The organism is Mesorhizobium sp. M0019 (genome assembly GCF_040323975.1).
GTDB lineage: Bacteria > Pseudomonadota > Alphaproteobacteria > Rhizobiales > Rhizobiaceae > Mesorhizobium.
Genome location: NZ_JAMYVK010000016.1, coordinates 1 through 113,603, shown reverse-complemented (window position 1 = coordinate 113,603; position 113,603 = coordinate 1). Strand labels below are relative to the sequence as shown.

General features: G+C 62.1%; 102 protein-coding genes, 1 tRNA gene and 4 pseudogenes. 59 read left to right on the top strand and 48 right to left on the bottom strand.

Going from position 1 to position 113,603, the window contains the following annotated elements:
* Window positions 1–125 precede the first annotated feature (125 nt).
* On the top strand, window positions 126–1,520 hold the full coding sequence (gene lpdA / locus NKK47_RS14355; RefSeq protein WP_352577377.1) for a dihydrolipoyl dehydrogenase: 1,395 nt from the start codon (window positions 126–128) through the stop codon (window positions 1,518–1,520).
* A 168-nt stretch (window positions 1,521–1,688) separates the two neighbouring features.
* Here lpdA and NKK47_RS14350 read toward each other — a convergent pair whose 3' ends face one another.
* Window positions 1,689–2,792, bottom strand: a complete 1,104-nt coding sequence (locus tag NKK47_RS14350) for a saccharopine dehydrogenase family protein (protein WP_352577365.1) — start codon at window positions 2,790–2,792, stop codon at window positions 1,689–1,691.
* A gap of 123 nt (window positions 2,793–2,915) precedes the next feature.
* Between NKK47_RS14350 and NKK47_RS14345 the strand changes: the two genes are divergently transcribed.
* The 3 genes from NKK47_RS14345 to NKK47_RS14335 all read left to right on the top strand — a co-directional run bounded on the left by NKK47_RS14345 (window position 2,916) and on the right by NKK47_RS14335 (window position 5,320).
* A complete protein-coding gene (locus NKK47_RS14345) occupies window positions 2,916–3,344 on the top strand; it encodes an Lrp/AsnC family transcriptional regulator (RefSeq protein ID WP_023675939.1) in 429 nt (142 codons plus the stop codon).
* A 358-nt stretch (window positions 3,345–3,702) separates the two neighbouring features.
* Window positions 3,703–4,068 carry a RidA family protein gene (locus NKK47_RS14340; protein ID WP_023675940.1) on the top strand — a complete coding sequence of 122 codons (366 nt, stop codon included), beginning with the start codon at window positions 3,703–3,705 and terminating at the stop codon, window positions 4,066–4,068.
* Between the two features lie 22 nt (window positions 4,069–4,090).
* Window positions 4,091–5,320, top strand: a complete 1,230-nt coding sequence (locus NKK47_RS14335; RefSeq protein WP_352577363.1) for an amidohydrolase/deacetylase family metallohydrolase — start codon at window positions 4,091–4,093, stop codon at window positions 5,318–5,320.
* A gap of 154 nt (window positions 5,321–5,474) precedes the next feature.
* On the opposite strand, the gene NKK47_RS14330 is transcribed toward NKK47_RS14335, so the two are convergent.
* From NKK47_RS14330 to NKK47_RS14305, 6 genes are all read right to left on the bottom strand, one after another.
* On the bottom strand, window positions 5,475–7,256 hold the full coding sequence (locus NKK47_RS14330) for an NAD(P)-binding domain-containing protein (protein ID WP_352577361.1): 1,782 nt from the start codon (window positions 7,254–7,256) through the stop codon (window positions 5,475–5,477).
* Window positions 7,257–7,396: 140 nt separating this feature from the next.
* On the bottom strand, window positions 7,397–9,430 hold the full coding sequence (locus tag NKK47_RS14325) for an aldo/keto reductase (RefSeq protein ID WP_352577359.1): 2,034 nt from the start codon (window positions 9,428–9,430) through the stop codon (window positions 7,397–7,399).
* A gap of 56 nt (window positions 9,431–9,486) precedes the next feature.
* Entirely contained in the window at window positions 9,487–10,584 is a 1,098-nt protein-coding gene (locus NKK47_RS14320; protein WP_352577357.1) for an ABC transporter ATP-binding protein, read from the bottom strand.
* An 8-nt stretch (window positions 10,585–10,592) separates the two neighbouring features.
* Window positions 10,593–11,444 carry a carbohydrate ABC transporter permease gene (locus tag NKK47_RS14315; RefSeq protein ID WP_023675945.1) on the bottom strand — a complete coding sequence of 284 codons (852 nt, stop codon included), beginning with the start codon at window positions 11,442–11,444 and terminating at the stop codon, window positions 10,593–10,595.
* Window positions 11,441–12,301 (bottom strand): carbohydrate ABC transporter permease, encoded by an 861-nt coding sequence (locus tag NKK47_RS14310; RefSeq protein WP_254817930.1) that lies wholly within the window; start codon window positions 12,299–12,301, stop codon window positions 11,441–11,443. Before NKK47_RS14310 ends, NKK47_RS14315 begins: the two co-directional genes overlap by 4 nt.
* A gap of 205 nt (window positions 12,302–12,506) precedes the next feature.
* The gene (locus tag NKK47_RS14305; RefSeq protein WP_352577355.1) at window positions 12,507–13,778 is read right to left on the bottom strand and encodes an extracellular solute-binding protein; all 1,272 of its coding nucleotides are present in this window, start codon (window positions 13,776–13,778) and stop codon (window positions 12,507–12,509) included.
* A gap of 106 nt (window positions 13,779–13,884) precedes the next feature.
* Between NKK47_RS14305 and NKK47_RS14300 the strand changes: the two genes are divergently transcribed.
* On the top strand, window positions 13,885–14,757 hold the full coding sequence (locus NKK47_RS14300) for a helix-turn-helix domain-containing protein (protein ID WP_352577353.1): 873 nt from the start codon (window positions 13,885–13,887) through the stop codon (window positions 14,755–14,757).
* Between the two features lie 9 nt (window positions 14,758–14,766).
* On the opposite strand, the gene NKK47_RS14295 is transcribed toward NKK47_RS14300, so the two are convergent.
* Window positions 14,767–16,005: a M24 family metallopeptidase gene (locus NKK47_RS14295; RefSeq protein WP_352577351.1), complete on the bottom strand. Its 1,239-nt coding sequence runs from the start codon at window positions 16,003–16,005 to the stop codon at window positions 14,767–14,769.
* Window positions 16,006–16,193: 188 nt separating this feature from the next.
* The gene (locus NKK47_RS14290) at window positions 16,194–16,532 is read right to left on the bottom strand and encodes a hypothetical protein (protein WP_023675950.1); all 339 of its coding nucleotides are present in this window, start codon (window positions 16,530–16,532) and stop codon (window positions 16,194–16,196) included.
* A gap of 401 nt (window positions 16,533–16,933) precedes the next feature.
* Between NKK47_RS14290 and NKK47_RS14285 the strand changes: the two are divergent.
* From NKK47_RS14285 to NKK47_RS14270, 4 genes and pseudogenes are all read left to right on the top strand, one after another.
* Window positions 16,934–17,237: pseudogene (locus NKK47_RS14285) on the top strand (ferritin-like domain-containing protein); the annotation flags it as partial.
* Between the two features lie 489 nt (window positions 17,238–17,726).
* Window positions 17,727–18,941 (top strand): glycosyltransferase family protein, encoded by a 1,215-nt coding sequence (locus NKK47_RS14280; RefSeq protein ID WP_352457171.1) that lies wholly within the window; start codon window positions 17,727–17,729, stop codon window positions 18,939–18,941.
* A gap of 1 nt (window position 18,942) precedes the next feature.
* Window positions 18,943–20,187: a glycosyltransferase gene (locus NKK47_RS14275; protein WP_352577349.1), complete on the top strand. Its 1,245-nt coding sequence runs from the start codon at window positions 18,943–18,945 to the stop codon at window positions 20,185–20,187.
* A complete protein-coding gene (locus NKK47_RS14270; protein ID WP_023675953.1) occupies window positions 20,184–21,362 on the top strand; it encodes a glycosyltransferase family protein in 1,179 nt (392 codons plus the stop codon). The genes NKK47_RS14275 and NKK47_RS14270 overlap by 4 nt, the downstream gene beginning before the upstream one ends.
* A gap of 212 nt (window positions 21,363–21,574) precedes the next feature.
* Here NKK47_RS14270 and NKK47_RS14265 read toward each other — a convergent pair whose 3' ends face one another.
* Window positions 21,575–22,243: a class I SAM-dependent methyltransferase gene (locus NKK47_RS14265; protein ID WP_156937317.1), complete on the bottom strand. Its 669-nt coding sequence runs from the start codon at window positions 22,241–22,243 to the stop codon at window positions 21,575–21,577.
* A gap of 130 nt (window positions 22,244–22,373) precedes the next feature.
* Between NKK47_RS14265 and NKK47_RS14260 the strand changes: the two genes are divergently transcribed.
* The 4 genes from NKK47_RS14260 (at window position 22,374) to NKK47_RS14245 (ending at window position 27,010) form a co-directional block, all read left to right on the top strand.
* On the top strand, window positions 22,374–22,694 hold the full coding sequence (locus tag NKK47_RS14260; RefSeq protein WP_352529896.1) for a hypothetical protein: 321 nt from the start codon (window positions 22,374–22,376) through the stop codon (window positions 22,692–22,694).
* A 17-nt stretch (window positions 22,695–22,711) separates the two neighbouring features.
* Entirely contained in the window at window positions 22,712–25,426 is a 2,715-nt protein-coding gene (locus NKK47_RS14255) for an ABC transporter transmembrane domain-containing protein (RefSeq protein ID WP_352577347.1), read from the top strand.
* 157 nt (window positions 25,427–25,583) lie between these two features.
* A complete protein-coding gene (locus NKK47_RS14250) occupies window positions 25,584–26,033 on the top strand; it encodes a cyclic nucleotide-binding domain-containing protein (protein ID WP_023675957.1) in 450 nt (149 codons plus the stop codon).
* Between the two features lie 122 nt (window positions 26,034–26,155).
* On the top strand, window positions 26,156–27,010 hold the full coding sequence (locus tag NKK47_RS14245; RefSeq protein ID WP_352577345.1) for an MBL fold metallo-hydrolase: 855 nt from the start codon (window positions 26,156–26,158) through the stop codon (window positions 27,008–27,010).
* Between the two features lies 1 nt (window position 27,011).
* Here the strand turns inward: NKK47_RS14245 and NKK47_RS14240 are convergent, their stop codons facing one another.
* Entirely contained in the window at window positions 27,012–27,836 is an 825-nt protein-coding gene (locus NKK47_RS14240; protein WP_352577343.1) for a polysaccharide deacetylase family protein, read from the bottom strand.
* Complete coding sequence (locus NKK47_RS14235; protein WP_352577341.1) at window positions 27,833–28,921, bottom strand: glycosyltransferase family 4 protein; 1,089 nt, start codon at window positions 28,919–28,921, stop codon at window positions 27,833–27,835. The genes NKK47_RS14240 and NKK47_RS14235 overlap by 4 nt, the downstream gene beginning before the upstream one ends.
* A gap of 74 nt (window positions 28,922–28,995) precedes the next feature.
* Between NKK47_RS14235 and NKK47_RS14230 the strand changes: the two genes are divergently transcribed.
* From NKK47_RS14230 to NKK47_RS14195, 8 genes are all read left to right on the top strand, one after another.
* Window positions 28,996–30,174: a DUF3095 domain-containing protein gene (locus NKK47_RS14230; RefSeq protein ID WP_352577340.1), complete on the top strand. Its 1,179-nt coding sequence runs from the start codon at window positions 28,996–28,998 to the stop codon at window positions 30,172–30,174.
* Window positions 30,175–30,279: 105 nt separating this feature from the next.
* Window positions 30,280–31,623 carry a nucleotide sugar dehydrogenase gene (locus tag NKK47_RS14225; protein ID WP_352450255.1) on the top strand — a complete coding sequence of 448 codons (1,344 nt, stop codon included), beginning with the start codon at window positions 30,280–30,282 and terminating at the stop codon, window positions 31,621–31,623.
* Window positions 31,624–31,668: 45 nt separating this feature from the next.
* Window positions 31,669–33,009: an adenylate/guanylate cyclase domain-containing protein gene (locus NKK47_RS14220; RefSeq protein WP_023675963.1), complete on the top strand. Its 1,341-nt coding sequence runs from the start codon at window positions 31,669–31,671 to the stop codon at window positions 33,007–33,009.
* 149 nt (window positions 33,010–33,158) lie between these two features.
* Window positions 33,159–35,054 carry an ABC transporter ATP-binding protein gene (locus tag NKK47_RS14215; RefSeq protein ID WP_352577375.1) on the top strand — a complete coding sequence of 632 codons (1,896 nt, stop codon included), beginning with the start codon at window positions 33,159–33,161 and terminating at the stop codon, window positions 35,052–35,054.
* Window positions 35,051–36,949: an ABC transporter substrate-binding protein gene (locus NKK47_RS14210; RefSeq protein ID WP_352577338.1), complete on the top strand. Its 1,899-nt coding sequence runs from the start codon at window positions 35,051–35,053 to the stop codon at window positions 36,947–36,949. Before NKK47_RS14215 ends, NKK47_RS14210 begins: the two co-directional genes overlap by 4 nt.
* 2 nt (window positions 36,950–36,951) lie before the next feature.
* The gene (locus NKK47_RS14205; protein ID WP_352570080.1) at window positions 36,952–37,950 is read left to right on the top strand and encodes an ABC transporter permease; all 999 of its coding nucleotides are present in this window, start codon (window positions 36,952–36,954) and stop codon (window positions 37,948–37,950) included.
* Window positions 37,947–39,128, top strand: a complete 1,182-nt coding sequence (locus NKK47_RS14200; protein ID WP_352577336.1) for an ABC transporter permease — start codon at window positions 37,947–37,949, stop codon at window positions 39,126–39,128. The genes NKK47_RS14205 and NKK47_RS14200 overlap by 4 nt, the downstream gene beginning before the upstream one ends.
* Before the next feature lie 207 nt (window positions 39,129–39,335).
* Complete coding sequence (locus NKK47_RS14195) at window positions 39,336–39,815, top strand: class I SAM-dependent methyltransferase (RefSeq protein WP_023675968.1); 480 nt, start codon at window positions 39,336–39,338, stop codon at window positions 39,813–39,815.
* 37 nt (window positions 39,816–39,852) lie between these two features.
* Here the strand turns inward: NKK47_RS14195 and NKK47_RS14190 are convergent, their stop codons facing one another.
* Window positions 39,853–41,268: an adenylate/guanylate cyclase domain-containing protein gene (locus tag NKK47_RS14190; protein ID WP_023675969.1), complete on the bottom strand. Its 1,416-nt coding sequence runs from the start codon at window positions 41,266–41,268 to the stop codon at window positions 39,853–39,855.
* A gap of 204 nt (window positions 41,269–41,472) precedes the next feature.
* Here NKK47_RS14190 and NKK47_RS14185 point away from each other — a divergent pair, with 204 nt between their 5' ends.
* From NKK47_RS14185 to NKK47_RS14175, 3 genes are all read left to right on the top strand, one after another.
* Window positions 41,473–42,279: a hypothetical protein gene (locus tag NKK47_RS14185; RefSeq protein ID WP_352577334.1), complete on the top strand. Its 807-nt coding sequence runs from the start codon at window positions 41,473–41,475 to the stop codon at window positions 42,277–42,279.
* A 91-nt stretch (window positions 42,280–42,370) separates the two neighbouring features.
* Entirely contained in the window at window positions 42,371–42,895 is a 525-nt protein-coding gene (locus NKK47_RS14180) for a GNAT family N-acetyltransferase (RefSeq protein WP_023675972.1), read from the top strand.
* 203 nt (window positions 42,896–43,098) lie between these two features.
* Window positions 43,099–44,484: a hypothetical protein gene (locus NKK47_RS14175; RefSeq protein ID WP_023675973.1), complete on the top strand. Its 1,386-nt coding sequence runs from the start codon at window positions 43,099–43,101 to the stop codon at window positions 44,482–44,484.
* 97 nt (window positions 44,485–44,581) lie between these two features.
* Here NKK47_RS14175 and NKK47_RS14170 read toward each other — a convergent pair.
* A pseudogene (locus NKK47_RS14170) lies at window positions 44,582–44,807 on the bottom strand (tetratricopeptide repeat protein); the annotation flags it as partial.
* Between the two features lie 216 nt (window positions 44,808–45,023).
* On the opposite strand from NKK47_RS14170, the gene NKK47_RS14165 reads away from it, so the two are divergent.
* Together NKK47_RS14165 and NKK47_RS14160 are read left to right on the top strand one after the other, a co-directional pair.
* Window positions 45,024–48,323, top strand: coding sequence for an adenylate/guanylate cyclase domain-containing protein (locus NKK47_RS14165; RefSeq protein ID WP_352577331.1), 3,300 nt, complete (start codon window positions 45,024–45,026; stop codon window positions 48,321–48,323).
* 19 nt (window positions 48,324–48,342) lie between these two features.
* Complete coding sequence (locus NKK47_RS14160) at window positions 48,343–49,023, top strand: redoxin domain-containing protein (RefSeq protein ID WP_352577329.1); 681 nt, start codon at window positions 48,343–48,345, stop codon at window positions 49,021–49,023.
* Between the two features lie 85 nt (window positions 49,024–49,108).
* On the opposite strand, the gene NKK47_RS14155 is transcribed toward NKK47_RS14160, so the two are convergent.
* The gene (locus NKK47_RS14155) at window positions 49,109–52,081 is read right to left on the bottom strand and encodes a trifunctional glycosyltransferase/class I SAM-dependent methyltransferase/polysaccharide deacetylase (RefSeq protein WP_352577327.1); all 2,973 of its coding nucleotides are present in this window, start codon (window positions 52,079–52,081) and stop codon (window positions 49,109–49,111) included.
* Between the two features lie 161 nt (window positions 52,082–52,242).
* On the opposite strand from NKK47_RS14155, the pseudogene NKK47_RS14150 reads away from it, so the two are divergent.
* From NKK47_RS14150 to NKK47_RS14125, 6 genes and pseudogenes are all read left to right on the top strand, one after another.
* Window positions 52,243–52,388: pseudogene (locus tag NKK47_RS14150) on the top strand (IS110 family transposase); the annotation flags it as partial.
* 611 nt (window positions 52,389–52,999) lie between these two features.
* Complete coding sequence (locus tag NKK47_RS14145) at window positions 53,000–53,665, top strand: DUF3450 domain-containing protein (RefSeq protein WP_352470876.1); 666 nt, start codon at window positions 53,000–53,002, stop codon at window positions 53,663–53,665.
* A 94-nt stretch (window positions 53,666–53,759) separates the two neighbouring features.
* Window positions 53,760–56,330, top strand: a complete 2,571-nt coding sequence (locus NKK47_RS14140; RefSeq protein ID WP_352577326.1) for an OmpA family protein — start codon at window positions 53,760–53,762, stop codon at window positions 56,328–56,330.
* A gap of 15 nt (window positions 56,331–56,345) precedes the next feature.
* The gene (locus NKK47_RS14135) at window positions 56,346–56,837 is read left to right on the top strand and encodes a Rab family GTPase (protein WP_254818889.1); all 492 of its coding nucleotides are present in this window, start codon (window positions 56,346–56,348) and stop codon (window positions 56,835–56,837) included.
* Between the two features lie 3 nt (window positions 56,838–56,840).
* Entirely contained in the window at window positions 56,841–57,911 is a 1,071-nt protein-coding gene (locus tag NKK47_RS14130) for an adenylate/guanylate cyclase domain-containing protein (RefSeq protein WP_352577324.1), read from the top strand.
* Window positions 57,912–58,350: 439 nt separating this feature from the next.
* Window positions 58,351–60,576, top strand: coding sequence for a mechanosensitive ion channel family protein (locus NKK47_RS14125; RefSeq protein WP_352577322.1), 2,226 nt, complete (start codon window positions 58,351–58,353; stop codon window positions 60,574–60,576).
* Window positions 60,577–60,699: 123 nt separating this feature from the next.
* Here NKK47_RS14125 and NKK47_RS14120 read toward each other — a convergent pair.
* Window positions 60,700–60,774 (bottom strand) — tRNA-Gly (locus NKK47_RS14120).
* Between the two features lie 230 nt (window positions 60,775–61,004).
* Between NKK47_RS14120 and NKK47_RS14115 the strand changes: the two genes are divergently transcribed.
* From NKK47_RS14115 to NKK47_RS14100, 4 genes are all read left to right on the top strand, one after another.
* Entirely contained in the window at window positions 61,005–61,502 is a 498-nt protein-coding gene (locus NKK47_RS14115; RefSeq protein ID WP_352577320.1) for a prolyl-tRNA synthetase associated domain-containing protein, read from the top strand.
* An 85-nt stretch (window positions 61,503–61,587) separates the two neighbouring features.
* Entirely contained in the window at window positions 61,588–62,580 is a 993-nt protein-coding gene (gene trxA / locus NKK47_RS14110) for a thioredoxin (protein ID WP_352577318.1), read from the top strand.
* Between the two features lie 163 nt (window positions 62,581–62,743).
* Window positions 62,744–63,415 (top strand): LON peptidase substrate-binding domain-containing protein, encoded by a 672-nt coding sequence (locus NKK47_RS14105; protein WP_023675985.1) that lies wholly within the window; start codon window positions 62,744–62,746, stop codon window positions 63,413–63,415.
* Between the two features lie 208 nt (window positions 63,416–63,623).
* Window positions 63,624–63,863, top strand: a complete 240-nt coding sequence (locus NKK47_RS14100) for a Trm112 family protein (RefSeq protein WP_023675986.1) — start codon at window positions 63,624–63,626, stop codon at window positions 63,861–63,863.
* A gap of 42 nt (window positions 63,864–63,905) precedes the next feature.
* Here NKK47_RS14100 and NKK47_RS14095 read toward each other — a convergent pair whose 3' ends face one another.
* The 3 genes from NKK47_RS14095 to NKK47_RS14085 are packed head-to-tail and all read right to left on the bottom strand — an operon-like array spanning window position 63,906 to window position 69,704.
* Complete coding sequence (locus tag NKK47_RS14095) at window positions 63,906–67,214, bottom strand: error-prone DNA polymerase (RefSeq protein ID WP_352577316.1); 3,309 nt, start codon at window positions 67,212–67,214, stop codon at window positions 63,906–63,908.
* A complete protein-coding gene (locus NKK47_RS14090) occupies window positions 67,211–68,689 on the bottom strand; it encodes a DUF6504 family protein (RefSeq protein WP_352577314.1) in 1,479 nt (492 codons plus the stop codon). The genes NKK47_RS14095 and NKK47_RS14090 overlap by 4 nt, the downstream gene beginning before the upstream one ends.
* Window positions 68,622–69,704, bottom strand: a complete 1,083-nt coding sequence (locus tag NKK47_RS14085) for an ImuA family protein (RefSeq protein WP_352577312.1) — start codon at window positions 69,702–69,704, stop codon at window positions 68,622–68,624. The genes NKK47_RS14090 and NKK47_RS14085 overlap by 68 nt, the downstream gene beginning before the upstream one ends.
* Window positions 69,705–69,887: 183 nt before the next feature.
* Here NKK47_RS14085 and NKK47_RS14080 point away from each other — a divergent pair, with 183 nt between their 5' ends.
* A complete protein-coding gene (locus NKK47_RS14080; protein WP_023680515.1) occupies window positions 69,888–70,310 on the top strand; it encodes a metallopeptidase family protein in 423 nt (140 codons plus the stop codon).
* 191 nt (window positions 70,311–70,501) lie between these two features.
* Here NKK47_RS14080 and NKK47_RS14075 read toward each other — a convergent pair whose 3' ends face one another.
* Together NKK47_RS14075 and NKK47_RS14070 are read right to left on the bottom strand one after the other, a co-directional pair.
* Complete coding sequence (locus tag NKK47_RS14075) at window positions 70,502–70,708, bottom strand: DUF1737 domain-containing protein (RefSeq protein ID WP_352458330.1); 207 nt, start codon at window positions 70,706–70,708, stop codon at window positions 70,502–70,504.
* 28 nt (window positions 70,709–70,736) lie between these two features.
* Window positions 70,737–71,618 carry an HpcH/HpaI aldolase/citrate lyase family protein gene (locus tag NKK47_RS14070; RefSeq protein WP_352577310.1) on the bottom strand — a complete coding sequence of 294 codons (882 nt, stop codon included), beginning with the start codon at window positions 71,616–71,618 and terminating at the stop codon, window positions 70,737–70,739.
* A gap of 278 nt (window positions 71,619–71,896) precedes the next feature.
* On the opposite strand from NKK47_RS14070, the gene NKK47_RS14065 reads away from it, so the two are divergent.
* The 4 genes from NKK47_RS14065 to NKK47_RS14050 are packed head-to-tail and all read left to right on the top strand — an operon-like array spanning window position 71,897 to window position 76,909.
* Window positions 71,897–73,441, top strand: a complete 1,545-nt coding sequence (locus NKK47_RS14065) for a DUF4153 domain-containing protein (protein WP_352577309.1) — start codon at window positions 71,897–71,899, stop codon at window positions 73,439–73,441.
* Window positions 73,442–73,445: 4 nt separating this feature from the next.
* A complete protein-coding gene (locus NKK47_RS14060) occupies window positions 73,446–74,138 on the top strand; it encodes a response regulator transcription factor (protein ID WP_352577307.1) in 693 nt (230 codons plus the stop codon).
* Window positions 74,126–75,712, top strand: coding sequence for an ATP-binding protein (locus NKK47_RS14055; protein ID WP_352577305.1), 1,587 nt, complete (start codon window positions 74,126–74,128; stop codon window positions 75,710–75,712). The genes NKK47_RS14060 and NKK47_RS14055 overlap by 13 nt, the downstream gene beginning before the upstream one ends.
* Before the next feature lie 30 nt (window positions 75,713–75,742).
* On the top strand, window positions 75,743–76,909 hold the full coding sequence (locus NKK47_RS14050; protein WP_352577303.1) for an NAD(P)/FAD-dependent oxidoreductase: 1,167 nt from the start codon (window positions 75,743–75,745) through the stop codon (window positions 76,907–76,909).
* Between the two features lie 36 nt (window positions 76,910–76,945).
* Here NKK47_RS14050 and NKK47_RS14045 read toward each other — a convergent pair whose 3' ends face one another.
* From NKK47_RS14045 to NKK47_RS14025, 4 genes and pseudogenes are all read right to left on the bottom strand, one after another.
* Window positions 76,946–77,434, bottom strand: coding sequence for an SRPBCC family protein (locus NKK47_RS14045; protein ID WP_352577301.1), 489 nt, complete (start codon window positions 77,432–77,434; stop codon window positions 76,946–76,948).
* Between the two features lie 38 nt (window positions 77,435–77,472).
* Window positions 77,473–77,917 (bottom strand): annotated as a pseudogene (locus tag NKK47_RS35200) (SRPBCC family protein).
* Window positions 77,917–78,228: an ArsR/SmtB family transcription factor gene (locus tag NKK47_RS14030; protein WP_031213186.1), complete on the bottom strand. Its 312-nt coding sequence runs from the start codon at window positions 78,226–78,228 to the stop codon at window positions 77,917–77,919. Before NKK47_RS14030 ends, NKK47_RS35200 begins: the two are co-directional and overlap by 1 nt.
* 92 nt (window positions 78,229–78,320) lie before the next feature.
* A complete protein-coding gene (locus NKK47_RS14025; protein WP_352570056.1) occupies window positions 78,321–78,746 on the bottom strand; it encodes a GNAT family N-acetyltransferase in 426 nt (141 codons plus the stop codon).
* A gap of 167 nt (window positions 78,747–78,913) precedes the next feature.
* On the opposite strand from NKK47_RS14025, the gene leuD reads away from it, so the two are divergent.
* From leuD to leuB, 5 genes are all read left to right on the top strand, one after another.
* A complete protein-coding gene (gene leuD, locus NKK47_RS14020) occupies window positions 78,914–79,519 on the top strand; it encodes a 3-isopropylmalate dehydratase small subunit (protein WP_023680526.1) in 606 nt (201 codons plus the stop codon).
* 56 nt (window positions 79,520–79,575) lie between these two features.
* Window positions 79,576–80,487, top strand: a complete 912-nt coding sequence (locus tag NKK47_RS14015; protein ID WP_352570054.1) for an Ivy family c-type lysozyme inhibitor — start codon at window positions 79,576–79,578, stop codon at window positions 80,485–80,487.
* A 125-nt stretch (window positions 80,488–80,612) separates the two neighbouring features.
* Window positions 80,613–80,996: a RidA family protein gene (locus NKK47_RS14010; RefSeq protein ID WP_352570052.1), complete on the top strand. Its 384-nt coding sequence runs from the start codon at window positions 80,613–80,615 to the stop codon at window positions 80,994–80,996.
* A gap of 51 nt (window positions 80,997–81,047) precedes the next feature.
* Window positions 81,048–81,398: a VOC family protein gene (locus NKK47_RS14005; protein WP_352570210.1), complete on the top strand. Its 351-nt coding sequence runs from the start codon at window positions 81,048–81,050 to the stop codon at window positions 81,396–81,398.
* A gap of 136 nt (window positions 81,399–81,534) precedes the next feature.
* Entirely contained in the window at window positions 81,535–82,638 is a 1,104-nt protein-coding gene (leuB, locus tag NKK47_RS14000) for a 3-isopropylmalate dehydrogenase (protein WP_352577299.1), read from the top strand.
* 88 nt (window positions 82,639–82,726) lie between these two features.
* On the opposite strand, the gene NKK47_RS13995 is transcribed toward leuB, so the two are convergent.
* Window positions 82,727–83,272 carry a hypothetical protein gene (locus tag NKK47_RS13995; RefSeq protein ID WP_352577297.1) on the bottom strand — a complete coding sequence of 182 codons (546 nt, stop codon included), beginning with the start codon at window positions 83,270–83,272 and terminating at the stop codon, window positions 82,727–82,729.
* Window positions 83,273–83,502: 230 nt separating this feature from the next.
* Between NKK47_RS13995 and NKK47_RS13990 the strand changes: the two genes are divergently transcribed.
* Together NKK47_RS13990 and NKK47_RS13985 are read left to right on the top strand one after the other, a co-directional pair.
* Window positions 83,503–84,132 carry a hypothetical protein gene (locus tag NKK47_RS13990; RefSeq protein ID WP_352577295.1) on the top strand — a complete coding sequence of 210 codons (630 nt, stop codon included), beginning with the start codon at window positions 83,503–83,505 and terminating at the stop codon, window positions 84,130–84,132.
* Between the two features lie 69 nt (window positions 84,133–84,201).
* Window positions 84,202–84,534: a hypothetical protein gene (locus NKK47_RS13985; protein ID WP_352577293.1), complete on the top strand. Its 333-nt coding sequence runs from the start codon at window positions 84,202–84,204 to the stop codon at window positions 84,532–84,534.
* An 8-nt stretch (window positions 84,535–84,542) separates the two neighbouring features.
* Here NKK47_RS13985 and NKK47_RS13980 read toward each other — a convergent pair whose 3' ends face one another.
* The 3 genes from NKK47_RS13980 to NKK47_RS13970 all read right to left on the bottom strand — a co-directional run bounded on the left by NKK47_RS13980 (window position 84,543) and on the right by NKK47_RS13970 (window position 88,048).
* On the bottom strand, window positions 84,543–85,241 hold the full coding sequence (locus NKK47_RS13980) for a hypothetical protein (protein ID WP_352577292.1): 699 nt from the start codon (window positions 85,239–85,241) through the stop codon (window positions 84,543–84,545).
* Window positions 85,242–85,420: 179 nt separating this feature from the next.
* A complete protein-coding gene (locus NKK47_RS13975) occupies window positions 85,421–86,128 on the bottom strand; it encodes a DUF805 domain-containing protein (protein WP_352577290.1) in 708 nt (235 codons plus the stop codon).
* Window positions 86,129–86,212: 84 nt separating this feature from the next.
* Window positions 86,213–88,048, bottom strand: coding sequence for a DEAD/DEAH box helicase (locus NKK47_RS13970; protein WP_352577288.1), 1,836 nt, complete (start codon window positions 88,046–88,048; stop codon window positions 86,213–86,215).
* A gap of 201 nt (window positions 88,049–88,249) precedes the next feature.
* Here NKK47_RS13970 and NKK47_RS13965 point away from each other — a divergent pair, with 201 nt between their 5' ends.
* Both NKK47_RS13965 and NKK47_RS13960 read left to right on the top strand, forming a co-directional pair.
* Window positions 88,250–88,399 (top strand): hypothetical protein, encoded by a 150-nt coding sequence (locus tag NKK47_RS13965; protein WP_352450216.1) that lies wholly within the window; start codon window positions 88,250–88,252, stop codon window positions 88,397–88,399.
* A 106-nt stretch (window positions 88,400–88,505) separates the two neighbouring features.
* A complete protein-coding gene (locus NKK47_RS13960; protein ID WP_023680535.1) occupies window positions 88,506–89,540 on the top strand; it encodes an aspartate-semialdehyde dehydrogenase in 1,035 nt (344 codons plus the stop codon).
* A 284-nt stretch (window positions 89,541–89,824) separates the two neighbouring features.
* Here the strand turns inward: NKK47_RS13960 and NKK47_RS13955 are convergent, their stop codons facing one another.
* Window positions 89,825–90,232: an ACT domain-containing protein gene (locus NKK47_RS13955; RefSeq protein WP_352577286.1), complete on the bottom strand. Its 408-nt coding sequence runs from the start codon at window positions 90,230–90,232 to the stop codon at window positions 89,825–89,827.
* 262 nt (window positions 90,233–90,494) lie between these two features.
* On the opposite strand from NKK47_RS13955, the gene NKK47_RS13950 reads away from it, so the two are divergent.
* Complete coding sequence (locus NKK47_RS13950) at window positions 90,495–90,905, top strand: DoxX family protein (protein ID WP_023680735.1); 411 nt, start codon at window positions 90,495–90,497, stop codon at window positions 90,903–90,905.
* A 190-nt stretch (window positions 90,906–91,095) separates the two neighbouring features.
* Window positions 91,096–91,359, top strand: coding sequence for a YMGG-like glycine zipper-containing protein (locus NKK47_RS13945; protein WP_023680734.1), 264 nt, complete (start codon window positions 91,096–91,098; stop codon window positions 91,357–91,359).
* 72 nt (window positions 91,360–91,431) lie between these two features.
* Here the strand turns inward: NKK47_RS13945 and rpsP are convergent, their stop codons facing one another.
* The 7 genes from rpsP to NKK47_RS13910 all read right to left on the bottom strand — a co-directional run bounded on the left by rpsP (window position 91,432) and on the right by NKK47_RS13910 (window position 97,295).
* Window positions 91,432–91,827, bottom strand: coding sequence for a 30S ribosomal protein S16 (gene rpsP / locus NKK47_RS13940; RefSeq protein WP_023680733.1), 396 nt, complete (start codon window positions 91,825–91,827; stop codon window positions 91,432–91,434).
* Between the two features lie 51 nt (window positions 91,828–91,878).
* Window positions 91,879–92,205, bottom strand: a complete 327-nt coding sequence (locus tag NKK47_RS13935) for a chorismate mutase (RefSeq protein WP_023680732.1) — start codon at window positions 92,203–92,205, stop codon at window positions 91,879–91,881.
* Between the two features lie 7 nt (window positions 92,206–92,212).
* On the bottom strand, window positions 92,213–93,829 hold the full coding sequence (gene ffh / locus NKK47_RS13930) for a signal recognition particle protein (RefSeq protein WP_352577284.1): 1,617 nt from the start codon (window positions 93,827–93,829) through the stop codon (window positions 92,213–92,215).
* A 309-nt stretch (window positions 93,830–94,138) separates the two neighbouring features.
* Window positions 94,139–95,107 (bottom strand): CPBP family intramembrane glutamic endopeptidase, encoded by a 969-nt coding sequence (locus NKK47_RS13925; protein ID WP_352577282.1) that lies wholly within the window; start codon window positions 95,105–95,107, stop codon window positions 94,139–94,141.
* 151 nt (window positions 95,108–95,258) lie between these two features.
* Complete coding sequence (locus NKK47_RS13920) at window positions 95,259–95,861, bottom strand: DUF1236 domain-containing protein (RefSeq protein WP_352577280.1); 603 nt, start codon at window positions 95,859–95,861, stop codon at window positions 95,259–95,261.
* 63 nt (window positions 95,862–95,924) lie between these two features.
* Complete coding sequence (locus NKK47_RS13915; RefSeq protein ID WP_352577278.1) at window positions 95,925–97,019, bottom strand: zinc-binding metallopeptidase family protein; 1,095 nt, start codon at window positions 97,017–97,019, stop codon at window positions 95,925–95,927.
* A gap of 90 nt (window positions 97,020–97,109) precedes the next feature.
* Window positions 97,110–97,295, bottom strand: a complete 186-nt coding sequence (locus NKK47_RS13910) for a hypothetical protein (RefSeq protein ID WP_352577276.1) — start codon at window positions 97,293–97,295, stop codon at window positions 97,110–97,112.
* 232 nt (window positions 97,296–97,527) lie between these two features.
* Between NKK47_RS13910 and NKK47_RS13905 the strand changes: the two genes are divergently transcribed.
* Complete coding sequence (locus NKK47_RS13905; protein WP_352470839.1) at window positions 97,528–98,328, top strand: lytic murein transglycosylase; 801 nt, start codon at window positions 97,528–97,530, stop codon at window positions 98,326–98,328.
* A 665-nt stretch (window positions 98,329–98,993) separates the two neighbouring features.
* On the opposite strand, the gene NKK47_RS13900 is transcribed toward NKK47_RS13905, so the two are convergent.
* Window positions 98,994–99,314: a hypothetical protein gene (locus NKK47_RS13900; protein ID WP_352577274.1), complete on the bottom strand. Its 321-nt coding sequence runs from the start codon at window positions 99,312–99,314 to the stop codon at window positions 98,994–98,996.
* Window positions 99,315–99,468: 154 nt separating this feature from the next.
* Window positions 99,469–100,692 carry an argininosuccinate synthase gene (locus NKK47_RS13895; RefSeq protein ID WP_352577272.1) on the bottom strand — a complete coding sequence of 408 codons (1,224 nt, stop codon included), beginning with the start codon at window positions 100,690–100,692 and terminating at the stop codon, window positions 99,469–99,471.
* 168 nt (window positions 100,693–100,860) lie between these two features.
* On the opposite strand from NKK47_RS13895, the gene NKK47_RS13890 reads away from it, so the two are divergent.
* Window positions 100,861–101,502 (top strand): LysE family translocator, encoded by a 642-nt coding sequence (locus NKK47_RS13890; protein ID WP_352479689.1) that lies wholly within the window; start codon window positions 100,861–100,863, stop codon window positions 101,500–101,502.
* Here NKK47_RS13890 and NKK47_RS13885 read toward each other — a convergent pair.
* From NKK47_RS13885 to NKK47_RS13870, 4 genes are all read right to left on the bottom strand, one after another.
* Window positions 101,474–101,953 (bottom strand): hypothetical protein, encoded by a 480-nt coding sequence (locus NKK47_RS13885; RefSeq protein ID WP_352577270.1) that lies wholly within the window; start codon window positions 101,951–101,953, stop codon window positions 101,474–101,476. The genes NKK47_RS13890 and NKK47_RS13885 overlap by 29 nt on opposite strands.
* Window positions 101,950–102,375, bottom strand: a complete 426-nt coding sequence (locus NKK47_RS13880; RefSeq protein WP_352577268.1) for a hypothetical protein — start codon at window positions 102,373–102,375, stop codon at window positions 101,950–101,952. Before NKK47_RS13880 ends, NKK47_RS13885 begins: the two co-directional genes overlap by 4 nt.
* A complete protein-coding gene (gene rlmN / locus NKK47_RS13875; protein ID WP_352577266.1) occupies window positions 102,372–103,604 on the bottom strand; it encodes a dual-specificity RNA methyltransferase RlmN in 1,233 nt (410 codons plus the stop codon). The genes NKK47_RS13880 and rlmN overlap by 4 nt, the downstream gene beginning before the upstream one ends.
* Before the next feature lie 312 nt (window positions 103,605–103,916).
* On the bottom strand, window positions 103,917–104,423 hold the full coding sequence (locus tag NKK47_RS13870; protein WP_352577264.1) for an invasion associated locus B family protein: 507 nt from the start codon (window positions 104,421–104,423) through the stop codon (window positions 103,917–103,919).
* A gap of 359 nt (window positions 104,424–104,782) precedes the next feature.
* Between NKK47_RS13870 and NKK47_RS13865 the strand changes: the two genes are divergently transcribed.
* Window positions 104,783–105,391, top strand: a complete 609-nt coding sequence (locus NKK47_RS13865) for a methyltransferase family protein (RefSeq protein ID WP_352577262.1) — start codon at window positions 104,783–104,785, stop codon at window positions 105,389–105,391.
* A gap of 45 nt (window positions 105,392–105,436) precedes the next feature.
* On the opposite strand, the gene NKK47_RS13860 is transcribed toward NKK47_RS13865, so the two are convergent.
* The 4 genes from NKK47_RS13860 to NKK47_RS13845 all read right to left on the bottom strand — a co-directional run bounded on the left by NKK47_RS13860 (window position 105,437) and on the right by NKK47_RS13845 (window position 107,573).
* Window positions 105,437–105,799: a YkvA family protein gene (locus NKK47_RS13860; protein WP_031212728.1), complete on the bottom strand. Its 363-nt coding sequence runs from the start codon at window positions 105,797–105,799 to the stop codon at window positions 105,437–105,439.
* Between the two features lie 92 nt (window positions 105,800–105,891).
* Window positions 105,892–106,188, bottom strand: a complete 297-nt coding sequence (locus tag NKK47_RS13855) for a 4a-hydroxytetrahydrobiopterin dehydratase (RefSeq protein ID WP_023679826.1) — start codon at window positions 106,186–106,188, stop codon at window positions 105,892–105,894.
* A 6-nt stretch (window positions 106,189–106,194) separates the two neighbouring features.
* Window positions 106,195–106,791: an RNA 2',3'-cyclic phosphodiesterase gene (gene thpR / locus NKK47_RS13850; protein WP_352456356.1), complete on the bottom strand. Its 597-nt coding sequence runs from the start codon at window positions 106,789–106,791 to the stop codon at window positions 106,195–106,197.
* Window positions 106,792–106,928: 137 nt separating this feature from the next.
* Window positions 106,929–107,573: an arylesterase gene (locus NKK47_RS13845; protein WP_352577260.1), complete on the bottom strand. Its 645-nt coding sequence runs from the start codon at window positions 107,571–107,573 to the stop codon at window positions 106,929–106,931.
* Window positions 107,574–107,680: 107 nt separating this feature from the next.
* On the opposite strand from NKK47_RS13845, the gene NKK47_RS13840 reads away from it, so the two are divergent.
* The 4 genes from NKK47_RS13840 to NKK47_RS13825 all read left to right on the top strand — a co-directional run bounded on the left by NKK47_RS13840 (window position 107,681) and on the right by NKK47_RS13825 (window position 112,618).
* Complete coding sequence (locus tag NKK47_RS13840; protein ID WP_031212726.1) at window positions 107,681–108,391, top strand: ABC transporter ATP-binding protein; 711 nt, start codon at window positions 107,681–107,683, stop codon at window positions 108,389–108,391.
* Entirely contained in the window at window positions 108,391–110,940 is a 2,550-nt protein-coding gene (locus tag NKK47_RS13835) for an ABC transporter permease (protein ID WP_352577258.1), read from the top strand. Before NKK47_RS13840 ends, NKK47_RS13835 begins: the two co-directional genes overlap by 1 nt.
* A 218-nt stretch (window positions 110,941–111,158) precedes the next feature.
* The gene (locus NKK47_RS13830; protein WP_254817871.1) at window positions 111,159–111,938 is read left to right on the top strand and encodes a Bax inhibitor-1/YccA family protein; all 780 of its coding nucleotides are present in this window, start codon (window positions 111,159–111,161) and stop codon (window positions 111,936–111,938) included.
* A gap of 110 nt (window positions 111,939–112,048) precedes the next feature.
* Complete coding sequence (locus NKK47_RS13825; protein WP_352577256.1) at window positions 112,049–112,618, top strand: GNAT family N-acetyltransferase; 570 nt, start codon at window positions 112,049–112,051, stop codon at window positions 112,616–112,618.
* Window positions 112,619–112,622: 4 nt separating this feature from the next.
* Here NKK47_RS13825 and NKK47_RS13820 read toward each other — a convergent pair whose 3' ends face one another.
* Window positions 112,623–113,009, bottom strand: coding sequence for a DUF2794 domain-containing protein (locus tag NKK47_RS13820; protein ID WP_031212724.1), 387 nt, complete (start codon window positions 113,007–113,009; stop codon window positions 112,623–112,625).
* Window positions 113,010–113,603: the final 594 nt, after the last annotated feature.

Below are 113,603 nucleotides of genomic sequence, written 5' to 3'. Positions count from 1 at the left end.
CCAATCTCCAGCTTTGCAGGACTAAGCCGAACGCGAAAGCTGCCAATCTCCCCCCTTGAGGGGGAGATGTCCGGCAGGACAGAGGGGGGTGCTGCCCCGCCGGCTCGTCGAACTAAGGTGCAATGATGAAGGAAATCTCCTGCAAGCTGCTGGTCATCGGCGCCGGTCCGGGCGGCTATGTCTGTGCCATCCGCGCCGGGCAGCTTGGCATCGACACGGTGATCGTCGAGGCAGGCAAACCGGGCGGCACTTGCCTCAATGTCGGCTGCATCCCGTCAAAGGCGCTGATCCATGCAGCCGAAGAGTTCGAAAAGCTCTCGCACATGGCCGGCGGCAAAAGTCCACTCGGCATAACGGTCGCGGCACCGTCGCTTGATCTCGCGGCGACCATTGCCTGGAAAGACGGCATCGTTAGCCGGCTGAACAACGGCGTCGCCGGCCTGCTGAAGAAAGCTGGCGTGAAGACCGTGCATGGCTGGGCGACATTTCGCGACGGCAAGACCGTTGCCGTCGAGACCGAGATCGGCATGCAGGTGATCCGAGCCGAAACTGTGGTGATAGCGACCGGCTCGGCGCCGGTCGAGCTGCCATCGCTACCGTTCGGCGGGCCGGTCATTTCGTCGGCCGAGGCGCTGGCGCTGAGCGAAGTTCCGGAGAGGCTGGCGGTGGTCGGCGGCGGCTATATCGGGCTGGAACTCGGCATCGCCTTTGCCAAGCTGGGCGCCAAGGTGACCGTGGTCGAGGCGTTGCCCCGCGTGCTGGCGCAATATGATGCGGAACTGACCCGACCGGTGGTGAAGCGGCTGGCCGAACTCGGCATCGAGGTGCTCGTGAACGCCAAGGCCAAGGGGCTGTCCACCAAGCGCGACGCGCTGCTGGTCGAGACGAATGGCGGCAAGAACGGCAAGATTGCCGCCGACAAGGTGCTTGTCACGGTCGGTCGCAAGCCGGTGACCGAAGGCTGGGGGTTGGAGCAGATCGACCTCGACATGGCCGGACCCTTCATCCGCATCGACGACCAGTGCCGCAGCTCGATGCGTGGAATCTTTGCCATTGGCGACGTCACCGGCGAGCCGATGCTGGCGCACCGGGCCATGGCGCAAGGCGAAATGGTCGCCGAGATCGTCGCCGGCCACAAGCGCAGCTGGGACAGACGAGCGATCCCGGCTGTCTGTTTCACCGATCCGGAGCTGGTCACCGCAGGCCTGTCGCCGGAGGAGGCCAAGACCCGTGGCGAGATCAAGGTCGGACTGTTTCCCTTCACCGCCAATGGCCGGGCGATGACGAAGTTGGGCGAGGACGGATTCGTCCGGGTAGTGGCGCGGGCGGACAACCATCTGGTGCTTGGCATCCAGGCCGTCGGCCAGGGCGTGTCGGAACTGTCGACGGCCTTTGGGCTGGCGCTGGAGATGGGCGCGACGCTGGAGGATATCGCCGGGACGATCCATGCCCATCCGACACAGGGCGAGGGTTTTCAGGAAGCGGCGCTGAAGGCGCTGGGGCGGGCGGTGCATGTCTGAGGGCTCGCGCTCTCCCCCCTTGAGGGGGAGATGGCCGGCAGGCCAGAGGGGGTCGGTTCGACTGGATGCGACCTCCCTTGCGACAGATGGAGGTTGGCGCTCTACGCGAGGCGACCCCCTCTGTCGCCTTCGGCGACATCTCCCCCTCGAGGGGGGAGATTACGCAGCTCACCCTGCAAGCCGGCTAACCATTTCGTGCTGCGCATAGGCGCGGCCGAAGCGGTTGGCCAGGAAGGCGTCGAGGGCGATGTCCTCCTGCTTGATGAAGCCTCTCGCCGGCAAGGTGCCGTCGGCCAGCATGTCGAGCACCGCGCAGATGGCGGAGGCGGTGGTGATCTGGATGGCGCTGCGCACCGTTTCGCCGACGCGCTTGGCGTAGATCTTGTTGGCGTAGGTCTCTTGCAGCAGGCGGCCGTTCTTGCGGCCGCTGACGGTGACGAAGACGATGACCACGTCCTGCAGCGTCGCCGGCAGGGCGCTTTCGAAAATGTCCTTCAGCACGTCGCGGCGGTGGCGCAGGCCGAGGTCGTTGAGCAGCGCCTTCATGATCGCGGCATGGCCCGGATAGCGGATGGTGCGGTAGTTCAGCGTCCGCACCTTGCCTTTCAGCGTTTCGGCCAGCGTGCCCAGCCCGCCCGAGGTGTTGAACGCCTCGTAGGTGACGCCGTCGAGCGAGAATTCTTCACGCTCCTCCAGCGGCGGCACTTCGACAAGCTCGCCTTCGACGATCGCCTCGCACGGCTCGCAATATTCGTTGATGACGCCGTCGGTGCTCCAGGTCAGATTGTAGTTTAGCGCATTCGACGGGTATTGCGGCAGCGCGCCGACCCGCATGCGCACGCTTTCCAGCGTGTCGAAGCGGCTGGCGAGATCGTTGGCAACGATCGAGATGAAGCCCGGCGCCAGCCCGCATTGCGGAATGAAGGCGCTGCTGCCGGAACGCGCCAGTTCCTTGACGCGCCTGGTGCTGACGACGTCCTCGGTCAGATCGAGATAATGCACGCCGGCACTGGCCGCCGCCTCGGCGATGCGCGTGGTCAGATGGAAGGGCGCGGCGCTGAGCACCGCGAACTTGCCGGCCAAGGCGGCTTCGAGCGTGCCGGCGGCTTCGATATCGAGTTCCAGCGTCTCGACCGTTTCAGACAGTTCGGCCGCGCCGAGCTGCGCCGCCGAGCGGTCGATGAGCGTGACATGGTAGTCGCCCGTGGAAGCCAGCATCTCGGCAATGGTCGAGCCGATCTTGCCGGCGCCGACGACGATGATTTCCTTCATGACCGGTCCCTCGCACCAATGCTAAATTCACGGTTAGAATCGCAGCTTGCCTGTCGAAAGGAAGCGTGAGATTGTACGAAACGCAGCCTCTCTTTGGGCAATGTGCCGGTAAGGTTCGTCGAAATGCTCAGCGATGCCGACCAGGCTCTGCTTTCCCTGCTGCGCACCAATGCGCGCGCCTCGACCGCCGAACTGGCGCGGCGGCTCGGCGTCTCACGAACAACGGTGCAAAGCCGGATCGAGCGGCTGGAACAGCGCGGCATCATCGCCGGCTACGGGGTCAGGCTGTTGCCGGATTACGAGCAGGGGCTGGTCAGGGCGCATGTCCTGCTCACCGTCACCCCCAAGCTTGCCGACAAGGTGGTGCGCAGCCTGCAGGCGCTGGCACCGGTTCGCACGCTGCACTCGGTCAGCGGCAATTTCGATATGATCGTCATCGTCGAGGCGCCGTCGATCAGGGATCTCGACACGCTTCTCGACCAGATCGGCGCCATGGACGGAGTCGAGCGCACGTCGTCGTCGATCATCCTGTCGACGCGGATCGACCGCTGAGCCGGCTGGTGTCGCGGGTCCAGACGCTGTCGGGACAGCGCCCCCCTCTCTGCCCTGCCGGGCATCTCCCCCTCCAGGGGGAGATTGGATGTCACCGCGGCTTTCGCCAATCTCCAAGGTGGCTGAATGGATGCTATCGGCGAAGCTGCCGATCTCCCCACTAGAGGGGGAGATGCCAAGTGATCGCAAAGAGGGCAGGACAGAGGGGGGCGCGAAGGATCAGCAAGGGCGGTGATCGTTGTGGCGTTACCGCAGCAAAGCGATATAGGCTTTCAAAATGTGGATCGATGGCGTGCAGCCGCCCCCTATCTCTCGCAGCACCGCGCGTTCACCCAAAGAACCTAGACAGGAGGCCTCCTTGCCCAAGCAGTGTTTTGGAAAATCCCATGTGCCGTTGTCGCCGGCGGTCAGGGCCGGCGATTTCGTCTATGTCTCAGGCCAGGTGCCGGTCGGCACAGACGGGCTGGTGGTCAAGGGCGGCATCGCCGAACAGACCGAGCAGGTGCTGTCGAACGTCAAGGCGGCACTGGCGCTGGCCGGCTGTACCCTCGACGACGTAGTCAAGACGACGGTCTGGCTCGAAGACGCCCGCGATTTCGGCATTTTCAACACCGTCTATGCCAGGCATTTCCCGAAAGACCCGCCGGCGCGCACGACAGTGGAGTCGCGGCTGATGATCGACATCAAGATCGAGGTCGAGGCCGTTGCCTACAGGCCGGCCTGACGGGAAAGTGGAGACAGGCGCGATGCAATTCGATCTCCTGATAAAAGGCGGCCGCCTCATCGATCCGGCGTCCGGCCTCGACGCGCAGCGCGATCTGGCGATTGCCGACGGCCGTATCGCCGCGATCGACACCGAAATCCCCTTCGAACGTGCCGCCCGCGTCATCGATGCCACGGGCTCCATCGTCGCGCCGGGCCTGATCGACCTGCACAGCCATGTCTATTGGGGCGGCACGTCGCTCGGCGTCGATGCCGACCGGCTCGCGGCGAAAAGCGGCACCACCACCTTCATCGATGCCGGAAGTGCCGGCGCCGGCAATTTCCTCGGCTTTCGCCGCCACGTCATCGAGCGCTCGAAAGTCCGCATCCTGGCCTATGTCAACATTTCCTTTGCCGGCATATTCGGCTTCTCGCAGACCGTGGCGGTCGGCGAGTGTAGCGACCTCCGGCTCTGCGAACCGCGCGAGACGGTAGCGGCGGCTCGCGAGCACGCGGACGTGGTTGTCGGCGTCAAGGTCCGCTCGGGTCGCCATGCCGGCGGCACCAGCGGCATCGCGCCGGTCGATCTCGCGCTCGAAGCCGCCGACAAGGCCGGCCTGCCGCTGATGGCGCACATAGACGAGCCGCCGCCGGGCCGCTCGGAAGTGCTGCCGCGGCTGCGCAAGGGCGACATCCTCACCCACTGCTTCCGGCCGTTTCCCAACGCGCCGGTCTTCGCCTCGGGGGCGGTGCGGCCAGATATGCGGCTGGCGCGCGAGCGCGGCGTCATCTTCGACATCGGCCACGGCATGGGCTCGTTCGATTTCGAAGTGGCGAAAGCGATGCTCAGCGAGGGGCTGGCGCCGGACGTGATCAGCAGCGACGTGCATCTCTACTGCGTCGACGGGCCGGCCTTCGACATTCTGGTGTGCATGTCGAAGCTGCTGGCGCTCGGCATGCCGCTGGTCGAGGTGCTGCGCGCCGCCACGCAGCGCCCTGCCGAAGCGATCGCCAGGCCCGATCTCGGCAGGCTTGCGGTTGGTGCGGTCGGCGACATCGCGGTGCTGCGGCTGCGTCCGGGCCGCTTCACCTTTGTCGATTCGGTCGGCGCCTCGCTGGTCGCCGAGCAAAGGCTGGTCTCGGACGGAATCGTGGTCGGCGGCAGCTGGTGGCCGAACGAGGCGGTGGACGATCTCGGCGAGACCGAACGCTTCGAAGCGCATGCGCACGACACTCATGTCGATGTTGTGAGCCGGCATTTCGAGCGTGGGTGATCTCCCGCCTTGAGGGGGAGATGTCGCCGAAGGCGACAGAGGGGGTCGGTTCGACCGGGCTCGTCTTCCTGCAACGGATGGAGGTTGGCGCTCGACGCGCGGCGACCCCCTCTGTCCTGCCGGACATCTCCCCCACAAGGCGGGAGATTGGCCGTCACCGCCCCGGCGCTCCATAGACCGGCGTCGCAATGCCTTCCATGCGCGCCTTGATCTGCAGCGCGACGTACTTCGAATAGAAGCGCGACAGCGCCAGATTGCCGCCGTGGAACCACAGCGCTTCCTGTGCCGTCGGCTTCCACATGTTGCGCAATTCGCCTTGCCACGGACCCGGGTCGCCTTTCACGCCCGAGCCAATCCCCCAGCACGGGCCGACCTTGTCGGCGACTTCGCGCGAGACGATCGCCGCCACGGTTTGGTTCATCGAGAGATAGCCGGTGCAGGCGATGATTGCGTCGGCCGCCAGTTCGGTGCCGTCGTCGAAGAGGATGCCTGTCTGCGTCAGCGACTTGATCCCGACGCCACTGCGGATGCCGATCTCGCCGTCGATGATCAGGTCGCAAGCGCCGACATCGATGTAGAAGCCCGAGCCGGTGCGGTAGGCCTTCATCAGGAGCCCGGTCTCGTCGTCGCCGAAATCGATGGCGAAGCCGGCGCCGCGCAAGCGATCGTAGAAGGCCGCGTCGCGCGCCTTGATGATGTCGTAAAGCGCCCGCTGGCCTTGCGGCAGCAGCGCGAACGGCGTCGAGGCGACGATCATGTCCGCTTTCTCGGTGGTGATGCCGCGGGCCAGCGCCTTTTCCGAAAAGATCTCGAAACCGATCTCCATCAGCGTGTCCGACTTGACCACCGTCGTCGGCGAGCGCTGGACCATGGTCACCTCGACGCCGCTCTCCCAGAGGTCGACGCTGACGTCATGGCCGGAACTTGCCGCGCCGATGACGGCGACCTTCTTGCCGCGGAATTTTTCGCCGCTGGAATACTGGCTGGAATGCAGGATTTCGCCGTCGAAGACCTCGGCGCCCGGCAGGTCGATGCGCCTGGGCGGGCCATAAGCACCGGTTGCAAAGACGATGTGCTTCGGCTTTAGCGTGATGCGCTCGCCGGCGCGGTCGAGCTCGACCGTCCAGACCTTTTCGGTCTCGTCATAGGACGCGCTGACGCATGTCGTGGAGGTCCAATAGTTGAGCTCCATGACGCGCGTATACATCTCCAGCCAGTCGCCCATCTTGTCCTTGGGCGTGAACACCGGCCAGTTCTCGGGAAACGGGATGTAGGGCAGATGGTCGTACCAGACCGGGTCGTGCAGCACGAGCGAGCGGTAGCGATTGCGCCAGGAATCGCCGGCCTGGGTGTTCTTCTCGATGACGATGGCCGGCACGCCCAATTGCCTGAGCCGCGCCCCCAGCATGATGCCGCCCTGGCCGCCGCCGATAACCAGGCAGTAGGGCTGTTGGCTAACGCCGAGGTCACGCGCCTCGCGGCGCCTCGCCTCCAGCCAGGTCTCGCGTTCCGGATCCGCCTTGTGGCGGACGCCCAGCGGCCGCGCCGGGCCTTTGCGCTCCTCCAACCCCTTGAGATCGCTCATCGCGGTAAACAGTGTCCGGCATTTGCCGTCCCTGAGGCGCATGATGCCTTGGCCCCACGCCGATGACGTCTCGAAAGAAAACCAGGCTTCGATCGTGCCCTCGTCCGAAGTGGCTTCGCCGCTGAGCTGCCACTGGGCAGGCCTGGTCGTTGCCAGCGTCGCCGCCAGCATGTCGCGGATCGCGGCGCGGCCTTCCATCGTCTTGATGTTCCAGGTGAAGGTCAAGAGATCGCGCCAGTAGCAGTCCTCGACGAACAAATTGGTTGCGGCCTCGACGTCGCCGGCCTCGAGTGCTCGCGCAAAGGAACCAAGCCAGGTGGCCGCCTGTTTCGTCGGTGCGATGTCGAGCATCTGTCTTTCCCTAACTTCCAGTGACGTTTGCGCTGCCCTCATTCTTACCCTTTCCCGGTTCTTTGCGGGAGAGGGTGAGGGCAGCGCAAACAGTCCGGAAGGTAAGGGCGCAGCGTAGGCCGAAGCGACTACCCCTGCTGTCAGGCGCGCGCGCGGGCCTGATCCGAACCGCTATCCAGCCATGCAAGATCGTCCGGCGAAAGCGAAATGTCGAGCGCCTGGAGACTGTCTTCCAATTCGTCGAGCGTGCGCGGCCCGATCAGCGGGATGGACGGAAACGGCTGCGCCAGCACATAGGCGAGCGCGACGTGGATCGGGCTCTTGCCCAGCCGTCTGGCGAGCTCGATGGCACGGTCGCGACGGCCGAAATTCTTCTCCGAGTACCAGACCCGGACCAGCTCCTCATTGTCGCGCCGGTCGCGGCCGGCGCGGTCGGTGAAGAAGCCGCGGCCCTGGCTCGACCAGGCGAAATTCGGCATCTGCCGGGCGGTGAGCCAGGCCTTCCATTCGTCGCTGGAGGAGGTGACGCAGCCTGCCCAGATCGGCTCCAACATTTCGGCCAGCGAGAAATTGTTGGAAAGCGCGCCGGGCTTCTGCTTGCCGGTGCGCTCGGCATAGGCAATCGCCTTGTCCATGCGTTCCATCGTCCAGTTCGAGCCGCCGAACGGACCGCGAATGCGGCCGGCCTTGACCTCGCGATCCATCGCATCGACGAACTCGTCGACCGGCACGTCCGGATTGTCGCGGTGCATGAAATAGACGTCGATATGGTCGGTCTGCAGCCGTTCGAGCGACTGGGTGAGCTGCTTGCCGATGACGTCGGGATAGCAGAGCGGCGAGTGCGCGCCCTTGCCGATGACCACCGACTGCTCGCGCACGCCGCGGTTCTTCAGCCACTGGCCGAGCAGCGTCTCGGTATAGCCGGAACCGTAGACGAAGGCGGTGTCGAACAGATTGCCGCCGGCCTCGAAATAGGCATCGAGCAGAATGGCGCCCGACGAAAAGGTGCGGAAATCCTCGAAGCCGAGCGCCAGGCACGAGGCCGGCCGCGGCAGGCCCGGAATGCTGCGCTTGGGGATGGCGGTTCCGCCGGAGCGCAGCTTCCGTCCGGAGATCGTGTTGACGCGCTTTGCCGGTTTCTCGATGTCGTATTCGAGCCCGATTGCGGCCCGCCATTTGTCGAGCACGCGCAGATTGCCGAGACTGTCGGCCCAGCCCATACCGGGCCAGGCGAACTCCTGCTTTCCGCCGAGAATGGCCTCGCCGGCGGCGTCGACCTCAAATGCGTACAGCCAGCCGTCCTCCGTGACCTCGACCACCTCGGTGTCACCCGGACGGATGATGCGGATTTCGCCGGTGCCGCCTTGCTGGCCGCCGGCATACCAGAAATCCGCCACCTCGATGCGGCCTTTGCTGCCGAGAATACGCAAGACATTGTCCTGAGCGAGCGAGATGCTGCAGGACACTTCCGCGACGATGCCGCCCGGAAAATGCAACAGCGCCGACGCCCATTCGTCGACGCCGGATTGGCCGAGATGCGCAGCGCCGACGACTTTGTCCGGCTCGGCGAAGGGCTTTCCCGCCGCGGCGCCGGCAATCAGCCGCGCCATCGAGACGGGATAGCCGCCGACATCGAGAATGCCGCCGCCGGCGAGATCCTTGGCGTAGAGACGGTGCTCCGGCATGAAGCCCGGCATGGCGAAGCCGAAGCTGGATTTGATCATCTTGATGTCGCCGATCGCGCCGGCCCTGATCAGCTCGACCAGCCTGGCCGTCTGCGGATGCAGCCGGTACATGAAGGCTTCGCCGAGAAAGGTGCCGGCCTTGCGCGCGGCATGGATCATGGCGTCGGCTTCGAATGCGGTCAGGCCAAGCGGCTTTTCGCAAAGCACGTGCTTTCCGGCCTCGGCCGCCTTTATCGCCCATTCGGCATGGCTCGGATGCGGCGTCGAAATATAGATCGCGTCGACATCCGGATCGCCAACCAAAGCCTCGTAGCCGTCCAGGATGCGGGCGCCGGGGAAAGCCTCGGTGAGCCCCGCCTTGCCAGGATTGCGCGCCCCTAAGGCGACCAATGTGCCGGTGCGCGAATGGGCGACGCCCCCGGCAAAAGCCTTGGCGATGTTGCCGGGCCCGAGAATGCCCCAGCGAACTTTTTCTGGTTTGGACGTCATGTCAAATCTCCGTGGGGTGGCCGCGAGCAATCGCGATAGGACAAAGGAAAGATGGGTTAGCGAATGCGTGCGCCGGTGGCGTCGAAGAGAAGCGAGCGGTCGGCTTTGATCGACACCACCAGGTCGTCGCCGTTCGCGCGATGCCGCGAGGCCTCGCGCTCGATGATCAGTTCCTCGCGTCCGCCCCCGGTACCGGAATTGGCATAGACATAGCTCACCGATCCCAAGTGCTCGGCGACGTCGGCCTTGAGGGTAAGGTCGCAGTCGCCCTGGCCGGCGTCGAAGAAATGCTCCGGCCGCACGCCAAGCACGACAGCGCCGCCTGTTGCAGGCAAGGCATCCGAAAGCGGCTTGCGCAGTCGCGCGCCGCGATGATTGACCAGTTCGACGACCGCCGCACCGTTGTCGGCCCCGACCATTTTTGCCGCCAGGAAGTTCATTTTCGGCGAGCCGACGAAGCCGGCAACGAAGCGGTTGGCGGGGTCGTCGTAGAGATCGAGCGGCGCGCCGATCTGCTCGATATTGCCGGCGTTGAGCACGACGATCCTGTCGGCCAGCGTCATCGCCTCGGTCTGGTCGTGCGTCACATAGACCATGGTAACGCCGAGTTCCTTATGAAGGCGCGATATCTCGACGCGCATCTGCACCCGGAGCTCGGCATCGAGATTGCTGAGCGGTTCGTCGAACAGGAACACTTGCGGCTCACGCACGATGGCGCGGCCGATGGCGACGCGCTGGCGCTGGCCGCCCGACAATTGCCGCGGCCGCCGCTTCATCAGCTCGGCGATGCGCAGGATTTCGGAAGCCCGCTTCACCCGCCGCTCGGTATCTGCCTTGGCGTTGCCGGTCATTCTCAGGCCGAAGCTCAGATTCTGCTCGACCGTCATGTGCGGATAGAGCGCGTAGGACTGGAACACCATGGCGATGCCGCGATCGGCTGCCTCGACGTCGTTCACCACCTTGCCGCCAATGGCGATCTCGCCGTCGCTGATGTCCTCGAGCCCGGCGATCATCCGAAGCAGCGTGGACTTGCCGCAGCCGGAAGGGCCGACGAAGACGACGAATTCGCCGTCATCGATGTCGATATTGGCGCCGTGGACGATCTCGAAGACGCCGAAGCGCTTGATGACGTTTTTGAGTGTGACTGCCGCCATGCTGATCCTTACTTGATGGCGCCGGCGGCGATGCCGGCAACGAAATGGCGCTGCAGAAGCACGAACACGACGAGCATTGGCGCCGTCAGCATCACCGCGCCCGCCATGATGCCGCCCCAGGACACCTTGGTGAGACCGATCAGCGTGCCGAGCGCCACGGGCGCGGTCATTGCGCCCGGCTTGGAATTGATCAGCAGCGGCCAGAGATAGTTGTTCCAGGAGGCAAGGAAGAGGATGATGGCGAGCGCCGCCAGCATCGGCCGCGCCAGAGGCAGTGCGACGAACAGGAATATCCGCCATTCCTTGACGCCCTCGACCTTGGCGGCGTCGAACAGCTCGTGCGGCATCATCGAAAAACTCTGCCGCATGAAGAGCACGCCCAGCGAATTGAACAGCGGCGGCACGATCAGCGCCACCCAAGTGTTGGCGAGCTTGAAGTCGCGCGCCACCATGATGAATTGCGGGATCAGCACGACCGCATAGGGCAGCGTGATGGTGCCGAAGATGATGGCGACGACCATGCCCTTGCCGAAGAAGTTGTAACGCGCCAGCGCCCAGCCGGCCATCGAGGTCAGCATCACCGACAGGAAGGTATAGGTCACCGCCACCGAGACGGAGATGCCGATGGCGCCGATGAAATTGGTGCCGCGCTGCAGATTGCTGACATTGTCGAGGAAATTGCCATGCGGCAAAAGCTCGATGTCGGGGCTGAAGATGCCGTTGTCGGGCATCGTCGAAAAAACCACCATCATCCACAGCGGAAACAGCCAGACCAGCGCCAGCGGCGTCAGGAACAGATGCAGCGCGATGCTGCGTCCCAATCTGGCCTGGGAACGGCTGACTCTTGAGTGCGAGGTCATTTCGGTTCCCTCGTCAGCCATATCTGCACCAGCGAAATGGCAATCGCCAGCCCGGCCATGGTGTAGGCGACGGCCGAAGCGTAGCCGAAATTGAGCGACCGGAAGCCCTGGCGGTAAAGCAGCAGCCCGAGCGTTTCGGTGCCGCCGCCCGGCCCGCCACGCTCGGTGATCAGGAAGGGCTCGGTGAACAGCTGCATGGTGCCGATGATCGACAGCACGGCGCAGAACACGATGATCGGCTTGAGCAGCGGCAGCGTGATATAGAAGAACTGTTTGACCTTGCTGACCCGGTCCAGGGTCGCCGCCTCGTAGACATCCTCGGGAATCGACTGCAGGCCGGCGAGCAGGATGATGGCGTTGTAGCCGGCCCAGCGCCACGTCACCGCCATCATGATCACCGCCATCGCCGGGGTGACGTTGGTAAACCAGTCGACACTGGGCAGGCCGATGCTGTTCAGCAATTTGTTGATGATGCCGTAGTCGAGATTGAACATCAGCCGGAAAACCGCCGAATAGGCGACCTCGCCGACCACGACCGGCGCGAAGAAGGCAAAGCGGAACAGGCCACGGGCCTTGAGCAGTGGCGAATTCAAAAGCACCGCCATCACAATCGCCAGCGAAATCATCACCGGCACCTGGATGACAAGGATCAGCAATGTGTTCTTCAAGGCATTGAAGAAGGCCGGATCGCCGATCAGCCGGCCCCAGTTGAAGGTCGGCGCGAAGCGCCACGGCACGGTGCGCGTCGCCTGGAACGAGATCAGGAAGGAATCGATGATCGGCCACAGCCAGAAGATCGAAAAAATCAGCAGATACGGCGCGAGAAAGCGATACGCCGTGGCGTTCTGGTAGCGCATCGTTTTCCTCCTTTCTGCTTTCAAGTTCTTGCCTTCTCCCCTTGTGGGAGAAGGTGGATCGGCGCGTAGCGCCGAGACGGTTGAGGGGTGATGCCCGGAGTGCCGCCGCCGCCAAGCTGGAGCACCCCTCATCCGTCGCCTTCGGCGACACCTTCTCCCACAAGGGGAGAAGGGGAGCCGCGCGCTCGGAGCCGCCTCGTCTAGATCACGACTTGACCGGCAGGCCGGTCGCCGCGGCGATCTGGCTTGCGGCATCGTCGAGCGCTGCCTTGGCGTCGGGATAGCCGCCGGCCAGATATTTGGTCTGCACCGCGCGGATGATGATTTCGGCGTCGCTCTGGAACGGCGTGCCGCGGCTGGGGACGACCTTGGGCAAGGTGCCGAGTATGTCCTTCCACACGGCTTGGCCACCCCAATAGGGCAGGCCTTCGGAGACATAAGGGTCGTTGAGCGCCGAGATCAGCGACGGCACCAGGCCGAAGCCTTTCAGCATGGTGATCTGGCCCTCATTCGTCGCAAGCGTGTATTTCAGATAGGCGTAGGCGGCTTCCTTGTTCTTCGACACCGAGGTGATGGCGAGCGAGGAGCCGCCGAGATTGGCGGCGCGCGGACCGTCGGCGGTCAGGCTCGGCATCAGATAGACGCCCCATTTGCCTGCCCCATCGGGCGATTCGGTGCGCACGGTGCCTTCATACCAGCCGCCATACATCTGCGTGACGACCTTGCCGGCGGTGTTGTTGGTGATCTTGGTGCTCCAGTCGGCTGAGGAAATGATGCCGGCATCCTTCATCTCCTTGATCTTGGTCATGGCATCGACGCATTTGGGCTGGTTGACCGTGATCGATTGCCCGTCGGCGGAGAAGTAGGCGCAACCCTGCTCGTTGGAGATCATGCGGAAGAATTCGGAATCGCCGTTGAAATCGGCGTTGGTCATCGTGACGCCGGGATTGGCGGCCTGGATTTTCTTGGCGGCGGCGATGAAATCGTCCCAGGTCTTGATCGAGGACGGATCGACGCCAGCCTTCTCGTAGAAGTCGCGGCGGTAGAACATCGCCACTGGACCGGAATCCCAGGGCATCGCATAGGCCTTGTCGTCAACCTCGAGCTCGGTACGCTTGAAGTCGGGGAATTTTGCCTGGTCTTCCGCGGTGTAGCCGAGCGTATGCAGGTCGACGAAGCAATCCGGGAACTGGCTCCAGTAGTTTTCGGCTTCGCCGTTCTCGATCGTAACGATGTCAGGCAGCCCCTCGCCGCCGGCGGCACAGCCGGCGATTGATTTGTCGTAGGTCGGCTGGTTGCCAAGGTCCTCGACCGTCACCTTGATGTCGGGATACTGCTTATTGAAGCCCGCTATGGTGGCCTTCAGCGACGAAGCGGCGATATTCCAGCTCCAGATCGTGATTTCACCGGACTGCGCAAAGGCCGGGCTGGAGCCCAAGGCAAGCGCGAGCGCGGCGCAGGTCAATTTTATGCGCATTGAAATCCTCCCATTTCAGTTGCTCTCTGTTTGCGAGCGTGGCTAGACTAGGCCTCGGGAAAGCCTTGTCCGCGACAAAGGGAATAAGAAATGAGCGGAAAGTAAGATGCCGGAAAGGCCGTTTTACCAGCCTGGCGCCAGCAGCGTGGAGGGCCTGCCGCTGCTGCTGCAGATGTTCCACACCCAGCCCCTGGTGATGCTCAAGCCGCATTGGCACGCCCAGGTCGAGGTGAATTTCATCGTGCGTGGCGCCGTGCATTACCGCATGGATGGGCACGGGCTTTCGCTTTCTGCGGGCGACATGTGCCTGTTCTGGGGCGGCCTGCCGCACCAGATGGACGAAGCCTCCGACGATGCCATCTACGCCGGCGCGCATCTGCCACTGGTGCATTTCTTCCGGCTGCATTTGCCCGTAGATGTCCGCAACAGGCTGATGACCGGCGCGACGCTGGTGACCGACGCCACCGACCGGTCGGACGACCACAATTTCGAGCGCTGGAATCGCTATGCCCGCTCCGGCGATCCGGTCAAGGCCGAGCATGCCGTCAACGAGCTTTTGCTGCGGCTGGAGCGGGTGCGCTTCGAGCCTTACCGGCTGGTGCCCGAAACCCCGGTCGAACAGGAGATAGGCAGTCCCTTCGATCAGCAATCGCTGCGCAATGTCGGGCGCATGTGCGACTTCATCGCCGAGAATTTCCTCTACGAAATCGATTGCGTCGACATCGCCGCGGCGGCCGATATCCATCCCAAATACGCCATGAGCATCTTCAAGAAATCGACCGGCATGACGCTCAATGAATATGTGAATTTGCTGCGCCTCAGCTACGCGCAGGCGCTGCTGATGCATCAGGATGCCAATGTGCTGCGCGTCGCCATGGAATCGGGCTTCGGCTCGCTCAGTGCCTTCAACAAGTCGTTCCGCAAGCTTTCCGGCATGTCGCCGTCGGATTTCCGCAGGGGCGTGGCCGGCGCCAAATAACGGCTGGATTCAAGCGATAATATCCAGGCGCCTCGGCAGGCGGTTCATCGGCGACGGCCCGTTGGCGGTGATCAGGAACTGGTCCTCGAGATTGAAGCTGGCGAGACCGTCGATGTAGAGCGGGATCTCGAATGCCAGCACCATGCCGGCCTCGATCACGACAGTGCTGTCGGCCGAGATGAACGGCCATTGCTCGGAAAACACGGAATTGCCGACGCCGTGGCCGAAATGGCCGCGGCGATAGGAACGCAGGCCCTGGCGCGCCAGGCTTTCGCTGGCGGCGCGATGCACGGCGGCTAACGGCTTTCCGGGCATAAGCGCGACAAGCCCGTCGGCGAAGGCGCGTTCGGCTATCGCATGCAATTCGGCCTGTTCGGGCGACGGCGGCCCGAAGGTGAAATTCCGCGACATATCCGAGGCATAGCCGTTCACGCTGCACACCATGTCGGCCTTCAGCGGATCGCCGGCGGCGGCGACGGCGTCGGCGCCTTTTGGGCGAGCGCCCAGCGTGACGTATTCCGCCGTCGAGATTTGCTGCGACGACCCGGCGGCTGCATCCGCGACGCCTTGCCGGTAAAGCGCGACCAGCTCAGACTGACGCATGCCGGTCGTCGCATGCTGCTGCAGCCGCGACAGGCCGGCTTCCGACAGGGCGATGCCCTGCTGCAGAAGGTCGATCTCGCTCTGCGATTTGATTGCCCGCAGCCTGTCGAGAACCGGTGAGCCGTTGACCAGGGCAGTGCCCGGCAACATCGCCTGCAGCGCGGAAAAATCGCTGGCCGAGACGAAATCCAGCTCGATGCCGAGCGTCGCACGCTCCAGCCCGAATTCTGTAAAGATCGTTTTCAGCTCGCGGACGGAGCGGGCAAGCTCAAAGGTCGCCGGACGTGAAAAACCGGGAGCGCGGCCAACCAGGCCGGCCTCGATGCGCTGCGCAACAGGCCGGTCAGCCGTCGCCGGCTCGAGCGACGCCGATTCGATCCAGATCGCATGCGTGCGCAGCACGGCGCCGGCCATCGCCGCCCGGAGCCGGGCAGCCTGGAAATCCGCCACCACGACGCCGATCGGCAGGTCGCCTCGCTTGGGAATAACGACGAAACCGGCGCCGGCCCGCCGGAACAGGCCGGCCGGGCCGATCCAGGCACCGGTGGCATATTGGAACGCCTCGGGCTCGCAAAGCACCAGCGCCTCGATGCCGGCGCGCTGCATCAGGTCAGTTGCGCGCTCGCGGTCGACAAAGCCGGTCATGGGATCTCCTCGAATGCACTCGAATCCGACGCCGATGCGGCGGCGTTTGGCCTTAGCGTAGCTTCAGTGCCGCCGTGGAGCAGCTTTTTTCTGGAAGCGCTGTTCACCTTGAGAGTTCGTCGTCGGGAAACGAAAAAAGCCGCGGCGAACCACGGCTTTCAACGCGACGAGTGGTCTGTTTCGAATGCTTACTCGGTTTCGTCGGAAGTGTCGTCGGCAGTGTCTGCCGCGTCTTTCGCGGCCTTCCTATCCAGCGCTGCCTGCAAGGCCAGCGTAGCCTGCGGTGAGGCCGGTGTCGTGGCAACGACCGCCATTGCATGAGCAACGCCGGTCGTCGACTTGTCCTTGGCCGCGGCGGAAGTGGCGGCTCCGTGTCCCTGCGAGCCGGCCCCAGCCGAGTTTCCGCCGTTACCGTTGCTGCCGCCATTGCCGTTGCCATTGCCATTGCCCCCGGGAGCAGCGAGTACCGGAGATGCGACAAGGGTGAGAGCGGCTACAGTCGCGAATAGACAGGTGCGCGTTTTCATAGTTCCTCCTTCGAGTCGCCCTCCCGCCAGGATGGGTTTCAGATGAAAAACGTCAGGACTTTCGAATCCGAAAGTCGGCTGTTACCTAGCTTTGTTCAAATACAGTATTCTACAAGACGGACCTTGGTCCGAAATCGATACGCAAAAGTCCTGAATTTTATCGACAGCGTACTTCGGACGACCGCAGCGGCGGGATTTTTGCTGCCGGCAGATCCGGCGCCGCTACAGCGCAGTGTGCGTCGGCTGACATCAGGCTAGGGTCGAGGAAACCTAGCTGCTCGGCCATCGGTGAGATCATTCAAGGTGATTGAGGAACATTCCACATTTCGTGAAGTTGGGAGCGCAGGCGCGCTTTTGAGGTGCCAAAATGTTTGATGCCGGCGGGCTTTTGGGAGGAAGCCATGATCCGCGTCACGCCTGCATTTCGTGTTTCGCGCCGCCGCGCGTTGCAGTTTGGCCTGGGAGCAACGCTCGCTTCGGCCACCGGCCTTGCCCCGGTTTCCCGGGCCTATGCGCAGGATGAGGTCAAAGACGAAGACATTTTTTCCGGTTCGCCCTCAATCTCGAATATATGGAAGCCGAATATTACCTGCGCGGCACAACCGGAAAGGGATCGAAGACTCGGATGCCGGTCCGAAGGCCGGCGCTGTCGTTGGCGGCAAACAGGTCAGCTTTGACACGCCTGCAATCGGCGAGTTCATGCGCCCATGGCATCCAAAAAGCTAGTGAGTTCAATTGGCTCGCCCGAAAAGAGTCGAACTCCTGACCCCCAGATTCTGGTCTGAGAGTCGAGATCTAGGCGGTTCGAACGTGTCCCCTACTCCGTCAACGCTCCGGCTTCCCACCGCCAAGGCACATCATGGTTTAGGAGCTTGGCTTAGACGCTCGAAGTGAAGTACCCAGCCCATACCTTATTCCATTCTGGAGTTTCCACGTTGATCGTAGCGGTCAAGGCCGCCGAGAATCCGAGATGGTCAATACCAGCGAAATGATGCAGGTTCTTCTGGACCACGTGGCAAGCAGGCCGCTGAGCAGACGTAGCTTCCTGGTTTCAGCATATGGACCCTCTTTGTAATACGAATTGAAAATTGCGCCCTCATGTTTCAGAACAGGTCGGTAGACCCGCGAGGATGGTTTCGAACCCTGCGGGTCGCTCACGGTCCTCAAGGCGAGAATTCTAAGAGACGTTCAACAATGACCCAGCACGCAGAAAACGCTCGAATTCTCATGTACAGCCACGACACGTTCGGGCTCGGCCATTTGCAGCGCTGCCGGACTATCGCGCATTCGCTGGTCGAGGATTTCCGCGGACTTCAGGTGCTTATCATTTCGGGTGCGACTATCGCTGGCGCCTTCGACTACCGCGCCCGTGTCGACTTCGTGAAGATCCCCAGCGTCATCAAGCTGCGCAACGGCGAATACACCTCGCTGGAAAAGGACATCGATCTGCATGAGACGCTAAGGATGCGCCAGTCGATCATCCGCCATACAGCTGAGACCTTCCGGCCGGATATCTTCATCGTCGACAAGGAACCGCTCGGCCTGCGCGGTGAGATTGAGGACACGCTGTCCTACCTCAAGACGCGGGGCACCACGCTGGTGCTTGGCCTGCGCGAGGTGATGGATGCGCCGCATCTGCTCGAAGCAGAGTGGGCACGCAGAGACGTGATGCGCAAGATAGGCGTCTTCTACGACAAGGTCTGGGCCTATGGTCCGCCGGATTTCTACGATCCGTTGACCGGCTTGGATGTGCCCCCGGCTGTCAGGGCAAAGATGAGGTTCGTCGGTTTCCTGCAACGGAGCCTGCAGCGGAACGAGTTGCCCGGCCACCGGCCCGAGGGCGATTATATCCTCATTACTACCGGTGGCGGCGGTGACGGCGCCGATCTGATCCACGACGTCATTGATGCCTATCAGCAGGATCCGCAATTGCAGCATAGAGCCCTGATCGTGCTTGGGCCTTACATGCCGGCGCGCAAGCGCAACAAGCTGCTCAAGAAGGGGTCCAAGATCCCCTACATCAAGATCATCGAGTTCGACAACCGCATGGAAGACCTGATTGCCGGCGCCAAGGCGGTAGTGGCGATGGGCGGCTACAACACCTATTGCGAGATACTGTCTTTCGACAAGCCGGCGCTGATCGTGCCGCGCGTCGAGCCCCGCCAGGAACAACTGATCCGCGCACGGCGCGCAGCCGAACTCGGCCTCATCGAGATGCTTTTGCCGGAAGAAGCCGAGGATTCCCGGCGGTTTGCTGATGCATTGAAGGTGCTGCCGGACCGGCCCCGCCCATCGCAGAGCAATCCGCATCTGACGCTGGAGGGGCTGCCTCATATTTCCGAAATCGTCGCGGAACTGCTCGACCGGCGGGCCGGCCATCACCTTTCGGTCATTGAAGGAATGACCTGAGTTGCAACATCGCAAGATCGTCGTGGTTCTGAAGGGTTATCCGCGGCTGTCCGAAACCTTCATCGCGCAGGAACTGCTCGGTCTTGAGCGTGCGGGGTTCGACCTGATACTCGTCGCGCTCAGGCGGCCGACCGACGAAAAACGCCACCCCGTGCATGACGAGATCAAAGCGCCCGTCCATTATCTGCCGGAATATCTGCATGAAGAGCCGCTGCGCGTGCTTCGCTCGCTGTTTGCCTGTCTGCTGCGTCCGGGCTTCTGGCGCGCGCTCGGATCGCTGGCTGCCGATATGCCCCGCGACTTTACGCGCAATCGCGCGCGCCGCTTCGGGCAAGCGCTCGTGCTGGCGGCCGAATGGCCGGAAAACGCGGGCTGGCTGCATGCACATTTCGCGCACACGCCTGCATCGGTGACGCGCTATGCCAGCCAGCTTCGTGGCCTGCCCTGGACCTGCTCGGCCCATGCCAAGGACATCTGGACTTCGGCGGACTGGGATCTGGCCGGCAAGCTTTCCTCGGCGCGCTGGACGGTCACTTGCACGAAAACCGGCTTCGATCGTCTGAAAAAACTCGCTAACGGCAACTCGTCTGTGCATCTGAGCTATCATGGGCTCGACCTTGATCGCTTCGGCAGTTTCGGCGAGGCGCGAAAGCAGCATGACGGCTCGGCTCCGGACGAACCGGTTGTCGTTCTGAGTGTCGGGCGCGCCGTTGAAAAGAAAGGTTACGATACGTTGCTGGAGGCCCTTGCCCTGTTGCCCGGCGATTTGGCGTGGCGTTTCGAGCATATCGGCGGCGGCGAAGAACTGGAACGGTTCAAGGCGCTGGCGCAAAAGCTCGGCCTGGATGGTCGCGTCTCTTGGAAAGGCGCGCTTGCGCAGGAGGAGGTGCTTGAGCGCTACCGCCGCGCCGACATCTTCGCCCTGGCCTGCAGGATCACCGCAAATGGCGACCGCGACGGTCTGCCGAACGTTCTGGTGGAGGCGGCTAGCCAGCGGCTTGCCTGCGTGTCGACCGATATTTCCAGCGTGCCGGAGCTTTTATCGCCGGATGAAACCGGGTTGCTGGTTCCGACGGAAAACCCGATTGCCCTGGCACAGGCGCTGGAGCGCCTGATCCGTGATCCCGTGCTCCGCGACCGCCTCGGCGACGCCGCAGAGCGGCGCGTGCGCGGCAATTTCGATCATATGGCAAGCATTGGACAGCTCAAGGAACTGTTCGAGCGGGAGTGGCGGGCCGCCGAATGAAGCGGCTGCGCGCTTTCTTCTATGTCCAGCACCTGCTCGGCATCGGCCATCTCGCGCGCGCCAGCCGCATTGCGGCGGCTCTGGTCGATGACGGGTTTGACGTTACCGTCGTGACCGGCGGAGCGCCGATCGCCGGGTTTCCGGGACTGGGTGTACAATCTGTAACCCTGCCACCTGTCACCTCCGGTGATGAAGGATTTTCGGGACTTGTCGACCTGCAAGGCAACCCGATCGACGATGATTTCAAGAAATGGCGTTCAGAGATGCTGCTGCAGGCATTCCGGGATTGCAGGCCTGATATCGTCATTGTCGAGGCGTTTCCATTTGGACGCCGGCAGATGCGTTTCGAACTCTTGCCGCTGATCGAAGCCATCGACGCGACGTCGCCCAGACCGCTGCTGGCGACGTCCGTCCGTGATATCCTCCAGGAGCGCGTCAAGCTGGGCCGAAACGAGGAAACGGTCGATCTCATCAACAGGCATTTCGATCTTGTTATGGTCCATGGCGATCCGGCTTTCGCAACCATCGACAAGACATTTCCACTGGCTGGGGCGATCAGGGCCGAGGTCACCTACACGGGGCTCGTTGCCGCGCCGCCATCGCCCGCGGCCTCCGAGCGCTTCGACGTTCTGGTGTCGGTTGGCGGCGGGGCTGCCGGAAAGAGCCTTGTCAGATCCACCATCGCAGCGGCGCGGAATGCCAACAACGCTTGGAAATGGTGTTTGATCACCGGCCCAAACCTGCCGAAAGACGAGTTTGACGCGATCGCACGCGATGCCACGCCGGGCCTGTCCATCTTCCGGTTCCGCGAGGATTTCGCCAGCCTGCTGACCGGCGCCCGCCTGTCAGTCTCGCAGGCGGGTTACAACACGGTCTGCGATGTCCTGCGCGCGGGTTGTCGCTCCCTGCTCGTCCCATTTGCAGCCGGCGGGGAAACCGAACAGACGGTTCGCGCCCTGATGCTCGAAGAACTCGGTCTTGCAACGGTGCTGATGGAAAAGGATCTGACGCCTGAAGGTTTGGCGCAAGCGATCGAACAAGCGCTTGTGGAACCGACGCCATCCGCGCATCGTCTCGATCTGGAAGGCGCGCGTCGCTCCGCGCAAATCCTGCGCGAGCGGCATCGAACATGGTCCCTAAATGTGGGGCCCGGTTTCGGAAAAGTTCATGATTGAACAGACGATAGATCCTAGAGCGGTTCATCGTTTCACGCAGAACCGCTCTGTCTCTTTGTTTTGACGCAATTCCGGACGGAAAGCCGTTTCCACACTTTCCTGCAAATGCTCTAACGCGCGTCGCGTCTGGTGAGATTCGTGCGACGCGCTTCAAGTCCTGTTTTATGCGTGTCGTTGTCCCAAAACCGCTACGCGCTTTTGGGCGAAATGCATTAAACAGTTCCAATCAGCATGAAGCGCGTATAATTTTTTGTCGGCAGTTCGCCGGAGAACCGCACCTCCCGTAGCGCCGCCATTTCCTCGAAGGCTGCAAGCGAAGCCACGCAGTTGATGTGCGTCGGCTCGCTGAAATAATCGTTCGATTGCAGCAGTACATTCGTGCCCGGCGGAAGCAGAGCAAGCCAGGCGCGCAGATCGGCTATGTGTTCGCAGCTCGTATTGACTATCAGATCGGGCCGCCCGGCCGCATAGTCGAGTGCGTACATATCTGCCGTCAGCGCCCGGAACCGGTCGCCGGCTTCCCGGTTGAGGGTCCGGGCGACCGGCGCGACTTCGGGGTCGATGTCGATGCTATCGACCGCCGCGATGTCGAAGCGGGCGTCGTTGAAAAGCATTGCCGGCAATACGCCGTACCATCCACCCAGAACCCATATGCGCCCGAAGCGGCCGCCGCCGCTTTCGAACAGCCTATCGAGCGCCCACATCTTGCAGGCGACCTGCTTGTGGTTGAAGGCGTTGGCGATATCGGCCTTCGGATGCTTGGCGACGACGCGCGCCAGCCCTGCCACGAGAGGGCAGTTGACATAAGCAGCAATTCCCCGCGTGAGGTCCAAGGCTTGCTCGTGCCAGTCCATGGCATTGCGTGGTTGCGTGACATCCATCATAATTCGTCTTGTATGTTGGGATTTTGGGCGACACAACGCAATCTTGCCTCCCGCAAGACTGTTTGATTCCGCGGACGTGATCATGCTGCAAGCCGCTTGGCTATTGCCCGGTGCCGGAGAGAGCCTGTTGCATCTGTCCGGATCATCGGCGTCCATCCGCCAGCACCAGCCGCGCAGCTGCGGCCTCGTGCTGCTCGGCTGTTCGCCAAAGCCCTACGAAAGCCGCGGACCGTTTGGCCAGCTGCTTTCTTCGCCGATCAACAATGCCCATGTCGTTGCCATCGACCATGCGCCGGAACTGGATCGCGCCGCCTCGCAGGTTCCTTGCATCGTTGAGCGCAGGACAATGTCCGTGCACAGCAGCTTCGAGCTTGTCGTTGGCGATGAAGAAATTGCCGATACGCCATTCGCCAGCAGGTGCTTTTACATCCTGCATCCTTCCAACTGAAGGGTCCACAGTCGCATATGGAAGCCAGCCTAGCCCGCTATATCTGGACGCACACCAAGAAGCAGCAGCTCTGGATATTGATGATCGTCGTGCTTTCGATGATCCCGTATTTCATGTCCTTCGACCTGCCGAAGCTGATCGTCAACGGACCGATCCAAGGTCGCGGCTTCGAGCAACCGGGCGCGACCCAGCCATTCATGAGGCTACACTACAACCTGCCGTTCATTGGAGAGGTCCAGTTCTTCTCCGGTTTTCAGCTCGACCGCGAGGAGACCCTGTTTGCCCTGAGCCTTGTGTTCCTCTTGCTAGTCGTCATCAACGGCCTGTTCAAATTCTACATCAACACCTACAAGGGCCGCCTCGGCGAACGCATGCTGCGGCGTATCCGCTTCGATCTGGTCGACCGTGTGCTGCGTTTTCCGCCGGTTTACTTCAAGCGGGTGAAATCCGCCGAAGTGGCGACCATGGTGAAGGACGAGGTGGAGCCGCTGGGCGGCTTCATCGGCGACGCCTTCCTGCAGCCGGTACTGCTCGGCGGCCAAGCGCTGACGGCCATGCTGTTCATCATGATCCAGAACGTCTGGCTCGGAATGATAGCGGTCGTGATCGTGGCGATCCAGATCGTGCTCATCCCGCGAATGCGGCGGCGGCTGATCGTGCTCGGGCGCCAACGGCAGTTGACGGCGCGCGCGCTTTCGGGCCGGGTTGGCGAAATCGTCGACGGCATCGGCGCGGTTCACGTCCACGATACATCAAACTACGAGCGCGCCGACATAGCTGCCCGGCTCGGGCTCATCTTCAAGATCCGCTTCGATCTTTACCAATGGAAATTCATGGTGAAGTTCCTCAACAATTTTCTCGCGCAGCTCACGCCCTTTTTGTTCTACATGATCGGCGGGTATCTGGTCCTCCAGGGGCGGCTGGACGTCGGCCAGCTCGTGGCCGTGATCGGCGCCTACAAGGACCTGCCCGGACCGATGAAGGAACTGATCGACTGGGATCAGGATCGGCAGGATGTCCAGGTCAAATATCAACAGGTCGTTGAACAGTTCACCGTGGAAGGTCTCATCGCGCCGAAAATCGGGGCATTGACGATCGACGATCCCGATCCGATGACCAAGCCGCTGTCGGCGATCAATCTGTCCATAGCAGACGATGGCGGTGCAATGCTCCTCAACCGTATCTCCCTCCAGGTCAAGCCGGGTGAGGCGGTGGCACTGGTCAGTACCGCAACAGGTGGAGCGGAGGCGCTTGCAGAAGCCTTCGCGAGGCTGAACTGGCCGGACAGCGGAAGGGTCGCTTCGGGCACCGACGACCTGCTTGAACTCCCCGAAGCAGTAACCGGCCGGCGGATGTCGTATGCCTCGTCGGATGTTTTCCTGTTCCAGGCAAGCCTCCGCGACAACCTGCTCTACGGGTTGAAGCATGCGCCGCTGACATCGGTGCCTTATGACGGTGCTGCGGCAGATCAGCACCGCTGGAACATTCACGAGGCGCGCCGGTCGGGCAATCCGGATCTTGATATCCACAGCGACTGGATCAACTATGCTTCCGCTGGCGCTACCGGCCCGCACGACCTCTTTGAAGCCGTGCGCCGGGTGCTCGACGCGGTTGTTCTGTCGCGTGACATTCTGGATCTCGGCTTGCGCTCTTCGGCCGACCTCACGCGTCACACGGAGCTTGCCAGGCGGATCGTCGAACTGCGTGCGGCGCTGCGGACCCGGCTGGAACAAGAGGGGCTGAGCGGATTGGTGGTTCCTTTCGAACCGGGCGCCTACAACAAGGAAGCAACGATCGGCCAAAACCTGCTCTTCGGCGCTGCCGCCGGCCCCGAACTGGCCGACAGGGCCCTGGCGGCCAATCCCTATTTTGCTTCCGTGCTGAGGCAAGCCGGCCTCGACCGCACGCTCTACGAAATGGGCTTGGAGATCGCCAAACAGGCGATCGAGCTGTTTGCCGACCTGCCGCCCGATCACCAGTTCTTCCAGCAGCTCGCCTTCATGAGCGCGGAGGAGATACCCGCCTACGAAACCTTGCTGCAACGGCTCAAGAACCGTCCCTACGAGGCGGTTTCGGAGAACGATCGCGCCATGATCGTCACCTTGAGCTTTGCCTACATCGAGCCCCGGCACCGCTTCGGCCTGCTGAGCGACGAGCTGATGAGCAAGATCGTCGCTGCACGCAACCGGTTCTATGAAGACCTGCCGCCCGAGCTGCACAATGCGGTCGAACGGTATGATCCTGCCAAATACATTGCCGCGGCCACCGTCATGGATAATGTCCTGTTCGGGCGTGTGGGCAACAATCATCCCGACGCGCCCGACCGCATACGCTCCATCGTCTATGACATTCTTGACGAACTGGGGCTTTATGGCGAACTTCTGGATGTCGGCCTGGACTTCAACGTCGGCTCCGGCGGCAGGCGGCTGACCGGTGGACAGCGACAGAAGCTCGATGTTGCCCGGGCCTTGCTCAAGCGTCCCGATTTTCTCATTCTCAACCGGCCGCTGTCGGCGCTCGACCAGCGCATGCAGGATAAGGTGCTGCGAAATGTGCTCGAGGAAGCCAGGCGCGACGGCCATTCGCCGGCAATTGTGTGGGTCGTGACGAATCCGGCAATGGCGATGATGTTCGATCGCGTTATCGTCTTCGACTCGGGTCAATTGGCGGAAGACGGAACACACGAGACACTTTTGGCAGGGAACGGTATCTTCAAGGAACTGTTGTCATAGAGCAACGGACATTCAGATGGGATCATTCTGCCGGTGCCGGACATCGGGCTCGCCACCTTTCGCGTGGTTTGTCTCGCCATCCCGGAAAGAGAATTGATTCCATCTGGGCGTCCGTTGCTCTAGTCTGGCAAACGCGAATTTTGGAAGGTTTGCGACAATGCTGCTCAAGGATGAAGTTGGAATGCTGCAACGCGTTCCCTTGTTCTCTGCCATCGAGCCGACAAAGCTCAAGCTGCTTGCGTTCACATCCGATCGTGTGAGCTACAGCGCCGGCCAGATCCTTTTCCGGCAGGGCGACGAGGGAGACGCCGCCTATGTCATCCTTTCAGGCAGGGCGGATATTCTTGTCGATTCCGACAGCGGACCGATAAAAGTTGCCGAACTGGAGCCAAATTCGATCGTTGGCGAGATCGCCATATTGTGCAACAGCTCCCGCACTGCCACCGTCAGAGCGGCAAGTCCGCTGGAAGCCCTGAGAATCCGCAAGGATCATTTCCTGAGGCTTATGAGGGAGTTCCCGGAAATGACCATCGAGATATTGCGGGTTCTTGCCGATCGCCTAAGCCATACGACCGCGGATCTGATCGACGCACGAAGCGCCAAATAACGAAGGACGTGCGCTCGATCCTCGCCGTCGTGACGGCACTGTCCTCTCGCTGAGAAGATCACCCGGAGAAAGCCTGTCTCGCCTAGCAGCAGTTGTTTGGATATGATGGGCGAAGGGGTAGCATGGACGACAACGTTTTCCTGGTCAGGTTTTGGGGTGTCCGCGGCAGCATTTCGGTATCAGGGCCAGAATTCTCTCGCTATGGCGGCAACTCAATCTGTGTCGAGATGCGATGCGGTAAGCATACGCTTCTGTTCGACGCAGGCTCTGGCCTACGGCCTGCCGGCGCGGCGCTTCAGGCGTTGGGCGTGACCGATTTCGACCTGCTTTTCACCCATTGCCATTACGATCACATCATCGGGCTGCCGTCTTTTGCGCCGATCTATGACCGGGGCGCCAAGGTTACGCTTTGGTCCGGGCATCTTGCAGGACACATGACGACCCGGCAGATGGTCGATGAGTTCATGCGGCCGCCGTGGTTTCCGGTGAAACTGGAGGCCTGCAAGGCAAGCCTCGACTATCGCGATTTCGTATCTGGAGACGTGCTTCGCCCGCGCGAAGGGGTGGTGGTCCGAACCGGCAGTCTTATGCATCCGGGCGGCTGCATAGGCTACCGGGTCGAATGGGGCGGCGGCGTCGTGGCGGTGATCACAGACACTGAGCACGAGCCGGACAAACTCGATCAGGCGGTGCTCGGCCTGATCGAAGATGCCGACCTCGTCATTTACGATTGCACCTACACCGAGGAGGAAATGGAACGCCGCCGCGGTTACGGGCACTCGACTTGGCAACAGGGCGTCAAGCTCTGTGAGGCGGCCGGTGCGCGGAGGCTTGCACTGTTTCACCACGATCCGACACGCACCGACAAGGAACTGGACAAGATCCAGAAACTGGCCAAGGACAGGTTTACCGGCGCTTTTGTCGCGCGGGATGGCCAGACGCTCAAACTTCCAGTCTCATTGCGCAAAAAGCGCTGAGCTATTTTCCTCTATCTCTTTGTTTTGACGCAATTCCGGACGGAAACCGTTCATACCTTCCTGGAATTGTTCTACCGGCGCTGCGCCCGATCAATGTCCTGATCGGAAGCCATGCGCAGGCTTCAGTCTGTGCGGTGACTGTGAACAGCCGTTCGAGGAAGAGCCAGGCCGATTCATCATGTACGAGATGGTGGGTGAGCAGGCCCACCGGTTCGCCCCCATCGAATGCATGCTGCAATTGCGCAATGATAGCCTGAACCAATAGGCCATGATCGCGGCAGCCGCGCGTGCCATGCCAATCCATGATGTCGACATTGCTGTTGATGACCGCAAGTGAAGCCGGCCTTGGCGGCCCATAGACCGACAATGCCGAAAACCCTATCGATCCAAGGTCGGATACCAAGCCGGCGTCGATCCTGTTCCAGGGTGGCACCAGCATCGGAACGGCACGTGCGCCGTGCAGGCCGGTTATGTGCGCCAGCCCGCGAGCCAGATCATCGAGCACCGCCTCGCGTGGCCGATGCGCGCCGAGCTCCTGCTTCTTCTGGCCCTCGGGCGCATGATTTCGGTGCGCCCAGCCATGGATGGCGACCGTGGCATGCGGCGCCTCGTCAAGCCGAACGACAAGCTTCTCGTCAGTCAGGGCGGGAATGACGGCCAGAGTCACCGGAACCGCGAATTCACCGGTGAGGTCGAGCAACCGATCAAGCGCAGGCGTCGGATCCACGGCGTCATCGTCGCGCAGCCAGAACTCTGCCTTACGGTCCGCCCGTTGCCGGCTCGCCAGTTCCTCCACCAAGGGTTGCCAGATTTGATCGGATGTCATGAGACCGGGATCTTCGCAAGAAGTTCGGCCAGACGCGCCGCTGCAGCACCGAGAGAACGTTCTTCGAGGATGAAACGTCTGGCTTCTGCGGCCATGATGGATCTTTCGTCGTTACGGGCCAGAAGCCTTTCAATGGCAGAAGCGAACGCCGCCACATCGTCCGGCGGGGTGAGAAACCCGGCCTGGCCATTCCGGACGACCTCCGGCACGCCGGCGACGTCCTGAGCCACAACCGGAAGGCCGGCGGCCTGTGCTTCAAGATAGGCAACGCCATAGGCCTCGCCGAAACCCGGCCAGACGTAAATTCCCCCACTGTAGAGGACATCCGGCACGGCGGCTGGCTCAATCGCGCCAAGCCATTCGATACGCTCGGCGGGCAAGCCGGCGAATTGCGCTTTGATCTCCTCGCGGGCAGGTCCGTCCCCGACGACCGACATGGTCCAGGGCAGGTGACCGATCGAACCGAGCGCCTGCGCCAGCATGCGATAGCTTTCGAGTTTGTCGCCCGGGCGCATCATGGCGACGGTAACGAGGCGCGTCGGACAACCTCGTGCCGGCGTTTCCCGGAATAGCGATGTGTCGATGAAGGGCGAAAGCATGCCGAAAGCGGCGTCGGGTACCGCATCTGCCAGTCCCTGACGATCCCTTTGCGTGAAGCAGATGTTCAGCGCCGCCTGTTCGACGGCTCGCGCCACCAACGCTTGCGTATCGGCCCACAAACCGGTGTTGCGCCGCCTCGAATAGGAGGCTTCCGTTGTCACATAGGGGACACCAAAGGCCAACGCCAGTTCGGGCCCGATCAGGTCGGGCGCCTTGTAATAGGGATGATAGGTGAACCACAGATCGGGCTTGCCGTCACGATCCCAAAGCCTTGCCAGCCGCGCGGCTTCCTCCCGGGCCTCGATCTTGAGCGCATCGAAACTTTTCGAATCCGGTTCGCGTAGATAGAAGCGCAATTCGGATGCCAGTTCGACGCTATGTCCTCCATGCTCCAGCGCCTTGACCAGCATCCGTGCCATCTGGCGGTCGCCGGAGGCAACGGGATGATTGGGCGACTTCAGCGGCGCATAGAAGGCAATTCGCATCCCCGGACCCTATCATCGGAAAGCCTGCGCAAGTCAATTTCGAAGCATGATCGACTTCACCCTCAAGCACTGGAATGTGCTATCTGATGCTCATGGAAACAGCTGCCGCGTCCGATCCGTTTGTTGCTTCTCTGCCGGTCTTCGCAAAGTTTGAAAGCGTTGCCGATATCGATAACTATCGGCCTCTCCCCGATGGCTGGGCGCTGGCCACCGCAGACATCGTCGGCTCGACCAAGGCGATCGAGGCGGGGCGCTATAAAACCGTCAATATGGCCGGTGCCAGCGTCATTTCGGCGCTGCTCAATGCGCTGGGTAGGCAAGATCTTCCCTTTGTCTTCGGCGGCGACGGCGCGCTCGTGGCGTTTCCCGGCTCGGCGCTGGAGATCACCCGCAACGCGCTGGCGGCTGTCCAGAGATGGGTGGCGGACGAACTGGATCTGACCTTGCGTGCCGCAATCGTGCCGATAAAGGATATAAGAGCGCAAGGCCTCGACGTTCGCGTGGCGAGGTTCCAGGCCTCCGATGCGGTCTTCTATGCCATGTTCGCCGGAGGTGGCGGCAGTTGGGCGGAAGCCGAGATGAAAGCGGGGCGCTACCGCATCGATCCTGCGCCGGCCGGCGCGCGGCCGGACCTGACCGGCCTCTCGTGCCGCTGGAACCCGATCGAAGCCCGGCATGGCGAAATCGTCTCGATCATCGCCATACCGGGGGCGTCGCGCGACTTGCGCGGTTTTCAGTTTCTGGTTTCCGACATCATCGCCCTTGCCAGCAGGCAGGAACGCGATGGCCACCCGGTGCCGGTGAACGGGCCGGACTACAGTTTGCTGCCCGCCGGCCTCGATATCGAGGCGCGGGCCACGGCGCCGGCAGGACGGCGGTGGCTGTCGAAGCTGTGGATAGTGTTCCTGATGACGCTTACGGCTGTTACGGATAGATATGGCTGGACGATCGGCAGATTCGATCCGAAGATCTATAAACGCGAAGTGGCCAGCAATTCGGATTTCCGGAAGTTCGACGATGGCTTAAAGATGACCATCGACGTTGACGCGGATGTGTTGCAACGGATCGAGAACCGGCTGAAACAGGCGGAAGAGGCGGGCATCTGCAACTATGGCCTGCACCGCCAGAAATCGGCCTTGATGACATGCCTCGTCGCATCGCCGCTGCAGCGCGATCACGTTCATTTCATCGATGGCGCCGCCGGCGGCTATGCGATGGCTGCCACAAGCCTTAAGGCGAAGGTGCCGGTCTGACGGCTTGCGGACATCGATTTTCCGCAATATGCCTCGGGGCTCTTGTGAGCGGTGAGCCTCACCATGGAAGCGGACGGCCTGTCCGAATTGACGGGAAGCAGATTTTTGGACGCCTCACGATCGACATATGACCGTCTTCTGAACCGGATTTCGACGCGTGCCGCGCAAGTCGGCGTGATCGGACTGGGCTATGTCGGGTTGCCCCTGGCGGTTGCGATCGCACGCGCCGGCTTCCCTGTTTGCGGCTTCGACATCGAAGCCCAAAAGGTCGAGAGCCTGAACAACGGACAATCCTACATCGAGGCGGTGACGTCGACAGCCCTTGCCGGCCAGGTGGCGAGCGGACGGTTCCGCGCCACTGCGGATTTTGCCGAACTGGCCGTCTGCGATGTCATCATCATCTGCGTTCCGACACCACTGACGAAACACCGCGAGCCGGATCTCTCCTTTGTCAGGAACACCGCAGGCACCATCGCGAAGCATCTGCGTCTCGGCCAGCTGATCGTGCTGGAATCGACCACCTATCCCGGCACCACCGACGACGTGATCAAGCCCATCCTGGAAAAAATCGGCTTGCAGTCGAGGATAGACTTCTTCCTCGGCTTCTCGCCCGAACGCGAGGATCCCGGCAACCGCAGCTTTGAAGTCGCGACGATCCCCAAGGTCGTGGCAGGTGACGGCATTGAAGCGGCGACGCTCGTGCAGGCTTTCTACCATGGCGTGGTCAAGACCGTCGTTCCGGTTTCCACCACGGCGACCGCCGAGGCGGTCAAGCTGACGGAAAACATCTTCCGCTCGGTCAACATAGCCCTCGTCAACGAGTTGAAGATCGTGCTCGGTGCGATGGGAATCGACATCTGGGAGGTGATCGAGGCGGCAAAGACCAAGCCCTTCGGCTACATGCCTTTCTATCCTGGCCCTGGACTTGGCGGGCACTGCGTTCCGATCGATCCCTTCTACCTGACGTGGAAGGCTCGCGAATACGAACTGCCGACCCGCTTCATCGAGCTGGCGGCAGAGATCAACACGGCCATGCCGCGTCATGTGGTCGATGAATTGGCGAAGGCGCTGGACCGGCGCTGCGGCAAGGCGCTCAGCCGCTCGCGCATTCTCATCATCGGGCTCGCCTATAAGAAGAATGTGCCCGACATCCGCGAAAGCCCCTCATTGCGGCTCATTGAACTCATCGAGGAATGGGGCGGCAAGGCGGAATTCCACGATCCGCATGTTACCGAAATCCCGGCCACACGGGAGCATATGGCGATCAAGGGGCGTCGCTCGGTCGAATTGACCGAGGTGGCCTTGAAGGATTTCGACGCTGTCGTCGTTGCAACCGACCACGACGCGATCGACTATCAGGCGATCGCGGATCACGCTCTACTGATCGTCGACACACGCAATATTTTTGGCCGCCTCGGGCTAGCCCGAGAGACGGTGGTGAAGGCCTGACGGCGTCCGAGCCGGCGAATTTGTGCAAGGAGATTTCGAGATAGCATGAGCACAGCGCAAGCAGAAATTTCTGCCATTCTCATGGATAAGGTTGCCGATTGGCTGACCCAATCGGCGTTGGCGGGCGACGACCTGGAAACATTGGTAAGGGGCTTTTGTGAACGGCTGGCTGCTGCCGGCCTGCCGTTGAAGCGGGTGCATTTGAGCTTTTCGATGCTTCATCCGCTTTATGACGCGCTCGGCTTCACCTGGCTCCGCGGCCAGGGCCTGGAAGTGGAAGGCTTCCGCAAGGAGAACGGCGTTCATTCCGACAGATTCCTGACCAGCCCATACTACCATCTGCTCAGCCACAAGCTCGACCATCTGCGGCGCCGGCTCGACCCGTCGGTGCCGTCGGAATTTCCTGTTTTCGATGACCTCAAGCTGATGGGCGTCACCGATTACATGGCTTTCGTCCATCCCTTCAGCGGCAACACCAGTCAGGGCATGATCGGGTCTTGGTCCACCGACAGTGCTGCAGGCTTCAGCGACAGCATGATTTCGGCGCTGCTGCGCATCCAGAACCATCTCGCTATCGCAACCAAGATGGCGGTGCTCACCAAGCTTGCCGACAACATGATGACCACTTATCTCGGCGGCGACGCCGGCAGGCGCGTGCTCGACGGCCAGATCAAGCGCGGCGAGGGTGATACAATCCGGGCGGCACTGGTCATGGGCGACATGCGCGGGTCGTCAAGACTTGCCGAAACCTCCGGCCGCGAAGTCTATATCGATACGCTGAACCAGTTTTTCGACGCCGCTGCTGCACCTTTCAATCGCAAGGGCGGGCAGATCATGAGTTTCATAGGTGATGGCTTCATTGCCGTCTACCCTTGCGCAAGGCACCGTTCACAGTCCGAGATCGCCTGCCAGGCTGCTCTTGCAGCAGCGCACAAGGCCACCGCGCGCATGATGGATCTCAATCTGCGCAGAAAGCAGCAGGGATTGAGCGACATAAACTATGGTATCGGCCTGCATGTCGGCAATGTGATGTTCGGCAATGTCGGGCTTACCGACCGGCTCACATTCTCTGTTTTCGGCTCGGCTGTAAACGAGGTCCAGCGCCTCCAGACCCTGACCAAGAAATATCCGCACAGCGTTCTCGCCAGCAAAGACTTCGCCGGCTATTGCGGCGCCAACAACTGGCTGGCGCTCGGCATGGAGGAACTGGCGGGCATCAGGCAGAAGCTAACGGTGCTTTCACCCGATTTGTCGGGTGCTCTCTCGCTCGACGAAGACGGTGCGCTGGAGCCGATTTACGACCGAATATCGGACGCCGAGCAGGTCATGCTGCTTCATCGCAATGCCGCGCGGCCGTCCGCGGGCGACCCGAGGAAGCTCCAGTAACCGCCACGATCTGATCCGAACGCGTTTGGTATGCAGTCCGGTCGCCGGTTCCGCCAGGGAACTGGCGACTGTTCGAATCCAAGTTGCTCTAGGCTGGCAATGCGATAGTCTCGCCTTCTGGACCTGCCAGAGTGGGGGCTGGTATGAGAATGAATTTGGGCGTTGATCTGCTGCGGATCGAGGATGTTGGCATCTCTTTTGCCATTATAGGGGGACCGTTGCATGCCGTCAGGCGTGCAAATCTTCGCGTCCTGCCCGGCAAGGTTACCGCGCTTGTGGGCGAGTCCGGTTCCGGAAAATCGGTTCTCAGCCAGGCAGTGATGGGCATTTTGCCGAACACAGCCCATGTTCGCGGCCGTATCCTGTTTTCCGATCCTGAAAAGCCCGGCACGACGCAGGATATCCTGCAGATGCCGCGTGACGGACCCGAAATCCGGGCGTTGAGAGGCAGCCGCATCGGCAAAATATTTCAGGAGCCGATGACATCACTGTCGCCGCTGCATACGATCGGCAATCAGGTGAGCGAATCCCTGCAGATTCATACGCCCATGGCTTGGGTGGAGCGCAAGGCGCGGACCGAGGAAATGCTCGGACTTGTCGGCTTTCCCAACCCCAAGCGCGCCTATGACATGTATCCCTTTGAACTTTCGGGAGGATTGCGTCAACGCGCCATGATCGCCATGGCGCTTATCTGCCGGCCCGCGCTGTTGATCGCCGACGAGCCGACGACGGCGTTGGACGTCACCATCCAGGCGCAAATCCTGCAATTGCTGCGCGAGCTTCAGACGAAGCTGAATATGGCGATGCTGCTGATCACGCACGATCTTGGCGTAGTCGCCAACGTCGCCGACGAGGTGGTGGTCATGTACCATGGCGAGATCATGGAAGCGGGACCTGTGGAGGCGATATTCCGCCGGCCGGGCCACCCTTACCTGAAGGGCCTGATGGCAGCCGTTCCGCATTTCGACCTGAAGCCCGGCGAAAGGCTAAAGGCGCTCCGCGAGGTGCCGGTGAATGTCGGGAACCTGCTCGGCAAGCAGACGGCGCCGGCATCGAAGGGGCCGGACGACATCCTGCTGTCGGTCAGGGATCTGACAAAGACCTTCACGATCCGCAAGTCCGGATGGTTCGGCGGAGATCATCAAACCTCTGTTCGCGCCGTGGACGGCGTGAGCTTTGATATCAGGCGGGGTGAGTGCCTGGGTCTTGTCGGCGAAAGCGGCTCCGGCAAAACCACCGTCAGCAAGATCCTCATGCGGGCTGTCACCCCTAGCGGCGGCTCTGTGATCTTCAATGGCCGCGATGGTCCGATCGACGTCTTGGAAGCCGAGGGAGACGCCCTGCGCATGCTGCGCGCGAAAATCCAGATGGTCTTCCAGGATCCGGTTTCGTCGCTTTCACCCCGCATGACGGTGGAGAACATTTTGAGCGAGCCGCTGGAAATCCATCGACGTGGCAATGCCGCGTCCCGACTCGCCACGGTCAAGAGCCTGATGCAGGCAATCGGGCTCGACCCGCGCTTCATAAAGCGTTATCCGCATAGTTTCTCCGGCGGGCAGCGTCAGCGTATCGGCATCGCGCGCGCGTTGGCGCTGGGGCCTGAACTCCTGATCTGCGACGAGCCGGTTTCGGCACTCGATGTCTCTGTCCAGGCGCAGATCCTGAACCTTCTGAAGGACCTGCAGAAGGAACTGGGCCTGACCTACCTGTTCATATCCCACAACCTGGCGGTGGTGGACTACATGGCAGACCGCATCGCGGTGATGTGCGGCGGGCGTATCGTCGAGCTCGCGCCGCGCGAAATTCTGCTTAGGAAACCGGTCCACCCCTACACGCGCTCACTGGTCGCCGCAGTACCTTTCCCCGATCTCGACAGGCCGATGGATTTCAAGACGCTGAAACTCAGCGGCGCTTCCGACACCAGCGCATGGGGACCGCAATTCCGCGACGAGGGCGACGAGGACATGCTGTCGCCGCTCGATCTTGGCGGCGGCCACCTCGTGCTGGCCCGAAGTTCGGCCGATGTCAGCGAGCTACGCCATTGATCAGCCGGCGCACCGTCCTTGGACTCATGGCTTCGGCATTTCTGCCGGGCACGTTGCGCGCCGGCGATCTGGAGCCGGAATTTCTTGAGCCGCAGCTGAAGGCCAGAGCGCTGCCGGCACTCGCCGAACGCCTGCCCAAGCGCCCGCGCGCGTTGAATCTCGCTGCGATGGGCCGGCAGCCCGGCCAATATGGCGGCACGCTGCGCACGATCATCGGCAGCCAGAAAGATATCCGGATGATGACGATCTACGGGTACGCTCGCCTGGTCGGCTATGACGAAAAGCTTAACCTGCAAGCCGACATTCTCGAAAGTTTCGATGTAGCGGATGATCGTGTCTTCACTTTCAAGATACGAGAAGGACATAAATGGTCTGACGGTAGCCTGCTGACGTCGGAGGATTTTCGCTATTGCTGGGAAGATGTCTGGCTGAACGATGAGCTTTCGCAAGGCGGGCTTGCCCCGGCCCTGCTGGCGGACGGCAAGCCGCCACGCTTCGAGATCGTCGATCCGTTGACGGTCCGCTATAGTTGGGATGCGCCCAATCCCGACTTCCTGCCCAAGCTCGCCGCTGCTTCGCCCCTATCGCTTGTTCTGCCGGCCGCCTATCTCAAGCAGTTCCACAAGAAATACCAGGATCCATTCCGGCTCGCCGGCCTAATGAAGGAGAACCGGGCCCAGAAATGGACGCTCTTGCATATCCGCATGTCGCGCCAGTATCGCCCGGAGAACCCGGAACTGCCGACGCTCGATCCCTGGCAGAACCGGACCAAGCCGCCGGCTGAGCAGTTCGTCTTCGAGCGGAACCCGTTCTTTCATCGAATAGACGAGAATGGCCGGCAACTGCCCTATGTCGACCGGATTGTCATGAATGTCAGCTCGTCGGCGATCATTTCCGCCAAGACCGGTGCGGGCGAGAGCGACCTGCAAGGCATGGGAATTGACTTCACCGATTACTCCTTCCTGAAGGATGCGGAGAAGCGCTACCCGGTGAAGATGCATCTCTGGAAACGCACACAAGGTTCGCGGCTGGCGCTGCTGCCCAATCTGAATTGTGCCGACCAGGTGTGGCGTGGCCTTTTTCGTGACGTGCGCGTGCGCCGCGCACTTTCGCTCGCTGTGGACAGGCGCGAGATCAATTTGGCTGTGTTCTACGGATTGGCGCAGGAAAGTGCCGATACGGTCCTGCCGGAGAGCCCGCTCTACCGGCCGGAATTCGCGAAAGCCTGGGTCGCCCATGATCCCGACCAGGCCAATGCCCTGCTCGACGAGGTCGGGCTTCGGGCGCGTGACGATGACGGCCTGCGGATACTTCCCGACGGACGCTCGGCGCAGCTCGTAGTGGAAACGGCCGGCGAAAGCACGCTGGAAACCGACGCGCTCGAGCTCATCACCGATCACTGGCGCAAGATCGGCATCGCTCTGTTCATCCGGACTTCGCAGCGCGACATCTTCCGCAGCCGCGCGCTTGGTGGCCAGATCATGATGTCGATGTGGTCGGGCATCGACAATGGCGTGCCGACCGCCGACATGAACCCCTACCAACTGGCCCCAACCGTCGATGACCAGCTGCAATGGCCGCTCTGGGGTGCTCACTACTTGTCCCGTGGCAAGGTCGGCGAAGCGCCCGATCTTCCGCCCGTGGTCGAGTTGATGGCTTTACTCAAGCGCTGGAACGCATCGACCGAAGCCACGGAGCGCGCCGAGATCTGGAATTCAATGCTGTCGATCTATACCGATCAGGTGTTTTCGATCGGCACGGTAAACGGAACGCATCAGCCGGTTCTGGCATCCTCGCGGCTGCGCAATCTGCCTGACAAGGCGCTCTACGGCTACGACCCGACCGCCTATTTCGGTGTCTATATGCCGGATACATTCTGGCTTGGAGAGTCCTGAGCGTGCTTCGATATTTTGTCTGGCGCATCGCCGTGATGGTTCCAACGCTGCTGGTCATATCGGCACTGGTGTTCACGATCATCGAACTTCCCCCAGGCGACTATTTCGACAGCTATGTTGCCGAGCTTCGGGCTCAGGGCGAAGCGGTGGATTCCGATCGCATCGAGATGATGCGCAAGGAATATGGTTTCGACAAGCCACCGGTCATTCGCTACTTCTACTGGGTCGGCGGGATGCTGCACGGCGATTTCGGCTATTCCTTCGAATATGAGCTGCCGGTTCGCGACGTCGTCGGGGACCGAATGTGGCTGACGGTGCTGGTTTCCTTCGTCACGATCATCTTTACCTGGCTCATCGCCTTTCCGATCGGCATGTACTCCGCCACGCATCAATACAGCTGGGGCGACTACGGCCTGACTTTCTTCGGCCTTCTCGGCCTTGCGATTCCGAACTTCATGCTGGCGCTGATCCTGATGTATTTCGCCAACATCTGGTTCGGCACGTCTATCGGCCATCTCATGGACCAGCAATATCTCGGCGAGCCGATGAGCTGGGCCAAGGCGAAGTCGATCCTCGCCCATCTCTGGATTCCGGTCTTGATCATCGGCACCGGGGGCACGGCAAGCATGATCCGGCGACTGCGCGCCAATCTGCTCGATGAGCTACATAAGCAATATGTCGTGACCGCGCGCGCCAAAGGCCTTCATCCCTTCAGGGCGCTGGTCAAATATCCGCTGCGCATGGCGCTCAATTTCTTCATTTCAGATATCGGCTCTATCCTGCCGGCCATCATCTCCGGCGCCGAAATCACGGCAATCGTGCTGTCTTTGGAGACGACCGGGCCGATGCTGATCAAGGCGCTGCAAAGCCAGGACATGTATCTGGCAGGGTCGTTCCTGATGTTCCTCGCCTTCCTGACGGTCATCGGCGTCCTGATTTCCGACCTGGCGCTGGCGCTACTTGATCCGCGAATTCGTTTGCAAGGCGGCAGCACCAAATGAACACGCAATCGCCGCTGCCCGCTCCGGGCGCCCCACTGCAACACTACGTTTCCATCGCGCCCTTTGACCTGCAGTCGGTCGAGGCGATGACGCCGGAGCAGTCGAAGGTCTTTCAGGCGTCGCAGCTGCGGCTGATGTGGTGGAAATTCCGTCGGCACAGGCTTGCCCTTGTATCCGGCATATTCCTGGCAGCGCTTTATTGCGGGATACTGATCTGCGAGTTCCTGGCGCCCTACGATCTGCACACGCGCAACATGGACTACATCTATTCGCCGCCGCAGCGGGTGCACCTGTTCCACAACGGCCAGTTCGTCGGGCCGTTCGTCTATGGCCGCCAGATGACGCTGGATATGGACACGCTCAAGCGGAACTACGTCGAGAAACAGGATGATGTTCAGCGGATCCGTTTCTTCTGCAAGGGCGACAGTTACCGGTTCTGGGGCCTTATCGAAGGTGACAGGCATTTTGTCTGCCCCGCCGAAAACGGCCAGCTCTTTCTGGCCGGCACCGACAGGCTGGGGCGCGATGTGCTCTCGCGCATCATCTATGGCGCACGCATTTCACTGACAATCGGCCTCGTCGGCATCAGTTTCAGCTTCCTGCTCGGCATTGTCATCGGCGGACTGGCCGGCTATCACGGCGGTATCTTCGACCTGATCGTCCAACGGATAATCGAAGTTCTGCAATCGATCCCCAGCATTCCGCTATGGCTGGCTCTGGCGGCGATCATGCCGATAACCTGGAGTCCGATCCTGATCTATTTCGGCATCACCGTCATCCTCGGGCTGCTCGACTGGACCGGACTGGCGCGGGCCGTGCGTTCAAAGCTTCTAGCCTTGCGCGAGGAGGATTACGTTCTGGCCGCGCAATTGATGGGCGCCAGAAGCAGCCGCATCATCGGGCGGCATCTCATTCCCGGCTTCATGTCGCATCTGATCGCGACGGCGACGATCTCCATACCCGGCATGATCCTGGGCGAGACGGCGCTGAGCTTCCTCGGGCTCGGCCTGAGGGCACCGATAACCAGCTGGGGCATCCTGCTCACCGAGGCGCGCAGCGTCAGCGTGATCGCGTTCTATCCATGGCTGCTTTTGCCGATGCTCCCCGTCGTTCTCGTCATCTTGGCGTTCAACTTCCTCGGCGACGGGTTGCGGGACGCCGCGGACCCGTACAAGTGACAGCGCTATTCCGCCGCGCGCAGTGCCGCCGACTCCACCCGTATGATCCTTGTCGGCAACTGTTCGCTTGTTGCAGTGTTCATCGTCCGCCTCTACACGCGGCAAGACTCGATCGGGGTTTAATACGTCGGCCTCGGGTTTCAGCCGCGAAACGCTCTGGTCGGGGGCAGTTGATTTCGTGAACTGGTTCTGGACATACAATCGCACATGAGTCGCCTTGACAGTTTCATCCGGAGGATGACCGCACAGCGCGACATACTTGATCATGTCTGCGCCGAGGTGGCGAAGATGGAGGGGCCTGTGCTCGAGCTCGGCCTCGGCAATGGCCGGACGTTCCACCATCTGCGCGAGCGCCTGCCCGGACGCCGGATCGTAGCGTTCGACCGCGCACTTGCCGCACACGCCAGCTCAATTCCCGAAGCTGAAAACCTCGTGCTCGGCGAAATACGCGAGACGGCGAGCAGGTTCATTGGCATCGACGCCGCTCTTGTTCATGCCGACATCGGCACCGGCTATGAAGATTGCGATGCAGTGACCTCTACCTGGCTTCCCGATCTGACCGCGCGCCTGCTTCGCGTCGGCGGCATCGCGGTCAGCGGCACGCCGCTAGATCACCCGCAGTTGCAACGCCTCCCGCCGCCACCTTCGGTTCCCGCCGATCGTTATTTTATCTGTAGGCGCGTGTGAGGGGCCGGGACGAGCCAAATCTTCAGGGGCCAAGCCTTCAGGGGATCGTGTATACTGCTATCTCCCGGCCAATGCCGCGCAGCGAGACCTCGTGGGGCACGGGCGTCAGCGCGTTCCTGTGTAAGAGATCGGCGGTGAGATTGTCGTCGACCACCGCTCGAGTGGCGAAGATCGCCTGTGCGTTGGCAAGGTTCTGGACCCGCGAAGCAATGTTGACCGTCTGGCCGAAATAGTCCTGTCGCTCATTCATAGACACGGCGATGCAGGGGCCGGCATGGACTCCGATCTTGAGCAGCAGATCCTCGCGCCCGCTCTTGTCGTTGAGCGTACGCATGGCATCGCGCATCCTGAGGGCTGCAGCAATCGCACGATCAGGCGTCGCGAAGGTCGCCATCACCGCATCACCGATCGTCTTCACCACCGCGCCTGCCTCCGCCGTGACGATCTCGTGCAGAACCTGGAAATGCTCGCGCACGAGATCGAAGGCTGAAAGGTCGCCCACCCGCTCGTAAAGCTCGGTCGATCCGCGCAGGTCGGTGAACAGGAACGTCAGGCTGGTGATCTTCAGGCGCTGGTTGATGTCGAGTGTATCCGTGCGATAGAGATCGCGGAACGTCTGGTTGGTGAGCAGGCGCTTGGCGGTCAGGAAGGGCCGGCGTTTTCCCAGGAAATCATGCAATGCCTGGCCGGCGATGAAGACCGTCGGCAGCACGCGGGTGTCGGTCCGGTTTTCCAGCGAAATGCGCAACGGGCCGGGTTGCATCTCCAGCGTCTGGTTCTGGACATGGTCGCGGTCGAAGGCCAAAGAGAGGCTCCGGCGCTCCTTTGTTGGTTCGCCCTTCCCGTCGATGAACTGCGCTGAATGGGTGACCGGCTCGAAGACGATGATGAATTCGGACGGAAGCTGTATGGGCAGAACCGCCTTTTCACCGGGCGCAAGCTCGATATCCTCCAGCGAGAACGCTTCTAGCTTTTTCGCGAAATCCTCTTCCGGCAGATCGACGCCGGACGCCCAGTAGATTTGGCGGAAATATTCCGCCACCGGCAGTTCGTGTGGATTGTGGGCGGCAATCCTGCGCACGCGGGGACTGACGGTGAATGTCACCTCGACCATCTCGTCGAGGGTCGGTGAATAGCCCTCGGAGCACAGCGCGCAGGTGTATTCGTCCTTTTGCAGGGTTTTCAGCGTGGCGTTGGTGTCGAGCACGCCGCCACAGCCGGGGCACAGTACATTCCAGGAAATGTCGAAGATACCCACCCGCGCCGCATGGAGAAAGGCGCTTATTGCGCGCTCCTCGTCGAGGCCATGCTTGCTGGCGAAGGCTGGCGCATTGATGCGGCAAAGTTCGCGGTCCTCGCCCTCCGCGATGGTTCGCTTGATCGCGTCGATCGCCTGCGGATCGACATCGGCCGATTGTCGCAGAAGTGAGAACAGATCCTGAGCTTCGTTCATCGTGCAGGCTCCGGAAAATGCACCCCGAGGCGTTTTGACCGGACCGGTCTTTGGTCCGAGTGCTCCATCTTACTTCGAAACGGACCGTACGGCCATTCGAATGGATAAGCCTGGTGACCGTTCAATTTCCATTCGGCGGATTTTAACCGGCCGCAAGCAGCACTATGATGGTCCATGGAGCATTCATCTTTGGGATTTTCTCCCATGCCGACATCCGACAATCCGCCATTTCCCGCGGCCCTGCGCCTTTTTTCTGCGGTGGTCATCATCGTCCTGATCGTAGGCGCCGGCCTGTTTTTCATGCCTGCGCTGGTGAAACCGGGCTGGCCTTGGGCCGTCACGCCGTTCAATGCGCGCTTCCTCGGTGGCTTCTACACCGCCGAAATGGTCGTGATGGCGGCACTGCTGGTCTGGAATCGCTGGTCGCCCGGCAGGCTCGTGCTCGTCATGGCCTTCATCTTCACCGTCATCGTGTCGGTGGCTTCGTTCATCAATCTCGGCTATTTCAACTTCGAGCGCAAAGCGCCCTGGCTGTGGTTTTTGGTCTATCTTGCTTCGGTCGCGGTATCCGGGCTGTTCCTGTGGCGGGCCAGGGCCCGTCCTTCTGCAAAAGGCGTGACCTTAAATCCCGCATGGAGCGGCTACATGCCGGCGGAATCCGCGATCCTTGGGCTCTATGGCGTCGGCCTGTTGCTGTTTCCCCTGACATTCAGTGGCATCTGGCCATGGCCGATCGATGCCTTCCACGCTCAGGTCTACAGCGCCATCTTCCTCGCCGGTGCGGGCGGTATATATCTCGTCTGGAGAAGCGCGCCGCGCGAGGAACTGCTGGTGCTCGGGTTGGCGCAGTTTCTGGTTGGCCTGCTTGCCATCCTCGGCGTCGTCATCACCGACGCTGCGGTGCACCGGATCGACTGGACGGCGACCGGGACATTGTGCTGGCTCGCCCTTTTCGGCTGGATAGGCATCAGCGGCGTCTTCAAACTCTACGCCGCCTCCCGGTATTTTTAGCTCGCAATCGGCATCATAGGTCAGAGACGGCTGGATTTTCAGGTGGCGTCCGGTGCATCGTACCGGGCCGATTGCCTTCGCCGGGAACGCCATGACCAGCACGACCTCGCCACCCTCCGAGAAAATCCAGCCGCTGCTGCGGTCCGTCCGGCCAAGCGATGCGGAGGCGCTTTGCGCTATCTTCAACATGCCGGGCTTCCGCTGGGGCACGTTCAGGATGCCTTTCGAGATGGTGGAGCAGGTGGCGCGGCGCATTGCCAAGTCCGGCCAGGAAACCACCTGGATCGTTGCCGAGCTGGACGGCAAGGTCGTCGGCCATGGCAGCCTGGTCGTGCAGGGTTCACCGCGCCGTTCGCATATCGGCGAGATCAATGTTGGCCTTGACGATGCCTTTGTCGGCAAAGGTATCGGCTCTGCCATACTTGGCGCGCTGCTTGACGTGGCCGACAACTGGCGCGCCCTGAAGCGGGTCGAATTGACCGTCTATGCCGACAACGAACCGGCCCTCCGTCTCTACAAGAGCCACGGCTTTGAGATCGAAGGCCGGCATGTGAAGGCCGGCTTTACCGACGGGCAGTACCACGACCTCCTGAGCATGGCCCGGCTGCGGTTCTAAGATCCGCTGTTTGGCGTTAGCTGTTTAGCCAGTCTGACAATTCGTGCGGAGCGAACAGGTGATTGCTCATGGAGAGCTGCGTAGGATACGGCCATTTCGTCTCACGCCATCTTAATCGAGTTGACGATCTATGTGTGGGCCGGCCGCATCCAGCAAGTCTGGTCTCGCTTGGCGTTTGCACCGCAAGCGGCTAGACGGGACCAATGACCGCCGTCTTTGACCCAAGCCCTACCCCTCCGGTGGAAATTCTGGCTGTGCTGTCGCTGCTCTGCCCGGAGGTCGTGCGCGACATCGAGCAGAACTGGAATGCACCGGTTTCCGACTACGCCCGCCATCTTTGGCGGCCGGTGGCAAGGCCTGCATCGGGCCCGGCGATCGCTGCCCGCTCGATCCTGCGCGAAGTCCTGCATCAGCGCCTCGGTAGGATCATGCAGCCTGACGAGATCGGCAAAGCCCTCGACGAGTTCGAGCACAGACCGGTGATTCAGTCCGGCCTGCACTGCCTGCTTCTGATGGACCGGATCACCTTCGATGCCCTCCTGCTTGCCTGGCTCGGCGCGGTCGAAAACGGGCTGTCGGCCTTCGTCGGCTTCATGGGAACGACAATGACCATGGAGACAGTTGGCCGGGAGGGGCCGGGATGGCTCGACGTCGGCGACGACAAGATCAACCTGTTTGGCATGGGGCGCCACAAACTGTGCCGCAAAAGCGCCTGCGTGGCCGGTCCCGTCTCCCTCAACAAGCGCGCGCTCGAAGCGGTGGGCGACGAAACGGATGCCAGCCGCTGGCTGGGCACACTGCTTGCCAGCCAGGACAAGGTGTTTGAAACCGCCGCCGATGCGCTGACTGCCCTGAACCAGGATTTGGTCGCCAATTGGGATCGTGCCGGCATGGCCCTGCCGGTTTTCATCGATGATCGGGCCGCCGCGGCTGCCATGGCGCGGCATCTGGAATATGACGGCAGCCTTCTTTCCAGGCTGCTCATTGAACCCGCAAGACGCCAGCGTCTCGAACATGCCTGGCAAGAGGCCGCATCGAGCCCATTTGGCAGATTCCTGCCCAATGCCACGGACTATTTCTGGGGAATCCGCGAGGAGCGCGTGCGCAAGCTCGTTCTCGAGAACGGGCACCTGATCGAGCCTGACAGGCCGCAAGGTCTTTCCATCCCGTTCGAGCGGCCACATCTCAGGCGGGCGCTGCTGGAAGGCGTGCTGCTGCCGAACTTGTTCCTGACGTTCCTCGTCCTTGCCATATTGCCGCGCGTGCGGGTCGTGGGCGGCCTGAGACAGATTGGCTACGTAGCGCTTTTCCACTCGATCCTTCTGGCCGTGCTGGACGAAAACGCGCCGGAAGAGCGCGATCTGGCCGCGGAGCTGCAGGTTCGGGAAAATGCCTGGGGCATGCGGGTCATCGATGAAAAGATCTCAGTCCGCGAGCAGCTTGCCGGCCTGCCGGAAGTGGCGCTCTTCCCAAACCTGCTCCGGCAATACCGATTGCGGACATTTGCCGAGACGACCGACGACCTGAAACTGGTTCGCGAAAACGCCAGATGGCGCAAGATCGGCCAGGCAGAGATCAAGCCGACCTGAGACTAGTGCGCAACCGCAAGCGACGGCGATCTATCGGGGAGCCTCTAGCGTCTGATCCGGCCGCATAGGCCTCACCTGTCATTGCACCGCACCGCCCCTTGCGGAGCCCATCCACCACGTGTTCGAAATCGACCGGTTCTTGTAGGGCAAGACTTTGCGACGGTATTCCAACGAATAGTCGGGATTGACGCGAAGCACCTCCTGCCATGCCGCGCGGGCTTCGGCGAAACGGCCCAGATGGCCGTAGCTGCGGGCCGGAAGCGCGCGAGACGTCGGTGACAGCGTTGCGAGTCAGCCCGTTGCATCAAGAGGTCAACGGACTCTCATCTTCATGATAGCAGGAAGACGGAGGGTAAGAGGGAACTTTCGCAGACGACGGCCACGCAGCCGCCCGAATGGGCAGCGCTCTGCCACCGGACCCACACGGATCGCTCGCTGCCGCTTGCCCGTCGACGACTATCGGTGCATCCTTGTGAATAGTCTGGCCGTGAAGTGCGGGCGAGATCACGCCGTCACGGCCACTAGTGAGGTCTTGTTCGATGGACTGCTCGGGCTGCGGTTTCGAGATTGAGGGCGGTTACGCTTTCTGTCCGAGGTGTGGCAGGCGCCAGCCCGTGCCATGCGCCAGTTGCGGCTACACCTGCGCACCTGATTTCGAGTTCTGTCCGAAATGTGGGGCAAGCGTCGGTGCGCCCGCAAAAGCCGTCGAACGGCCTGCTCCGGCACCAAGCCGGACCATTGTGCCGCCTTCTCGAACTCCGTCGCTGCTTCCGAACATCGAAAGCGAAGAAGGGCTGCATCCCGTCTCTGACGCCGATCGCCGGACGGTAACGGTCCTGTTCGCCGACCTTTGCGGCTTTACGACACTCAGCGAGCAGCTCGACCCCGAGGTCATGCAAGCGCTGCAGAACAAACTGTTCAAGGAATTGACGGCGGCCGTGCGAAACTTTGGTGGTTTCGTCGACAAATTCATCGGCGATGCACTGCTCGCTTTGTTCGGTGCGCCGGTCGCGCATGAGGACGATCCGGAACGTGCGCTTCGCGCCGCTCTCGACATGATCGCCCGGACGGCGCGGCTCGGCGAAAGCACCCCCCACTCCGGCTCGCCTCTGTTACTCCACATCGGCATAAACACTGGTCCGGTCGTTACTGGCGGATTGGGCATCGGCACCGCCAGATCCTATTCCGTGACCGGCGACACAGTGAATACGGCGCAACGCCTGCAATCGCTGGCCGCACCGGGTGAGGTGCTGGTAGGCGAGCTCACTCACAGGCTGACCCGGCATGCCTTCTCTTACGAGTCGCTGGGTGATGTCGTGTTTCGCGGCAAGGCTGGCAGCGTGCTCGTTCATCGACTGGACGCACCGCTAGCGGTGCCGCGTGCAGCGCGCGGGCTCGAGGCGCTCGGCCTCAGTGCGCCGCTAATAGGTCGTGGTGCGGAGCTCAATAGAATGATGGCGAGCCTTGACCAGGCGTGCGTCGGCTCGGCCCAACTTGTCCGCCTCGTCGGAGAAGCCGGCATCGGGAAATCGCGGCTGGTGAAGGAGTTCGTCGCCCGCGTCGGCGACGAGGAGCGTTTTCGCAACGTCGCCGTGCGGCAGGCCACGTGCTCACCGCTGGGTGAACAATCTTTTGGCGCCTTGGGCGCAGTGGTGCGCAGCGCTGCCGGGATGATGCAAAACGACAATGGGGACGAAATGCGGGGGAAGCTCGCAGGCTTGCTTGCCGATCTCGGCCTGCAGGGCGAGGAGGCGAAGCGGCTGATGCCTTTGCTCTACCATGTGCTTGGCCTTGGCGACCCCGATGCCACCTTGCAGCATGTCGAGCCCGAGCAGCTGCGGCGGCAAATTCTCTACGCAGTCCGCACAATCATCGAACGGCGGCTTGCGTTGTCGCCGCTATTGATTGTCGTCGAAGACCTGCACTGGGCCGACGCCGTGTCGCTCGAGGCACTACGTTTCGTGATGGACAGGTTGGAACGCACGCGGTTGATGTTGCTGGTCACGCATCGTCCGGCGCCGGACAACGACCAGCTCGACTCAAGTCGGGTCAGTCACACAGCGCTCAGGCTTCCGCCACTCAACAATGATGACGGACGCAGCCTGCTGGCAGCGCTTTTCGGCGAGAGCTGGGTAAGCTCCGCGGGAGGGCTTCTCGACCAGATCCTCGAGCGCGCGGGCGGCAACCCCCTTTTTGTAGAGGAAATCGTTCGCGGCCTTATCGATCGCGGTGTACTGATGCGAGAGGGCCAGCGATGGCGGACTGTGGCAGGCGAAGTCGCAACCGGCATCCCCGCCACTATCCAGGCAATGTTGCTTGCCCGCGTCGACCGGCTGCCCCAAGAGGCGCGCCGGTTGGCCCAGGAGGCCGCGGTAATCGGCCCGCGCTTCGATGCCACACTTCTGAAAACCGTGACAGCCGACCCCGGCCGGCTCGAAGCCGGCTGCGAACTGCTTTGCGATGCGGAAATCATCGAGGAAGTTGCCGGATCAGGGTCGGTCTCGTCTCAAAGCTACCGCTTTACGCAAACATTGCTGCAGGACGTGATCTACCAGAATCTGCTCCTGCAACGCCGGACCGAAATCCACGGGCGGATCGGTGCTGCCTTGGAGCAACTGTGCGGCGACGAGCCGGAACGGCTCGAGGATTTGACCGTGCTCGGTCATCATTTTGCACAGAGCGCCGAGCGGGAGAAGGGCGCGCATTACCTGCAGGCGGCAGGCGATCGCGCTCGCATGATATATGCCAACGACGACGCCCTTCGTTTCTACGAGCGAGCACTGACTGCGTTGGGCGCGATCGGGCAAACACCGCTCAAACTGGCAATTGCAGAGCGCATTGCCGATTTGAGCGGCCCGGCAGGCCGCCGCGAGATCGCGCACCACCACTACGAGACGGTGTTGCAGGCATACCGCGAGTCGGCCAATCGCGTCGCCTCGGCGCGAGTTTTGCGTAAGATCGGTCGGCTACTCTGGGATGTCGGCAAGCGGGACAAGGCAGAACCCCGCTATGCTGAGGCGGCAGCGCTCCTCGATGGAGCGGATGCCCCGATCGAGCAGGCGCATCTGTGGCAAGAACGTGGCCGACAGGCGTTCCGTAGCGGAGATCACGCTCTCGCGGCAAAATGGGCAGACGCGGCGCTGGATTGCGTAGGCACACTGACAACGGAGCATGTCTCCGAGGTAAGGTGTGATGCCACTCTTGTGACCGCCGAGGCACTCAATACCAAGGCTGTCGCGCTGGCTCGCCTTGGGCGAAACCGTGAGGCCGTGCGTCAGGTTGAGCGTAGCATTGAATTGGCCGAAGCCGCCGGTCTGCTGGGCGCGGCCTGCCGCGGCTACACCAATCTCGGCGTGCTTTACACGACCATCGATCCCGCAAAGGCGATGGAGGTCTGTCGGCGCGGTCTTGAAGTGGCGCGCCGTATTGGTGATTTGGGTTTCCAGGCGCGCCTCCTCGCCAATCTGGCGGTCGCTTGTTGTACTTTCACGGATCGCTGTCCAACGGAGGGCGTGCCTGCTGCCGAGAAGGCCATCGAGATCGACCGGGCGCTCGACCAGCGCGAGCACCTGTCGGTGCCGTTGATCGTGCTTGGGCAGATCCACCAGTGCAACGGCCGTCCGGACCTGGCGGTTGGGTTGTTCCACGAAGCACTGGACGTAGCTCGCGAAACGGGCGAACCCCAACTGCTGTTTCCGTGTTATGATGGTCTCGCAACGCTTAATCTCGACCTCGACAATCTGGCCGAGGCCGAACGCTACTTTTCCCTGGCGCAGGGTATATGCGCCCAGCACGGGCTCGACCCGGAAGCGCTTGTGGTGCTGCCTTTTCTCGACTAGCCGGGGTTGGAGGTTGGAAATGTCCGCGCGTAGTGACTTGGTGCCGCTTCAACCGGGCGACCGTGCGCCAAACGTGGTACTCGACGCCATTACCCAGGAAGGCAAGATCGCGCTTGACGATTTTCGCGGCCAAAAACCGGTGCTGGTCGGCCTGTTTCGAGGTCTGCATTGCGCGTTTTGCCGGCGCCATATCGCCGCCCAGGCGCGGCTTGATCCGGAGCTGCGCGAAAAGGGCGTGGAGAGCCTGACGGTGGTCAACACGCCGATCGAACGGGCGCGTCTCTATTTCCGCTACCATCCGATGCCGAATCTGCTTGCGGCCTCCGATCCTGAACGCGCTTCACATCGTGCTTTTGGACTGCCCAATCTCGAATTCACCCAAAACGAGACGAACTGGCCGTACAAGGTCTCGATGGCAGCGGCAAAGGATATGCGGGTCGACCTACCAGGCGAGTTGCCCGGTCCTATGGATCCTCTTGCGGCCAGCGAAATCCTCAACAAGAGGGACCATTACGAGCTGACCGAAGCCGACGAGCAGATGCTAGCAACGGGACACGGACAATTGGTCGGTCAGTTCCTGCTGGACCGGCAGGGGATCGTCCGCTGGAGCTTCACGGAGGTTCCCGAGGGTGGGCGATACATGTTTGGGGCGCCAAGCCCGCAGGAGCTGATGTCAGCCGTATCCCAAGTCGCCCAATAGACTTGCGAACGAGGTAAGCGGGCGGGACACCGAATAAAAAGCGGAACCAATTTGTTACAAATCTAGATACTGGCAAGTTCACCGTTCATGCGAGCACGGCCTCGACTTTGCCAACAAAGTCATCGAGCAAGTGATCTCCGCGAATCTCGATGCGCGGAAGGTCGATGGGATCGCAATCAAGGTCCGCCGGCCCGTGTCTGCCGCCGAAGCCGATTCGATAGCCGCACTCCTTGGCCAGCCTGCCAAGCCGTCGGTCGGTGACAGAGAAGGGTGCCGCGAACGCCGTGGTTGGCCGACCGGTCCATCGTTCGATGAACATACGAGAGCGCAGGAGCTCGGCGGCCAAGTCAGAGCTCGACAGACCATCGATCGCGCGATGCGTCGCCAGATGGCTTCCGAAGAACGCACCTTCGCCGGCGAGGCGTCGCACCGTCCCAGCGTCCATAAGCTGCGTCGGCGGGCCGCTGTAGGCGTCCCATTGTGCACTTTCACCCACCAAGTCCGTCACCAGGAACACTTCCGCGGTCAGGTCGTTCGTGCGCAAGGCCGGCCAGGCATGGTCGGCAAAGTTCTGGAAGCCGTCATCGAACGTGATGAGCACTGGGCGGCCAACGAAAGGCTGACGGTTGACGATGAACCATTCCAGCTGCTCGGACCTAATCGCGTGAAAGCCATTGGCGCGCAGCCATGCCATTTGGCTGGCGAATGCGGCGGGCGCGAGCCGAAAACGGGCGAGCGCGGCCGGACCATCATCGGCGACGCTGTGATACATGAGGACGGGGATACGCTGCCGCCGCTCGCTACGTGCCACGTCGCGGCGCAAGGCCCGCGCCCCGCCCCAGACGATATTTCGCGCGACCCCGATTTCAACGGGTGCGCGGATTGGCACATGATCTACCATCGGTTCCGTCGCCACGTCGCCTGGTGACAAGCGGCGGAAGCGGTCTATGCGGTAGAGCTCGGTCTGGATCGATTGCTCGAGGACGAGGCCGTCGGTCGCTGCCAGGGTCTCTGAGATCGCTTGTGCACCGAATGTGTTCCAGTCGAAGCCCGTCCTTCCAACATTGTCTCGTAGCACAAATGCGTGTGCGCTGATGAAACTGCCGCCAGGCGCCAACGCCTCAATGAGTTTTTTGGCGATGCGCCGCACATCGGCGAGATCATCCAGGTAGTAGAGCACTTCCGAACACACGATCAGATCCATTTCGCCCGGCAGCGTGTCCGCAGAGAAATCCAGTACGCCGAACTCAACATTCGGCTGATCGCTGCATCGCGCGCGCGCCCGTCCGACGGCTACGGCGGAGATGTCAGTTGCGGTCAAATGGCCCACGCGCGGCGCCAGCTGCCGCGTGAAGTGGCCCTCCGCGCAGGCCAGCTCAAGCGCCCGTCCGATGGGACCGGCAGGCAGAATTTCGAGCTGCCGCTCATATTTTTCCTGCTCATAGGGCGAACCGTAGTTCCAGGGATCCTCGGTCGCGAAATGGCGATTCCAGAAAGATGTGCGATCATTGTCGCGCCCATCCGCGGCCCGTGCACGGCGCGGCGCTGTAAAAGGCTCTTTAGTTTCGGCGCTCGACCGAACCAGCGCCTGCGCTTCCGCGGCCAATCCCGCGAGTTTGCCGAAATGGCTGTCCCGATCAGACCGGCGTCCCGCCATGGACAACAATGCCTCGGCTGCAAACATGTTTGACTTGTCGGCACCGGCGCCCTTTTGCGGTGCATCTACAGGCGATCGCCTTGCAAGTCGCGCGGCTGTGTGCATAGGCCGCTCAGGGGGCACGAAATTCAGGATCAATTCAATCCAATGACGCCTTGTCACTCTCCCGAGTACGCCGAACTGCACGAGAGCCTCGATCTGGCCATCCATCATCAGATGGGCATAGATTTGATCGATTCCTTCCGGCACTTCGATCGAGGCCGGATTTCGCGCGTCGACACGAATTCCAAGTGTCCGCGCCAGCCTGCGCGGCGCGGCAAGATCGTCGACATCGAGCAGCATTTGCTCGAAGTGATACTGCACGCGGCGAGCCGCGTCGGGATTATTCCAGACCTTGCCGAGTTCGATGATCAACTCGGTGAGGGAGCCGCCGAACCTGTCCCACCTGGCAGCCAATTGCGCTGGCACCGACAGGCTTCCTACCATAAGTCCATCGACGGCCACCTTGGCGATCTCACGCGCCCACTTACGTCCTGCCGGGAGCGCGCGCAGGGACTGCGGGTTGATCGAGCGCGAGCCGCAGCCGCAATCCGATGCGGCGTTCCACAACGCGAACCACGCGAGTGCTTCTGAAGCGGTGCGGCCGTTCGCCTCGATCGCTCCATTGGCGTGAGCCGATGCCGGGTGTTTGACCCTGGGATCGGCGGAAAAGCCGCGGGCGATCACGATTTCCGCATCTGCCAGCATCTGCGCCGAATTGCGGCTGAGCGAGTTGGGGCTGACCCGATAGAAAGCGAGCGGCTCGTCGACCATCACCCAATGTTTGCCTAGACGTGCGAGGCGCTGCCACAGATCCCAGTCCTCGCAGGTACGCAGCGACACATCGAAGCCGCCCAACTCGGCAATTGTCTTCCGGTCGACGAGCAGCGCGTGAGTGCGGATCGCGCACCGGCGCGCGAATGTTTCGAAGGGCCGGATCGCAACCTCCGTCGCGATGCTCGACTGGGTGAGTTCGCCATCGGGCATCACGCGCCGGGAACCGCAATAGGCGGCGACCGCATCGGGCGCGGCTTCAAGTGCGGCCAGCATTTTCGCAAGGAAGCTGGCATCCACCCAATCGTCGGCATCCAGAAACATGAGCCAGTGGCCGCGCGCTGTCGACATCCCGATATTGCGCGCGCCGGCGGCGCTATACGCGCAAGAGCTCAACGTCCGAAACCGGGCATCGTGCTCCACATAACCGGCGATGATCGCGGGGGTGCGGTCCGTGGAGGCGTCGTCGACGATGATCGCCTCCCAATCCACTATTTCCTGATCGAGAAGGCAATCGAGTGCGCGCGCCAGCGTTACCTCCGCGTTGTGCGCAGGAACCACGATTGAAACCAAGGGATTATGCGCCACGCCGTGTAACCCGCGCGTTGGTTCGAAGGTAGAACAAGAGTCCCGAAACATAGCCGGCGATTTCCTGCCAAAGGAAACGGTCCTCAGGGACGCTGCGTCCAAACAGTCTCCTGCGAACTCTTCCGAGCCGCCGCGACGCCGCCATTTGGCTGCAGAGCGAGCTTGCTCCTGTCGTGCTACCGAAGTTGGAAGCCTGGCGCAGCATTCGCATCCGTGCCGCCGAGCTTGGGCGCCAGCTGTCGCAGATGCACGTCAAAGCCAAGCATGCCGCATACTCATGTCGATCCCCGGAGTCGGCGCCATGACCACAGGCGGCGGTCCCGGGCACCGTATGAGTGCAATAGCTATGGCAACCTGACGTCTTTTGCAATTGGGGGCGCAACAAATGCCGCCCACTGAAGCTTTGGTGTGAATGACTGCAGTTATTGGGACTGTCGCTCCCCTCCTATCGACCGAAACGCCTCGATTCCGAGGTGCATTCTCGAACAGCCATTCTCCGTGCGAAAGAAGACCTTCCTTCTACCGTTGGGCCCGCATCGGAAGCTGATCGTCGCAGTATACAGTCGGGTGCGAGACGGTACGTGCACCGCCAGACCAGCTACTTTAGACACTTCTAATGAGTCTGCGCTACTTAATTGCGCTCCAGTAGCTATAGCCTGACATTGTATTACTCATTTCGATAGTAGATTGCGTCCAATGATCGATTAGATTAGCCGGTTATGGCTGCTATCACAAAGAGGTGCGAGAGCGACATCAATCGGAACTCGTGCATTTGCTGCTAGTCCAAGAGATGTAAAAGGGAGGCACGAATTGGCTTAAGCCAAGAAGATTCCGGCTTGCGAGCCGGGAATTTTGCTGGCATGCTTGCTGGTTTCTGAGTTGTGCACTGTGGCAGTTGTTCAAAAGAAGGGGCATGGGATGGCCAAGGAATCTTCGAGTACCGCTTCTTCGGCAAATAAAGCCGACGCAAATCTGATAAGTAATGCAGACGGAAGCGGGCTGACCTTCATGGCGGGCCAGGCTCGCGAGAGCGGGGCCCCCGGCGACGCTGTAGGTGTCGACAAGATACGTGATCTGCTGTTCGGCAACCAGATGCAGGACTATGACCGCCGCTTTTCCAAGCTTGAAGAACGGGTCTTGCAGCGCTTCAAGGATGTCGAATCCGAGGCCAAGCGCAATCTTGAAATGTACGAGTCAAATGCAAAGAAGCAGGTCGACTCGCTTGCGGCGCAATTGCGGAACGAAAAAGACGCGCGAGCCGACGCCGATAAGGAGATTGACCGGAATCTTCGCGAGCAAAATCAGGCGCTCGAAAAGCAGGTGCGCGCGTTGTCGGATCAGTTGAGCGAGCTTGAGCGGGAAGTTGCGGACCGGATAAATCGAAACGATCATTTGCTGCGTGAGGAAATCAAGCAAAAGAATGAAAGCATTCAGATGCTGATGGAGAAAATGTTTTCCGATCTTGGCAATGTCAAGACCGACCGAAATCTTTTGGCTGGCCTGTTTGTCGAGGTTGCAAAATGTCTAAATCAGGATCCCGTCGGCAGCAAGAACAACTCGGAGCGTACCTGGAAAGTGAGTTGATCGGAACTTGACGTCGACTGTCGACCCAATCAGCCTCCCTCAAAGAGCAGCTTCGAACGATACAGAGATTGATCGCGAGGCTCTGGCTCGCCTTTTGATCGAAATTGCCCGGAACGTTGATCCGGACTATCGTGCGCGTCTCGACGGAATCCCAACCGCCGACCCTCGCATGGAAACGCTGCGCCAGTTGCTGGTCGGCCGCGAAATTTCGGAGCTTTCACGAGTTACGCACCTGCTCGACGAACCCGAGCAGCTTGCGGCTGCAGTGGGGAGCGTTCTCCCCGGTGCAGCCGCACGTGCGCCTCATGCGCAACTCGGAGAGGCCCTTGCGCCAGCTGTCGAGAGGGCCGTGCAACGGTCCATCCAGAAGAGCCCGCGTACCCTGACGGATATATTGTACCCGGTGTTTCTGCCGGCTATTCGCAAGTCGATCGGCGAAAAGATCGACCAGACCTTTCAATCGCTGAATGAAACTTTAAGACATATATTTACCTGGCATGGGCTCAAGTGGAGACTTGAAGCTTGGAGAACAGGAGCAAGCTTCTCAGAAGTTGTTCTTAAGCATTCTCTTGTCTATCGTGTAGAACACGTCTTTCTAATCAATCGCAATTCCGGGCTTTTGATAGCGCATGTAACTGCCGATAATGCAACTAGCGAAGATCCTCAACTCATTTCGTCTATGCTTAGTGCAATTCAAGATTTTGTAAAAGACTCATTTAACGAGAAAGAACAGAGTGGCCTGGACACTATTCGTTTCGGAGAGCTTCGTCTCTGGTCGGAAGTTGGACCGTTTGCGACCTTGGTTGCGGTGATCCGGGGAAATCCGCCGGAGGAATTACATGAAATAATTCGCGATGTATTGCTTCGCATCCATGATGAATGCTCACAGGCTCTAGAGCAGTTTGACGGCGACAGTTCGCAGTTGGCCGGCGTAGAGACGCAGTTGCAGACCTGCGTTGAACTGAAGCAGGAGGAATCAAACCAGGGATTTCCGTGGCTGGTAGTCGCTGCAGTCCTGCTGGTTTTGATTCCGGCAGGCGGTTGGTTCTTTCTTTCCTGGCAATCCGGGCAGCGCTGGCAGGCCTATGTGTCGCGACTGGGGACCCAGCCGGGCATCATCGTTGCCGAACAAAAGGTGCGCGATGGCCAATTCTATATTGCCGGCCTGAGAGACCCGCTTGCCGCCGACCCGCAGGCTCTGTTGGCCGGAACGCAGGTCGATCCTGCTCGCGTTCATTCGCAGTGGCAATTCTATCAGAGTCTTGATCCGGAGTTCGTGTTGAAGCGGATAACGGCGTCGCTGGTTCCGCCGGATTCAGTACGACTTTCGATCGTCAATGATCGCATCGTTGCCGAGGGGGAGGCTCCCGACACCTGGATAGATCGGGCGCGCGCAGCGGCCCAACAACTTTCGGCAGGCGGACCGGAATTCGATATCTCCAGGGTTCGTGATGTGAGCCCCGAAGCGCGCGCGGCGGAGCGCTGGCAGGCCTATGTGTCGCGACTGGAGGCCCAACCGGGAATCATCGTCGCCCAACAAACGGCGAGGGGCGGACATTTCTATATTTCCGGCCTGAGAGACCCGCAGGCCGCCGACCCGAAGGCTCTGCTGTCCGGAACAGGGGTCGATCCTGCTCGCGTTCATTCACAGTGGCAATTCTATCAGAGCCTTGATCCGAAGTTCGTCCTGAAGCGGCTGGTGGTGTCGCTGACCCCGCCGAAATCGGTTCGGCTTTCGATCGTCAATGATCGCATCGTTGCCGAGGGTGAGGCTCCCGACACCTGGATAGATCGCGCACGCGCAGCGGCCCGACAGCTTTCGGCAGGCGGACCGGAATTCGACATCTCCAAGGTTCGTGATGTGAGCCCCGAAGCGCGCGCGGCGGAGCACTGGCAGACTTATGTGTCGCGACTGGAGGCCCAAGCGGGAATCATCGTCGCCCAACAAACGGCGAGGGGCGGACATTTCTATATTTCCGGCCTGAGAGATCCGCAGGCCGCCGACCCGAAGGCTCTGCTGTCCGGAACAGGGGTCGATCCTGCTCGCGTTCATTCACAGTGGCAATTCTATCAAAGCCTTGATCCGAAGTTCGTGGTAAAGCGGCTGATGGCGTCGCTGACTCCGCCGGATTCAGTACGGCTTTCGATCATCAAGGATCGCATCGTTGCCCAGGGTGAAGCTCCTGCCGCCTGGATAGATCGGGCGCGGGTCGCCGCCCAACAGCTGTCCGCGGACGGACTCTCTCTAGAAATCTCCGAGCTGCGTGAGTTGACCCCTCCGCAACTCACTCATTTGAGGGAGGCTATTCAAGCGGTCGACATTTTGTTCGATTCTGGCAAGGCTGTACCGGGACCGGAGCAACTGCCGGTTCTCGACAAATTGGCGAATCAGTTGAAGGAATTGGCCAAGGACGCCCGCAAGGCAGGCGTAACAGCACAGTTCATGTTGACCGGCCATTCGGACGAGACGGGCCGTGAAACGGCCAAGTTGTCGATCAGCGCCGCGCGCGCGGAAACAGTTCGTGCGCTTCTCAAGAAGCGCGGCGTCGATCCGGAGTTGCTCTTGGTTCGCGGCGCGGGCACCTTTGAGCCAGCGGAGATTGAAAATAGCCGAACCGGGAACTCCGCCAACCGCAGAGTTTCGGTTACGGTAAACTTCCACTAGGCGGAGCCCAGGATATTGCAAAAGAAGATCTGCATGTTGGGCGGGTTCGCTGTCGGAAAGACCAGTCTGGTTCGCAGGTTTGTGCAAAGCATCTTTTCAGAAACATACTTGACCACGGTGGGAGTGAAAATCGACAAGAAGAGCGTCGCATTCCCGGACAAAACCGTGGATCTGATTTTGTGGGATTTGGCCGGCGAAGACGATATCGGCTCATTCCGCGTCAGCTATGTGCGAGGTGCGAGTGGGCTCGTGCTTGTCGTCGATGGAACACGCGCTGCTACTCTTGCCGTGGCGCTCACGTTGCGCGAGCGGGCCGAGGCTGAATTCGGCGCTATGCCGTTTGTATTGCTGTTCAACAAATCCGATCTGGCCGATCGGTGGGCAATATCGGATAGTGAAATTGACGAACTGAGGCAACTTGGATGGCAAATCTATCTAACAAGTGCGCTTTCGGGTGAGCATGTTGATGATGCGTTTCGTCAACTTGCTTCGATGGTCAGCAAATAAACCATGCACGTCTTGCCAAGAGAAGTTAAAAGCTGGATTTACGATTTCTTCTACAACGAGCGCTCGGTCGCATATCTGAAAATCGACGCCCAGCTTTGCATAGCTGCGAAGGGCGGTAACGTTAAACATTACGGACTCTCGTCAGTTCGCATAGGTAAGCCTGTTGCCGAGCAGCTTGAATTCATGGAAGGTTTGTTGCCCTGCCCGGAGCTTCCATATGATATGGCCATGGTCGAACTTCCCAGCGGGCGTGTCGCGGACCTCCATCTTTTTGCTGACAATGCCTGCGTGTGGCTGCTCTTTCTTGACGCCAATGCCGAACGCGACAATAGGCAGCGGCTTCAACAGAAGGCTTATGAAATGACGCTCCTGCAAGAGAGGGAGCGTCAACTCAACGAGAAATTACAATCGACGAACGAGGCGTTGAGGGCGAGCCAAGAGGGATTGTCGCGTGAATACCAGCGCGCCGAAGCCCTACTCCTCAACATTCTTCCGGCGTCGATCGCGGAGCGGCTAAAAGCGCACGAACAAATTGCAGACAACCACGCGGAGGTGAGTGTGCTTTTTGCCGACATCGTCGGTTTTACGGAAAGAGCGCGGAGCGTCGGAGCCGTGACGACGCTCGCTATTTTAAATTACTTCTTCAAGGCGGCGGATCTGCTCTCGGAGCGATACGGCTGCGAAAAGATCAAGACAATCGGCGATTGTGTGATGGTGGTCGCTGGCCTGCCCGCCGCGCGATCCGATCATGCGGAAGCCCTTGCGCACTATGCACTTGAACTGCGGAAGGCGGTTAAGCGCGAACGCTTCGCAGGAGAACCGATAAGGCTCAGAATTGGAATTCACTCAGGACCAATCGTGGCGGGCGTCATAGGCAAAAGGCGGTTTGCCTATGACCTATGGGGCGACACCGTTAATCTCGCTGCACGTATCCAAACGTCCGCGGAGCCCGATGAAATCCGTATTTCGGATGCAACTCATCAACTGCTTGGACCAAATTTTGCTTGCGACCCACTCGAGGAAACGGAATTGCGTGGTACAGGTCGTGTGCGAATGTGGCGGCTCCCGGCCTGATTTGCCGCATGGCAGTGCCGACCCGGAAGCGCATTGCATCTCAAGCAACATCATGGTTTCGAATGTCCGCAGCGGTGCGCGAAGCAGTTGACCACCGAGCGACCGCCAAAGGTCTGTCCTGGTCAACTCAGAAAATCAGTTCCTGAGATTTAACGTCGATGCCCAATTCATAGAACGGCCGGAGGCCTGGGCCGAGGTCGGAATGTCCTGCCCCCGCGGCTAAATAAACACCGCCAAGTACCCGGCGCAACGGTCTGGCTCGGAACGATGACGTCTTGCACCGCAACATCGGTTTCTTCAAGGTAGGGCAACAACGGACATAGATGTCGTTGCTCGCCGATCTGACCGGAAGGTTAACAGCACGATGCCACTCATGACTCGACGATTGGGCGCCAGGAACCTGGCGCGCCCGGCACGGCGTCTCGGAGACCTGACTGCGATGTTTGCCCTGATTGCCAGGCCGCTCGTCTTTGGGATCGCCCTTTTGTTGGCTGGTCAGGCGCAGGCGCAGGCGCCGGCGACCGTCCCGCCTGAAAGGGTCAAACAGCTGTTCGAGCTTCTCGACGATCCGTCAGTGAAGGCCTGGGTGGCCGAACAGCGAAATCAGGACGCCGGGTCAACGGGAGCGCCCGCCGAGAGAGGGGCTTCGCCGACCGACGCATCGTCCGACGCCGTGGCCGCACCCGGCCAGATGAATACGATGGCATCCTCGACGCTCGATGGGATCAGGCATCATATCGAAAGAATCGTGCGAACTTTGCCCTTGCTGCCAGGCCAGTTCGCGCGCGTTCGGGCAGAGACGATGGAGGATATGTCCAGCAAGGGGCCTGCCGGCGTATTTGTGCTGATTGCAATGTTCATCGCTGCCGGCCTGGCACTCACTTGGGCAACGTTCAAGCTCACCCGTCCATTTCGTCTTTGGATTATCGCGCAACCGAAGGATACGCCCGTTGGGCGAGCCAAGAAGATTGGTGGCCGCCTGCTTTATTCCAGCATGCTGATAGTCTCTTTCGCACTGGGCAGCGCCGGCGCGTTCATGTTGTTCGACTGGCCGATGCTTATCCGCGAGATTGTACTGACATTTCTGATGGCGGCAGTCGTTACATGGGGTGTGCGCATGTACGTCATGGCCATGCTCGTCCCTTCCTTCATGAACGTCGAGAACGCCGTCGAGGTTCGTGCTTTGCCGATCACCAACGAAGCGGCTGACCATTGGTCCTATTGGCTACCCCGGATCGTCGGCGTCTTCGCCTTCTTCGGCGCCGCGTTTATCCTCTTGCCAGGTCTCGGCATCGATCAGGACGGAATGATGGTCCTGTCACTGGGCGCCGATTTCGTGCTGCTGTTGCTCCTGCTGCTCGCCATCTGGCGTCGGCCAAGAACGCAGCGAGACGGTGCGCGCCACATCGGTCACACGGAAGCGACATGGCTATTGACTGCTTATTTCGTCGTCCTGTTCCTGCAGCGTATCGCCGGCCTTTATACATACTTCTGGTTCACCTTCGCCGCATTCTTCCTGCCTTTGGCAATCGTGGTGACGCAGCGCGGGGTTAATTTCGTTCTGCGGCCAGGTTCGGAAGATGTCGGCCGGCCCACGATCCCGGCGGTGACGATCGCTGTCATCGATCGCGGAATCCGAATGATTTTCATCCTGGCGGCGGCTTACCTTCTCGCACGTGTCTGGGGTCTGGACATGCAATCCATGCGGGACAGCGATACGACGACGACGTTCATATTGCGCGGCTTGATCAATGTCGTGGTCATTGCCCTCGCCGCCGACTTCGGCTGGTCGATCATCAAAGCTTTGATCGAACGAAAGCTGGGCATCGAAACACCGCACCCTGTGATCAGCGACGAGGACGTCCCGATCCTCGATCCGCAGCAGGCGCGGCTGCACACGCTCTTGCCGATCCTCCAGAATATTCTGCTCGCATCGATCATCGTGATGGCGGTGCTTATGATGCTCGCCTCGCTGGGTATCCAGATCGGCCCATTGATCGCCGGCGCTGGCGTCGTCGGCGTCGCCGTGGGCTTTGGGGCACAAACCATTGTCAAGGACGTCATTTCAGGCGTGTTTTTTCTGCTCGATGATGCGTTCCGTGTTGGCGAATACATTTCATCGGGCAATTACAAGGGTACTGTGGAAAGCTTTTCGCTGCGCTCGGTGAAGCTGCGCCACCATCGTGGTCCGCTGTTCACGATACCTTTCGGTGAACTCGGGGCAGTCCAGAACCAGAGCCGTGACTGGGTTATCGACAAATTCAACATCACCGTTGGTTATGACACCGATATCGACTTCGCTCGCAAGCTGATCAAGCGGATCGGCCTCGAACTGGCGGAAGATCCCGAGTTCAAACACTGGGTGCTCGACCCGATCAAGATGCAGGGCGTACAGGAGTTCGGCGAATACGGCATCGTATTGAGGGTCAAGGCCACAACCAAGCCGGGAGGCGCCTTCGGTATGAAACGCAAATTCTATGTACGCCTCCGCCAAGTCTTCAAAGAGCAAGGCATCGAACTCCCATTTCCGACCGTCCAGGTCCAGGGGCTACAGAACCAACATGGGGCAGAGAATGCACCGTTGGAGATCACGCCCGAGTTGAAAATGGCCGTCGCGCAGTCGCACACTATTCGGCGCAGAAAAAAAGCTAGCACAACGGAATAGAAAAGCTGCTGGTCACAGCGCGGCTTTCCGCGCATCGCCCATGGCAGGGACACTCTTTTCGCCACGTAAGCAAAAGGCGCCCCGAAAGGCGCCTCTTAATCGCTTGATTCCCCTCAAGGAAACTGGAGCGGGTGAAGCGATTCGAACGCTCGACCCCAACCTTGGCAAGGTTGTGCTCTACCCCTGAGCTACACCCGCTCGCGCGGCTTTTGGGCCGCAAGCCGCGCCTATATGGCTGAAGAGCGCGGCGATTGCAACAGGGAATTCGCAGGCTTTTTGCTTCGCCGGCAATGCGGAGAAGCGCTCCTCGGGACGTCGCAAGGCAATCACCCCCGCGTTGCGCGACGGGCTTGTCTTGGCCGCATCATTGGCCGTAAACGGCGTTAGCCGAACAAGCCGTTGAAAGCGGGCCATGAGAAGAAAGACCGATGCCGAAGACCGAAGCCGAACTTTTCGCCTTTCTTGCCGGACTCGGGATCGAGGTATCGACGCGGCGGCATCCGCCGCTGTTCACGGTCGCCGATTCGCAGGCGCTGCGCGGCGAGATTCCCGGCGGCCACACCAAGAACCTGTTCCTCAAGGACAAGAAGGACAATTTCTTCCTGGTCAGCGTCGGCGAGGAGGCGGTGGTCGATCTCAAGCATATCCACCATCTGATCGGCGCTGCCGGGCGCGTGTCTTTCGGCCGGCCGGAGATGCTGATGGAGCTTCTCGGCGTCGTCCCGGGCGCGGTCACGGTGTTCGGGCTGATCAACGACACTGAGCGAAGGATCAAGGTCGTGTTGGACGAGGAGCTGATGAGCCATGCGGTGGTCAATGCCCACCCGCTGACCAACGAAGCGACGACTTCCATCGCTGCCGCGGACCTGGTCAAATTCGTCGAGGCAACCGGACATGATGCTGTTATCTTGAAAGTCTCGGCATGATCGCCACATGGGTGACTGAAACCGGGTTCTAAAGAAGGATGTTGCGCCCGTCCCTTGGCCGGCGGCGCGACCGAAAGGCGACGAGATGAGTGATAGCAACCCCTTTGGCGGCCCATTTGGCAGCAATGGCGGCCGGTATACCACCACCGTGCAATATGGCGGCACCGATGCCGCGCGTGAGAAGGTCGCGCTTGCGGAGGCGCCGGCCGACGTCATCAAGGACACAACGACCGCTGGATTTGCCGCCGACGTGATCCAGGAATCGCGTCACCAGCCGGTGCTGGTCGATTTCTGGGCGCCGTGGTGCGGCCCTTGCAAGCAATTGACGCCGCTGCTGGAGAAGGCGGTGAAAGCCGCCGGTGGCAAGGTCAAGCTGGTCAAGATGAATATCGACGACCATCCATCGATCGCCGGCCAGCTTGGCATCCAGTCGATACCGGCGGTCATTGCCTTCAAGGACGGCCAGCCGGTCGACGGCTTCATGGGCGCCATTCCCGAGAGCCAGATCACGCAATTCATCCAGAAGGTCGGCGGCAAGAACGGCGGTGCGCCGCAAGTTGCCGAGGCGCTGGCCGCGGCCGCCGAAGCGCGCGACGCCGGGGACGTGCAGACGGCGGCCGACATTTACGATGCCATCCTGGAACAGGCGCCGGAGACGATCGAGGCGATCGCTGGCTTGGGCGATCTGCTGTTCGAGGCCGGCGATGCCGAAGGTGCCGAGGCGGTGCTGGCGCGGGCGCCGGAAGCAAAGAAGGATGCGGCCCAGCTCGCCGCGCTGCGGGCCAAGATGGCGCTCGCCGCGCAAGCAGCAGTGCTCGGCAATCCGGCGGAACTGGAACGGCGGCTGGCCGAAAATCCCGGGGATCACCAGGCACGGTTCGAGCTTGCCATGATCCAGAACGCCAAGGGTGATCGCATGGCGGCGGCCGACAATCTGCTGGCGATCATCAAGGCCGACCGCTCGTGGAACGACGACGGCGCCAGAACCCAGTTGCTGCAGCTCTTCGAGGCATGGGGCATGACCGACGAAGCAACGCTGTCGGCACGGCGCAAACTGTCGTCGCTGCTGTTTTCCTGAGCCGGCGCAGACTGTTTTGTCGCGCGGGCTTGCGGTGGGCCGCGGCTGCGCCAGATTAGGTTTTCGGACGGCGTTCGATTTCAGGTTTCCGGTGTTGCGCCTTGTGCCGGCCGGGAGGAGACGGATTTGGTGCGCTTCCTGACAAAGCGATCGGAGGATTGAGGTGCAGGCGGGAAACGCGCATTACCGGCTCGCTGCGGACTTACCGTCGACCATGCCGATCTTTCCGCTTGAGGGCGCATTGCTGCTGCCGGGAGGCCGCATGCCGCTCAACATCTTCGAGCCGCGCTATCTGCAGATGGTCGACGAGGCGATCGCCGGGCCGCGGCTGATCGGCATGATCCAGCCCAGCCTTGACGGTGCGCTGCGTCCCGACGGCGAGCCGGAGCTCTGCAATGTCGGCTGCGCCGGCCGCATCATTGCGCTGTCCGAGAGCGGCGACGGCCGTTACCTGATTTCGCTGCAGGGCGTGTGCCGGTTCCGTATTGTCCAGGAGCTCACGGTCAAAACACCGTTCCGGCAGTGCCGGTTGGCACCCTTTCTCGCCGATCTCGACGAGGAGCAGGCAGACGCCGAGATCGACCGGCCGGCGCTGCTCAAAGCGTTTCGCGCCTATCTGCAGGCTAACGATCTGGAGGCCGACTGGGAAAGCGTCAGCCGCGCCGAAAACGCCATGCTGGTCAACGCACTGTCGATGATGGCGCCCTACGGGCCGGCCGAGAAACAGGCGCTGCTCGAAGCGGCCGATCTGAAGACACGCGCCGAGACCCTGATCGCCATCACCGAAATGGCGCTGGCGCGCGACAATGAGGATTTCGGTTCGAGTTTGCAGTAGGTTCTTGCCTTCTCCCCTTGTGGGAGAAGGTGGATCGACGCGCAGCGCCGAGACGGTTGAGGGGTACTGGACGGAGTGCCGTCGGTGCCAAGCTGGAACACCCCTCATCGGACCGAGCTTTCGCTCGGCCACCTTCTCCCACAACAAGGGGAGAAGGAAGTTCGCGCTCGAAACCTTAACCCGATTGCCCTGTGGAAGGACAAACCAAATGGCGGATGGACGTGACGGGAACAGGACTGTCGACCCCAAGCTGCTGGAACTCTTGGCCTGCCCGCTGACCAAGGGGCCGCTTGCCTGGGATCCGGAGCGCGGCGAGCTTATCTCGCGGGTGGCAAAGCTTGCCTATCCGGTGCGGGACGGCATTCCGATCATGCTGCCATCGGAAGCGCGTGTCATCACCATAGATGATGCCATGCCACCGCCGCCGCGCCTGGGTGGAACGCCCTGAGTGCTGCGGTTCAGAGCCGCTCCGTCGCGATCTTTCGCGCCTCTATTGAAAATTGCGCCCTTTGGGCATGACCTTCTCTGCCTTTCCCAATAGTTCCGTTTGCGCGATGCTGCCAGGCTGAGCCTCGTCTGCACTGCTCGACAGTCTGTCCGCAGGCCTTGCCTGCTCGAGCAGCACCGACAGCCACGGCGTCAGATCCTCGACCTTCTCGGCGACGATATGGATGACGTCCGATTCCGATTGCAGCTTGCCGGTGACGCGGATGAGACGCGCGCCCATGACGATGGGGCGGAAGCGGTCAAAAGTCCTTTCCCAGAAAATGATGTTGGCGACCGCATTCTCGTCTTCCAGCGTCAGGAAAATCGCCTTGCCATTGCCCGGCCGCTGCCGCACCAGCACGAGGCCGGCGACCGAAACGCGCCGGCCGTCCCGCACCTGGCCGAGCCGCACATTGGGCGTGACGCCGGAACGATCCAGCCTTTGACGCAGGAAGGCGACCGGGTGCGCCTTCAGCGACAGGCCAAGCGAGCGGTAGTCGTGGACGACGTGCTCGCCGAGCGGCATTGTCGGGAGCCTGGTTGCAGGCTCCAGATCGCGCAAGCGGATCGCCGGCTGGTCGAACAGCGGCAGCTTTTCGGCGGCACTCTTGCCGTCGAGCTCGCGGACCGCCCATAGAGCGTCGCGACGGTTCAATCCAAGCGACCGGAAAGCGTCGGCCTGCGCCAGTTTTTCGATCTCGTCGACGTTGAGGCCCGAGCGCAGCCAGACGTCGCGTACGGATGCATAGCCGGCGCCGCGCCTCGACACAAACGCTTCCATGCGCTCCTTCGACAGGCCCTTGACCTGGCGAAAGCCGAGCCGGACGGCATGGCTGGTCCGGATGACGCCGCGCATCTGGGCATGGCGGTCAAGGATACGATCCGGATCGAAAGGCGATTTCTCCAAGGCGCAATCCCAGCCGGAAAAATTGACGTCGACCTCGCGGATCTCGACGCCGTGGTCATGCGCGTCGCGGACAAGCTGGGCCGGCTGGTAAAACCCCATCGGCTGGGAATTCAGGATCGCGGCGCAGAACACGTCGGGATAGAAGGTCTTGAACCAGCAGGAGGCATAGACCAGCAGGGCGAAGGAGGCGGCGTGGCTCTCGGGAAAGCCGTATTCGCCAAAACCCTCGATCTGCTTGAAGCAGCGCTCGGCGAAGTCTTTTTCGTAGCCCTTGGCGACCATGCCGTCGACCATTCTCTTGCGGTAATTGCCGATCGTGCCGGTGCGCTTGAATGTCGCCATGGCGCGGCGCAGTTCATCGGCCTCGCCCGGCCTGAAGCCGCCAGCAACGATGGCGATCTTCATCGCCTGCTCCTGGAACAGCGGCACGCCCAGCGTCCTGCCGAGTATTTTTTCCAGTTCCGGCTTGGGATATTCGGGTTTTTCCTTGCCTTGCCGGCGGCGCAGATAAGGGTGGACCATGTCGCCTTGGATCGGGCCGGGCCGCACGATCGCCACCTCGATGACGAGGTCGTAAAAGCTTTTCGGCCGCAGCCGCGGCAGCATCGACATCTGCGCGCGCGATTCGATCTGGAAGACGCCGATCGTGTCGGCACGGCAGATCATGTCGTAGACATGCTTGTCCTCGGCAGGCAGAGTGGCCAGCACATAGGGCAGGCCGTACTCGTCCCGCGCCTGCGGATAATGATCCTGGAGCAGGGTGAAGGCGCGCTGCAGGCAGGTCAGCATGCCGAGCGCCAGCACGTCCACTTTAAGGATTTTCACCGCGTCGAGATCGTCCTTGTCCCACTCGACCATCTTGCGCTCGTCCATCGCCGTCTTGACGATGGGCACGATCTCGTCGAGCCGGTCCCGGGTGATGACGAAACCGCCGACATGCTGCGACAAATGACGGGGAAAGCCCATGATCTCGTTGGCGCATTCGATCACATGCCTTGTCGATGGATCGGTCCGATCGAGGCCGCCGGCCTTTGTCTCCTTTTCGCCGAGCTCCGAGGTCGACCAGCCCCAGATCGAACTGGACAGCGCGCCCCGGACGTCGTCCGACAGGCCCATCGCCTTGGCCACTTCGCGCATCGCCGAGCGGCCCCGGTAGCTGACGACGGCGGCGGCCAGCGCGGTGCGCTTGGTGCTGTATTTGGAATAGATGTACTGGATGACCTCCTCGCGCTTTTCATGCTCGAAATCGACGTCGATGTCGGGCGGCTCGTTTCTTTCCTCGGAAATGAAGCGCTCGAAAAGCGTTTCGATCTTGTCCGGGCCAACTTCGGTGATGCCAATGCAGAAGCAGACGATCGAGTTGGCGGCAGAGCCGCGCCCCTGGCAGAGAATGTTCTGGCTGTGGGCGAATTTGACGATGTCGTGGACAGTCAGGAAATAGCGCGCGTAGTTCAGGCGCTCGATCAGAGCGAGCTCCTCCTCGATGCGCTGCGTCACAAAAGCGGGCACGCCCGAGGGGTAGCGGATGGCGGCTCCCTCCTTGGCCAGCCTTTCCAGTTCGGCCTGCGGCCCAAGACCCGATTCCGTCGGCTCGTCGGGATAGTTGTATTGCAGGTCACTGAGCGAGAAGGTCAGCTCGCCGGCAAAACGCAGCGTTTCCGCCAGCGCTTGCGGATGCCTGCGGAAAAGCCGTGCCATCTCCAGCGGCGGCTTTAAGTGACGCTCGGCATTGGCCGCCAGCTCCAGCCCCACCTCGGCGACAGGCACATTGAGGCGGATCGCCGTCAGCACGTCCTGCAGCGGGCGCCGTTCCGACGTATGGTAGAGAACATCGTTGGTCGCCATCAACGGGATGCCGGCCAGCTCCGCCATCGCCGCCGCCTGCTCGATACGGAAGCGGTCGTTGCCGCGGTAATCCGGCGAAACCGCAAGCCGCAGGTTTTCACCGAAACGATCCCTGAGCCGGCTAAGGAGTGCGTGGCTGGTTTCCGCGTCCGCCGACACATCCGGCAGTATGGCGAGCGACAGGAGATCGCCCCATTCGAGAAGATCGCTCTGTTTGAGGAGCGTCGCCCCTTTTTCGTTCTCGTCACGCAGATTGGCCTGCGTCAGCATGCGGCAGAGATGACCCCAACCCTTGCGATCCTGCGGGTAGGCGAGGATGTCCGGCGTGCCGTCGCAAAAAACCAGGCGGCAGCCGGGATGATAGGAAACACCCTCCACCTTGGCCTGCTGCCAGGCGCGCACCACGCCCGCCACCGTGTTGCGGTCGGCGAGACCGATCGCCGAAAACCCCAGGAATTTTGCCGCGACCACCAGCTCCTCCGGTTTCGAGGCACCGCGCAGAAACGAGAAGTTCGACTGGATGCCGAATTCGGCATAGGGGTTGGCCGTCAGCGCATTCATGCGAAGATCCCATGCATGAACCAGCGCGGCGAGGGCTGCGAGGCGCCGTAAAGGCCCTGGCGATAGAGCCAGTAACGGCGGCCGTCGGCATCCTCGATGCGGAAATAATCCCGGGTCGGGGCATCTTCTCGTCCCGCCGCCCCTCGCCACCATTCCGGCGCGATGCGCTCCGGCCCTTCGGCGCGCGCGACCCGATAGAGCGCGCGCCGCCAGCGGAAGTTCAAAGGCGGGCCTTCCGGCATTTCGGTGGCCGGCACCTCGATCGGCTCGGGCGAACGGAAAAGCCGGATCGGCCGTTCCGGCTGGAAGACGGTCGTGGGAGCGTCCTTCGCCTTGTCCGGCTGCTTCGGCGGCGAGCTTCTCTGCGGCGCCTCCGTGAAGGGAAGGGTGGCGACGGCGCGCTCCGGCAAATGGCTCTCGACGGCGACCGGCTTCAAGACCGCGCCTTCGCCGAACCGGGCGCGAATGCGGTCGGCAAAAAGCGCGATATCGGCACCGTCGTCGCTCGTCTCGCCGGCAAGGTCGGCCTGCTGCATGTCGAAGGCGGCGGCGGTCAGCACCGAAAGGCGCACGAGATCGAAGCCATAGCCGGCGTCGATATCCTGTTCGAGCGCGGCAAGCCTTTCGTGGAACAATTTCTGGATCAGCCGCGGCTCGCGCAGAGGCCGCGAGGTGCCGACGGCGATGCGGCTGACGCCGCCATCGACGCGGAAAAGCAGCAGCGCCAGCCGCCTTGCGCCCTCGCCGCGACGCTCGAGGTCGCTCTTCAAGGTGGTCGCCAGCATGCCGGTCAGCCGCTCGATGTCCTCGGTCAGCATGATCGGCTCGGCAAGGTGACGCTCGACCGAAAGCGGTGCCACCGGCAGGCGCGGCGACACGGCCTCCTCGAGGCGGCCAAGCGCCTGGTCGAGGCGCAAGAGCAGCGATGCGCCGAAGCGGCGGGCCAGCGGCGCGCGCGGTGCCGCCATGACGGCGCCCGCCGTGCGCAGGCCGACGCTTTCGAGGCTGGCGCGTACCTCCGGGTCGATGCGCAGCGCCGCCAGCGGCAAGGGCGCGAGAAGCGCTTCCTCCTCACCATCGGGCACGATGCGGTCGCCAGCAAACCGCGCCGCCGCCCAGGCAGCACCAGGCGTGGCGGCAAGCCCGGCGCGGACATCGAAGCCCTGATGGAAAAAACGCGACAGGATATCGTCCAGCATCGAGCGTTCGCCGCCGAAAAGATGGGTGCAGCCGGTGACGTCGAGATAGAGGCCGTCGGTCCCGTCAAGCGCCACCAGCGGGGTATAGCGGTCGCACCAGTCGGCGAGGCCTTCGAGCAGGCGCCGGTCGGCCTCCGGATCGGCCTCCACGATGTCGATCGAGGGATGCATGGCGCGTGCGTCGGCTATGCCCATGCCGCGCTTCAGATTAAGCGCCTCGGCCCGTTCGTCGAGGGCGGCGATGCGCTGGGTGTTCCCTTGGCGATGGCTGATCACCAGCGGCAGGTGATCCGACGGCCGGGAACGCCAGGACCGCCCCAGACGCTGCCGCAGGATCCTCTCGGCGGCGAGATGCGGAAACCACAAGGATAGGATTCTTTGGCCGTTCTGGGGTCCATTCCTGAGACCTTCCTTGCTCGCCCCGTCTTTCTTCGAATATGCGTTCATCGGGGTTCCACTCCAGTGTGAATTTTCCGGGCAAGGCCGTGCGGCTCTTGCCGATGGCGACGGTGAAGGCGGGCCGGCCGATCGAGCCGGCGAGCGGCCCGGCAAGCGTCTTACGCGTTGCCGCCGGTGCCGCCGACAGGATGAGGCGGACGGGCGCTGCCGTCGGTTCGGGCTCGCCGGCCTGGCGCAGCAGGAACAGCGGCCGGCCCGCACTCTGCGCGCGGGCGTGCAGCCGCCGCGTCGCGGTGAGGTCAAGCCGCTGCGGGCTGCCGCGGATTTCGAGGATGACGGCGGCCAGCGCCGTCATCCGGGCAGCCTCCTCGGCGATCCACAGCGCATCGAGCAGCCTTGGCGCCTCGGAAAACAGCAATTGCTCCGGCTCGATGCCGAAGAAGGCGTGAAGCCCCCTGGCATAGGGAAAGCCGGCCTCGCGGAAAACCTCTGATGTGCCGATCCACAGCACCGGCAATCGCAGCCCCTGGCTGAGGATCAGGCTGACGAGCGACAAGGCAAAACCGGCAACGGCCCCGGCATCGCGGGTCGCGGCGCCATGAAACTCGCTCAACGCCGCCTTCGGCAGGCCGCCGCTCAGCGCAGCATCGAGGCGCTCGGCGCCGGTGCGCAAAAACGCATCGGGCGGCGCCACGGCGAGGCCGCGCCGGACAATGGTCAGATTCCGAGCGGGTGTCGGATGCCGAGAGGGTGTCAGACTCTGACGAGGAACATCCGCGTCAAACGACGAACTGGCCGGCGCCTCCAGGCGCTCGGGCAAGGTCCCTTCGATCTTCGCGATCTGGCGGCGCAGGGCAAAAACAGTCTCCCGCGCCACGGCGCTTGTCGCCATGACGGTCAGCTTCCACTCACAATTGTTCCTGCTATGTTCCCTAGGATTCCAGAGGCCGCCCGAAGAGTCAAGCGGAGTCATGGGGAATTTATTCCTGTAGTGGGGGCATGACACGGGCACTCCAGCCCGACCATTTGCCGAGTCCGGCCTGAAAGCCTATATGCCGGGATCAAAGGACAAAGCATGGCTCGCATCTACCAAACACGCATCTGGCACGACCAGCTTTCGCCAACGATGGAGGAAATCGAGCTCCTGGCGCTGGAGGCCTATGCCCATCTGCCGGAGGACTTTCGCAAGCTGACCGGCGAGATCGTCATTCAGATCGCCGAATTCCCGACCGACGAGATCATGGACGACCTTTCGCTGGAAACGCCCTTCGACCTGCTCGGCCTGTTCGAGGGGCGCGGCATCGCCGAGCGCTGGAATCCGCAGACCGGCGAGGGGCCGAACCGCATCACGCTCTATCGTCGCGCCATCCTCGACTACTGGGCCGAGAACGAGGAAACGCTGGGCGACATCGTCACCCATGTGCTGATCCACGAGATCGGCCACCATTTCGGCCTGTCGGACGACGATATGGAGAAGATCGAAGAGGCAGCGGAGTAGGATGTGCTGATATTCAGGTGATGCCGGCCTGCGAACGGCGGCTTCCCGCACTTCCGGTGTTAACGTCCCCAAAAGTACGCTCCGCTCCGGTTCTCGGAAACCACCCAGTCTGGTCGCTTCGCGCCCGTCTTCGACTCCGGCGCGGCCTGACCTGAATCTCAACACACCCTGCTTCGGCGCTTTTGCAAAGCCTACCAATCGCTGAGCTTGGTGTCGGGGCCGTATTCCTGGCCCTCGATGTCCTTCACCACGGCCTGGCCGCAGCGCATGGTCTTGGCCTCCTTGTCATAGGCATAGGTCGGCGAGCCGAACAGGTGCCAGCCCTTGTTCAGCGCCGCCGTCACCTTGTGGCAGAAGCTGGCATCGTCCGGGCCGGACAGAAAGCGGTAGAGTTTCATTCTTCAATCCTGTCGTCAGTTACGTTAGTCATGCGCGAACAGCGGCGGCCTTCGCCAGCAGTTTTTCGGCCTGCGCCAGATGCAGCCGCTCGACCATCTTGCCGTTCAGCGCAACTACCGCCCTACCGGTATTTTCGGCGAACGCGAAGGCATCCTTGACCGCGCGCGCCTCGGCTATTGCTTCGGGCGACGGTGCAAACGCGCGGTTCGCGGCTTCGATCTGAGCTGGATGGATCAGCGACTTGCCGTCAAAACCCATGGCGGCCGCTTCCGTGCACTCGCGCGCAAACCCGTCCATATCGCGAAAATCATTGAAGACGCCATCGAGCAGGTCGAGGCCGCCGGCGCGCGCGGCGAGCACCATCTGCATCAGCCATGGAACGAGATAGCGCCGGTCGGGCATGGCGAGAATGCCGGTGTCCTTGATCAGGTCGTTCGTTCCGGCAACGAAACAAACCAGGCGAGAGGCTGGGTCGCGGCCGAGCTCGGCGATCGGCCCGATATTGAGCAGCGCCTTGGGCGTCTCGATCATCGCCCACAGCTTGACCTCGTCCGCGATAAAATTGTCGTCGAGCACGTCGCCGGCCTCGAGGATGTCGCGCGGCGTGTCGACCTTGGGCAGCAGGATGGCGTCGGGCGTGCATTTTGCCGCGGCCGGCAGATCGTCGGCGCCCCATTCGCTCGACAGCGCATTGATGCGCACCACCATCTCGCAGCGCCGGTTGGAATGGCCGGCGAAAATCGCCGCCAGCTTTTCGCGCGCGGAAGGCTTGTCGGCCGGGGCGACGGCGTCCTCGAGATCGATGACGACGGTATCGCAGGCCAGCGATTGGATCTTGGCCAGCGCCTTGTCGTTCGAAGCCGGGACGTAAAGCACCGAGCGGCGCGGGCGGTAGCTTTCGGTGGTCATCTCCGATCTATGCCGTCTGCAGCCGGCCGAGGCAAGCCGTGCATAAAAACTGCGCGCAATTTCGGAAAATCTCCTCGTCTCCGCCCCGCTTGCCACCCGACCGGATGCGACAAGGGCGGCATGCAAGAGCGAACGAACTCCCGTTGGTCCCTGCCATACCGGCTTCGCCGCGAAAGCTGGTGGCTCGTCGATCCGCCCCGGACTTCGGTAAACCTCCTCCCTTTCGTCCGGAAATCCCCGCCCACCGGCCGCATCAAAGCCGCCGAGAAAGCCCGATCATGATAGTATTCCTCTCGGCGGCGCCGAGCTATTGCAACCGCTTCGGCGTTGCCGTCCTGCTCGTCGCGCTGGCCGATTTTTTCTTCTATGGCCAACCGGCGGGCATCACGCTTTTCCTGTTCGGCGTTGCGATTGCAGCGGCGAGCATGGCTCTCCATCCTCTCGGCGCCTTCAAGGATGGCAGGTTCTGGTTCAAGCCGGTTGCGCTGTTTATGGCGCTGCTGCCGCTTGTGGAAAATGTCAGCGCACTGTCCGTCTCCATCGCGCTGGCGGCGACGGCCATCTTCGCGCTTTCACTGGCCGGACGGTTGCGGCGCGGCCTTGCCCGTATTGCCGGCCAACTCTCGCTGTTCCTGCTTGCAACGCCATTTCGGCTCGTCCTTGATTTCTTCCGCTGGCGCATGGCGGCGCGGCGGCTTGGCCGGCGGCGCGTGCGCCTTGCGGCGATCGCCGTCTGGGTCATGCCGCTGGGCCTCGGCGCAGTGTTCCTCGCGCTGTTCGGCGCCGCCAATCCGGTCATCGAATATTGGTTCTCGCTGATCGACCTGATGGCACTGCTCGACCTCGTCCAGCTGCCACGTCTCGCCTTCTGGCTGTTCGTGCTTGCCTGCGTCTGGGCCTTTCTGCGGCCGCGCCTGCCGCGCTTTCTCCGCCGCCGCAGGGTGTCGCCAGCCAGCGCACCGGCGACGCCGGCCACCAGGACCACCATCGAGGACATCGTCTTCGGCAAGGCCGCTATCCTCCGCGCGCTCGTCGTCTTCAACATCCTGTTCGCGGTGCAGAGCGCACTCGACGCCACCTATCTGTGGGGCGGCATCGCGCTTCCCGACGGGCTGACCTATGCCGCCTACGCGCATCGCGGCGCGTATCCGCTGATCGTCACGGCGCTGCTGGCCGCCGGCTTCGTGCTGGCGGCGCTGCGGCCGGGAAGTGCGACCTCCGGCGATCCGCTCATCCGCCGGCTGGTTTATGCCTGGGTGGCGCAGAACATCCTCCTGGTGATCTCGTCGATCCTGCGGCTCGATCTCTATATCGGTATCTATGCGCTGACCTATTGGCGTGTCGCTGCGTTCGTCTGGATGGGGCTGGTGGCGGCGGGCCTTGTCCTGATCATAGCCCGCATCGCGCGCGAAAAGTCCAACGAATGGCTGCTTTCCGCCAATCTTCTGACGCTATCGGCGACGCTCTATGCCTGCTCGTTCATCAACTTTGCCGCGCTGATCGCCAACTACAATGTCGACCATTGCTTCGAAATGACCGGCCAAGGCACCCAGCTCGACGTCTGGTACCTGCGCTCGCTCGGGCCCGGCGCCTTGCCGGCGCTCGATCGCTTCGTCCAGCACCAGAGCAGGACGGTTTCCGCGGAGGATGCCTCCATCCGCGAACTCGCCGGCTGGTATGCACAGGACGAAGCACGCTTCCGCGCCGGCCAGGAAAACTGGCGGGGCTGGAGCTTTCGTGACTGGCGGCTCAACCGCGCCCTCGACAGGCGTGGCCCGTTCGTGGTTCCTCCGATGTCCGAACCCTTCATGCCGGGCCGCTGATTTGATGCCGCACCACATACTGGTCGCCGACGACGACCCGCACATTCGCGAAATCATCTGCTTCGGGCTGGAAAAGGCCGGCATGAAAACGCTGGCGGTGCCGGACGGCGCGGCTGCCTTGCAGGCGATAGAGCGCCATGCGCCCGATCTCGTCGTGCTCGACATCGGCATGCCGGAAATGGACGGGCTGGAAGTGTGCCGGCGGCTGCGCCACACATCCGACCTGCCGGTGCTGTTCCTGTCCGCGCGGGATGAAGAGATCGACCGCGTCCTCGGGCTGGAGATGGGCGGCGATGATTATGTCACCAAGCCGTTCAGCCCGCGCGAGCTGGTCGCCCGCGTCAACGTCATCCTGCGCCGCGCGCGGCCCACGCCGGAACCAGCCGACGACCGGCAATTCTCGCATGGCAGACTGTTGCTGGTTCCGGCAAGCCATACAGCCAGCTTCGACGGCAAGCCGCTGGCGCTGACGTCGATCGAATTCGCGATCCTGAAAGGCTTTTTGGCGCGGCCGGCGTATGTGCTTGGCCGCGACATGGTGATGGCCAACGCCTATGCGGCCAATATCCATGTCGCAGACCGCACCGTCGACAGCCATATCCGCAATATCCGCGCCAAGCTGGCGGCCGTCGGCTGCGTCGATGCGATCGAGACCGTGCACGGCGTCGGTTTTCGGCTGGGCGGATGCGGCGCGTGAGCGCCCAAGAACTGATTGGCAGCAAATGGCGGCCTCGCCTCGCCACGGTCGTCATCGCCATCCTGATCATGGTGATGGCGCTGCCGCTGGCCGGCCTGTTTTTCTTCCGGCTCTACGAGAACCAGCTGATCAGGCAGACCGAGGCCGAGCTGATCGCCCAAGGCGCCGCCCTTGGCGCGATCTATGCGCAAGAGGTTCGCGAGGCCGGCCTTGCCCCGGAAAAGCTCGGCGCACCCGTGCCTTCACCCAACACCAGCGATCGGGCCTCTCCCTACCAGCCAATCGAACCGCGCCTCGATCTTGCGTCCGACAGGATCCTGCCGACCCGGCCCGCGGCCACCGCGGCCAGCGCCGATCCAGCCTTCGCGGCAATCGGCGCACGCCTGTCGGGCATTCTTGCCGAGACGCAGAAGACCACGCTCGCCGGCTTCCGGCTGCTCGATCCCAGAGGCGTGGTCATCGCCGGCCGTGAGGAGGCCGGCCTGTCGCTCGCCGCTGTCGACGAGGTTCGCGCAGCGCTTGCCGGCCGCTACGCCAGCGCGCTCAGGCTGCGGGTTCCCGACCAGCCGTCGCCGCCGCTCTATTCGGTCAGCCGCGGCACCAAGGTTCGCGTCTTTGTCGCCATGCCGGTTGCGGTCTCCGGCAAGGTCGCCGGCGTCGTCTATCTGTCGCGGACGCCGAACAACATCGTCAAGCATCTCTATGGCGAGCGCGGCAAGGTGGCGCTGGCGGCAATCACCATCCTCGGCGGCGCGCTGCTGATCGGGCTGGTCTTCCTGCGCGCCGTCAGCCGTCCGATCTATGCGCTGATGGAACGCACGAAACGCATCGCCGCCGGCGACCGCGCGGCGATCAGGCCGCTCGATCACCACGGCACGCGCGAAATGGGTGAACTCTCTGCTGCTTTCCTCGACATGGCCGAAAAGCTGCACGCACGCTCCGACGGCATCCAGACCTTTGCCACCCACGTCTCGCACGAGCTCAAATCGCCGCTGACGGCGATCCAGGGGGCCGCCGAACTGCTGCGCGATTCGGGCAGCGCGATGGACGAGGCCGAGCGGCGGCGCTTTTCGGACAATATCGTCACCGATGCCGGCCGGCTCAATCTGCTGGTGCGCCGCCTGCTCGACCTGGCGCGCGCCGAAAATCTCGAGCCGAGCGGCGAAAGCACGTCGCTCACTGCTGCACTGGCGCTGCTGCCGGCCGACGACAGGCTGGCGGTGCGCGTCGAGGCGGGCACCGAGATCGGGCTGCGCATATCGGCCGAAAACGCTGCGATCGTGCTGGCCAATCTCATCGACAATTCGGCGCGGCACGGCGCGACGCTGGTATCGGTCACAGCCGCAAAAGCGGACGGCAAGGCCACCATCGTGGTCGCTGACGACGGCGCCGGCATTTCGCCCAGCAACCGAGGCCGCATCTTCGAGCCGTTCTTCACCACGCGCCGCGATTCCGGCGGCACCGGCATGGGCCTCGGCATCGTGCTGGCCCTCCTGAAAGCGCATGATGGCACGATCCGGCTGGTTGACTCGGCGAGCGGCACGCGCTTCGAGATCATCCTGCCGGCGGCGTGACTCGGCGGTTCAGATCGGAAGGGCCAAAAGGTGCATTACGACATCGTCATCATCGGCGGAGCCATCGTCGGCTCCTCGGTCGCCTATTATCTGCGCGAGGAAGGGTTTTCGGGCTCGATTGCGCTTGTCGAGCGTGACCCGCAATTTTCTCATGCGGCGACCACACTGTCCTGCGCTTCCATCCGCCAGCAGTTCTCGATCCCGGAAAACATCCGGCTGTCGCAATTCACGCTGAAACTGTTCCGGCGGCTCAGGGAAGAGTTTGGCGCGGACGCCGATATCGGCTTTCGCGAAGGTGGCTACCTCATCCTTGCCGGCGAGAACGGGCTGCCGATCCTGCGGGCCAACCACGAGGCGCAGATGGCCGAGGGCGCCGACATCGTGCTCGAGAATGCGGAGGCGCTCGTCCGCCGCTTTCCGTGGCTGTCGGTCGAGGGCATTTCCGCCGGCGCCTATGGCCGCAGCGGCGAAGGCTGGTTCGACGCGCATGCGATGCTGATGCTGTTCCGCAAGGCACTGCGAAGCAAGAACATCGATTTCATCACAGCGTCGGCGACCGGTATCGAGCGGCAAGGGAAGCGCGTCGCCGGCGTGACCCTCGACAATGGCGAGCGGCTCGAGGCCGGCACCGTCGTTAACACCGCCGGGCCGAATGCCGGCAAGGTGGCAGCAATGGCCGGGCTGGCGCTGCCGGTGGAGCCGCGCAAGCGCAATGTCTTCGTCTTCGAGGCGCGCGAAAAATATGACGACATGCCGCTGCTGGTCGACCCAAGCGGCATCTATGTCCGGCCGGAGGGCTCGGTCTACATCACCGGCGGCGCCGAGCCGGAAGAGGGCGAAGGACCGGCCGACCCCGCCGACTTCGACCCCGACTGGCCGCTGTTCGAAGAGGTGATCTGGCCGGTGCTGGCGACCCGCATTCCAGCCTTCGAGGCGATCAAGCCGACGCGCGCCTGGGTCGGCCATTACGACTACAACACGCTCGACCAGAATGCGGTGATCGGCCCGCACCCGGAGGTCGGCAATTTCCTCTTCGCCAACGGGTTTTCCGGTCACGGCTTGCAGCAGGCTCCGGCGGTCGGCAAGGCGCTGGCCGAACTGATCGTGCATGGCGGCTATCGCACGGTGGATTGCTCGGCGTTCGGGTACAGCCGGATCGCCGACGGGCGGCCGTTTCGGGAATTGAATGTAATTTAACGCCGGCGCGAAGGGATGCTACCGTTGCTTGGTGGATTAAGCCGCCACCAAGCCGCCCGTACCAAGATACGCCTGAAGCCAGCCCAGCACCCGGGCCCAGCCTTCGGCATGCTTCGTTGCGGCAGCAGCGAGGCCGGCGAAGCCGCCATGGCAGATGGTGACGCGTGTGCCGCCGGCGATCGGCTCCAGCAGCCAGGCGACTTTGGTTTCGCGGCGGCCAAGCGTCGGATGGTCCCAGTCGTATCTCCGCGTCTGCACGATCCGGCGCGGCTCTTCGATCTCCAGGAATTCGCCGCTGGCGGGCAGGTGTCTGCCGGCCGCCGTCTCGACGGTGACGCTCCAGCGACCGCCGACGCGGAGGTCGGCCGCCCATCCGGTCATCCGGTAGGTCCTGGCGGACCCCCACCAGCGCTCGACCTCGCGTGTAACGAGCGCGTCAAATATCCGCTCGGGCGGCGCGCGAACATCGGCGCTCGCCATAACGGTCTCGCCATTGGTCATGCTGTGCACCGCGGAACTGTACATCGCCCTGTCTCCAGAAACGTTTCGCTATCGAAACAACCTCAAGCCTTCGACGCCGGGCGCGACAGGCCTTTGCCGGTTTCGAGCAGGCTCTTCAGGCTGGACAGGATGAGCGGCCAGCCGTTCGCCACATGGCCAAGCAGCTTGTGCGGTCCATCGGCTTCGTGTGTGATGGCGAGCTTCATCATCTCGCCCTCCTGCTCGATGGCGAAGGTGCAGCGTGTGTAGCCGTCCGCCTTGACCTCGGGCATGAACTCGTTGCGCCATTTGAGCACGATGCGCTTGGGTGGATCGATCTCGAGGACCTCGCCGCTGTCGGACGCGGCCGTCGGTGTAAACCATCTTCCACGCCGAACCTTGTTTCCAGTCGCTTAGCATCTGGGCGCCGAGGAAATATTGCCGCTGGAACTCCGGCTCGGTCAGTGCTTGCCAGAGTTTTTCGGGCGAAGTGCGGATGTAGGTGACATAAACGAAAATGTTGCTCATCAGTCTTCCCTTTCGAGACGTTTCTTCAAATCGCTGAGGGCGCCCAGTCGCCCCCGCTCGAATTTGCCGATCCAGCGTTCGGCGATCTCGTTGATGGGAACCGGATTCAGATAATGTTGCTTCTCGCGTCCCTTGCGGATGGTGGTGACGAGGTTTGCTTCTTCCAGGATCGCCAGATGCTTGGTCACCGCCTGGCGCGTCATGTCCATCTCACCGCACAGCGCGTTCAGCGTCTGCCCGTTCCTGGCATGAAGGCTGTCCAGCAATCGCCGGCGTGTCGGGTCGGCCAAGGCGCGAAAGACGGCATCCATGCTCATGACTCTAATATGCAACCATTTGGTTGCATGTCAAGAGGCAGAACCCTAGCCAAGAATGCGCGGGTTGAGGTCGCTGGGAGTGGATTTCAGCGCTTGCGGCCGAACCAGAATGCGTTGGGCATGCGCTCCATGCCGATACGCTCATAGAAGCCGACGGCGTCGGGCATGGAGATCAGGCTGATGGCAACGGAAGGTCCGAGTTGCCGGCGTGCCTCATCCATCAGGCCCTTGCCGATACCCAGCCCTTGCGCCGATGCAGAAACAGCGAGCTCGGAGATATAGCAGACCCAGGAAAAGTCGGTGACGCCGCGAGCGACACCAACCAGCGGCTTGCCCGGTGCATCGATGCGCGCGGTGAGCACCAGGGCGGCACTCGTGAGCATCGCCTTCAAACGGGCATGATCATCGACGGGCCGTGTCTCGCCGAGGCCGGATTCCACCAGAACGCGGCGGAACTCGGCGATGCCGAGGCCCGGTTCGCTGGCGTAAAGGATCGTGGATCGCGTTGTCATGTCGACAAAAGTGCACCATGGGCTGGTGGTTTTGAAGCTGTTTTGTACCGATTTTGTGTTTCGATCGACGACGGAAGTCCAAAAACAGCCGTCTTTTATTTGCCCGCGGCATTGTGTAAACCGAGCGCCAGCAATTCCCCGCAACGAGAAGAAGACGGGCAAGAACCATGGAAAAATTCACCAAGCTCACCGGTGTCGCCGCGCCGATGCCGATCGTCAATGTCGACACCGACATGATCATCCCCAAGGATTATCTCAAGACGATCAAGCGCACGGGGCTCGGCACCGGCCTGTTCGCCGAAATGCGTTACAAGGACGACGGCTCGGAAAACCCGGACTTCGTGCTCAACAAGCCGGCCTACCGCAAGGCGCAGATCCTGGTCGCCGGCGACAATTTCGGCTGCGGCTCGAGCCGGGAACATGCGCCGTGGGCGCTGCTCGATTTCGGCATCCGCTGCGTCATCTCGACCTCGTTCGCTGACATTTTCTACAATAACTGCTTCAAGAACGGCATCTTGCCGATCACCGTCAGCCCGGAAAACCTGGAGAAGCTGATGGACGATGCCTCGCGCGGTTCCAACGCGACGCTGTCGGTCGATCTCGAAGCCAAGGAAATCCGCGGGCCGGACGGCGGCGTGGTCAAGTTCGACCTCGACGAATTCAAGCGCCACTGCCTCTTGAACGGCCTCGACGATATCGGCCTGACCATGGAGAAGGCCGGCGCCATCGCTTCGTTCGAGAAGAAGAACGCCGAGCTGCGGCCCTGGGCATAGGCTCTAAAGCCGCGCCGACGGTCAGCCTCTACGCCAAGTGTCCGGGGAGGGATGTGATGACACGCTTGCTTGTTGCCGCTGCCTGCGGACTGCCGCTGATGCTGCTGCCCCCGGCGAGCGTCTATGCCCAGACGCAGACGCCCGCCACGGAAGCGCCAGCGGCAGATCAAGGCGCCAGCGACACAGCCGCCGCCGACGATGACAAGCAGGCGCCGATCCCGTTCGAGGGCGGCCAGCTGACCATCACCCAGGAGGAAGAATACGGGGAACGGGTACTCGCCTTCGACGGCAAGGAACTGGCGCGCAATTACGACGTCTTCTTCGACAAGATCGTCGAGGTCGGCGGCGTCAAGGTGGCGCTGGTCGATGTCGGCGACGGCGGCAACCAGTGCGGCCCGGCCAAGGTGATCGTGTGGAAGCCGGAGGGCGGTGCGATCCAGACGACCACGGTCGAGCAGGATGAATGCGGCGCGCCGCCGGCCGCGATCTCCGACAGCGCCGTCTATTTCGTACCCTATCTGCTGCCGGGCGATTCCAAGCCGGCGCTGCAATGGTCGCCGACGGACGGACTGACGACGTCCGGTAATCTGACCTACATGCCGGAGCCGGGCACCGACTGGAAAGACATCGATCCGTCGAAATACGACAACATCATTGATGCCTTTCACAACGAGGCCGTCTACAGGCTAGCCGAGACGCTGCTCGGCAAGGACATGCCCGACATGGCGACCAGCCTGCTGGTCGGCGGCGGCACGGAAAAAACCGCGTCGGGTGCCTTCTTTGCCAGCGGCTGCGTGCCGCATGATTGCGGTGGCAATGACGGCTTCATGGCGGTCGACCCGGTCAAGCACAAGCTGTATTTCGCCCGCCGCGGCGACAAGCCCGAGCCGGACGCGTGGCCGGCGGTGAGTACATGGCCGGCCGACGTCAAGGAAGCGCTGGACAAGGCGCTGGGGTCGCCGAATTAGAAATCGTTCTGCCGCGATCCTTCGCGCGCCCCTCTGTCCTGCCGGACATCTCCCCCACTTGGGGGGAGATCGGCCGTCACCGCCGCTTTCGCCAAACCGCCTACGCTGCAAAAAAGGAGGACACCATGCGAAAACTGATCTCCACCGGTTCGCCCTTCGAGAAGACCGCCGGCTATTCGCGCGCCGTGGTGCAGGGCGACTGGTGTTTCGTGTCCGGAACGACCGGCTACGATTATGCGACCATGTCGATGCCGGAGACCGTGGAGGCACAAACGCGCAATTGCCTGACGACGATCGCCAAGGCGCTCGGGGACGGCGGCTTCGAGACGGCCGATGTGGTGCGGGCGCATTACTATATCACCGATGCGGCTTTCGTGGATGTGGTGTTCCCGATCCTCGGCGAGGCCTTTGGCGAGATCAGGCCGGCGGCAACGATGATCGTGTGCCAGCTCAACAAGCCGGAGATGAAGATCGAGATCGAGGTGACGGCGCTGCGGCGCACAGCCTGATGCCTGTCACGGTTGCGACAACGACACGGTTAGCACGAGGATCGGCCCATGGTGAAGGTCAGGCGCATCGTTGCAAACATAGACACGCAGGATATCGCGGCGGCAAAACCCTTCTATCAGGATGTGCTCGGCCTCGATCTCAAGATGGATATGGGCTGGATCGCTACCTACGGCTCGCAAGAGACGATGTCCGTGCAGGTCAGTTTCATGGCCGAAGGGGGATCAGGAACGCCGGTGCCGGACATCTCTATCGAAGTCGACGACGTCGATGCCGCGCTTGAAAGCATGAGGACGGCCGGCTTTGCCATCGAATACGGTCCGGCGGACGAACCCTGGGGCGTGCGGCGCTTCTTCGTACGCGACCCGTTCGGCAGGCTGGTCAATATCCTTTCGCATCTCTAGGCATTTTGTCTTGAGCATCGGATTTCCCAAAACCGGTTTCCACTTTTGGGTCCGATGCTCTGAACCGCAGGCTTGCGCGCCGGCCGCTTGGCGTTTAGCAAGGCCGCGGCTCACGACACAATCAGGACGGTTCCCCATGGCTTCGAAAAATCTTCTCCTGCTTGCCGGCGACGGCATCGGCCCCGAGGCGATGGCCGAGGTGAAGAAGCTGATTTCCGCCATGAACGACAGGCTCGGCAGCGATTTCGTCACCGATGAGGGCCTTGTCGGCGGCTGCGCCTACGACGCGCATGGCGCGGCGATTTCCGATGCCGACATGGCCAAGGCAATGGCGTCGGACGCGGTGCTGTTCGGCGCCGTCGGCGGACCGAAATGGGATGCGGTGCCTTACGAGGTGCGCCCGGAGGCGGGTCTGCTGCGGCTGCGCAAGGACATGGAGCTGTTTGCCAATCTCAGGCCGGCAATCTGCTATCCGGCGCTGGCGGCGTCCTCCTCGCTGAAGCAGGAGGTGGTCGAGGGGCTCGATATCCTGATCGTGCGCGAGCTCACCGGCGGCGTCTATTTCGGCGAGCCTAAGCAGATCATCGACCTCGGCAACGGCCAGAAGCGCGGCATCGACACCCAAATATACGATACGTTCGAGATCGAGCGCATTTCGGGCGTTGCCTTCGAATTGGCGCGCACGCGCAAGAATCACGTCACCTCGATGGAAAAGCGCAATGTGATGAAGTCGGGCGTGCTGTGGAACGAGGTCGTCACCCAGACGCACAAGGCCAAGTATGCCGACGTCAAGCTCGATCACATGTTGGCCGATGCTGGCGGCATGCAGCTGGTGCGCTGGCCGAAGCAGTTCGACGTCATCGTCACCGACAATCTGTTCGGCGACATGCTGTCCGACATCGCCGCCATGCTGACCGGCTCGATCGGCATGCTGCCGTCGGCCTCGCTCGGCGCGCCGGATGCGAAGACAAAAAAGCGCAAGGCGCTCTACGAGCCGGTGCACGGCTCGGCGCCCGACATCGCTGGCAAGGGCATCGCCAATCCGATCGCCATGATCGCCTCCTTCGCCATGTGCATGCGCTATTCCTTCGGCATGGTTGAAGAGGCCGACCGGCTGGAAGGCGCGATCGCCGCCGTGCTCGATCAGGGCTTGCGCACCAGGGATATTCATTCACCGGGGATGACCGAGGTCGGCACCGCTGAGATGGGCGACGCGATCATCGCCAAATTTTTGGGCTGATCCCGTGTCGGTCGACGTCCGCTGGGCGACGACCGGGGATGCGGCGGCACTCGCCACCGTGCTTTGCGAGATGGCGGCACAGGGCAATTCATGCCGAGCCCTTGCCGGATCGCGCCAGCGTGAGCGTGTCGATCCGTTTCTTCCTGCCTGAGATAAATTCGACGATGCGGTGCGTTTCGTAACTCCGCACAACGAACGAAGGCGCGGTCCAAAGGTCGTCGATCGTGATGTCATGATCGCGGAGGCGCCCCAGTGCCAGCGACACGCTGAAACTGCGGTTCTCGTTCATTCTGCGGAAGCGCATATGTACGATGTTGCGCTTTTCGGCGATCGAAAGCAGCTCGTATAGGTCGAGCGGTTCCCCCTGAGCGCTTCTGAACGCGGTGTGGGAGTTTATGACGCGCGCCTCCACGCGGCCTTTCTGCGAACGTGGGTTATCGGTGCAGCCATGTTTTGGCCAAGGCCAGCCAAGATTGTCGAAGAACACCCGGCCGCCGTGTGGGCATTGATAATAGAACACCTGCTTGCCGCAGACCGGGCAATGCGCGTTTGGGTTGACATATGAAACGACGGTGCCGAACCTCGATATAGTCGAGTGTGAGACGTTATAGCTGCGGGCGATCTCGGTCAGCAATTCCTCACCTTTGTGCGAAATCCGTGAATTATGCACAAGCCGGCTCGATCTCAATACGATTAACCCGAACTGCTATTTGTTTCGCATACTGATTCAAACGTTTGACATTTGGTTGGCAATTACGTATATTCATCTTGTCGGATGGCTCATGACGAGCACACCGCAAATTGAAGGACGGCTAAGTGATTAATCTGTTAAGCGAACAGTCTGAATCGGTTCGGTGGCGACTGATGGTGGGCGCGGCAAAGAAGGCGGCCGAGGCGCAGGGTTATTCCCTAGCCCGCGTGCCGGGACGGGGCCTGTCGAACATTTGGAACATCACCAAGGACGGCAAGACGACAGTGGCCGCGATCCGCACTACGCGCGACCGCTACATCGCCTTCCCTCCGTTGAAAGGGGGCACGAAGTGGAAGACGCTTGATGATGTCGAGACTGTCATCGTTGCGACGGTGGACTCGAAGGATGACCCGGAAAACGTCGAGGTCTACATTTTCCCGGCCGATGACGTGCGCAAGCGTTTCAACGCCCACTATGCCGCCCGCTCCAAGGAGGGGCAGACTATCAAGGATAATTTCGGCATGTGGGTAGGGCTCGACCGCGACAATCGCGGTATTGCCGCCAGTGTCGGGACGGGCATTCTCGATCACTACAAGCGTGTCGCGGTCTATGCGATTTCCGATCTACTCGCCGACAATCCTCACGAAGAAGCGGGCAGGGAAGAGGTAGAGCACGCGCCCGAGACGGTCGAACCTAGCTTGTCCACAATCGCCGAAGTGATGGCCTGGGCGAGAGACCGCGTGGCCCAGCTTGCAGGCGTGCAGGTGGAGGCGGTGAAGCTCGATTTGAAGATCGAGTATTGATGCCTGCGTTGACGGCCGGCTTAACCTCCTCTAATAGGATTCTTATCAATCCTATTAGAGGAGTGACGAATGCCAAATCTCGTCAAGGTGAAGCTCGACTACAGCGCCGTAGGGTCGCTTCTCGAAGACCTCCAGGTCGGCCGGCGTGACGACGTTAAATTGAGAATTCGTGCTGGGATTGTCTCGGCTCATGTGAAGCGAGCGGATGGCCGCGTTCAGTCAGCCACGACAATGCTTAACGGACAATTTCGGCAACTGACCGATTTCAATCCGTCAGGATTGACGCCAGCGGCGCGGCGAAGGATTGTCAAGAAACTCCGCAAAGATGGCCATCGTCAAACCGCAATCGCCGATCTGATCGGCGTATCGCAAGCGACCGTCTCACTCGATCTCCGGAAATAGAATGAGCGTTAAGGGTCTCGCCGGCCGCTAACAATGGCGATGATGCCCACAACGGCTGATGTCGCTTCAATGCAAATGGCGGCATCGCGGAAGCCGGCAGTGCGCTGATGTTGTAGTCGCAAGGCAAGGTCTAGCGCTGTGCGCGCATGTTTACGCACTTCCTCGGCCGCGCCGCCCCGCATCTCAACAGCGACATAGGCCTCAATCATGCGCTTATAGTCGGTAGTGCTCACGCGCACATCCGCCTCGGTTGGATGCTTCGTAGGGTCGAAAACTTCCTGGGCAACTGAAATAAGGGCTTCCCGGCAAAGCAGACCGATCGCTTGGAACTGCTCCTCGGTCTTCGCGCGGGAGAGGCGCTCACGCGCATCTACAATAGTTCGATCGACACGAGCCCAGCCGGTAGGCGGAGTCTCTGCCACCCGGGAAGCGCGAACGCGAGAAATCAGCGGCGCAAATAGATCGGCGACATAGGCGCGCCGGGGTCCATAGCCCGCGATGTCAGCGCTCCATTTTCCATACCATTGCCAAAGGTCGCTGTAGGGCAGCGGGTTCTCAATTTCCCGGTTGCGCAGTTCGTCAGCTACCGTGCGATAATCCTCCTGGAACTCATTATTCACCTCGCCGATGCGAGCGCCACCAGTGGCAACGCTGATCATCACGGCTCGCAGCTTGTCGAGTAAGGCGAGTAGTTCCGGGTCCGTCATGGACGATTCCTCGTGCGCGCGCTAGCGTGGGTCTCCTCCATGCGCGCTGAAATACGCTGCACAACCCCCTTCGTCATTTCTAAAAACAGGTCGAGCTCCTCAGCGTTGAAGTGCCGACGGCACGGGCAGAAGGTGTTCCTTAGGCTGTCGTCTGGCGGGGCACTAGACTAAGGACGACACTAAACCCTGACACCCGCCGGCACGGGACCCCACTTGTTCTCGCGCGGCTGGGTCGGGATCAGCGCAAAGATCAGGATGATCACGGTGCCGAAGGTCGGGATCAGGAAAAGCAGGAAGAGCCAGCCGGTCAGGCCGATATCGTGCAGGCGACGCACGTTGAGCCCGAACCACGGCAGGGCTGTCGCCAACAGGAAGAGACCGGAGAGGCCGACTGTCACTGCCGGCAGGTCAGCGACATTGCCCATTGCGCCGTCGATAAAGACACCGATGCCTATGACCACGAGCAGCGCGATTATCCAGAACAGGCTATAGCCCCAATATTCCTTGCGGCGGGCGCGGCCGGCGAAGTTGAAGTAATTCTCGGTCAGACCCAGCCAGAAATAGTTCCACAGGCCGGCCGATTCGGCCGGACTTTGTTCAGCGGAACGGCCGAAATGTTGCGGCTGACGTGCCGCTGGCGCATTGCCGGCCTGAGACGGCGCGGCGGTTGCAGTGGAGGCGTCGGCGGGCGCACTGGCAGGTTGGGCGCGGATCGAAAAAACATCGCGTGCCCGTCCGCCAGCCGGCTGGAATTCGACGGTCGTACCTCCGGCAACCGATGCTTCGCGGCGCAAATCTTCGCGCGCCAAAGTGTAGCGGTTGCCGTCGGCTCCGGTGATGAAGCCGAAACCCTGGTCTTCGTCGTAATGAAGAACTTCGCCGCGCATGTCCTGCCCACCCCCATTTCCCCGCCCCAGACTGTGCAAAGTTCCGGCAGACCGCAAGGGGCGTGCGGAAATGGAGAGTGCTGGCTATTTACCCCGGCCGTTCTTCGATTTCTTGTGTTTCGCAGGTCCGCCTTCGAACTTCGCCTTGGCCGGTTTCCCGGCCCAGGGCTTCGCCTCGAATGCCGGGCGCTGGTCGGCCGGTGCGCGCTTCTCGAATTTGGGCGTGTTCTGATCGAAGGTGCGCTTGCCGCGGTGCGGCTTCTTGTCGGGCCGTGGTTCCTGATAGCCGGCCCGCGACAAATCCGGCGTGCCGTCCAGCCGCTTGACCGCAATGTTGCCCTGCAGCTTCCGGTCGGGGCCGATCGCAGCGAGGAAACGCTCGGCCCAGTCCGCCGCGATCTGCACGAAGGTTTCCTCCGGCTGCATCTTGATGGCGCCGATCTCGCGCTTGGAAATGCCGCCTGTCCGGCACAGCATCGGGATCAGCCAGCGCGGCTCGGCATTCTGCCGGCGTCCGACCGACAGCGAGAACCAGACGCTGTCGCCGAAATCGTCGCGACGGCTCGGTGTCTCGTCCCGCCGCGCAAATTTTTCGCCCGACGGCGTGAACGCTGCCACGTCGAGAAGATCCTCCGGCGCCGAGTGGCTGGAGCGGCACATCCGCACGAAGGCGGCGGCAACCTGTTCGGGCCCGTGCTGATCGAGAAGCGCCTCGACGAAGCCGCGCTCCTCATCCTTCATAGGCTCGCTGAAGACCGGATCAGCGAGAATGCGCTCGTCGTCGCGCCGTATCACGTCGTCGGCCGACGGCGGGCTCGCCCAGGTTGCCGCAAGGCCGGCACTTTGCAGCAGCCGCTCGGTGCGCCTGCGGGCACTATTGGGCACGATCAGCGCGCTGACGCCCTTGCGTCCCGCACGACCCGTGCGTCCGCTTCGGTGCAGGAGCGTTTCCGGGTTGGTCGGCAGGTCGGCATGGATCACCAGCTCGAGATTGGGCAGGTCGATGCCGCGTGCCGCGACGTCGGTGGCGATGCAGACCTTGGCGCGGCCGTCGCGCATCGCCTGCAGCGCGTGGCTGCGCTCGTTCTGGCTAAGCTCGCCGGACAGCGCCACGACGGAAAAGTTGCGGTTGTTGAAGCGCGCTGTCAGATGGTTGACGGCGGCGCGGGTGTTGCAGAACACCAATGCATTCTTCGCCTCGTAGTAGCGAAGCACGTTGATGATGGCGTTTTCGCGGTCCGCCTGGGCGACGCTCAGCGCCCGGTATTCGATGTCGAGATGCTGCTTTTCCTCACCGGAGGCCGAGATGCGTACCGCATCGCGCTGGTAGCCTTTGGCCAGCGTGGCGATGGAGCGCGGCACGGTCGCGGAAAACATCAGCGTGCGGCGATCGGCGGGTGCGGCATCGAGGATGAATTCCAGATCCTCGCGAAAGCCGAGATCGAGCATCTCGTCGGCCTCGTCGAGCACCACTGCCTTGAGCGCCGACATGTCGAGCGAATTGCGGGTGATGTGGTCGCGTAGGCGGCCGGGCGTGCCCACGACGATATGGGCGCCGCGCTCCAGCGCGCGCCGTTCGGTGCGCATGTCCATGCCGCCGACGCAGGACGCCACCGTGGCGCCGGTCAGTTCGTAGAGCCATTCCAGCTCGCGCGTTACCTGCAGGGCCAGCTCCCGCGTCGGCGCTACGGCCAGCCCCAGGGGTGCCGCCGCGTGGGAAAAGCGCTCCGCGCCATCGAGAAGGGTCGGCGCCAAAGCCAAACCGAAGGCGACGGTCTTGCCGGAGCCGGTCTGGGCCGAAACCAGCGCATCGGCCTGGCCAAGCTCGAGAACGGCCTTCTGCACCGGCGTCAGCTCGACATAGCCGCGTTTTTCCAGCGCCTTTGCCAGCGCGGGGACAATAGCTTCGAAATTGGACATCTTGCTCTTTCGAAATTCGGATTCTGAATACCCGGCGACGGGTCAAATGTCGGCAAGCGCCACAGACGGGCGCCACGAGCCAGACGATGCTCGTTCGTACTTGGTGCCGCCGTCATTGTACAGGGCGGGCGGGTCGGCCTGGTTGCGATTGACTCTAGACGTAAACCGCGTAAAAGCCGGCACCGAACGGGATAGTTTTCGATGCGCGGCCTTTTGATGGCGCTTTCTGCCTTCGACATCCCCGGCCCCAATGCGAACCATTGGGCCGGGCGCGTCGCTGCGTCTCCTCGTTCCAGCAAAATCACGTTCTTGCTCAAAAAAACCGGCAAAACGACCACCAAAACGGTCTGATTCCCTTGGCCTAACCACCCTCTCCCGGGTCCGGCCCGGGGGTTGAAACCCGCATCGGCCGGCGGGTTTTCTCCAGAAAACGAGCGGAGAGGGACAGGAGATTTCGATGAGTTTCAAGGTTGCGATCGTCGGCGCCACGGGCAATGTGGGCCGGGAAATGCTCAACATACTCGAAGAGCGCGGCTTTCCGGTGAGCGAGGTGGTGGCGCTGGCCTCGCGGCGCAGCCAGGGCACGGAAGTGTCGTTCGGCGACCGCACGCTGAAGGTCAGAGCGCTCGACCAATATGATTTTTCAGATACCGACATCTGCATCATGTCGGCCGGCGGCAACGTCTCCAAGGAATGGTCGCCGAAGATCGGCAAGCAGGGCTGCGTCGTCATCGATAATTCGTCGGCCTTCCGCTACGACCAGGACGTGCCGCTGATCGTTCCGGAAGTGAACCCGGATGCGATCTCGCTGTTCACGCGCAAGAACATCATTGCCAACCCAAACTGCTCGACGGCGCAGCTGGTCGTGGCGCTGAAGCCGCTGCATGACGCGGCCACCATCAAGCGCGTCGTCGTCGCCACCTACCAGTCGGTCTCCGGCGCCGGCAAGGAAGGCATGGACGAATTGTTCACGCAGACGCGCGCGGTGTTTGTCGCCGACCAGGTCGACGTCAAGAAGTTCACCAAGCGTATCGCCTTCAACGTCATCCCGCATATCGACGTCTTCCTCGACGACGGCTTCACCAAGGAAGAGTGGAAGATGGTGGCCGAGACCAAGAAGATGCTCGACCCGAAGATCAAGCTGACGGCGACCTGCGTGCGCGTGCCGGTGTTCATCGGCCATTCGGAAGCGGTCAACATCGAGTTCGAGAAGCCGATCACCGCCGATGAGGCGCGCGAGATCCTGCGCGAGGCGCCGGGCTGCCAGGTCATCGACAAGCGCGAGGACGGCGGCTACATCACGCCGCTGGAATCGGCCGGCGAGGACGCCACCTTCATCTCGCGCATCCGCGAGGACTCGACCATCGACAACGGCCTGTCGATGTGGATCGTCTCCGACAATCTGCGCAAGGGCGCGGCACTCAATGCGGTGCAGATCGCCGAGCTGCTGGTCGAGCGCGGGCTGATCCAGCCGAAGAAGAAGGCGGCATAACTTTTTCGCTCACGGCCGTATCGCTGCTGTCGCGGCTGGCCCTCCGCGGGGGCGCCGGACGACCGGCGGCCCGCAGTCGCGGGGTCGGCCTTCGGCGGTTGTTTCGCTCACGGCCGTATCGCCGCTACGCGGCTGGCCTCCGCGGGGGGGGCCGGAAGGCCGGCGGCCCGCAGTCGCGGGCTCGGCCTTCGGCCGTTAGCGCCCTTCTCCCCGTTCACGGGGAGAAGGTGCCGGCAGGCGGATGAGGGGCACAGGCGTCTCAAATAGGCAGCAAGGCGACGGCGTCACAGCCGGTTCTCCTCCGCTAGGTCCAACAGCAACTCCAGCGCCTCCTCCGCCCGGTCGGCGGGCACGAACAGATGATCGTGGTAGAAGGCCGAGACCGGATTGACGCCGATGCCGGCGGTGGCCAGCCGCGCGGTGATGGCGGCGAGGAAGCCGACCGCTTCCAGCGACGAATGGATGTTCAGCGTCAGCATCCGGCAGCGGAACACGGTTTTCAGTCCAGCGGCCTTGGCATGGTCTTCAAGCACGATCAGCGTCGTGCCCTCGCGCTCGCGAAACAGCATCACCGGGTGGAGCCTGTCGGGAACGGGCGCATCGGGTGGCAACGTGGTGAAGACATGAACGCCGGCAAGCAATTCCGGCGTCATTGCCGCCAGCAACTTTTTCAGGTCGGTCTCTCCGGCCATCGGTTGCTTTCGTTGTGCGATCAGGCGGCGGCTGCCGTCGAGCGCTCGGAAGACACCCCTACGGATTTTCAATAACGCCCTCCATCTCACCCCGCAAGGTGGACTTGACCAGGTTCGTTGCTGACTGAACTTGCACATCCAAGGTCGCCGTCCCCCCGGACCTGAAAAAGAACTGGAGGCATGTCGGATCGCCGTCATGGGCCGCGTCCTTGGTTCGAGCTGGCGGAGGAGCCAGTGCTCACAACGACCGGAGGGAACATCAATGACCATGTCTCAGGCAGCACCCGTCTCACCGCGTGCCCTGTGGGCCGGCCGCGTGCTCAGCGCCGTCATCGTGCTGTTCATGATCTTCGACGGCGTCATCAAGCTACCGCCGCTCGAAATCGTCACCCAGACCATGGTGCAGCTCGGCTGGCCGGCCGATGCCAATGTCTCGCGCATGCTCGGCACCATTGGATTGGTCTCGACAGCGCTTTACGCGCTGCCACGCACCTCGGTGCTCGGCGCCATCCTGCTCACCGCCTATCTCGGCGGCGCCGTCGCCACGCATGTGCGTATCGGCAGCCCTTTGTTCTCGCACATACTGTTCGGCGTCTATCTCGGCGCCGTCCTCTGGGGTGGCCTGTATCTGCGCGATCCAAGGGTGCGCGCATTGTTCCCGTTCAGCCAATAGCGGCGACATCGAAAGCCGTTCGATGCTGGCCACGCTGCCAGAGCGGGCGCGGTCTGCGCCGCCTTTCTACTCTTTGGATCAAATTGAGCGCCGCCGGGCGGCAGCCGATCTTCTTCTTTGGATCAAATCGCCTGGTTGCGAGTTAGGGGGTGCAGCGGCGAGGACGGCACCCTGTTGGAGAGGAACGACAATGAAAAAGGTGATGATCTTGATGGCCTTGCTGGTCCCGCTCGGTGCCTGCTCCCGTACTGAGCAAGGCGCGGCAGTTGGTGGCCTGGGCGGTGCGGCGGTCGGCGCTGCTGTGGCCGGCAACCCGACCAAGGGCGCGGTGATCGGCGGTGCGGCCGGCGCTTTGGCCGGTGCACTGATCGGCCGTGCCAGCGAAAGCGGCCAATGCCGTTATCGCGATCGTAACGGTCGTGTCTACGTTGCGAGTTGCCCGGAAGGCTATTGATCGGGCCGCATCATATGGATGCAATAGCAAAACGGCGGGCAGGGCCCGCCGTTTCGTGGTTGTGGAGATGATTTATTCGGCGGTCGCGCCCTCGGCCGGCGCTGCTGCAGCGGCGGCAACAGCGGCTGCCGCATCTTCCTGCGCCTTCTTCAGCAGCGCTGCGCGCTCCTGCGCCTTCTTGCCGGGCTCGGCCTTTTTCGGGTTGGCGCGCGCTTCGCGCTTGGCGAGGCCGGCCTCGTCGAGGAAGCGCAGCACGCGGTCGGTCGGCTGGGCGCCGTGCGACAGCCAATGCTTGACACGCTCGGCGTCGACCTTGACGCGTTCGCCGTCCTTGGGCAGCAGCGGGTTCCACGAGCCGAGCGACTCGATGAAACGGCCGTCGCGCGGCGAACGGGCGTCGGCGACGACGACGTGGTAATAGGGACGCTTCTTCGAGCCCGCACGGGCCAGTCGGATTTTCAGTGGCATTTCTTTTCTCCTAAAAAGCTCTGATTTGGTTGATCGGTTGGTGGCTGGTCCTCAGCCGGTTTTCGCTACGCCGTTGGATGCGGCGATCTGCTCGTGATGGCGGATCACTTCGCGGACGACGAAGTTCAGGAATTTCTCCGCGAAATCCGGGTCGAGATGGGCGTCCTTCGCCAATTGGCGAAGACGGGCGATCTGCTCCTGCTCGCGTGCCGGATCGGCAGGCGGCAGGCCATGCTCCGCCTTCAGAACGCCGACCGCCTTGGTGCAGCGGAAGCGCTCGGCCAGCATGTGGATCAGCGCCGCGTCGATGTTGTCGATCGAGGCGCGATAATTGACCAGCGCCGCGCGCGCGTCGGCCATGTCCTTTTCTTCGTTCATGGCGCCCTCACTTCTTCTTGCCGAGGCCATTCTTGCCAAGCATTGGCAGCCCGCCACCGCCCGGCAGGCCGGGAAGTTTCATGCCGCCGGGCAGCCCAGGCAGGCCACCGCCACCGGGAAGACCACCGGGCAGGCCCTTCATGCCGCCGAGCCCGGCCGCCTGGGCCTGCTTCTGCAAGGCTTCGAGCTGCTTGGGGTCCATCTTGGAGAGGTCCGGCATGCCGCCGCCCATCATGCCGCCTGCGCCGCCAGGCATCATGCCGCCGAGACCCATCTTGGAAGCGAGGCCGCCCATCATGCCGCGCATCAGGCCGCCGCCTTTGCCCTTGCCCCCCATCGCCTTCATCATGTCGGCCATGCCGCGATGCATCTTCAACAGTTTGTTGATTTCGGCCGCGTCGGTACCCGAGCCGGCGGCGATGCGCTTCTTGCGCGAGTGCTTCAGAATATCGGGGTTGGCGCGCTCGGCCTTGGTCATCGACGAGATGATGGCGAGCTGGCGACCGAACATCTTGTCGTCGAGCCCGGCGGCGGCCATCTGGTCCTTCATCTTGCCCATGCCGGGCATCATGCCCATGATGCCACCCATGCCACCCATTTTCGACATTTGCTGAAGCTGGCCGGCGAGGTCGTTCAGGTCGAACTTGCCCGACTGCATCTTCCTGGCCATCGCCGCGGCCTGTTCGGCGTCGATGTTCTCGGCCGCCTTTTCGACGAGGCTGACGATGTCGCCCATGCCGAGGATGCGGTCGGCGATGCGCTTGGGGTGGAATTCCTCCAGCGCGTCCATTTTTTCGCCGGTGCCGATCAGCTTGATCGGCTTACCGGTGACGGCGCGCATCGAGAGCGCCGCACCACCGCGGCCGTCGCCGTCCATGCGGGTCAGCACGAGGCCGGTGATGCCGACGCGCTCGTCGAAGCTTTTTGCCAGATTGACGGCGTCCTGGCCGGTCAGCGAATCGGCGACCAGCAGGATCTCGTGCGGCGACGACATCTTCTTGATGTCGGCCATCTCGACCATCAACGGCTCGTCGATATGGGTGCGGCCGGCGGTATCGAGGATGACGACGTCATGGCCGCCGAGCTTGGCCGCCTGCACGGCGCGGCGGGCGATATCGACCGGCGTCTGGCCGGCGACGATCGGCAATGTGGCGACCTTGACCTGCTCGCCGAGCTGGCGGAGCTGCTCTTGCGCGGCGGGACGCCGCGTGTCGAGCGAGGCCATCAAGACTTTCTTGTTTTGACGGTCGGCGAGGCGCCTGGCGATCTTGGCCGAGGTCGTCGTCTTGCCGGAACCCTGCAAGCCGACCATCATGATGACGACCGGAGCCGGTGCATTGAGGTCGATGGCGACGCCCTCGGCGCCGAGCATGTCGACCAGCTCGTCATGGACGATCTTGACGACCATCTGGCCGGGCTTGATCGACTTGACCACGGCGGCGCCGACGGCCTTCTCGCGCACCTTGTCGGTGAAGGAACGCACCACTTCCAGCGCCACGTCGGACTCAAGCAACGCACGGCGCACCTCGCGCAGCGCCGCCGAGACATCAGCCTCCGACAAGGCGCCGCGGCCGGTGAGGCCGTTCAGGATCGAACCAAGACGTTCCTGTAGCGATTCAAACATTCTTTTTCCTTTTCCCTGGCACCCGGATGATGCCCGAGAGGTAATGCGTTCGCGCCAACTGTCCAAGCAAAAGCCGGTCCGGGCAAAGCCCAAAGCCAAAAAGCACCCGGGGGCGCACAGCGCTGCCGGGTGTTGGCCTCCGGGATCGATTTACAGCACTTCACCTCAAAGAGGTTTCGGCGTCCCGGTCGGTTTGCTCGGAGGAATACTCGTCGCGGAATTCGCGGCGTGTAGACAGGAAATCGGCCGCAGAGTCAAGCTTTGGTCAAGCTTTGCGTCAAATAGCTCAGGACGACCAGGCAATGCACATCAGCGCACGCTGCCGGCGCGCGCCATATCCGGCTCGACCTTCAGCGGTGAGCGCGGATGTAAAAGCAGCAGAACGGTCAACAGGCTGCTGACGATGCCGATCGAAGCGATGAGGACGGCGTCTGAAGTCGTCCAGCCGGCGGCTTCGAGCGGCTTGGCGTTGAACAGGGCGAAGGAATTATAGCTTTGCTGGTGCGAAATCAGCAGGAAGCCGGTCAGATTGTTGCCGAGATGGGCACCAAAGCCGGCACCGAGATTGCCGGTTGCATAGACCAGAAGCGTCAGCAGCAGCGCAAAGGCGGCGATCGAGGCCAGCACGCAGGCATTGATGGCAGCGCTCGAACCTGGGCTCCAGTGCAGGGAGGTGAACAGCAATCCCGGCAGCAGCGCCCAGATGAAAGGGTTCTGGAACCGGCTCGCCAGGCCCCTGAGCAGATAACCGCGAAACAGCATCTCCTCCGACGATGTCTGCAGAAAGGTCAGGGCGGCGATCGGGATCAGGAACGAAAGCCACGCGGACAGGCCGATCGCGCCGCGGGCGATGTCGGGCTGCAAACCATAAAGCAGGATCTCGGAAAGCAGCGAGGTGATCAGCACCGCGGTCAGTCCTTTCAGGAACCCCGACCAAGAAATGCGCCGGCTGACGCCAATCAGGGCTGTCAGCTTCTCGCGATGGATCCAGCGCATGGCAGCCCAAAGGCCGAGCCAGATTCCGGCAAATGAAGCCAGCGCCGCGAGGATGCCCGCAGGAGAGGCCATGAAATCCTGCACCGCTCCTCCACCTGGCGGGGCGGTGCCAGACGATGCCTGCCAAACGGCAAAGGCATAGGTGCCGCCGAACAGCACGGCGGCAGTGGTTCCGAGCCAGAACAGGATGACGACCACCGCTCCAAGCAGAAGCCGCGGCAAAGTGGTCTTGTTGTTGGCGGTGTGCCGGTACTGTTGGAAGGCGGTTGGGTCGATCGTCACGCGGGCTCGCTGGCTGGTGCTTCGGCTCGCAAGGTCTAGAACATCGGCCCCAATGTGGAAACCGGTATTGCAGCGGCAATACCGGCTTGTGGCAATATCGGGGTTTGTGAGCGGCCGCCGCTACTGCAGGGCGACCGCCCTGTTGGTAACGTCAGCGCACGACGTACATGATGCGCCTTGTGTCCGGATCGATCAGCGCCGGCTGACCGTTCACGTAGACGTAGCGGTAGTCATAGTCCGGAATCTCGCGTAGCTCGACGGTGTCGGGCAACGTCGCGCCCGTGACCACCTCGCCCTCGAGATAGACCGGATCGAGCCGATGCGTACGGACATAGGTACGGATCTCGGCCGGCGGTCTCCGGATAGGCTCGATCGCCTCGCCGGCGACGATTGCTCCGGTATAGCTGTCGGAATATTCGGCGCTATCGGCGGGCGGCGTCACGACGGCAATGTCGGCGCTGGCCGGACGCTGTGTCAGGACCACACGGCTGCCGCCGAAATCGGCCGTCACATAGTCGGAATAGACCCAGCCCTGGCCGTTAGCCTCGGCGATAGTGCACCATTTGCTGTTGGCGATGCAGCCGTCGAGCGTCGCCGACTGGCCGGCCGCGAGCACGCCGATCACCGGATATTGCGGGCCGGGGCCGGCGCGTACATTGAGATCAGTGATGGCCGAGACGGCGGTGTCGGCCAATGCAGAGCCCGACATCGCTATGAGCGCTCCGGCCACCGCCGGAAACAATATGCGTTTCATGGTCTTCTCTCCGTTTCACAGTCCCTTGGCACGGAAAACGAAGCAAAGCCGCATGCGTTCCGGCTAAAAGGCTTCGGCCGGCTCACGATTTGTTCCAGTCGTTTTCGGCAGGTCGGTCAAAAGCTCGTGAACAAAAGCAAGTTTTTGCGCCGCCACGTTCGAGATGACGAAGGGATAGAGATCGGGCAGGCCCATGCAGCGGTTGATCGAGTTGGACGCCTCCGACAGCACCAGCCAGCGGTCGAGAATCCTTTCGAAAGGCTCTGGCCTGGAGGCGGGTTCCGATGGTGCCGGCTGCAGCTTGCCGCCGGTATCGGCGCGCGGCAGCTCGTTGGCTTCAACGGTTTCCAGCCGGCCGAGCGGGAAATTCAGGGCATGCACCATCTCCAGCGTGTCGGTGATGTGCATGTGATGCGCCCATGTCTCGGCCCAGTCCTCCCATGGGTGCGACGTCGCATAGGCCGAGATATGGCGCTGCTGCCAGTCGGGCGGCGCGCCATCGGCATAATAGGTCTTCAGCGCCTGTTCGTAGCCGGCGCGCTCGTCGCCGAACAAAGCGCGAAAACCGGCAAGCTTTTGCGAATCGTCGCGGATCAGGCGGTCCCAGTAATAATGGCCGAGCTCATGGCGGAAATGGCCGAGCAGCGTGCGGTAGTTCTCGCCCATCTCGACGCGCCGCCGTTCGCGCTCTGCCGAATCCGCCTCGGCGACGTTGAGCGTGATCCGGCCGTTGTCATGACCGGTCAGGATACGTTCGCCGCCCGGACCGCCGCCGATCGGATCGGCAAGAAAATCGAAAGCGAGACCGATCTCGTCGCCAACTTCCTGCTTGGGTGCGACCGGCAGGCCGAAGGCGAGCAGCGAATAGACGGCACGCTTCTTTGCCGCCTCGACACGGATCCAGCGGCGGCGGTTGCCGTCGACCGACAGATCCGGGATCAGCTGGTTCAGCGCACAGGCGCGGCAGAAGGCGTGGCCGGGCTCCGCCATCCAGTTGCAGGCGCATTCGTCGGCATTGGTGCAATGGAAGACGTCGGCGCCGGACAGCGCGAAGCGCGCATGCTCGGGATCGTAGAGCACGAGGCTGGCGCAGTTCAGGCATTGCGCGTTCTCGAAATAGAGACGGTGGCCGCAATGCGGGCAGTCGAAAAGCTTCATTGGCGTCTCAAATCATTCGAAATGCGGAGGACGATACGAGCAGGAGAACGCCAAACGCCTGTCAGCTGCCCACGTTCCTGCCGGCCGATGCTATTTTGCCGCAAGCTGGGCGACGACCTCCTTGGCCACTGCCTCGCCCGACAATCTGGCGCCGCCGCAGGTCTGCATCAGCGGACCGGCCAAATGCTCGCCGGCGAAGAAGATCTTTTCCGCCACGGGCTGCATCAGCGTGGCGCGCGCTTGCGGGCGGCCGGGCCGCGCCGCCGCATAGCACACAAACCGCTCAGCGCCCCGCCGATGATCACGACATCAACGTCTTCCATGCTTATTCTGTCCCCGCCACAATAATTACTTGATCGTAGGCAAATTCCCGGGCGTCCGCCAGTGTGGTGGATTTGAGGTTCCTGCTGTATTGAGTGCATCGGCGTGGCGCCGGGGCAGTGACAAGCAGGTGTTTCGCAGGCAAGTTCGCAATTGGGAACGTGATTCAGGCAACCAGGAGAGCAGCATGGCATTTCTTGCCAAGGGGAAGATGTTTGTAGTGGCCACGGTGGTGGCGGTGCTTGCGCTGGCGACGGGCGCGCAGGCGGCGGCCAGCTGTGGCAAGAGCGGCGCCGGCTTCGAGGCATGGAAACCGGAGTTCGCCGCGGAGGCGAAGGCCGACGGTGTCGGCTCGAAGGGTCTGGCCGCTCTGGCTCGCGCAACCTACGCGACAAAGACGATCTCCGTCGACCGCGCCATCCATAAGGCTTTCAGCGGCTCGGTGGAAGCTTTCATGAAGCGCCGTGGCGCGTCCGCGATCATTGCCAGGGGCCGTGCGCTGAAGAAGGCCAATGCTGCGCTGTTCGACAAGATCGAACGGAATTACGGCGTGTCGCCGGGCGTGTTGCTCGCCATCTGGGGTATGGAGACCGGCTTCGGTTCCGCCATGGGCAACCAGAATACGGTCTCCGCCATTTTAACGCTGGCCTATGACTGTCGCCGTCCGGAGTTCTTCTATCCGCATGCCATTGCAGCCCTGAAGCTGGTTGATCGCGGAGCGTTGAGCGCCTCGTCGGTCGGTGCCGCGCATGGCGAGATCGGCCACACGCAGTTCCTGCCCGGAAATGTTTTGACGTATGGTGTCGGAAACAAAAATCTGCGCGACAAGAGCACTGCGTTGGCTTCCACCGCCAACTTCCTCAAGAGTCATGGTTGGCGGGCCGGCGCGAGCGCGCAGGCGAATATGGGCGCAATCGCTGGCTGGAATTCCGCGAGCGTCTATCAACAGGCCATCGCCCGCATGGCCACAGCGATCGATGCCGACTGATAGAAATCCTAGAGCGGTTTACCGTTTCAGGGAAACGGCGAACCGTTCCATCTCTTTGACGCAAAAACCGTTTCACACTTTTTCTGGAATTGCCCTATTCGACCGAAAGCCGGCCATGCGCCGGGCTTTCTATTTCACGTCGAGCGCGTAGGAACAGCCGGCGAGCACCTTGCCGGGATGTGAATCGACGGTTGAGACATTGACGGCGATGCGGGTGGAAAATGTTATGCCGTCCGCTTCCTCGCTGCTCTCGAGAATGATCTTCTCGCCGAGGAATTTTTCCGGCGTTGAGATTTGCGCTGCGACGCCGAGCGCTCGAGCGAGATCGGGCGCGGAAACATCGTCAACACCGCCATCGGCCCGGTCGCAGTAAGGACGACGGACGCCGTTTCGCGCCCGAACACGCGAAGCGGGGCCGGCAATTCATATTGCTTGAGGAAAGGATTGCCGGAAGAAACGTCGAGCTTTGCGGGCGCATCGGGGCGGTCGCTCAGCCAAAGGGCAAAACCACTATAGGTCGGAACGTCAGCCCTGCACTCGACCAGCGCGGGAAGGTCGAGGGAGGGAGGTCATCGTTGGCTTTGGCGACGGCCAAGTTCGCCAGGACAGCCAACGCGGGCAGGAAACCAGCTCCAAGCGTGGCCAAGCGCCTGGGCACATCACGCTCAATAATGCACGTAGCCGCTCAACGGGCATTTCTGGGAAATGGGAATCTGGAAGGGGCCGTCAAAACTTTTGCAGGTACGGAATTTGGAATTCCGCGGCGCCGGGGTAGCCGCTTTTGGCTTGTCCCCGATGACCGTCGGGACTCTGGGACCCTGCGCGTAGCCGCTCAACGGGCATTTCTGGGAAGCGGGAATCTGGAAGGGGCCGTCAAAACTTTTGCAGGTATGGAACTTGGATGTTTGCCCCGCCGGGACTTGGGTGGATTGACCCGCGGTAAAGACGGCCACCGCCGCAAGCAGAAGAAAAATTCTGTTTTTCACTGTCAAAGCCCTCCGACCCGCAAGAGAAGTAAGATTAAACCACGGAAAGGTCAAACAGGAAACGATCTGAGAGCGCGGCTTCTATTATATTAGAGACGCCAAATAAAACCCGGCGTCTTCACCGGGTTCCTAACTCATCTAAGCATTGGGCCTATCAACCCTTGCGATTGCGCGCGGCAAGCGTCCGCAGCCTCAGCGCATTGAGGCGGATGAAGCCTTCGGCATCCTTCGGATCGTAGGCGCCGCGGTCGTCCTCGAAGGTGACCAGCGCGTCGGAATAGAGCGTCTTCCTCGACTTGCGGCCGGTGACAATCACGTTGCCCTTGTAGAGCTTCAGCCGCACGGTGCCTTCGACGTCTTCCTGGCTCTTGTCGATCATCGCCTGCAGCATCAGCCGCTCGGGCGCAAACCAGAAGCCGTTGTAGATGAGCTCGGCGTAGCGCGGCATGAACTCGTCCTTGAGGTGGGCGGCTCCGCGGTCGAGCGTGATCGATTCGATCGCCCGGTGGGCCGATATCAGAATGGTGCCGCCGGGGGTCTCGTAGACGCCGCGCGATTTCATGCCGACGAAACGGTTCTCGACCAGGTCGAGCCGGCCGATGCCGTTGTCGCGGCCGAGATCGTTCAGCGCCGCCAGCATCGTTGCCGGCGACAGTTTCTTGCGGTTGAGCGCAACCGGGTCGCCCTTGAGGAATTCGATCTCGATCTCGGTGACCTCATCCGGCGCATCCATCGGCGAGATGGTGCGCTGGTGGACGAATTCCGGCGGCTCGCTCCACGGATCCTCCAGCACCTTGCCCTCGGAGGAGGAGTGCAAAAGGTTGGCGTCGACGGAAAACGGCGCGTCGCCCTTCTTGTCCTTCGGCACCGGGATCTGGTGCTGCTCGGCGAAATTGATGAGATCGGTGCGCGACTTGAACGACCAGTCGCGCCAGGGCGCGATGACCTTGATGTCGGGGTTGAGCGCATAGGCTGAGAGCTCGAAACGCACCTGATCGTTACCCTTGCCGGTGGCGCCATGGGCGATGGCATCGGCGCCGGTCTCTTTTGCGATCTCGACGAGATGTTTCGAGATCAGCGGCCGGGCGATCGAGGTGCCGAGCAGATAGGTGCCTTCATAGACGGCGTTGGCGCGGAACATCGGGAAGACGAAATCGGATACGAACTCCTCGCGGACATCGACGATGCGGATGTCCTTGATGCCCATCATCTCGGCCTTGCGCCTGGCCGGCTCCAGTTCGCCACCCTGGCCGAGATCGGCGGTGAAGGTCACGACCTCGGCGCCGAGCTCGGTCTGCAGCCATTTCAGGATGATCGAGGTATCAAGGCCGCCGGAATAGGCGAGCACGACTTTCTTGACGGCTTTTGCTTTCGACATGGTGGGCAGTTCCGCGACAGGGGTTCTTCGCGGGCGAGGTATCACGGCGTTTTAGGCCAGCGCAAGGGACGAACGATGCCTGGACCAGATGCTTCATCTCCAAGAGGCTGGCGAGGACACGGCTCTTGCGGTATGGCTGCGCCGTCTTTTGCCGCTACGAGACGAGCCATGTCCTTCATCCCCGACAGTACGACGCTTATCCAGTTCTCCATCGCCACCTTCATCCTGGCGATCACGCCCGGGCCTGACATGACGCTGTTCGTGTCGCGCACGCTGAGCCAGGGCCGTGCCACCGGCTTTGCCTCGATGGCCGGCGCCTTGTGCGGCACGCTGATTCACACCACGCTGGTGGTGGTCGGCGTCTCGGCGCTGATCGTCGCCTCGCCGATGGCGTTCTTCGTGCTGAAGATTTTCGGCGCCGGCTATCTGGTCTTCCTGGCATGGCAGGCGATCACAAAAGGGTCGGCGTTTTCACCGGAGAAGAAGAGCGGGCCGCAGATCTCGCTGTTCCGCAGCTGGGCGGCGGGGCTCGGGGTCAATCTGCTCAACCCGAAGATCATCCTGTTCTTCATGACCTTCCTGCCGCAATTCGTCTCCGCGCATGATCCCAACGCGCCGGGAAAGCTGTTCTTCCTCGGCGCGATGTTCGTCGTGCTGGCGATCCCGGTGACGGCGCCGATGGTGCTGGCGGCGGAAAAATTCTCGGCCGCGATGAAATCCAGCCCGCGCGTCACGCGCGTCGTTGACTATCTGTTTGCCGGAGTTTTTTCGGCCTTCGCGCTCAAGATCCTGACGGCCCAGGCGAAATAGGGCGTCCGATCTGACGCCAGCTTCCGGCCGAGCGCCCGGCGCTCAGCCAGTAGAAAATACCGCCGACCATACCGCAGCCGATCACCGCCAGCATGACGCTGGTATTGGTAACCTCGAAATTGGCATCGGCCGTCTGGTGGACGAAGCCAAGGAAGACCGCCGAGACCACAGCACCCGCCAGCGCATAGAACAGCCAGTCACGCCGGCCAAGGATCTCGGAGACGAGGATGGCGATGGCGGCCGGCATGAAGGCGAAATAGGCGACGAACAGCGCGACGAAGGGGATTGAAAACCACAGCGACGCCTGCGCCGCCGGTTGCGTCTCGTCCGTTATCAGCCCAAGAGACGCCAGGAACATGATGTTAAGGAAGGCGCTTGCCGCCAGCGAAGCAACGCCGTAGCCGACAAGGATGACGGCGAAGCGGATCAGATAGGCGACGAGACGGTTCACGCGAATTGTCCGGGCATTTGCAGGAACCGGCTCTCGACCAGGCGATAGACGGCTCCTGCCAAGCTTCCCGCAATGATTAGGGCCACCAACACGTCAACGTCCGGTGGCCTCTGTGCCGACGGATGCAGTTTCCAGACCGCAAATACGCACGTCCCAACGAAAGCTCCCCCGACGACAAAAAGAATCCAGCGTCTCGCCTCGAGAACTTGGGAAGCAATGACCATCGGGATTGCCAGCGGTGCGCCAAAGATGCCTGCGATCATCGCTCCAAGCAGCAACAGCGACCAACTATCTCGAGTGGACAGGAAAGCGGGAACACGCCACCACATCAGTGCATCGAGCAGGAAAAAGACCAGAGACATGGCGAAGGCAGCCAGGGCGTAGCAGAGCAAAGTCACTGCCAATCGCCTGAGGTATTTCACGCCTCGCCATGCCCCGCGATCATCATCGCTTCCAGCGCCAGCCGGTCGACCTTGCGCATGCGCTCGGAGTCCGACTTGAGCTGGCCGCAGGCGGCGAGGATATCGCGGCCGCGCGGCGTGCGGATCGGCGAGGCATAGCCGGCATTGTTGATGTAATCGGCGAATTTCTCGATCGTTTCCCAGTCCGAGCACTGGTAGTTGGTGCCCGGCCACGGGTTGAACGGGATCAGATTGATCTTGGCCGGAATGCCCTTGAGCAGCTTGATCAGCGCCTTGGCGTCGTCGATGGAATCGTTGACGTCCTTCAGCATGACATATTCGAAGGTGATCCGCTTGGCGTTCGACAGGCCTGGATAGGCGCGGCAGGCAGCGATCAGTTCGTTCAGCGGATACTTCTTGTTGATCGGCACCAAAAGGTCGCGCAGATCGTCATTGGTGGCGTGCAGCGAGATCGCCAGCATGACGCCGATCTCTTCGCCGGTGCGGAAGATCTCGGGCACGACGCCCGAGGTCGACAGCGTGATGCGCCTCTTCGACAGGGACAGCCCGTCGCCGTCGGATGCAATCAGCAGCGCCTTCTTCACCGCCTCGAAATTGTAGAGCGGCTCGCCCATGCCCATCATGACGACGTTGGACACTTTCCGGCCCTCGGCCGGCACGATGGCGCCGTCGGGCGTATCGCGGTCGGGGAAATCGCCGAGCCGGTCCCGGGCGGTCAAAAGCTGGGCGAGGATTTCCTCCGCCGTCAGGTTGCGCACCAGCTTCTGCGTGCCGGTGTGGCAGAAGGAGCAGGTCAGCGTGCAGCCGACCTGCGAAGAGATGCAGAGCGTGCCGCGGCCTTCTTCGGGAATGTAGACCGTCTCGATCTCGACCGGCCGGCCGGCGCCGCGCGGCGGAAAGCGGAACAGCCATTTGCGGGTTCCGTCGGAGGAAATCTGCTCCTCGACGATCTCGGGCCTGGCGACGGTGAAATGCCTGTCGAGGGCGGCGCGCAGATCCTTGGAGATGTTGAACATGCCGGCAAAGTCGGAAACGCCGCGCACATAGATCCAATGCCAGAGCTGTTGGGCGCGCATTTTCGCCTGGCGCTCCGGCACGATGCCGGCAGCGACGAGGGCGGCCCCAAGTTCGGCTCGCGTCAAGCCGATCAGCGACGGTTTTTCAGGCGTCGTGCGGGTGCGCAACGCGTCACGCGCGCCTTCGGCGGTAAGATCGAATGAAAGGGTCATTGTTGCGCCAATATAAGCGATTTGCGGCCGATTACAGCATCGTGCCCGAAATGAAGCGCGGCGCATAGCACAGGTTAGCGGCGGAGTCATGCCGGGGTTCTTCCTTATCCCCTTGTGGGAGAAGGTGGCCGAGCGAAGCTCGGTCGGATGAGGGGTGTTCCAGCTTGGCATCACCTGCACTCCGTCCAGCACCCCTCAACCGTCTTGGCGTTGCGCGCCAATCCACTTTCTCCCACAAGGGGAGAAGGAGACCGCACGAACGCCGGTTCTTTACGTCGCTGTGTTAGGTGGTGAACGTCACGGACGAGGACTTTACTTGCACTTGGCGATCGAGGCCAGCGCCGCCGAGATGCCCTTCAGCGAGAAGACGTAGGTGGTAGTGTTGCCGCGGCCGGACTTGGCCGACACCTTCATGTCGGTGCCGGTCTTCATCGCGGCGATCAGCACCGGCTCCTCGGCGGCGTTCTCGACCCAGGCCGACTTGCCGCGCGTGAACATCGAAAACGACTTCTTGTCGATGGTGACGGTGGCCTTGGAACCTTCCTGGAAGGTATAGCCGGCGATGAATTGCGGCTCGTAGGACACTTGCTGCCCCGGCCGCTGGCTGACGAAGAAGAACATGTCGCCGTGATCGAGCGTCGGCGGCTGCTTGTCGGTTGGCACCGTCAGGACATAGCAGACCTTGCCGCCGCCCGACGCCTGATAACTGTAGGTGCCCCAGGCATTATGCTGGCCGATCTTGGTTGCCGACTGCGCCAGCGCGGGCGCCGTCAAGGCCATCAGGGCCAGGCTGGAGACTATAGCAATCAATCCGCGCATCGCTTTTCCCGTATTCCACTGGTGCGGCGGCAGGCCGGCTCGGCGTCCTGCCCGTCGCTTCATTTTGATTTAATCTGGGTTACCAAACGGTGAATTTCCCCTGAGAAAAGGATGTTCACGCCAGGAAACCGCCGCCGTCTTCGCGCTGCCACTCGAAAAAGCGGCTGGCGCAATGTCCCTGCCGCGACTTGGAGGCCACGAAAACGGCAAGAGTTTGACTTTTCAAGCAGCTAGGTCTTGCGGCGATTCTCGCTTTTTGAGGTGCGTGACGAATTTCCCTGCAGGCGGTACTATGTCTGCGTTCGCCGCCACGGCGCTCGGCCAGGGTGCCCTTCCTGGCGGCTACGGGAGATTTGGCCATGGCCGTTTCCGAGACAGTCCTGATCCTCGCGGGCGGCACAGCCGTCCTGGCGATTGTGTTCGGCGTTCGTGTCGCCATGCGGCGGGCGGCCGGTGGCGCGGTGCGCCGGTCGGATGCCGGGGAGACGGCGGGCGGATCGGGCGCCCCCGACGTGGCCGCGGTCATTGCGCTGCCACCTTTGATCTTCCTCGGCTTCCTGGTGGCGGCAACCGTGCTTGAGGTGCTCGTGCCGCTCCCGGTCATGGCCGGGCAGGCGCTCGCCCGCTATCTGGCTGGCGCTGTGCTCGCGGTGTGCGGCTTCGTGTTCATCTTTATGGCGGCGGGCCGCTTTCAGGCCGCTGGCACCAACATACCACCGACCTTGCCGACGACGGCGCTGGTCGTCGACGGCATCTATCGGCGGACCAGGAATCCGTTCTATCTGGGAACGACCCTCGTTTATCTGGGCCTCGGCGTCGCGGCCGGAAGTCTTTGGGCTATTGCGCTCGTGGTCCCGCTGCTGTGGGTGATCAATACCGGCGTCATCGCGCCGGAAGAGCGCTATCTCGAGCGGAAGTTCGGAGATGCCTATCGCGCCTACAAGGCGCGGGTGCGGCGGTGGGCTTGACGGCCAGAAAGTCGGTTCTCACGCGATTTTTTGCGCCGCACCGGCTCAGCTCTTGTCGGCGATGGCCTGCCTGGCGGCGAGCCGGTGCGCCGGCGTGATGTGGGCGCTGACGGCGGTAATCGCGGCGGTCAGCACGGCGATGTCGTCGGTGAAGCCTAGCCCAAGGATGAAATCGGGGATGACGTCTGTCGGCAGCACGAAATAGCCGAGCGCAGCAAGCAAGGTGCCCTTGGCGCGAAGCGGCGTCTTCTTGTCCATGGCACAGTAATAGGCGGCGACCACCTCTTCCATGAACGGGATCTGCCGGGCGGCCTTCTTCGCCGTACGCCAGAACTTTTCGCGCACTTCGCTCTCGTTGCCCGGCTTGCTGCCGAGGCCGAAGAAATCAAAACCGGATTTTTGCGCCATCAACCTCTCCTTGCGGCCGTCGCGTGACTTTACGCGTGACCGCGAGGCAAAATGTGGTGAAAGCCGAACCTCGCTGCAAGGTGCAGATAGGCTCAGCCGCCGAAATAGCGGTTCATTTTCCTGGCCAGATCGAAATCCAGCGCGGTCAGGCCGCCGGCGTCGTGCGTGTTGAGGGTCACGTTTACCGTCTTGTAGACGTTCGACCAGTCGGGATGGTGGTCCATCTTCTCCGCGGCCAGGGCAACGCGGGTCATGAAGGCAAAGGCTTCGGAGAAATTCTTGAAGGTGAAGCTGCGGGTGATCGAGCCACCATCCTTGGCCAGCGACCAGCCGTCGAGGCCGGCAAGTTCGGCGCGGATCGCCTCTTTTGCTAGTTTCTCCCTGGCCATGTCCGTCTACCGCATGATCCGCGAAGCGTCGGCGGCGCCGACCAAACGGCTGGCGACGCGGTTGTCAGCACCTGAAAGCGGCCAGGCCTCCTCGACGACGTAAGGCCCGCCGCCGACCGAATCGCGCGACGACATCAGCACGAAGCGGCCGATCCGGAACGGCAGCGTCGAAAAATTGCCGCGCGCCGACAGATACTGGGCGACATCGAGCGGGCTCGAATTGCGCAGGCGGGCCAGCGTCACATGCGGCATGAACTTGCGCGGGTCGGCCGGGATGCCGAGCCGCTGGCAGATGCGCTCGATCTCGGCCTGCAATGCGGAAAGATCGGGCGAAGCGGCGACCCCGGCCCACACCGCATGCGGCTTCTTCTGGCCGAAGGCGCCGACGCCGGACAGCGTCAGCGGGAAGGACGGGCGGTGAACACGGTCAAGCGCATTGGCGATTTCGTCGGCGACATGGCCCTCGACATCGCCGATGAAGCGCAGCGTCAGATGATAGTTCTCGACGTCGATCCAGCGGGCTCCGGGCAGGCCGCCCCTGAGCAGGGACAGCGAAAGAGCGGCATCACGCGGTATCTCGAGGGCGGTAAAAAGACGCGGCATGGGAAGCCTCCTGTCCTCGAATCGAACTCTTGCCCCTAGCGAATCATCGATATTCAAACGGGGCAAGGGGTTTGTTGGTCGCAGGCCTGCCTAAAAGCTTCCCCTGCGGAAGGTGTTGCGACGGCGAGCCCTCGCCTTCAGGAATTGCCCCGGACCGCTTCAATGGTCTTCTCCACACTGGGCAGGATACCCTCGACGATGCGGTCGACGCCTCGGGCGTTTGGATGAAGGCCGTCCTCGAGTTGCAGGACGGATTGACCGGCGATGCCCTTGAGAAAGAAAGGATAGAGCGGCACGCCATATTTTTCAGCCAGTCTCGGAAAGGTCGCGTCGAAGGCGTTCTGGTAGTCGGCGCCGAGATTGGGCGCCGCGCGCATTCCGGCCAGCAAAACGGCGATCTTGCGCTGCTTCAGTTTTGCCAGCATGGCATCCAGGTTCTTTTCCGCTATGGCGGGCGAAACGCCGCGCAGCATGTCGTTGGCGCCGAGCTCCAGGATGACGAGCTGCGTGCCGTCCGGCACCGACCAGTCGAGCCGCGACAGGCCGCCGCTCGTCGTATCGCCGGAGACGCCGGCATTGGCGACCGTGACATCGTAGCCCTTGGCGCGCAGCGCCGCCTGCAGCTTCTCGGTGAAGCCCTGACCTGGCCCGAGGCCATAACCCGCCATCAAGCTGTCGCCGAAACCGACAATGGTGAACGGTTCGGCGCGCGCCGACGAAATGGCGCCGCAAATGGCGAGGAAAAGGGCGAAGGCTGCGGCAAAGGTGTGTTTGAAAGCCATGCGGCAGGCCCCATATGACCAGGAACATCTGTTGGCGAAGGCAGGTTTTCGTCTTTGTCGAGCATCGGATGCACTAGCCTTCATCCCCCATATAGGACGATTTGATTTTGGAAGAAGCCGTCATTTCGCTGAAAGACGTATCGCTGACGCTCGGCGAAGGTGCATCCTCGGTCCATGTGCTGAAGGGCGTCAGCCTCGATGTGGCGGGCGGCGAAGCGACAGGCATCGTTGGACCTTCAGGTTCGGGAAAGTCGACATTGCTGATGGTTTTGGCCGGACTTGAAAGGGTCGATTCGGGCACGGTCCGAATTGCCGGCGAGCTGCTCAACGGCAAAAGCGAAGATCAGATCGCATCGTTTCGAGGGCGAAACATCGGCATCGTGTTCCAGTCGTTCCATCTCATCCCCAATATGACGGCGCTGGAAAACGTTGCGGTCCCGCTGGAGCTTGCCGGCCATGTCGATCCATTCGGCGTGGCGGCGCGCGAGCTGGCGGCGGTCGGTCTCAGCGATCGCGTCACCCATTACCCCGGCGAATTGTCTGGCGGCGAGCAGCAGCGCGTGGCCATCGCCCGGGCACTGGCGCCGTCGCCGCGCATCCTGATCGCCGACGAGCCGACCGGCAATCTCGACCAGGCAACGGGGCGGCACGTCGCCGACCTGCTGTTTGCCAAGGCGGCCGAACGCGGCATGACGCTGGTGCTGGTCACGCATGACCCGCTACTCGCGGCGCGCTGCTCGCGCCAGGTGTCGATGCGGTCGGGGCTGATCGAAGACGCGCCTAAGCCGGCCACCAGGGCTGGCAAGGTGACCGCGTGATGCCGCTGGCGCAAACGCTGAGGCTCGCCTTTCGGTTTTCGCTGCGCGAAATGCGTGGCGGGCTGTCCGGCTTCCTGATCTTCCTTGCCTGCATCGCGCTCGGCGTCGCTGCGATCGGCGGCGTCAATTCGGTGGCGCAGGCTATTTCCGCCGGTGTTGCCGACCAGGGCCAGACGCTGCTCGGCGGTGATCTCCGCTTCCAGCTCAACCAGCGCGATCCGACCAGAGCCGAACGCAGCTTCCTCGACCGGCTTGGCACGGTTTCGCACAGCGCCAATATGCGCTCGATGGCGAGGCTCGAGGACGGCTCCGACCAGGCGCTGGTCGAGGCCAAGGCGGTCGACGGCGCCTATCCGCTCTATGGTGCGCTGGAGACCGAGCCGGTGCTGTCGCGAGAGGATCTGTTCGGCGAAAAATCCGGCGTCTTCGGCGCCGCCGCCCCGGACCTCTTGTTCGAGCGGCTGAACCTTGGCATCGGTGACCGGCTAAAGCTCGGCAGCGCGACATTCGAGCTGCGCGCCAGGCTGGTCAACGAGCCGGATGCAGTGTCGGATGGCTTCGGTTTTGCGCCGCGGCTGATGGTGTCGACCGACGGGCTTGCCGCTTCCGGCCTGATCCAGCCGGGCAGCCTGGTCGAGAACGCCTATAAGGTCCGCCTGCCCGGCGGCACCACTGAGGCACAGATCAAGGCGATCCAGGAGCAGGCGGCAAACCAGTTCCCGCAGGCCGGCTGGTCGATCCGCACCCGCAGCAACGCAGCGCCGGCGCTGTCCTCGAATATCGAGCGGTTTTCGCAATTCCTGACGCTGGTTGGGTTGACGGCGCTGGTGGTCGGCGGCGTCGGCGTGGCCAATGCCGTGCGTGCCTATCTCGACGGCAAGCGCGGCGTCATCGCCACCTTCAAGAGCCTGGGGGCTTCGGGCGGGTTCGTCTTTGCCGTCTATCTGGTGCAGATCCTGATGATCGCCGCCCTCGGCATCACGCTAGGCCTTGTGCTTGGCGCGCTGATGCCGTTCGCGGCCAGCGCGGCACTCCAATCGGTCATTCCAGTGCCGGCGGAAGGTGGGTTCTATCCCGGCGCCCTCGGCATGGCAGCGCTGTTCGGGCTGCTCGTGACGCTGGCTTTCGCCTTGCTGCCGCTCGGCCGCGCCCGCGACGTGCCGGCAACGGCGCTGTTTCGCGAAATGGGTTTCGAGGGCCGCGGTTTTCCCCGCCCGCTCTATATCGCCGCGGCATTGGGCATCGCGCTGCTGCTCGCGGTACTGGCGATCCTGTTTTCCGGCGACCGCCGTATTGCCTCGATCTTCGTCGGCGCCACGGTGTTGTCGTTCCTGGTGCTGCGTGTGGTCGGCTCGCTGGTGCAGTGGGCGGCGAAGAAAAGCCCGCGCGTGCGCTCGACCGCGCTCAGGCTCGCCATCGGCAACATCCATCGGCCTGGCGCCTTGACGCCGTCCGTGGTGCTGTCGTTGGGACTCGGGCTGACGCTGCTGGTGACGCTGGCGCTGATCGACGGCAATCTCAGGCGGCAGATCTCGGGCAGCCTGCCGGAAAGGGCACCGAACTTCTTCTACGTCGATATCCAGAGCGGTGACGTCGATGCCTTCTCCGCGCTGGTCGGCAAAGAGGCACCGCAAGGCAAGCTGATCAAGGTGCCGATGCTGCGCGGCCGGGTGATGGCGCTCAACGGCGTCGATGTCGACAAGGTCAAGGTTCCGGCCGAAGGCGCCTGGGTACTGCGCGGCGATCGCGGCCTGACCTATGACGCAAAGCTGCCGGAGAATGCGACGCTGACCGAGGGCAGCTGGTGGCCGGAGAACTATGCCGGCGAGCCGCTGGTCTCGTTTTCCGCCGAGGAAGGCAAAGAGATCGGGCTGAAGCTCGGCGATACCATCACCGTCAACGTGCTCGGCCGCAACATCACGGCCAAGATCGCCAATTTCCGCCAGGTCGAATGGGAAACCATGGGCATCAATTTCGTCATGGTGTTCTCGCCCAACACATTCGCCGGTGCGCCGCATGGCTGGTTGGCGACGCTGACCGAGACGAATGCGTCGGCAGCCGACGATGCGCATCTTCTCAACGCCGTCACGCGTGCCTTTCCCGCGGTGACGACGGTCAGGGTCAAGGACGCGCTCGAAATCGTCAACCGGCTGGTGGCGCAGCTCGGCACAGCAATCAGGGCAGCAGCGGGCGTGGCGTTGATCGCCTCGGTGCTGGTGCTGGCCGGGGCGCTCGCCGCCGGCAACCGGGCTCGCATTCACGACGCGGTGGTGCTGAAGACCCTGGGTGCGACCAGGAAAACGCTGATCGCCGCGTTTTCGCTGGAATACATGCTGATCGGCCTTGCTACCGCGATCTTCGCGCTGGCGGCGGGCGGTGTGGCGGCATGGTTCGTCGTCGCGCGCATCATGACGCTGCCATCGCACTTCATGCTCGAGGTGGCGGTGGCGACCATCGGCTTTTCGCTGGTGGTCACGGTCGGCATCGGCCTTGCCGGCACGTGGCGGGTGTTGGGCCACAAGGCGGCGCCGGTGCTGCGGAATCTTTGAGCCAGAGCCGTTTTTGATTAAATCTCGGTAATGTTCCGGGCGGGAAGGCCAATAAAACCGTATCTCCGGCACTTCACGGAGCATTACGCTTGGTTACGGTCTTGTCCTTTACGCCAAGAACCATCATATTTCGGCGCAGGCATGCTGGAGCCCCGCCAGCGGCGCCTGGGTTCAAAGGACCTGACACCGGACGGGGCAGAAGCAATATGAGGATTTCCATGGCTGATCCCGTTCGCAATTATCAGACGCGCGCCGTGCCCGGCGCCGGCGTCGATGCTGCCATCGACCAGGGCCTGCGGGCCTACATGATTAAGGTCTACAATCTGATGGGGCTTGGCCTCCTCATCACCGGCCTTGCCGCGGTCGGCACAATCATGCTGGCCACCACCAGCGATCCCGCCTCGGCCGTCGCGACGTTGCCAAGCGGCGAGATGCTGACCTCGTTCGGCTACGCGATCTTTGGTTCGCCGCTGAAATGGCTGGTGATCTTTGCCCCTCTGGCAGCGGTGATGTTCCTGTCGTTCCGAGTCCAGTCGATGAGCGTTTCGGCCGCGCAGACGACGTTCTGGGTCTACGCCGGCCTCGTCGGCCTGTCGCTGTCGTCGATCTTCCTGGTCTACACCACCGCCAGTATCTCGCAGACCTTCTTCGCCACCGCCGCCGCCTTTGGCGGGCTGTCGCTCTACGGCTACACGACCAAGCGCGATCTCTCGGCGTTCGGGTCGTTCCTGGTCATGGGCCTGGTCGGCCTGATCATCGCGATGGTGATCAACATCTTCCTGCAGTCGTCGGCGCTTTCCTTCGCCGTTTCGGCGATCGGCGTGCTGATCTTCGCGGGCCTCACCGCCTACGACACGCAGAACATCAAGGAGATGTACTTCGAGGGCGACGAGACTGATGTCGCCGGCCGCAAGGCGATTATGGGCGCATTGAGGCTCTATCTCGACTTCATCAACCTGTTTATGTTCCTGCTGCAGTTCATGGGCGACCGTCGCTAAATACGGTTTTCCTGGACCAGCGAGTTTGGAAAGGGCGGCCCAATGGCCGCTCTTTTCTTTTGTGCCGGCTTTTGCTGTGATATAGGGCAGATGAACGACGTGCCTAAATTATGAGCAGCATCACCTTGCGGGCCGCGACGTCGGCCGATCTCGACCGGATCACGGAAATCTATGCCGACGCGGTGACGAATGGCACGGCGAGCTATGAACTCGAACCGCCAAGCCGTACCGAGATGGGCGCGCGCTTCGACAGCCTGATGGCGGGCGGCTTTCCCTATCTCGTTGCGGAAAAGGCCGGCGCCGTGCTCGGCTATGCCTATGCCGGGGCGTTCCGGCCGCGCCCGGCGTACCGCTTCGTCGTTGAGGATTCCGTCTATGTCGCGCCCGAGGCCAAAGGGCAAGGCGTCGGGCTGCTCCTGATGCAAGGGCTGATCGAGGCGGCCAAGGCGGCGGGTTTTCGCCAGATCATCGCGGTGATCGGCGACGGCCGGCCCGACAGCGCCTCGGTACGGCTGCACGAGAAGCTCGGCTTTCGTCATTCCGGCCGCCTGGAAGGCTCAGGCTACAAGCACGGACGCTGGCTGGACACGGTGTTCATGCAGCTGCCGATCAATGGCGGGGCGTCCATCCCGCCTGATCCGCAATCGCTGCCCGAGCGGAAGTTCCGCCAGCAAAAATAAAGGGTTACGCCTCGACCAGCTTCAGTGTTCGGTCGAACACGCCAAGCACCCGGCCGAGTTCCTGGCCGCGCTTGAGGATGCGCCCGCCGGCGGCGATGACGGCGAACGCGCCTTGCCGTCGCGCCAGCTTCGGATCCTTGACGATCTGGAAAAGCGGCACTTCGCTGGTGCGGCGGAAGACGGAAAAAACGGCGCGGTCGGCGAGATGGTCGATGGCATAGTCGCGCCACTCGTTGGCGGCAACCATACGGCCGTAGAGCCTGAGGATCTGGTCCAGTTCGCGCCGGTCGAACCGCACCGGCTGGTCGAGGCGTTCGCGTCTTGCCTCATGCAGCGGGATCAATATTGCGGATGCGTCCCCATCCTCCGTCCCGCTGCTGCGATCAGTCATGCCTGGATCCTCGCAATGAATCGTACGCCGACCAAAGTTGGCGCTTTCGTTGCCGAATTGCAAGGCCCGGCCGGGCAAGGCCAGCACCGCGCGGTTTCTCCAGCGTCCAGTCACGTTTGCGAAACGCCTGTTGGAATTGGTGATGCTTCGCCACAATCCTGCCTTTTTTTATCCGTGCTCATGCCCCAATGTCCGACGAATTTACCGGTGTTGCCTGAGACGGTTCGGTCCGGCACCGGCTCGTAAACCCCAAGCCCCCCGCCCACGGGTCTGCGTCGGATCGAACCAACCTCGGTTTTTCCTTGGAAAGATCGGGTGCGACGATCCCAAAACCTAAATGACCGGCGTCAGAAGCAAGCTGACGCCGGTTTTTTATTGGCCGGAGCCGTGGCGGTGCGATCCGTCCGGATTGGCTGCCATCAGAAGGTTGAGCGCGGTTCTCCCTTCTCCCCTTGTGGGCTAGCGTGCGCACACATCTGCTTCGGAGAGGTGTCAAGGGAGTTTTGGTTGGGTAGCAGGTTTGGCTTGCGGGGTTGGAATCATGTGTGATTCTGTAGCTGCCATTGTTGATTCGGGAGGTTTCGACGATGGCAC

Excerpts from the sequence above, each read along its gene's own strand:
- lpdA (WP_352577377.1), top strand. The coding sequence starts at position 126 with ATGAAGGAAATCTCCTGCAAGCTGCTGGTCATCGGCGCCGGTCCGGGC.
- NKK47_RS14350 (WP_352577365.1), bottom strand. The coding sequence starts at position 2,792 with ATGAAGGAAATCATCGTCGTCGGCGCCGGCAAGATCGGCTCGACCATT.
- NKK47_RS14345 (WP_023675939.1), top strand. The coding sequence starts at position 2,916 with ATGCTCAGCGATGCCGACCAGGCTCTGCTTTCCCTGCTGCGCACCAAT.
- NKK47_RS14335 (WP_352577363.1), top strand. The coding sequence starts at position 4,091 with ATGCAATTCGATCTCCTGATAAAAGGCGGCCGCCTCATCGATCCGGCG.
- NKK47_RS14330 (WP_352577361.1), bottom strand. The coding sequence starts at position 7,256 with ATGCTCGACATCGCACCGACGAAACAGGCGGCCACCTGGCTTGGTTCC.
- NKK47_RS14325 (WP_352577359.1), bottom strand. The coding sequence starts at position 9,430 with ATGACGTCCAAACCAGAAAAAGTTCGCTGGGGCATTCTCGGGCCCGGC.
- NKK47_RS14320 (WP_352577357.1), bottom strand. The coding sequence starts at position 10,584 with ATGGCGGCAGTCACACTCAAAAACGTCATCAAGCGCTTCGGCGTCTTC.
- NKK47_RS14315 (WP_023675945.1), bottom strand. The coding sequence starts at position 11,444 with ATGACCTCGCACTCAAGAGTCAGCCGTTCCCAGGCCAGATTGGGACGC.
- NKK47_RS14310 (WP_254817930.1), bottom strand. The coding sequence starts at position 12,301 with ATGCGCTACCAGAACGCCACGGCGTATCGCTTTCTCGCGCCGTATCTG.
- NKK47_RS14305 (WP_352577355.1), bottom strand. The coding sequence starts at position 13,778 with ATGCGCATAAAATTGACCTGCGCCGCGCTCGCGCTTGCCTTGGGCTCC.
- NKK47_RS14300 (WP_352577353.1), top strand. The coding sequence starts at position 13,885 with ATGCCGGAAAGGCCGTTTTACCAGCCTGGCGCCAGCAGCGTGGAGGGC.
- NKK47_RS14295 (WP_352577351.1), bottom strand. The coding sequence starts at position 16,005 with ATGACCGGCTTTGTCGACCGCGAGCGCGCAACTGACCTGATGCAGCGC.
- NKK47_RS14290 (WP_023675950.1), bottom strand. The coding sequence starts at position 16,532 with ATGAAAACGCGCACCTGTCTATTCGCGACTGTAGCCGCTCTCACCCTT.
- NKK47_RS14280 (WP_352457171.1), top strand. The coding sequence starts at position 17,727 with ATGACCCAGCACGCAGAAAACGCTCGAATTCTCATGTACAGCCACGAC.
- NKK47_RS14270 (WP_023675953.1), top strand. The coding sequence starts at position 20,184 with ATGAAGCGGCTGCGCGCTTTCTTCTATGTCCAGCACCTGCTCGGCATC.
- NKK47_RS14265 (WP_156937317.1), bottom strand. The coding sequence starts at position 22,243 with ATGGATGTCACGCAACCACGCAATGCCATGGACTGGCACGAGCAAGCC.
- NKK47_RS14255 (WP_352577347.1), top strand. The coding sequence starts at position 22,712 with ATGGAAGCCAGCCTAGCCCGCTATATCTGGACGCACACCAAGAAGCAG.
- NKK47_RS14250 (WP_023675957.1), top strand. The coding sequence starts at position 25,584 with ATGCTGCTCAAGGATGAAGTTGGAATGCTGCAACGCGTTCCCTTGTTC.
- NKK47_RS14245 (WP_352577345.1), top strand. The coding sequence starts at position 26,156 with ATGGACGACAACGTTTTCCTGGTCAGGTTTTGGGGTGTCCGCGGCAGC.
- NKK47_RS14240 (WP_352577343.1), bottom strand. The coding sequence starts at position 27,836 with ATGACATCCGATCAAATCTGGCAACCCTTGGTGGAGGAACTGGCGAGC.
- NKK47_RS14235 (WP_352577341.1), bottom strand. The coding sequence starts at position 28,921 with ATGCGAATTGCCTTCTATGCGCCGCTGAAGTCGCCCAATCATCCCGTT.
- NKK47_RS14230 (WP_352577340.1), top strand. The coding sequence starts at position 28,996 with ATGTGCTATCTGATGCTCATGGAAACAGCTGCCGCGTCCGATCCGTTT.
- NKK47_RS14220 (WP_023675963.1), top strand. The coding sequence starts at position 31,669 with ATGAGCACAGCGCAAGCAGAAATTTCTGCCATTCTCATGGATAAGGTT.
- NKK47_RS14215 (WP_352577375.1), top strand. The coding sequence starts at position 33,159 with ATGAATTTGGGCGTTGATCTGCTGCGGATCGAGGATGTTGGCATCTCT.
- NKK47_RS14200 (WP_352577336.1), top strand. The coding sequence starts at position 37,947 with ATGAACACGCAATCGCCGCTGCCCGCTCCGGGCGCCCCACTGCAACAC.
- NKK47_RS14195 (WP_023675968.1), top strand. The coding sequence starts at position 39,336 with ATGAGTCGCCTTGACAGTTTCATCCGGAGGATGACCGCACAGCGCGAC.
- NKK47_RS14190 (WP_023675969.1), bottom strand. The coding sequence starts at position 41,268 with ATGAACGAAGCTCAGGATCTGTTCTCACTTCTGCGACAATCGGCCGAT.
- NKK47_RS14185 (WP_352577334.1), top strand. The coding sequence starts at position 41,473 with ATGCCGACATCCGACAATCCGCCATTTCCCGCGGCCCTGCGCCTTTTT.
- NKK47_RS14180 (WP_023675972.1), top strand. The coding sequence starts at position 42,371 with ATGACCAGCACGACCTCGCCACCCTCCGAGAAAATCCAGCCGCTGCTG.
- NKK47_RS14175 (WP_023675973.1), top strand. The coding sequence starts at position 43,099 with ATGACCGCCGTCTTTGACCCAAGCCCTACCCCTCCGGTGGAAATTCTG.
- NKK47_RS14165 (WP_352577331.1), top strand. The coding sequence starts at position 45,024 with ATGGACTGCTCGGGCTGCGGTTTCGAGATTGAGGGCGGTTACGCTTTC.
- NKK47_RS14160 (WP_352577329.1), top strand. The coding sequence starts at position 48,343 with ATGTCCGCGCGTAGTGACTTGGTGCCGCTTCAACCGGGCGACCGTGCG.
- NKK47_RS14145 (WP_352470876.1), top strand. The coding sequence starts at position 53,000 with ATGGCCAAGGAATCTTCGAGTACCGCTTCTTCGGCAAATAAAGCCGAC.
- NKK47_RS14130 (WP_352577324.1), top strand. The coding sequence starts at position 56,841 with ATGCACGTCTTGCCAAGAGAAGTTAAAAGCTGGATTTACGATTTCTTC.
- NKK47_RS14125 (WP_352577322.1), top strand. The coding sequence starts at position 58,351 with ATGTTTGCCCTGATTGCCAGGCCGCTCGTCTTTGGGATCGCCCTTTTG.
- NKK47_RS14115 (WP_352577320.1), top strand. The coding sequence starts at position 61,005 with ATGCCGAAGACCGAAGCCGAACTTTTCGCCTTTCTTGCCGGACTCGGG.
- trxA (WP_352577318.1), top strand. The coding sequence starts at position 61,588 with ATGAGTGATAGCAACCCCTTTGGCGGCCCATTTGGCAGCAATGGCGGC.
- NKK47_RS14100 (WP_023675986.1), top strand. The coding sequence starts at position 63,624 with ATGGCGGATGGACGTGACGGGAACAGGACTGTCGACCCCAAGCTGCTG.
- NKK47_RS14095 (WP_352577316.1), bottom strand. The coding sequence starts at position 67,214 with ATGAATGCGCTGACGGCCAACCCCTATGCCGAATTCGGCATCCAGTCG.
- NKK47_RS14085 (WP_352577312.1), bottom strand. The coding sequence starts at position 69,704 with ATGGCGACAAGCGCCGTGGCGCGGGAGACTGTTTTTGCCCTGCGCCGC.
- NKK47_RS14080 (WP_023680515.1), top strand. The coding sequence starts at position 69,888 with ATGGCTCGCATCTACCAAACACGCATCTGGCACGACCAGCTTTCGCCA.
- NKK47_RS14075 (WP_352458330.1), bottom strand. The coding sequence starts at position 70,708 with ATGAAACTCTACCGCTTTCTGTCCGGCCCGGACGATGCCAGCTTCTGC.
- NKK47_RS14070 (WP_352577310.1), bottom strand. The coding sequence starts at position 71,618 with ATGACCACCGAAAGCTACCGCCCGCGCCGCTCGGTGCTTTACGTCCCG.
- NKK47_RS14065 (WP_352577309.1), top strand. The coding sequence starts at position 71,897 with ATGATAGTATTCCTCTCGGCGGCGCCGAGCTATTGCAACCGCTTCGGC.
- NKK47_RS14060 (WP_352577307.1), top strand. The coding sequence starts at position 73,446 with ATGCCGCACCACATACTGGTCGCCGACGACGACCCGCACATTCGCGAA.
- NKK47_RS14055 (WP_352577305.1), top strand. The coding sequence starts at position 74,126 with ATGCGGCGCGTGAGCGCCCAAGAACTGATTGGCAGCAAATGGCGGCCT.
- NKK47_RS14045 (WP_352577301.1), bottom strand. The coding sequence starts at position 77,434 with ATGTACAGTTCCGCGGTGCACAGCATGACCAATGGCGAGACCGTTATG.
- NKK47_RS14030 (WP_031213186.1), bottom strand. The coding sequence starts at position 78,228 with ATGGATGCCGTCTTTCGCGCCTTGGCCGACCCGACACGCCGGCGATTG.
- NKK47_RS14025 (WP_352570056.1), bottom strand. The coding sequence starts at position 78,746 with ATGACAACGCGATCCACGATCCTTTACGCCAGCGAACCGGGCCTCGGC.
- leuD (WP_023680526.1), top strand. The coding sequence starts at position 78,914 with ATGGAAAAATTCACCAAGCTCACCGGTGTCGCCGCGCCGATGCCGATC.
- NKK47_RS14015 (WP_352570054.1), top strand. The coding sequence starts at position 79,576 with ATGACACGCTTGCTTGTTGCCGCTGCCTGCGGACTGCCGCTGATGCTG.
- NKK47_RS14010 (WP_352570052.1), top strand. The coding sequence starts at position 80,613 with ATGCGAAAACTGATCTCCACCGGTTCGCCCTTCGAGAAGACCGCCGGC.
- leuB (WP_352577299.1), top strand. The coding sequence starts at position 81,535 with ATGGCTTCGAAAAATCTTCTCCTGCTTGCCGGCGACGGCATCGGCCCC.
- NKK47_RS13990 (WP_352577295.1), top strand. The coding sequence starts at position 83,503 with ATGGTGGGCGCGGCAAAGAAGGCGGCCGAGGCGCAGGGTTATTCCCTA.
- NKK47_RS13985 (WP_352577293.1), top strand. The coding sequence starts at position 84,202 with ATGCCAAATCTCGTCAAGGTGAAGCTCGACTACAGCGCCGTAGGGTCG.
- NKK47_RS13980 (WP_352577292.1), bottom strand. The coding sequence starts at position 85,241 with ATGACGGACCCGGAACTACTCGCCTTACTCGACAAGCTGCGAGCCGTG.
- NKK47_RS13975 (WP_352577290.1), bottom strand. The coding sequence starts at position 86,128 with ATGCGCGGCGAAGTTCTTCATTACGACGAAGACCAGGGTTTCGGCTTC.
- NKK47_RS13970 (WP_352577288.1), bottom strand. The coding sequence starts at position 88,048 with ATGTCCAATTTCGAAGCTATTGTCCCCGCGCTGGCAAAGGCGCTGGAA.
- NKK47_RS13965 (WP_352450216.1), top strand. The coding sequence starts at position 88,250 with ATGCGCGGCCTTTTGATGGCGCTTTCTGCCTTCGACATCCCCGGCCCC.
- NKK47_RS13960 (WP_023680535.1), top strand. The coding sequence starts at position 88,506 with ATGAGTTTCAAGGTTGCGATCGTCGGCGCCACGGGCAATGTGGGCCGG.
- NKK47_RS13955 (WP_352577286.1), bottom strand. The coding sequence starts at position 90,232 with ATGGCCGGAGAGACCGACCTGAAAAAGTTGCTGGCGGCAATGACGCCG.
- NKK47_RS13950 (WP_023680735.1), top strand. The coding sequence starts at position 90,495 with ATGACCATGTCTCAGGCAGCACCCGTCTCACCGCGTGCCCTGTGGGCC.
- NKK47_RS13945 (WP_023680734.1), top strand. The coding sequence starts at position 91,096 with ATGAAAAAGGTGATGATCTTGATGGCCTTGCTGGTCCCGCTCGGTGCC.
- rpsP (WP_023680733.1), bottom strand. The coding sequence starts at position 91,827 with ATGCCACTGAAAATCCGACTGGCCCGTGCGGGCTCGAAGAAGCGTCCC.
- NKK47_RS13935 (WP_023680732.1), bottom strand. The coding sequence starts at position 92,205 with ATGAACGAAGAAAAGGACATGGCCGACGCGCGCGCGGCGCTGGTCAAT.
- ffh (WP_352577284.1), bottom strand. The coding sequence starts at position 93,829 with ATGTTTGAATCGCTACAGGAACGTCTTGGTTCGATCCTGAACGGCCTC.
- NKK47_RS13920 (WP_352577280.1), bottom strand. The coding sequence starts at position 95,861 with ATGAAACGCATATTGTTTCCGGCGGTGGCCGGAGCGCTCATAGCGATG.
- NKK47_RS13915 (WP_352577278.1), bottom strand. The coding sequence starts at position 97,019 with ATGAAGCTTTTCGACTGCCCGCATTGCGGCCACCGTCTCTATTTCGAG.
- NKK47_RS13905 (WP_352470839.1), top strand. The coding sequence starts at position 97,528 with ATGGCATTTCTTGCCAAGGGGAAGATGTTTGTAGTGGCCACGGTGGTG.
- NKK47_RS13895 (WP_352577272.1), bottom strand. The coding sequence starts at position 100,692 with ATGTCGAAAGCAAAAGCCGTCAAGAAAGTCGTGCTCGCCTATTCCGGC.
- NKK47_RS13890 (WP_352479689.1), top strand. The coding sequence starts at position 100,861 with ATGTCCTTCATCCCCGACAGTACGACGCTTATCCAGTTCTCCATCGCC.
- rlmN (WP_352577266.1), bottom strand. The coding sequence starts at position 103,604 with ATGACCCTTTCATTCGATCTTACCGCCGAAGGCGCGCGTGACGCGTTG.
- NKK47_RS13870 (WP_352577264.1), bottom strand. The coding sequence starts at position 104,423 with ATGCGCGGATTGATTGCTATAGTCTCCAGCCTGGCCCTGATGGCCTTG.
- NKK47_RS13865 (WP_352577262.1), top strand. The coding sequence starts at position 104,783 with ATGGCCGTTTCCGAGACAGTCCTGATCCTCGCGGGCGGCACAGCCGTC.
- NKK47_RS13860 (WP_031212728.1), bottom strand. The coding sequence starts at position 105,799 with ATGGCGCAAAAATCCGGTTTTGATTTCTTCGGCCTCGGCAGCAAGCCG.
- NKK47_RS13855 (WP_023679826.1), bottom strand. The coding sequence starts at position 106,188 with ATGGCCAGGGAGAAACTAGCAAAAGAGGCGATCCGCGCCGAACTTGCC.
- thpR (WP_352456356.1), bottom strand. The coding sequence starts at position 106,791 with ATGCCGCGTCTTTTTACCGCCCTCGAGATACCGCGTGATGCCGCTCTT.
- NKK47_RS13845 (WP_352577260.1), bottom strand. The coding sequence starts at position 107,573 with ATGGCTTTCAAACACACCTTTGCCGCAGCCTTCGCCCTTTTCCTCGCC.
- NKK47_RS13835 (WP_352577258.1), top strand. The coding sequence starts at position 108,391 with ATGCCGCTGGCGCAAACGCTGAGGCTCGCCTTTCGGTTTTCGCTGCGC.
- NKK47_RS13830 (WP_254817871.1), top strand. The coding sequence starts at position 111,159 with ATGGCTGATCCCGTTCGCAATTATCAGACGCGCGCCGTGCCCGGCGCC.
- NKK47_RS13825 (WP_352577256.1), top strand. The coding sequence starts at position 112,049 with ATGAGCAGCATCACCTTGCGGGCCGCGACGTCGGCCGATCTCGACCGG.
- NKK47_RS13820 (WP_031212724.1), bottom strand. The coding sequence starts at position 113,009 with ATGACTGATCGCAGCAGCGGGACGGAGGATGGGGACGCATCCGCAATA.